Below are 112,793 nucleotides of genomic sequence, written 5' to 3'. Positions count from 1 at the left end.
GCGAGTGCGGCGCCTGCACGGTGCTGGTCGAAGGCGAACCGCGCCTGGCGTGCAGCACGCTCGCGCACAGCGTCGAGGGGCGCCACATCGAGACCATCGAGGGTCTGAGCACCGCCGGCAACCTGTCGCGCCTGCAGCGCGCCTTCCACGAACATCTCGGCGCCCAGTGCGGCTTCTGCACGCCGGGCATGATCATGGCCGCCGAGGCGCTGCTGCGGCGCAATCCGCAGCCTTCGCGCGACGAGATCCGCGCGGCGCTCGCCGGCAACCTGTGCCGCTGCACCGGCTACGTGAAGATCCTCGACTCGGTCGAGGCCGCGACGCGCTGCGGAGAAGCCGCGGAGGTGCCGACATGAACGCGCCTGAACGTACCCTGCCGCGCGCCCTGCGCCACACCGGGCAGGCCAGCGACAGGCCGGACGGCGTCGGCGCCCGCATGCCGCTGATCGACGGCGTCGACAAGGTCACCGGCAACGCCCGCTACACCGCCGACCTGCCCGCCCAGGGTGCCCTCGTCGGCCGCATCCTGCGCAGCCCGTGGGCGCATGCCGAGATCGTCGCCGTCGACATCACTGCGGCGCTCAGGCTGCCGGGCGTGCGCGCGGTGATCACGGGCGAGGAATGCGACACGCCCTACGGCGTGATCCCCATCGCGCAGAACGAATTCCCGCTCGCGCGCGGCCGCATCCGCTACATCGGCGAACCGATCGCCGCCGTCGCGGCGGTCGACGAGGCGACCGCCGACGCCGCGCTCGCGCTGATCCGCTTCGAAGTGCGCGAGCTGCCGGCGTATTTCGAGGCGGCCGACGCGCGCAAGGCCGACGCGGCGCCGCTGCACGACAACAAGAAAGGCAACATCGAGCGCGAGGTGCATAACGAGTTCGGCGACACCGCCGCCGGCTTCGCCGCGGCGGACCTGATCCGCGAGGAGGTGTTCGAGTGCGCCGAGGTCCATCACGCGATGATGGAGCCCAACGCCTCGCTCGCCGCGTGGGACGCCGAACGCGGTCACCTGACCCTGTGGTCTGTGACCCAGGTGCCCTACTACGTGCATGAATCGCTGTCGCGCTGCATGAACCTCGACGCGGCCTACATCCGCGTCATCAAGCCCTTCGTCGGTGGCGGCTTCGGCCACCGCGTCGAGACGCTCAACTTCGAGATCATCTGTGCGCTGCTCGCCCGCGCCGCGCGCGGCACCGTGCGCCTGCTGCAGAGCCGCGAGGAGGCCTTCCTGACCCACCGCGGCCGGCCGCAGACCCATATCCGCATGAAGCTCGGCCTCACCCGCGACGGCCGCATGACCGCGTGCGAGGCCGAAGTCGTACAGCGCGGCGGCGCCTACGGCGGCTACGGCCTCGTCACGATCCTGTATTCGGGCGCACTGCTCAACGGCCTGTACGACCTGCCCGCAGTGAAGTACGACGGCTACCGTGTGTATACGAACACCCCGCCCTGCGGCGCGATGCGCGGCCACGGCACGGTCAACGTGCGCTTCGCGTTCGAATCGCTGCTCGACACGATGGCCGCGGAGCTGGGCCTCGACGCCTTCGCGGTGCGCCGCCGCAACCTGCTCGTCGCGCCGACCGAGACCATCAACGGCCTGAAGGTGATGAGCTACGGCCTGCCCGAATGCCTCGACTGGGTCGAAGAGGCGTCGGGCTGGAGCGAGCGTGCTGCACGTCCCCGCGACGACGGCCCGATCCGCCGCGGCATCGGCATCGCCTGCTCGCACTTCGTCAGCGGCTCGGCCAAACCGGTGCATTTCACCGGCCAGCCGCACGCTACGATCGCGCTGCGCGTCGATTTCGACGCCGCGATCACGATCTTGACCGGTGCCTCCGACATCGGCCAGGGCTCGTCGACGATCATCACCCAGGTCGTCGCCGAAGTGCTGGGCGTCGCCCAGCGCCGCCTGCGCCTCATCGCCACCGACTCCGCGCTCACGCCCAAGGACAACGGCTCGTATTCCTCGCGTGTCACCTTCATGGTCGGCAACGCGGCGGCCGACGCCGCACGCAATCTCAAGCGCGTGCTCGTCACCGCGGCGGCGAAGCGCCTGCAGGTCGCCGAGGCCGAGGTCGACTGGCTGGGCGAGGCGGCCGCGGTGGTCGGCGATCCGGCGCGCCAGATCGGCTTCCACGAGATCGTCGAGGAAGCGCTGGTCGACACCGGCATGCTCACCGTCAAGGGCACCTTCACCTGCCCGGTCGAGTTCCAGGGCGGCAAGCTGCGCGGCGGCGCGGTCGGCTCGACGATGGGCTTCTCGTATGCGGCGCAGGCGGTGCAGGTCGCGGTCGATACCGAACTCGGCACCGTCACCGTCGAGAAGGTGTGGGCAGCCATCGACTGCGGCTTCGCGATCAACCCGATGTCGGTCGAGGGCCAGGTGCAGGGCGCAGTGTGGATGGGCATGGGCCAAGCGCTCTCCGAGGAGACGGTGTACGAGAACGGCCGCCACAAGGCGGTCAGCCTGCTCGACTACCGCGTGCCGACGATGGCCGAGTCGCCCGAGATCGACGTGCATATCGTCGAGAGCATGGACCCCAACGGCCCCTTCGGCGCCAAGGAAGCGAGCGAGGGCCCGCTCGCCGGCGTCATGCCCGCGATCGCCGCGGCGATCGAGGATGCCACCGGCCGCCGCATCCGCGAACTTCCCTTCACCCCGGATCGCGTCTTCGACGCGCTCAACCGCAAACCCCGCGCCGGTGCCATCGCACCGGCTACCGTCCAAGGAGAGGCATGATGGGCGCCCTGTCCGAATTCCGTCTGATGCGTGCGACGAGTGCCGCCGACGCGGTGCGCCTGCGCGGCGAGTTTCCCGCCAGCCGCTTCATCGCCGGCGGCACCGACCTGCTGCCGAACATGCGCCGCGGTCTGACCGGCGCCGAAGTCCTGATCGACCTCGGCGGCGTCGATGAGATCCGCGAACTACGCCGCGACGGCGACGTTCTGCGCATCGGCGCCGGGGTCACGCTCGCGACGCTCTCGGCCGACCCGACCGTCGTCGCCCGCCTGCACGCGCTCGCCCAGGCCGCGCTGGCCGTCGCCGGGCCCACGCACCGCCGCGCAGCGACGCTGGGCGGCAACCTGTGCCTCGACACCCGCTGCCAGTACTACAACCAGAGCGAGGACTGGCGCCGCGGCAACGACTTCTGCATGAAGCGCTCCGGCGACGTCTGCCGCGTCGCGCCGAAGTCGAGCCGCTGCTACGCGGCCTTCAGCGGCGACGTCGCGCCGGCCCTGCTCGCGCTCGGTGCCGAGGTGGAAGTTCTCGGCCCGCAGGGATTGCGCCGTCTTCCGCTCACCGACTTCTACATCGACGACGGCATGGCCTGGCTCGCGCTCGGCCCGGACGAGCTGCTGGTCGCGGTGATGGTGCCCCTCGTCGCCGGCCGCACCAGCGCCTACGAGAAGATCCGCGTGCGCGGCGCGATCGACTTCCCGCTCGGGGGCGTCGCCGTGGCACTGCGCCGCGACGGCGAGCTGATCGGCGAGCTGCGCGTCGCCTGCACCGGCGTATCCTCGCGCCCGGAGTTCATCGCCGGCCTCGACGAACTCGTCGGCAAGCCGCTCGACGACGCCGCGCTCGCTACAATGGAACGTCACCTCAAGCGCGGCATCCAGCCGATGGAGACGACGCTCGTGAGCGTCCCCTACCGTCGCCGCGCGACGCCGCTGCTGGCGAAGCGGCTCGTGCGCCGGCTGTGGGACGAAGCCCGACAAGGAGCCTGACATGGACAGTGTCAACCTCGAAGTGCTGCGCCAAGCCGTCGCCTGGAGCGAGGCCGGCATCCCGGTCACGCTCGCCACCGTCGTGCGCACCTGGGGCTCGTCCCCGCGCCCCGAAGGCGCACTGCTCGCGATCGCCGGCGACGGCCGGCTGGTCGGCTCCGTGTCCGGCGGCTGCATCGAGGACGACCTCCTCGACCGCCTGCGCGCGGAACACCCCGTGCGGCCCGAGCACGTCACCTACGGCATCACCGCCGACCAGACGCGCCGCTTCGGCCTACCCTGCGGCGGCAAGCTGGAACTGGTGCTGGAGCCGGTCGCCCCCGGCAACCGGCTGGGCGAAACCCTCGCCGCGATCGAACGCGGCGAGATGGTCGCGCGCCGCCTCGACCTCGAGACCGGTGCCGTCGATCTCCTCGGCGACGTCCCCGACAGCGCGGTCGTGTTCGACGGCCGCACGCTCGTGTCCGCCTTCGGCCCGCGCTGGCGCATGCTGATCATCGGCGCCGGCCAGCTCTCCCGCTATCTCGCCGAATTCGCGCTGGCGCTCGACTACCAGGTGACGATCTGCGAGCCGCGCGAGGAATATCGGGAAAGCTGGGCCGTGCCCGGCGCCGCGCTGACGACCGAGATGCCCGACGATGCGGTGATGGCAATGCGCCCCGACTGCCGCACGGTGATCATCGGCGGAACCCACGACCCCAAGCTCGACGACCTCGCGCTGATCGACGCGCTCAAGACCAACGCCTTCTACGTCGGCGCGATCGGCTCGCGCGCCAACAGCGAACGGCGGCGGGAGCGGCTGAAACTCTTCGACCTCACCGACGCCGATGTCGACCGCCTGCACGGGCCGGTCGGCCTGCCGCTGGGCAGCCGCACCCCGCCGGAGATCGCGCTGGCGATCCTCGCCGACATCACCGCGCGCCGCAACGGCGTGACGCTGGTCGCCGCCGAAACACGTCCCGCTTCGGTCGGCGACGCCTGCCCGACACTCTGAAGAGTGCGTTCGCGGATCCCGGACGCAGCCACGCATTGCGGGTGCCGCCCTGCACCCGTCGTGCGGCAGTGCCCAAAAAACGTAAATTTCATCCGCCGGACGGTGACGTTTTCCGCGGATGGGATCAAAGTAGGCATTCGCCGGCGGCAATGCGACCAAGGGAGGGGCACATGGGCACCGAGATCGACGGGCACAACGCGGCTCCATCCTTCCCCTACCTGCTCTACCGTTACCTCTGGCCCTTCCAGTACTTCCGCGACGTCACCCGCGGCGGCCGCATGGAACGCCAGCAGAACTACCGCCACAACCGTGCGATGCGCCGCTATCTGCCCGGCTTCGTCGCGAAATGGAGCTTCCTGACGGTGTTCGCGATGGCCGTCGGCGGCGCGCTGGATCGGTTCGGCCTTGCCGTGCCCGCGGCCGGCTGCTTCATCTTCGCCACCTGGACGCTGCTGGTCGCACTCGTGCTCACGGTCGACTGGCTGTGGCTCGAACGCTTCCCCGAGTTGTACTAGCCCTCTACTTGTACCAGGGCAAGGTGCGCCGCAGCGACACGATCTCGCCCGCAGCAGCCGCGTCGTAGCCCGGCTGCGCCTCCGCCAGACGACGGAAAGCGTCGCTGCGCAGGGCGTCGAGCACCGCGCGCATGCCCGGCGACTCCAGCCCGTCCTTGAGGCACACGAGGAAGTACTGCTCGTGCGCCAGCGGCACGAAGTCGAGGCCGAAGCGCTGTGCCGCCGCACGCAGGCCGAAGCCGCAGTCGGCGCTGCCCGCCGCCACATGCGCGGCGACCGACAGGTGCGTGTGTTCCTCGCTCGCATACCCCGCGATCGCCGCCGGCGACATGCGCGCGCGCGCCAGCAGCGCGTCGAACACCAGGCGCGTGCCGGAGCCCTTGAGCCGGTTCACGAAGGTGACGCCGGTCCGCGCGAGATCCTCGATCACCGCGAGCCCGCGCGGGTTGCCGGGCGCAACGATCAGGCCCTGCTCGCGCCGCGCGAAGCGGATCAGCTTGTGCACACCCAGGCGCAGCTCACGCCCGATCGCGCCGTGGATCAGCGATCCCCGCCGGCACAACCTTTCGTCATCGAGCGGCAGGTGGATGCCGGCGAGCGTGCAGCCGCCCGCGTTGAGCCGCTGCAGCGCCTGCGTGCTGCCGACGTAGTCCACGTCCAGCAGGACGCGGGCATCGCGCAGCAGGGCGTCGCGCAAGCCGCCGAACAGCAGGTCATGGCTCGCGGCCGTGCGCAGCACGTCGAGCCCCGGATCCACCGCCAGCAGCAGCTCGCGGTCGAGCACCCCGGCCAGGCTTTCGGCCTGCGGCAGCAGTCGCGCCAGCGCACGCTTCTCGGCCCACAGCAGCCTCTCGCCGAACTCCGACAGCCGCGCCGCGCGCCCCTGCCCGCCGGCGATCAGCGCCTGGCCGAAGGCGGCCTCGTGACGCCGCAACTCGCCCCACAGATGGCGGTAGGACACCCCGAGTTGCTCCGCTGCCCTGGCGATCGAGCCCTGCACGCGGATCGCGTCGAGCATCGCGGTCAGCGGATTGCCCAGCTGCAAGGCGCCGCCCGGCTGCGCATCCTCGCTGCCGGCGACGAAACGGTAATCGAGTGTCACGCCCATGCATCGAGCTTAACCGAAAACCCCCTCGCCCTTGCCCGCGGTCCTGCGCACGCATGCCGCGCATGCACAAAAAGCAACAGGTCTTTCTGCCGCTTCACCAGGCGCAGCGCACCGCGCCACGAGGCGATTCCTGCCATGCCGACGGCCGCAGCGCGGAGAAGCTCCCGCCATCCTATGCAACACCGTGCATAGGCCACCACACCACGCCTGGCGCAGTCCGGGCACGCCTGCGCGGGTTTTGGTACAAGTGCTTGGAACCATAAGACCACGGAGACCCTTGATGGCAAATCTGTTCCGCCCCCTGCTCCTCGCCTGCGCCTGCCTGCTGGGCATCGCCGCCGTGCACGCCGAAGACAAATTCATCACCGTCGCATCCACCACCTCGACCGAACAGTCGGGACTGTTCGGCCACCTCCTGCCGCGCTTCGAGCAGCAGGCGGGCTTCAAGGTCCGCGTCGTCGCGCTCGGCACCGGCCAGGCGCTCGACACCGGGCGCCGTGGCGACGCCGACGTGGTGTTCGTGCATGACCGCGTCGCCGAGGAGAAATTCGTCGCCGACGGCTTCGGCGTCGAGCGCAAGGAAGTGATGTACAACGACTTCATCCTCGTCGGCCCCAAGGCCGATCCGGCCACGGTCGCCGGCGGGCGCGACATCGTCGAGGCGCTGAAGAAGGTCGAGGCGACGAAGGCGCCCTTCGTGTCGCGCGGCGACAAGAGCGGCACGCACGCGGCCGAGCTGCGCCTGTGGAAGATGGCTGGCATCGACCTCGAGCAGGCCAAGGGCCCGTGGTACCGCGACTCGGGCTCCGGCATGGGCCCCGCGCTCAACATGGCCGCCTCGCTCGGCGCCTACATCCTCGCCGACCGTGGCACCTGGCTGTCGTTCAAGAACCGCCAGGACCTCACGATCGCCGTCGAGGGCGACAAGCGCCTGTTCAACCAGTACGGCGTGATCCTCGTGAACCCCGCGAAGCACCCGCACGTGAAGCGTGAAATGGGTCAGCAGTTCATCGACTGGATCGTCTCGCCGGCCGGCCAGACGGCCATCGCCGAGTACAAGATCGGCGGCGAGCAGCTCTTCTTCCCCAACGCGACGAAGTAAGCAAGGCCGTGCCGGGGGCACGCACGCGGGCCGTGCCCCGGCCTTTGTGCCCCCGAAACGCCACACCCCTTGATTCCCGTCAACGCGGGCCGGGCGCCGGCGAACTATGGTTGCGGAGCTTTTTTCCCCAACCCCCGCCATGACCTCCAATACGAAAATCGAACTCGTCTGCCCGGCAGGTAGCCTGCCGGCGCTGAAGACGGCCGTCGACCACGGAGCCGACTGCGTCTACCTCGGCTTCAAGGACGCGACCAACGCGCGCAACTTCACCGGCCTGAACTTCGACGCCAAGGCGATGACCGAAGGCGTGCGCTACGCCCACGACCGCAAGCGCAAGGTCCTCGTCGCCCTCAACACCTATCCGCAGGCCGGCAACTGGTCCGGCTGGACCGCCGCGGTGGACCGCGCCGCCGACCTCGGCATCGACGCGATCATCGTCGCCGACCCCGGCCTGATGGCCTACGCGCAGAAGAAGCACCCGCAGCTGCGCCTGCACCTCTCCGTGCAGGGTTCCGCGACCACCTACGAGGCGATCAACTTCTACGCCGAGCGCTTCGGCGTCCAGCGCGCGGTGCTGCCGCGCGTGCTGTCGCTGCCGCAGGTGCAGCACGTCATCGCCAACACCCAGGTGGAGATCGAGGTGTTCGGCTTCGGTGGCCTGTGCGTGATGGTCGAAGGGCGCTGCGCGTTGTCCGCCTACGCGACCGGCGAATCGCCCAACTGCAACGGCGCCTGCTCGCCGGGCAAGCACGTGCGCTGGGAACAGACGCCCAAGGGCATGGAAACGCGGCTCAACGGCATCCTCATCGACCGCTTCGACGACGGTGAGCGCGCCGGCTACCCGACCCTGTGCAAGGGCCGCTTCGACGTGAACGGCGAGACCTACTACGCGATCGAGGAACCGACCAGCCTCAACACGCTGGAACTGCTGCCCGAACTCGCCCGCGCCGGCGTGCGCGCGATCAAGATCGAAGGCCGCCAGCGCAGCCCGGCCTACGTCGCGCAGGTCACCAAGGTCTGGCGCGAGGCGATCGACAAGGTCATGCGCGACGCCGACGGCTTCAAGGTGCAGCCCGCCTGGATCGCCGAACTCGACAAGGTTTCCGAAGGCCGCAGCCACACGCTCGGCGCGTACTACCGGCCGTGGAAGTGAACACGATGAAAATTGCCCTGGGTCCCCTGCTCTACTACTGGTCGCGTCAGCAGACACTCGACTTCTACGCACAGGTCGCGGAAAGTCCCGCCGACATCGTCTATCTCGGCGAAACGGTGTGCTCGCGCCGCCACGAACTGCGCGCCGAAGACTGGCTCGAAGTCGCGGCGATGCTCAAGGCCGCCGGCAAGGAAGCCGTGCTGTCCTCGCAGTCGCTGATCGAATCCGAATCCGACCTCAAGGCCCTGCGCCGCATCGTCGCGCAGGACGAATTCCGCGTCGAAGCCAACGACATGTCGGCGGTGCAGCTGCTGACCAAGGCCGGCCGCCGCGACTGGATCGCCGGCCCGACGCTCAACATCTTCAACCCGCAGACGCTGTCGATGCTGGCCGAAGCGGGCGCAACGCGCTGGATGGCGCCGCCCGAGATGTCCGGCGCGGTGCTCGCCGAACTCCTCGCCTCGGGCGCCCCCGCGATCGAAACCGAAGTGCTCGCCTGGGGGCGGCTACCGCTCGCGCACTCGGCGCGCTGCTTCACCGCGCGCCACTTCAACCTGCAGAAGGACACCTGCGAGTTCCGCTGCCTGGGCATGAAGGACGGCCTGGTGCTGCGCACCCGCGAGGGCGAGCCCTTCCTGACCCTCAACGGCGTGCAGACGCAGTCGGCACGCGTGCATAACCTGCTCGGCGACCTGCCCAAGCTGCGCGAGACCGCGCAGGTGCTGCGCGTGAGCCCACAGGGCGACGACACCGTGCGCGTGCTCGAGCTCTTCCGCGACGCGGTCGCCGGCAAGCTGTCGCCGCAGGACGCCTTCGGCCAGAGCAAGGCGCTGATGGTCGAGGCGCCGTGCAACGGCTTCTGGCACGGCCGCCCCGGCGTCGAACAGTACGTCTCCGCCTGATTTCGTTTTCCTGGAGTCACATCCGATGAGCAGCTTCCGCATCCCGGCCTTCACGCTCCCCGCGCCGCTCGCGCGCCTCGCGTCGCACCTGCCGCAGCGCCCGCCCACGCTGGCGCTGACCACGGCGCTCAACCTCGCGCTCGGTCGCGTGCTGTCGCGCGAGGACCTCGAGCCGCTGACCGGCCGCCACCTGCGCATGCGCGTGCGCGACGCCGGCCTGACGCTGGACTTCACCCTCGGCCCGCGCGGCTTCGTACCGCTGGCGAGCGGCGGCGAGCCCGACCTCACGCTCACTGCCAACGTGCGCGACTACATCGCGCTGGCGCTGCGCGAGGAAGACCCCGACACTCTGTTCTTCGGCCGCCGCCTGCTGATGGAAGGCGCCACCGACCTCGGCCTGCTGGTCAAGAACACGCTGGACGCGATCGACTGGGACGCCCTGCACGCGGAATACGCACCTTCCAGCGTGCTGCGCCGCCTGAACCCGCTGACGCGTAACCGCCCGCAGCAGTCGCTCGGCGCGCACTGACGCGAGCACGGGGCGCCGGCCGCACGGCCGCGCCCCGCCTCCCTTGCGCCACCGCGCCGTGGTGCCGGCTCATTCGAGCCGCTCGTTCCCGCCGTTGAAGGTCTTCATGTAGCGGAACACCAGCGCCGCACGCGAACGCACCCCCAGCTTCGCATACACCGTCTTGAGGTAGGACCGCACGGTGAATTCGCTGATGCGCAGCCGATCGGCCACCTGCTTGGTCAGATAGCCCATGCACAGCAGCTGGACGATCTGCAGTTCCCGGCTGGTCAGCACCCTGGCGATGTCCGGCGCGGCATGGGCAAGCGCTTCGGCGGAAGGGCCGACGCCCGGACGCCCCGCAGGGTCCGCGACCACCGCGTAGCGGTGCCCCTCGAATTCGAAGTGGGCGATTTCGCCGTCCACATAGGTCAGGCGCACGCCCTTGGCACCTCCGGTCGTGAGGTGGCCCGGGATCAGGCCGTCGACGAGCACGACGCGGCAGGTGCGCCCGGCCAGCTCGATCTGCCCGATCTCCCGTCCGGCATCGCAGCGCGCGCCCCCCTCCGACTCCCGGGCATGCGCCCCGAACGGCTCACCCCCATCCTTGCGATGGGCGGTCACGACGACGGCGCTCGCGCGAAATCCGGCCTTGCCCGACGCCCGATCCAGCAGAATCCCAGCTGCATGTCTCTTCCTCTTTGACCTGTGCGGATGAAGACGCCAGCGGCGGTTCGCCGCGACGTCCTCGCTCGACGTGCGCTCTCGCGCGGAATGTCCGGCGCTGCACCACGATTGCACAAGCAAGACTGCGCCTCGACCACGGGATCGGGTCGATCTGTCGCTCTGCCGGGGGTGCGACGCATCCCTTTGGTATGAAGTTTTTGTCTTTTTGGCATACGCCCCGGCAAAGCGCAAGTCCCAGAAGACGGTATAAACGGACTACCCAATTTGAGCTAGTACACCCGCTCGCGGACGTCCACGCGCCCCCGTTTTGCCGCCCCCATCGGCACTCCCGCAACCCCGCCGGCGCGCACCGGCGCCCCTTTCCGGACTAGCGACATCGCGCGATTTCGCCGGCGGCCGCCCCTGCCTAGAGTGCAGCCATGGCGGGATCAGGCATGCGCCCAGGGCGGGCCGCGCCGTTCCCTCCCTGCGGCAGCATCGATTGCGGAGGCATGCGATGGGACCATTCGACACGAACCTGATGGATGACGCGGACGCGGTCGGCGACGGCATGGACGAGGCCGCCACGTTCGACGAGGCGGACGCCGGCGCGGACTTCGGCTCCGATCCCTTTGCCGACGAATACGACGCAGCCGGCGAGGAGCTGTCCGGCGACGAAGCCGCGGACCTCGGCGATTCCGCCGTCGATCTCGGTGAAGGCGCGGACGAGGGCGTCGACGACATGGCGCTGTGGAACGCGTTCGAGGAAGAGGTGGCCGATGCGCTCGACGCGGCCGACGACGACGAGTTCTTCGGCCGCCTGCTGGGCGGGCTGGGACGCGCGGCCGGCGTCATGAGCCGCGGCCTTGGCGGCGCTGCCCGCATCGCCGGCCGCGCCCGCGGTTTCGCGCGCCAGGCAGGGCGGGTTGCCGGACGCGTCGGCCGGGTGGCCGGCGCAGTGTCGCCGGCGGCGATGGCCGCTGCCCGGCTTGCCGGCATGCTCGGCGCTCCGGGCGCGGCGAACGCACTCGGGCAGGTCGGTCGCGCCGCCCAGGGCGTCGGACGCGCAGCGGGCCATGCCCGCGGGCTGGCCGGTTCCTTCGGCCAGGCGGCCGGCGGCGCGCAGGGCCTGTTCGCTCAATTGAGCCAGTTGCTGGGCCAGAGCGAGGGCGCCGATGACGCCTTCGACGCGGTCGCCGACCTCTACCTCGAGGACGGCATCGACGAGGCCCTGCCGGCGGCGGTCGGCCTGGCCGCACGTGCGGCGGCGCGCGGGCTGGGCTTCCGCAACGTCGGACAGCTGTCGATGGCTTCCCGGCGAGCGCTGGTGCGCGGCGTGGCTGCGGCGGCACGCGAGCTGGTGCGTTCGCGCGGCCCGCAGGCGGTGCGCGCGCTGCCCGGCCTTGCCCGTTCGGCGACGCGCGTGGCGCAGCGTCAGGCGCCCACCCCGCAACGCGCCGTGCAAGTCGTGCGCCGCGGCCTGCCGCAGGCGGCCCGGCGTGTCGCACAGAGCCCGCGCATGGCCGCCAGCCTGGCCCGGGCCCGGGCGCGCCCACCGCGGCCGCTCGCCCGCCCCACGGACATCGGCCACGGCATGCCGACGGGCGGCACCGGCCAACGCCGCGTCATCCACATCAACGGGCCGGCCACCCTCACGATCACCCCCCGTTGATCCCAGCCGCAGAAAGGAGACCACCATGGACCGATTCGAAACCGATGTGATGGACGACCTCATGGACGAGGCGGCCGAGGGCCCCAGCCGCAACGCGATGGACGCCTACGACGAGATGGACGAGGACGCGTACGACGCGGAGGACTACGGCGACGAAGGCGACGACGAGTTTCTTGGCCGCCTGCTCGGCGGTGTCGGGCGCGTCGCCGCGGGGCTGCTGGGCGGCGGAGGCGGTGGCGGCGAGGGCTTCGACGAGTACGACGAGGCGGACGAATACGAACTCGGCGACGCGGGCGACGAGATGGACGAGTATGCCGCCGACGACTGGGATGCGGGCGATGCGGTCGACGCGATGGACGACGTCGTCGCCGATGCGATGGACGCCGCCGACGGCGACGAGTTCTTCCGCCGCCTCGGGCGCATCGCACGCGGCGTCGGCCGCGGCATCGGCCGCGCCGCGCGCGTGGTGGGGCCGCTCGCGAGCATGCTGCCGATTCCGCAGGCGCAGCTGATCGGCCGCATCGCCAATGTCGCCGGACGCCTGCTGGCGGATGGCGCCGACGAATTCGAGGTGTTCGACGAGCTGGTCGACGGCCTGGACGAGGACGGCATCGACGCCGCCGCGCCGGTGCTTGCGGGCATGGTGGTGCGCCGCGCGCTGCCGTCGGTGGCACGCGCAGCGCCGCAGGTGCGCCGCGCCGTCGTGCGTGGTGTCGCACGCGCGGTCCGCACGGCGGCACGCCGTCAGGGCCCCACCGCGGCACGGGCGGTCGCGCGCGCCGTGCGTGCGACACGCCGCATCGTGCAGCGCCGGCGCATCGCGCCGCGCGCGGCCGGTCGCGTGGTGCAGCGCGTCGCGCAGCAGGTCGTGCGTCAGCCGCAGGCGGTGAGCCGCCTCGCGCGCCCGCTGGTGGCCCCGGCGCGTCGCGCGACGCCACGCGGACAGGCGGCACGCGTGATCGCCCGCACCGTCGCTCCCGTCGCCCGCCGCGTCGTCACGGCCACCGTGCGCCGCGCCCCGGCCACGATCGTCGGCGGCTGCCCGCACTGCGGCGTGCGCACGATGCGCCTGCGCGGGCCGGTGACGATCACCATCCGCGGACGCTGAGCCGGCATTCCGGGCGCCATCGGAGGCGGACATCATGGACCTGCGGCGATTCCTCCAGGCCAAGATCAACGGGTTGTCGGCCCGCCTGTCGCGGCTCGCGCGGATCGACAATGCCTTCGTCGGCCTGCGGCCGCAGGACATGCCCTACGCCCCCTCGCCACGCCACTTCCAGGTCGCCAACGAACGCCTGGCGGCCGTCGAGCAGCGCATACGCGCACGTTTCGCGACCCTGCACGAGGGCTGGGAGCGGCGCCCGCCGCAACGCGTGCTGATCGACGTCGCGCTGGTCGAGCGCGAACTGGACCGCGCGCGACGCCTGTTCGGGATGTTCTACGAGGTGTTCGCACAGCGCGGCACCAGCTTCGGCCCCGCGCTGGCCGCGCACGACGTCATCGCCGACGACTGCTACCAGGCGATCCGCCAGGCCGCACCGCGCATCTTCGACGCGCCGCTGCTCAAACCCGTGTGCTACATGGAGCATGGCTATTCACCGGCGACGATGCGCCGCGGCGTGCAGCTGTCGCGCCTGCTGGGCGAAGCCAACCCCTTCCCGCTGATCCGCATCCCGTGGGACCGCGACCAGCCGTGGCAGTCGGTGTTCCTGCACGAGGTCGCGCACAACCTGCAGGCCGACCTGGGGATCTGGCAGGAAAACCGCCAGGCGGTGCTGCGCCGGATCATGGGGCGCACGCGCGATCCCTTCCTGTCCACGGTGTATGGCCGCTGGCACAAGGAGATCTTCGCCGATCTTGCTGCGATCCTGCTCGGCGGACCGGCGGCGGCGTGGGGCATGGCGGACTTCCTCGCCCACCCGCAGCCGCGCACGATGACCTACCGCCCCGGCGGCGCCCATCCCACGGCCTACCTGCGCGTGTACCTGCTGGCCGAGATGATGCGGCGGCTGGGCTTCACCGCCGACGCGACGAAGCTGCTGCGTGTGTGGCAAGGCCTATACCGCCCGCAGCGCGGCCACCGCATCCCGGCGCCGCTGATGAGCAGCGCGCCGCGGATCATTCCCGACGTCGTCGACGAGATCGCCTTCCAGACACGGCGCAACCTCGCCCAGCGCGCGCTGGTGGACATCATCCCCTTCGCCCGCGAGGACGAGGCGGCAATCCGCGCCGGCGCCCGCGAGATCGAAGCGGGCCAGCGGCCCCCGCTGGCGCCCCGCCATCTGGTCAGCGCGGCGCATTACGCACTGGGGCACGGCCGCATCACCGCCCCCGTGCTCGCTCGGCGCGTGATCGAACAGCTCAACGGAACAGGCTCGCAGCGCACGCCCCTGCGGCGGGTCGCATAGCGCCGGCCCGGCCATTTTCACCACGAGGATCCGAACATGCCCAGCTACGCCTCTTCCTCATCGAATCCAACCGCCCTGACGACCAGTCAGGATCGCCTGGTGCTGGACAACCTGATCCGGCGCGAACTGAAGGTCGGCGACCCGAGCGATCCGACACAGATCGCCAAGGCTTTGCTCGATCGCTATCAGGCCGATCCGCGCGCTGCTGCAATTGCCCAGGAGGCCCGTGGCCTGCCATTTCTCCAGACGTCGAGACAGGCCGAGACGGCAATCGTCCATCCGACCTCAAGCGCAGCGGAATGGCAGCAAGCAGTCGATGACATCGAGAGCGACTTGCGCACTCTGATTTCGGACGCCATCCTGAAAGACGTGTCGCAGGAACTGCAAGGCTGGGCACAAGCCATTCGCTCAGCGGTACGGGAGGGATACAACGCAGCCCGTTTCGCACTAGACCCTCGCAACCGCGACAAAGCCTTCGGGATCCGTCGTCAGCTGAACGACTACGCCCGAGTTGCGCGCCTGGTTGGAGCACTCACGGCCGGCGTGACCCAGTACTACCGCAAATTGGCGCAAAGCCTCGACGAAGCGGCAGCAGTGCTCTTGGTGGCGATGGGCGAGTCACTGGCCAACGTCAGCTTTGGTGGTGGTCGCTATCTCCTCCAAGCGCCCTACACTGAGCTTCAGACGCGACGCGACGCAGTCATTTTCGCCCTGCGTAATCTTGTCGGAGCGACTCAACAAGCCTATGGCCCCAACGACTGGCCTCGCGGCCTCGACGCCTACCGCGAGATCTTTCGGCAGCTTGAGATCCAGGGGCAGGGGGATCTGCGCGCATTACTCGAGGAGAACGAGCTCTCGCGCACCATGGATGAGCTGATCCAGCGTGCCGCACATGGGAATACCAGCGGCCTGCGGGCACTTGGCTCCACGGCGATCATCGACCTGGCACGATTCCGCCGCTTTATTTCGATTGCGCACCAGCTCACGAAACCGGAATCCCCACCACTCACTGCGTTTCTAGAAGCCCTGCTGCTCTTCGCCGAGTCCTTTGATCCATCCGGAGGTATCCGCCTCCTGCGCATTGCGCGCCCACCGATTCTCCTCTACGGGCTTTATGGCATGCAGCGCCTGCAACGGGCTGATGAAAGGCTGCTGCTGCTCATCCAGAAACGGGGCGTGCTCGCGGGACAGCTCGACTGCTACACGGCCTGCGACTGCAGTGAAAACAAGGCCCTGTGCCAGATCGTGCTCGACAAGGTACTTTACGACGTCGACCGTGCGATTGATCTTTACGCGCTTGGTAGTGAGGATCTCGGCGCACCCGAGTGTCGAGCATCCGGCTACAGCTTCGTCGTTGACGCCGCGTTGCTGCAATGTTGCGACTTCAGCCCCCTGGGAGTGGATTGCAGCGTCTCCCTGCAGCCAGGCGCCTGCGACCTCAAGGATAAAACCGATCCACAGGCGGTACTTGAGTCCATACAGATCAGTCTCCTAGACATCCGCGGGCTGCTCCGTCCCTTGCCGGACGGCATGCAGCGCTATTGGGATACAGCACCAGCCGACTATGCGGCCCTCTGCAGAACGCAGCGACGCCATCAAGAACTCTGCATCCAGCGCGACGCTGAACTGCGCCTCAAGAGCCTCGTGGACACCATGGCACCGGGGTGCATTCCCGATGCCATGCTATTCGGTATCCCCAACGGGATCCTGCAAAAACTGATGCGGCGAGCACTGAACCTCAGCCGTTTCAACCTCTACATCGATGGGAACATCGTGAAATCAGCAGATGACCAGGTGACCAGCGACGCCAGCCACAAGATTGACATCGCCAAGCTCAAGACAAAGCACAACATCACTTCGAATGTCACGATCTGTGACCTGATCGACCTCGCAGACAGCGTATGCCAGCCCGCGACCGTCACGATCCCGCCGCATTATGAGACGAGCCTTGACTCAATCGCCAATGATGTCCTGAACGATGGTTCGTTCCGCTGATGAATCACGATACCAAGGAATTCCGGAGATCAGCATGAACACGACGAAGCCTGTACCGCCAGATCTGGTGAGCCTGACTCAGCAGTTTCATGAATTTCTTGGCGCCCCTGGACGCACCCGGCTGCATCAAACCCTGCGTGCGAACTCTGCTGCCAACATCGCAAGAGCAATCGACGCGTTGAAAACCGCCGAGCGCACCAAACAAATCGAAAACGAACTGGCCACAGTCAAGGGCACGTTGGCAAGCATGGAAAAGCGGCTGCAGGCCGTCGAGAAGGAATGCGCGGTCAAGGCCGGACAACAGGCCACGCAGTCCACGACTCGCTCCACCGGGCAAAAAGGTCCGCACACACCGTAGAGACTCCCGCCATCAACGCCATAAACCCGAATGAGCAAGGAGCCGGATCATGAGCTTCCAGACCACCGAAACCATCCAGCGCCTTTGGGAAACCTTCCTGCGCGACCAGCTGGCCAACCTGCCGCCCGAGCAGCGCCAGCCCTTCGAACAGCAGTTCGAACAGCGCTTCGGCGAGCTGCTCAAGGGTGCGGCCAACGGCAGCGGACGCGACGGCTTCCTCGACCTGATCGGTTTCGGCGACGACGGCGCGCCGGAATTCGACCAGATCGCCTATCCGTACATCCAGCCCGACTTCGACGACGCCGTCGTGCCCAGCCAGCTGCATGCGGCGGCGGAGCTGTACTACATCTACCAGCACGAGCGCATGAAGATCTTCCAGGTCATGGACGTGCTGCTGCGTCTCTTCCGCCTCGGCAAGATGCGCATCCAGCGCGGCCCCGGCGCGCGCGGCCTGTACCTGCTGCAGAAATGGACGCCACTGCGCTACACCCTCAACGACCGCATGATCGCCTACCGCCGCGCCTTCAACTACGGCACCGCGCAGGCGCCGGCGGGCGCGGTCGTGAATCGCAACTTCCATCGCCAGATCGTCGGCTTCATGGTTGCCGTCGGCCAGTATTTCCGCGACCTGCTGATCGGCGAGGTGATCCGCGGCGGCCAGCTCATCGAGCAGCGCCCCTTCGGCAGCGTCGCCACCGTGCAGCGCATCGGCCTCGACCTGCGCTACGCGCTCGACCGCTCCACCTACGGCAACATCTTCGCGCTGGCGATGGAGACCGGCCACTACCTGAAGACCGTGCTGCAGCTCCTCGACGCGCCCGACATCAAGAAGGCCTTCGACGCCAACACCAAGTGGGACGTCGTCGAGATCGTCTCCAACCGCCACCTCGGCGGCGTCGCCGAGCCCTCGCAGCGTGCCAAGATGGCCGAGAGCGGCCGGCGCATCCTGCAGTTCGTCGCCGACAACGACTTCAAGACCGCGATCGACCCGATCCTGTTCCAGAGCGTGATCCGCCCGATGGGCGCCCACGCCGAGGCCTGGATCGCCGCCTACCGCATGACGCCCGAAGGCCGCGGCTTCCCCGGCGTGACGCCGGCCCTGAACAGCGTGCTGGGCGTGCCCCAGCCGGTCAGCGCCTGAGCGGCGCAGCGGGCGTGATGCGCGATGCTGGCCGACGACCTCCTCGTCTCGGTGCGCAGCCGCAAGCTGCCCTGCGTGCTCGACCCCGCGCTGGTGCTGGGCTCGGCTTGGGGACTGGAACTGGCGCTGCGGCTCACCTGGGTGACCGAGCCCTGGCTCACGCGCGCCTTCTGGCAGCTGATCGACGCCAGCGAACTGCTGATGCCGCAGTTGGCGGACGCGCCCGCGCCCGACATGCTGCAGCCGCGCGACGACGTCCTGCGCGCCTGGATCGCCCTGCGCGACCACACGGATGCGGGCTCCTGGCCGTTCCGCTGGGTGGGCGACCGCTTCGCCGAATCGCAGCTCAAGGATCACGCCGATGCCGGCCTGCTCGAGCGCTATGAGAGCCTCGCCGAAAGCCTCGCCGGCCGCGCGGGCGACGGCGAGGCGGAGCTGCGGCACGGCTGGCCGCTGCTGTGGGATCCGCTGCAGGCAAGCCTCGACACCCTCGCGCTGTCCGCCGCCCTCGACGCGGCCGTGGTGCTGACCGCACACGTGCGCGATGACAATCCGTGGCCGGTCCGCGCCCTGCATCGCCTCGACCTGCACACCGCCCGCCTCGACCCCGTGCCGCCCGACTCCCTGTTCGCCGCCGAACGCGCGCTGCTGCGTGACGCGCTCGCCGCGGCCGGACTCGCGAGCATGGTGCAGCGCCTGCCGCCCCTCGCGGTCGTGCACGTGATGACCGGGGACGCCCTCGGGGACGCCCCCCGGGCCATCGGCGGCGACGAGCTCGCCGGCGGGCACGCGCAAGCCGCGACCGATCCGTGGCGCGACGCCCGCGCCTGGTGGTATCTCATCTAGTGGTCTGCTTCGTAAATCAAGGGACTGGACGAAAGCGATGGATTGCGAGCTGAGGCAAGGCGCGAACCGGAGCAATAGCAGTAGCTATTGCGAGGATGAGCAACGCCGCCACGGGTCGCAAGACGCGCTTTCGTGTCCCGGCATTTGCGAAGCAGACCACTAACCCAGCGGGGGAGACGCATGAACACCCGAGCGCAAGCCTCCACGCCGCGCCTCAACGCCGACGAACTCGTCGCCGTCTCCGTGCAGGGCCAGGTCGCCCACCCCGTCGCCCGCGCATCGGCCTACCGCGTCGGTCACGACGGCGTGCCGCGCGTCCTCCCCGGCACCGGCGGCATCGTGCTGAACCAGCGCATCGGCGACCCCTGCGTGGGCCTGGCGGGGGACCACATCGAACCCGGCGCCGCCCTGCACAACAACAACCGCGAGGTGGTCGGACCGCGCGACGGACCGAACAACGCCCTCATCACCTACGCCTGCGTCGGCAATCTCGCCCGCATCGTCAGCGGCCCCTGCAGCGGCAAGGTGGGCCTCGTCACCGGCAAGCACGGCGGCATCAACCACGTGCTGGTGGACTTCCCCACCGAAGTGCTGCTGCGCCTGCAGATCGGCGACCGCGTGCAGATCGTGTCGCACGGCCAGGGCCTGCGCCTTGCCGACCACCCGCGCATCGAAGTGCTCAACTGCGCCCCCCGCCTGCTGCGCCGCTGGGGGCTCGTCGAACGCGACGGCCGCCTGCAGGTGCCGGTCACGCACCTCGTGCCGGCCCGCATCATGGGCTCGGGGCTGGGCAAGAACACGGCGTGGCGCGGCGACTACGACATCCAGCTGGCCGACCGCGCGACTCGCGCACGCTACCGCCTGGGCAGCCTGCGTTTCGGCGACATGGTCGCCATCACCGACGCCGATACCCGCCGCGGCCCGCTGTACGCGTCGGGGCGCGTGACGATCGGCGTGATCGTGCATGGCGACAGCACCGTGAGCGGCCACGGGCCCGGCGTCACCCCGCTGCTCACCGGCCCCGCCGCGCTGCTGCGCCCGGTACACGACGCACGTGCGAACCTCGCCGAGATCTTCGGCGTGCGTCGGGCGGCTGTGCCGCGCGAGCGCTCCATCCTCGCCGAAAGCGATCGCCGGCAACGCTGCGTCGTGCGCGAGGCTCCGCCGCGGCTGGCGTTCTGAGCAGAACGAGCATCGCGGGCGGCCCCCGCGAACGCGCAGCCCGGCTCGAATCCGCAGGCGCGCGCTGAAACCTGTTCGGGCTAGAATCGAGGCTCCACGACTCCAGCGCCCCGACCCGCCGATGCCTCTCGCGCGTGCCGTTTCATCCCTGCCGCGCCATCTCGCCTTCGCCTACGGACTGCTGATCGTCTACGCCTGCCTGCACCCGCTGACCGGCTGGCGGCCGACCGGGCTGCCCCTGCTCGACTTCCTCGCCGCCCCCTGGCCCAAGTACTACCGCAGCGCCGACATCGTGCTGAACGTGCTCGGCTTCCTGCCCTTCGGCTTCGTGCTCGCGCCGGCCCTGCCGCAACGACTCGGGCGCGGCGCGGGCGTCGCGATCGCGACGCTGGCCGCGGCGCTGCTGTCCTTCGGCATGGAGGTGACGCAGAACTTCCTGCCCACGCGCGTACCGTCGAACGTCGACCTCGCCTGCAACGTCACCGGCGCCCTGCTCGGGGCGCTCGCCGGCGCACGCTGGGGCCATCCGCTGTTCGACCAGAGCGGCTGGCTGCACCGCTGGCGCTCGGCGCGCGTCATCCCGGGGCACATTGGCGACTTCGGGCTGATCCTGCTGGGCCTGTGGCTGCTCGCGCAGTTCACGCCCGACCGCGTGCTCTTCGGCAGCGGCGACCTGCGCCAGTTGCTGGGCCTGCCGACGCCGCTGCACTTCGAGCCGGAACGCTACATCCTGCTCGAGACCGTGCAGGTCGCGATCACGATCCTCGGCGTGGGCCTGTTCGCACGCTGCATGATGCGCAGCGCCTCGCCGTGGCCGATCGCGCTGCTCCTGCTGCTGGGGATCGGCGCCAAGTCGATCGCGACCGCATCCTTCTACCTCCCCGGCGAAGCGCTGCTGTGGCTCACGCCGGGCACGCGCCAGGGCCTGCTGCTGGGGCTGCTCGCGCTCGCTGCCGCACTGCTGCTGGCGAGCGTGCTGCAGCACGCGCTGGCCGGCGTCGCACTGCTCGCGGCCACCAGCCTCACCAACCTGCTGCCCGAGAACCCCTACTTCGAGGTCGGCCACCGCATGCTCGGCCAGGGCAACTTCCTCAACTTCCACGGCCTCACCGAACTCAGCGCCAACCTGTGGCCCTTCCTCGCACTCGCCTACCTGTCCGCGGTGGGCCTGTGGCGCGGGGAGCATCTCACGCGGCGTTGAGCGGCCCGCGGCTATAATCGCTCGCATTGCGGAACGGCCCGCCGCCGCGTCCCCCCTTCCGGAGCACCCGATGAGTTATTTCAAGCACCACGTGTTCTTCTGCTGCAACCAGCGCGAACCCGGCAACACCTGCTGCAACGACCACAAGGCGACGGTGATGCAGACCTATGCCAAGGACCGCATCGCCGCGCTCGGCCTCAAGGGCCGCGGCAAGATCCGCATCAACAAGGCCGGCTGCCTCGACCGCTGCGACGAGGGCCCGGTGCTGGTCGTGTATCCGGACAACGTCTGGTACACCTACGTCGACCAGGACGACGTCGACGAGATCATCAACGAGCATCTCGTGCACGGCCGCATCGTCGAACGCCTGCGGCTGGCGGACAATCCATGAGCGCGTCGCCGGGCCGTCCCAAGACGCGCTCAGTCCCGCCTGGCGGGACCGCGCGCAGCGCGAGGGTGCTCAGATGAGCCGGCCGCAGCCCCCCGAGAGCGTCCTGCTGCGCGGACGCGACGGCGCCATCGAGGCGCTGATCGACACCCCCGAGACGGTGCGCGGCATCGCGCTGGTGTGCCACCCGCATCCGCTGTTCGGCGGCACCAACACCAACAAGATCGTGCACACGCTCGCGCGCACGCTGCGCGAACTGGGCTACGCGGTCGTGCGCCCGAACTTCCGCGGCGTCGGCAAGAGCGAGGGCGAGCACGATCACGGCAACGCCGAGACCGAGGACATGCTCTCGGTGATCGCGTGGATGCAGTCGCGCTGGGGCACGCTGCCGCTCGCGCTGGGCGGTTTCTCCTTCGGCGCCCACGTGCAGACGCGGGTGACCGCGCGGCTCGCCGACGGCATGACGCCCGCGCACCGCATCGTGCTGGTCGGCACCGCCGCCGGCGAGGTGAGCGGCGCGCGCAGCTACACGACCGGCCCCGTGCCGAAGGACACGCTGGTGATCCACGGCGAGGAGGACGAGACCGTGTCGCTCGCGAACGTGCTCGACTGGGCGCGGCCGCAGAACCTGCCCGTCGTCGTCGTGCCCGGCGCGGACCACTTCTTCCACGCCCGCCTCACCCTCATCCGCGACATCATCCTGCGCAACTGGGCGCCGCTGTAAGCGGCCGGCGCCTTCACCGGAGAATGCCATGAAGCTCTTCGCCTCGCTGACCAGTCCCTACGCGCGCAAGGTCCGCATCATCCTCGCGGAAAAGTCCCTGCCCTGCGAACTCATCGTCGATTCGCCGTGGGAGGCGAACACGCGCGTCCCGAGCGTGAACCCGCTCGGCAAGGTGCCGGCGCTGGAAACCGACGCGGGCGAGATCTTCTTCGATTCGCCGGTGATCGCCGGCTACCTCGAGACGCTCGACGCCGGTCCGAAACTGCTGCCTGCCGACCCGCTCGAGCGCGTGCGCGTGCGCCAGATCGAGTCGCTCGCCGACGGCGTGACCGACGCCGCGGTGCTCGCCCTGCTCGAATCGCGCCGCCCCGAAGGCCTGCGCAGCGAGCCCGAGATCGACCGCCAGATCGACAAGGTCGACCGCGCGCTCGATGCCCTCGAGGCACGCGCCAGCGGCCGCGACTGGATGTACGGTAACGGCATGAGCCTGGGCGACATCGCCGTCGCCGTCGCGCTGGGCTACCTCGACCTGCGCTTCCCGCAGCACGAATGGCGGCGCGAGCATCCGGCGCTCGCGGGGCTGGCACGGCGCATGTTCGCGCGCCCGAGCTTCACCGCGACGAAGCCGCCCGTCGGCTGAGGCCGTGACGGACGTCCCCGCCGCGATCCGCGATCTTGCACGCGCGAGCCCGCTGGAGATCCGCGGGCTGCGCAAGCGTTATGGCGACAACGAGGTCGTCGCAGGCATCGACATCCGCCTGCGCGCGGGCGAGTGCTACACGCTGCTGGGCCCCAACGGCGCGGGCAAGACCACCACGCTGCGCTGCGCGCTGGGCCTCACCCGCCCCTCTGGCGGCGAGATCCTCCTCGCCGGCCTGCCGGTGCCCGAGCGCGCGCGCGAGGCGCGCATGCGCGTCGGCGTCGTGCCGCAGCAGGACAACCTAGACCCGGACTTCACCTGCGCCGAGAACCTGCTCGTCTACGGCCGCTATTTCGGCCTCGACGACGCGACCATCACCGCGCGCATCCCCGAGTTGCTCGCCTTCGCCGGCCTGGAAAGCAAGCGCGACGCGCGCATCCAGTCGCTGTCGGGCGGCATGAAGCGGCGCCTGACGCTCGCGCGCGCGCTGGTGAACCGCCCCGAGCTGCTGATCCTCGACGAACCGACCACCGGCCTCGACCCGCAGGCGCGCCACCTCATCTGGGAACGCCTCAAGCAGCTCATCCGCAACGGCACGACGGTGCTGCTGACGACGCATTTCATGGACGAGGCCGAGCGCCTCGCCGACCGCCTCGCGATCCTCGACGGTGGACGCATCCTCACCGAAGGCAGCCCGCGCGAGGTGATCGCGGCGCAGATCGAGGCACAGGTGGTCGAGGTGTATGGCGACTGGAACGGCGCCGGGCGCGAGAGCCGCAGCGGCATCAGCGGCGCGCAGGCCTGGGCCGAGGCGCACGCGGGGGCCTTCGCGCGCCGCTACGAGGTGAGCGGCGAGACCGCCTTCTGCTACCTCGACGACGCGGCGCCGCTGATGGCCCACCTCGCGGAGCAGCCGGGCCTGCGCTACCTGCGCCGGCCGGCGAACCTCGAGGACGTGTTCCTCAAGCTCACCGGCCGCGACCTGCGCGACTGAGAAGACTGCACCGATGGCAACCACCAGCCTCCGCTCGACCTTCCGCACCCCGCGCCTGTCGCGCCGCTTCGTGCCGGTGTGGCAGCGCAACTTCCTCGTGTGGCGCAAGCTCGCGCTGCCCTCGGTGCTGGGCAACCTCGCCGACCCGATGATCTACCTCTTCGGCCTGGGCTTCGGCATCGGCATGCTGGTGCCCGAGATCGGCGGCGTGTCCTACATCAGCTTCCTCGCCGCGGGCATGGTGTGCTCGTCGACGATGAACAGCGCGTCCTTCGAGGTGTTGTACTCGTCCTTCTCGCGCATGCACGTGCAGCGAACCTGGGACGCGATCATGAACGCGCCCGTGGAGCTCGACGACATCGTGTTCGCGGAGCTGGTGTGGGCGGCCTCCAAGGCGCTGCTGTCGGGCATCGCGATCCTCGTCGTGATCGCCGTGTTCGGCCTCGTCGACAGCCGCTACGTGCTGTGGCTGCTGCCGCTGATCTTCCTCATCGGGCTCAGCTTCGGCGCGGTCGGATTGGTGATCACGGCGATCGCGCCGAGCTACGACTTCTTCATGTACTACTTCACCCTCTTCATCACGCCGATGACGCTGCTCTCGGGCGTGTTCTTCCCCGCCGACCAGCTCCCCGCGGCAGTGCAGTTCGCCGCCTCGCTGCTGCCGCTCGCGCACGCGGTCGAGCTCGCGCGCCCGCTGCTGCTGGGGAAGCTGCCCGACGACATCCTGCTGCATCTGGCCGTGCTCGCGGCCTACGGCATCGCCGGCTTCTGGGTCGCGCTGGGGCTGACACGGCGGCGCCTGCTGGGCTGACGCCCGGATCGTAGGGCGGGAGGAGCCGAAGGCGTATCCCGCCACACGACGATCGGGCGGATTCGAACGCCTGGATTGGCGGGATACGCTACGCTCGTCCCGCCCTACACGGGTTTGTGCGATTGCCCGGCCTCGTGATGGCCGAGCGGGTCCGCGACCTGCATCGCCCCTCCGCCGGAACGGACGTTCCTCATGCCTCGCCGCGCCGCATTACGGCCAGCGTCGCCGCGAGGCGCGCCATGCGCCGCCGCAGACTCTCCCGGTCCTGATCGCTGTCGGCGTCCGCGAGTTGCCCGCGCAAGGATGCGATCTCGCGTCGCAGCAGCACCTCCTGCGGCACGAAGCCGGCGTTCTTGAGGATGCGGTTGGCCATCCTCTGCTCGGGTGACTGGAAGGGCTCGTCGTCGAACACGAGGGGCTTGCCCGCCCCCGGCAAGTGGTCGAGCTCGCCGCGCTTGATCGCGTCTGCGATGCGCTGCTCGGCAAGGATGTCGAAGATCGAGGACACGGTGACCGCCCGGCTGTCGTGCCCGCCGCACGGTGGGCGCTTCCTGCGATCATAGCCGATCGGGGCGCACGCTCAGGGCAGGATGAAGCTGCTCGGTTCCACCACGCTTGCCGCTGCGTCTTGCGCGGCCGCGACGCGGAAGGTGATCGGCCGCACGCCCGACAGCGCCGTGTCGCCGGGCGCGGACAGGGTCAGCGACACCGGGCGCACGCTGCCCGCCGCGACCGCGAACGCGCGCTCCCCGACCAGTTCGATGCCCGGCACGCCGCTGACCTCGACGACGAACTCGCGCGGTGCGTCATCGAGATTCTTCAGCTTCAGCGTGTAGGCGTTCTCGATCCGTCCGGCCGGCGTCTCGCGCAGCAAGGCGCCGCGGTCGCGCAGCACGTCGACCTGCAACAGCGAGCGCTGGCCCAGCGACCACGCGCCGAGCGCGACGACCGCCAGCAGCAGGCCGCCATACACGGCGAGGCGCGGGCGCCCGCCGCGGGCCGCGGACGCCGGCCCCGCCAGTTCGCGCTCGGAGGCGAAGCGGATCAGGCCGATCGGCTTGCCGACGCGCGTCATCACCGTGTCGCAGGCGTCGATGCACAGGCCGCAGTTGATGCAGCCGAGTTGCAGGCCGTCGCGGATGTCGATGCCGGTCGGGCACACTTCAACGCAGATGCCGCAGTCGATGCAGTCCCCCCCGCCGGCCCCGCCGCGCGCCTGCCGCGGCTCGCCGCGCCGGATGTCGTAGCTGACGGTCGCGGTGTTGCGGTCGAACATCACGCCCTGGAAGCGCGAGTACGGGCACATGTGCTGGCACACGGCCTCGCGCGCGAAGCCCGCCTGCACGTAGGTGAACAGGCCGTAGAAGACGAGCCAGAAGCCCTCCCACGGACCGGTGTCGCCCACGGCAAGCGCCGGCAGCAGTTCGCGGATGGGCGTGAAGTAGCCGACGAAGGTGATCGCCGTCCATGCCGCGATCAGCAGCCACAGACTGTGCTTCGCGCCCTTGAGCATCAGCTTGCGCGCGCTCGTCGGCCCCTGGTCGAGCCTCAGGCGGTCGAGGTGGTCGCCCTCGACCTTCGCCTCGATCCACGTGAAGATCGTCGTATACACCGTCTGCGGACAGGCGAAGCCGCAGAACAGGCGCCCGGCGAGCGCAGTGACGAGGAACAGCGCGGTCGCCGCAAGGATCAGCGCCAGCGCGAGCAGCAGCGCGTCCTGCGGCCACAGCACGAGGCCGAAGAGGTAGAACTTCTCGTGCGCGATGTCGAAAAGCACGGCCTGCCGCGCAATGCCGTTACTCTCCCACGTCAGCCAGCAGCCGCCGTAGAAGACGAACTGCGTGAGCCACACGATGGCCCAGCGCAGCGCGTTGAAGCGCCCCGCGACGGCGCGCGCGTGGATCTTTCCCTTCCTGCGGTACAGCTCCAGCTTCGCCTCGCGAACCTTGCTGACGGACTTGCCCATTCCTGCCTTCCTCCGCATGCGTACCCGGGGGACAATTCCCCTGGTCGACGCCGGAGGCGAGTACATCATCGGGCATCCGACAGGAACAGTTGCAGAGAATCACATTTCAAACAGGAACAGATTTCGCGCGACAGCGTGACCCCGAGCGCAACTGTGCCGATCGGAAACCCGTTCGGCTGTGTCTGTGATCGGGAGGGAGAGCGGACCAGAATGGGCGAATTGCACAATGGGCGCACGGCCATGACGACGATCGCACTCCCCGCTCCCCCGCCGCAGCAGGTCGCGGCGGCGGGGCGGGTTCCCGGCAACTCCGGCATCTGGGTGGGCATCACCTGCGAGTTCGTCGAGTTCGCGGTGCTCTTCATCGTCTATTTCGTCGCCCGCGCGCATTTCCCCGAGGCCTTCGAGCACGGCTCGGAGCGCCTGTCGCGCATCTCCGGCACCGTCATCACGCTGCTGATGGTGACCAGCAGCTTCTTCATCGCCGCCTCGGTCGTGACGATGCGCGCCGGCCAGCGCCGGCGCTCGCTGTGGTGGCTGGTCGCGGGGCTGGTCGTCGCGCTGGGCTATCCGGTGGCGAAGTTCCTCGAGATCCGCTGGAACCTCGCGCACGGCATCGACGGCGAGGCGGGCATCTTCTTCACCGTCTACTACTACCTGACGATCAACCATCTGGTGCATGCGAGCTGGGGCATCCTCGGCATGCTGTGGGTGCTCGCGCGCCACATCGCCGGCGCGTACTCGGCCGAGGAGCACGGCGGGCTGGAGGCGCTGGCGAGCTACTGGCACGCCACCGACATCATCTGGCTGGTCCTCTTCCCCTTCTTCTACGTGCTGGCCTGACCCATGCGCCCGACCGAACGGAAACCCGCCACCGCGCTCGCCCCGCTGACCGCCGCCTGGCTGATCCTCGTCGCACTGACGCTCGTGAGCCTCGGCCTCGGCCAGTGGTTCCACGGCGCGGCATGGCTGCCGGTGGTGGTCGCGGCCATCGTATGGGCCAAGGGCATGCTGGTCGCGCAGCGCTTCATCGAAGCCGAGCTCGCCCACCCCTTCATCCGCCGCGTGCTGAAGGTCTTCGTCGCCTTCGCGCCGCTCGCGCTGGTGCTGATCGCGTTCTTCGGCCGCGAGTTCGCGCGCTGGGCGACGCTATAGCTGGCGCGCAATCAGGCGACCGAGGGTGACCATCGCCGCCTGCTGGCGCTCCGAGTCGGGATGGCCGAAGTTGAGCCGCAGCCAGTGGCCGAACTCGCGCTTGGCGGAAAAGATCGGCCCCGGCGCGATGCTGATGCCGTGCGCGAGCGCCTGCTGGTGCAGTAGCAGGGTGTCGACCTGGCGCGGCAGCTCCAGCCACACGAAGTAGCCGCCCTGCGGCCGAGCGAGCCGCGTGCCGGGCGGGAAATGCCGCTCGATCGCGGCGATCAGCGCGACCTCCTGTTCCGCCAGCTTGCGCCGCAACTGGCGCAGGTGGTTCTCGTAGCCGCCCTGTTTCAGGTAGTCCGCCAGCGCGATCTGCACCGGCACCGTCGTCGCGAGGCTGGTCGCGAGCTTCAGGCGCTGGATGCGGTCGGCGTAGCGCCCCGCCGCGACCCAGCCGACGCGGTAGCCGGGCGCGAGGCACTTCGAGAACGAGGACACGTGCATCACCAGGCCGTCGGCATCCACCGCTTTGGTGCACAGCGGCGCCTGCCGGCCGAAGTACAGCTCGGCATAGACGTCGTCCTCGATCAGCGGCACCTCGAAGCGGCGCAGGAGTTCGATCAGATCCTTGCGGCGCTCATCCGGCACGAGGCTGCCGGTCGGGTTGGCGAAGTTCAGCATGAAGAGACAGGCCTTCACCGGATGGTGGCGCAGCGCGTCCTCCAGTGCCGGCAGGCTCACGCCCTCACGCGGGTGGGTCGGGATCTCGATGACCTTGAGCCCCAGCCGCTCGCTCGCCTGCAGCCCGGCGTAGAAGGTCGGCGACTCGATCGCGATCAGGTCGCCGGGGCGCGTGACCGCCTGCAGGCACAGGTTGAGCGCCTCCATCGCGCCCGAGGTGATCACGATCTCCTGCGGCGACACCGGCGCGCCGTGCGCGAGATAGCGTAGCGCGAGCTGCCGGCGCAGCTCCTCGTTGCCCGGCGGCAGGTCGGTCACGGTCGCGAGCGGATCGAGCCGGCGCGCCGCATGCGCGAGGAAGCGTCCGAGCTTGTCTAGCGGATACAGGTAGGGGCTGGGGAAGCTCGAACCCAGCGGCACGATGCCGGGATCGCGCACGCTGTCGAGGATCTGGAAGATGAAGTCGCTCACCTCGAGCTGCGTCGAGCCGCCGACCGGGCGCGTCATGTCCGGTTCGGGCAGGTTGCGGCCGAGCCGGGCGCGCACGAAGTAGCCCGACTTCGGCCTTGCCTCGATCAGGCCGCGTCCTTCCAGCAGGTAGTAGGCCTGCGTGACGGTGATCGGGCTGAGCTTGTGCGTGCGGCAGGCCTGGCGCACCGACGGCAGCCGGTCGCCGGCGCGCAGCACGCCGTCGATGATGAGTTTTTCCGTCTGCTCGGCAAGGTCCTGGTAGCGGCTCATGAGGCGATGTTAGCAGGGGCAAACATCGTGGGAGCGGCTTCGTGTGGGAGCGGCTTCAGCCGCGAATGGGCCGCGACGAGTGCGGCACCGCCCATTCGCGGCTGAAGCCGCTCCCACAAGGCTGCCACATTACCCGCCCACCCGCCTCGGTACCGCCCCCTGTCGCGCGATGCCGTTCTTGGCGACAATGTGCGCCCTGCGCCACCATTCATGGTTAGAAAGGAGACGAGCCGTGCTCGAAACAATGATGACTGGCACCTTCTGGATCTCGGTGCTGCAGATCATCGCGATCGACATCCTGCTCGGCGGCGACAACGCGGTCGTGATCGCGCTGGCGTGCCGCAAGCTGCCCGAACACCAGCGCAACAAGGGCATCGCGTGGGGCGTGGTCGGCGCGATCGCGCTGCGCATCGTGCTGATCTTCTTCGCGCTGCAACTCCTCGCGCTGCCCTTCCTGAAGGTCGTCGGCGCGCTGCTGCTGCTGTGGATCGGCGTGAAGCTGATGCAGCCGGAGGACGAAGACGAACACGGCAGCATCGAAGGCTCCACGCATCTCCTCGGCGCGATCAAGACCATCGTCATCGCCGACGCGGTGATGAGCCTGGACAACGTGATCGCGGTCGCCGGCGCGGCCAAGGGCGACCTCGGCCTCGTGGTCTTCGGCATCGTCGTGAGCATCCCCATCATCGTGTGGGGCAGCAAGTTCGTGCTCAAGCTGATGGACCGCTTCCCGATGGTCATCACGCTGGGCGCCGCGTTGCTCGGCTGGATCGCCGGTGGCATGCTGGTCGGCGACGTGGTGGTGAAGCCGTATGTCGAGCACCTGCCCGGCTGGCTGCACTATGTGACCTCGGTCGCGGGCGCGCTGCTCGTCGTCGCCGTGGGCGCCTGGCTCGCGAAGCGCCAGGCGGGCCCAGCGGCCCCGCTCGTCGAACTCGCGGTCGAGGAGACCGGCGACAACGGCGCCCGACGCCACTGACCGTGCAGACAAGGAGATCGTGATGCTCAAGGTGCTCGTCCCCCTCGACGGCTCGGAGAACGCCAACCGCGTGCTCGACCACCTGATGAAGCTGCGCGCGCTGAGCGGCGAACTGGACCTCCACCTGCTCAACGTGCAGATTCCCATCGACGGCCACGCCCGCAGCTTCGTCAGCCACGACGATCTCGAGACCTGGCACCGCGAGGAAGGCCTCGCCGCGCTGGCCACCGCACGGGCGGCGCTCGACGCGGCCGGGCTGCCCTACACCCACCACATCGCGGTCGGCCACGTCGCCGACACCATCGTCCGTTACGCGACCGAGCACCGCTTCGACAAGATCGTCATGGGCACGCACGGGCGCGGCGCACTGCTGCAGGCGCTGCTCGGCTCCGTCGCCCACGCCGTGCTGGAACGTTCGCCCGTCCCCGTGACCCTCGTGAAGCCCCTCCCTCCGGGTTGACGCACGGCGGAGACAGGCGCCCTACGGCAGCGCGCCGAAGTACGCGCCGCGCGTGAGGAAGATGTAGTCGCCCTCGAACACCATCAGGGCGACGAGCACCAGTACGCACAGCGGCGGCAGCAGGATCGCATACACCAGCGCCCGCCGCTCCCAGCGCAGGTGCATGAAGACGGCGACGATCAGGCCGGCCTTCATCAGCATGAAAGTGACGATGAGGCCCCAGCGCAGCAGCCCCTGGACGTGGAAGAAGTCGACGAGGTAGGACATCGTGCTGAGCACGAAGAGCAGGCCCCACACCTTCAGGTACAGGCCGATGGGGTGCTGCTGGCCGGATGCGTGGTCCATGGCGCCTCCTCACCACAGGTAGAACAGCGCGAAGATGAACACCCACACGAGGTCGACGAAGTGCCAGTACAGGCCAGCGATCTCGACGTTGCCGTACTTGCCGCCATCTTCGCCGCGCGCCTCGTAGCGCCCCGCGAGCACGCGCGCGGCGATGCTCAGCAGGTAGATCACGCCGACGCTCACGTGCAGGCCGTGGAAGCCGGTGATCATGAAGAAGCTCGCGCCGAACTGCGCCGCCCCCATCGGGTTGCCCCACGGCCGCACGCCCTCGGCGATGAGCTTGCTCCACTCGAAGGCCTGCATCGCGACGAAGCTCGCGCCGAGCAGCGCGGTCGCCACGAGCAGCGCCGCGCAGCGCACGCGGTCGCGGCGGTAGGCGCAGTTGACCGCCATCGCCATCGTGCCGCTGCTGGTGATCAGCACGAAGGTCATGATCGCGATCAGGATCAGCGGCAGGGTCTGGCCGCCTATCGTCAGCGCAAACACCTCGGAGGCATTCGGCCACGGCTCGGTGGTGGCGATGCGCACCGTCATGTAGCCGGTGAGGAAGCTGCCGAAGACGAAGGTGTCCGAGATCAGGAAGATCCACATCATCGCCTTGCCCCACGGCACCGCGAAGGCCTGCCGGTCGCCGGACCAGTCGGCGACGAGGCCGCGCCAGCCGCCGGCGGGCGCCGTGCTCGGGACGGGTGTTGCAGTCGTAGCCATCGCGCAAGACCTCCGTGAGTCAGTGGCCGTGCATGCCCACGGCGCTGCCGAGCGCCACGAGCGTGCCCGGCGAACTCGCGAGCAGTGCGAACAGCACCAGCCACACCGCGAAGAGGAAGTGCCAGTACGTCGCGCACAGCGCCACGCGACGCGCCGAGCGCTCGCCCGGCCCCTCCCGTGCGAGGCCGGCCGCAGCCCAGCCGAGCGCGACCAGGCCGCCCGCGAGGTGCAGGCCGTGCAGCCCGGTGAGCAGGTAGAAGAAGCTCGCCGCGGGGTGGCTCGCGACGAAGTGGCCGGCCGCGACGAACTGTGCCCACACCCAGCCCTGCCCGGCGAGGAAACCCAGCGCGAGCGCCGCGGCGGCGGCCAGCGCGCCGCGCAGGCCGCGATCCTGCCCGCGCCGCGCGGCGCCGCTCGCGAACTGCAGCGCGACGCTGCTCGCCGCGAGCAGGCCGGTGTTCAGCCACAGCGTCGCCGGCCAGGGCAGGGCCTGCCAGTCGGGCAGGCGCGCACGCACCAGCAGCGCGATCGCGAACAGCGCAAACAACATCGCGATCACGCCCAGCAGCACGCGCAGTCCCACGGCCGCGGCCGGCGCACGCGGCGCGTCGCGCCCGGGATCCGGCGGCTGCGGGAGCCAGGGTTTGACGGCGAGTGCGGCAAGCAAATTCATGCGCGGCCCTCCCAGGCAGGTCCTTCGCCCCCAGCGCCGGCCCCCGCGCCGGGCTCTTGCGGCACGTTCTGCGGGATGAAGTCGCGCGCCGCGCCCGGCACGCTGTAGTCGTAGGCCCAGCGGTGCACCTCGGGCAGGGTCGCGCCCCAGTTGCCGTGGCGCGGCGGGGTGTCCGGCGTCTGCCATTCGAGCGTCGTCGCGCCCCACGGGTTGGCGCCGGCGGGCCGCCCGTGCCGCAGGCTCCACGCGAGGTTGAACAGGAACACCAGCTGGACGACGCCGACCACCAGCGCCGCGACGGTGATGAAGGCGTTGAGGTCCTGCGCCGAGGCCGGGATGAACTCGTAGCCCTCGTACGCGTAGTAGCGCCGCGGCATGCCGAGGAATCCGAGGTAGTGCATGGGCATGTAGATCGCGTAGGTGCCGAGGAAGGTCACCCAGAAGTGCAGCTTGCCGAGCCGCTCGTCGAGCAGGCGCCCGGTGATCTTCGGGTACCAGTGGTAGAGGCCGCCGAAGACCGCCAGGATCGGCGACACCCCCATCACCATGTGGAAGTGCGCGACGACGAAGTAGGTGTCGGACAACGGGATGTCCACGCTGACATTGCCGAGGAAGAGCCCGGTCAGTCCGCCAATCACGAAGGTGCTGATGAAGCCGATCGCGAACAGCATCGGCACACGCAGGTGGATGTCGCCGCGCCACAGCGTCAGCGTCCAGTTGTAGACCTTGATCGCGGTCGGCACCGCGATGATCAGCGTCGTCGTCGCGAAGAAGTAGCCGAAGTACGGGTTCATCCCGCTGACGTACATGTGGTGCGCCCACACGACGAAGGACAGCCCGCCGATCGCGACGATCGCCCACACCATCATGCGGTAGCCGAAGATGTTCTTCCTCGCGTGCGTCGCGATCAGGTCGGAGATGATGCCGAAGGCCGGCAGCGCGACGATGTACACCTCGGGGTGGCCGAAGAACCAGAACAGGTGCTGGAACAGCACCGGGCTGCCGCCGGCGTGCGCGAGCGGCCGGCCCAGCGACACAATCGCCGGCATGAAGAAGCTGGTGCCGAGCAGCTTGTCGCACAGCATCATCACGCCGCTCACGAACAGCGCCGGAAACGCGAACAGCGCGAGGATGGAGGCGACGAAGATGCCCCATACCGTGAGCGGCATGCGCAGCAGGGTCATGCCGCGCGTGCGCGCCTGCAGCACGGTGGTGACGTAGTTCAGGCCACCCATCGTCGCCGCGACGATGAAGATCACCAGCGATACCAGCATCAGCACGATGCCCCATTCGGTGCCCGGCGTGCCGGGCAGGATCGCCTGCGGCGGATACAGCGTCCAGCCCGCGCCGGTCGGACCGCCGGGCACGAAGAAGCTCGCCACCAGCACCAGCACCGCGAGCAGGTACATCCAGTACGAAAGCATGTTGAGGAAGGGGAATACCATGTCGCGCGCGCCGACCATCAGCGGGATCAGGTAGTTGCCGAAGCCACCGAGGAAGAGCGCAGTGAGCAGATACACCACCATGATCATCCCGTGCATGGTCACGGACTGGTAGTAGGTGGCCGGATCGATGAACGCGAACGCGCCCGGAAAGCCCAGCTGCAGGCGCATCAGGTTCGACAGCACCAGCGCGACCAGGCCGATCGCGATCGCGGTGAGGCTGTACTGGATCGCGATCACCTTGTGATCCTGGCTCCACACGTACTTCGTCCAGAAGCTGCGGGGTTCGGCATGAGCGTCGCTGTCGTGCATCGCGTCCTCCTCAACGCGCCGCGGCGAAACTCGGCTGCGCCGCGAGCCAGGCACGGAACGCCGCCTCGTCCTCGACGATGACATGGCCGCGCATGTTGTAGTGCGCCAGCCCGCACAGCTCGGCGCACAGGATCTCGAAGCGGCCGGCGCGCGTCGGCGTGAGCCAGAAGCGCGACACCACCCCCGGCACGAGGTCCATCTTCACGCGGAACTGCGGCACGTAGAAGTTGTGCAGCACGTCGTGCGAGCGCAGCAGCAGCGCGACGGGACGGCCGAGCGGCAGGTGCAGCTCGGGGTTCGCGACGAGCACGTCGTCGCGCCCGTGGGGGTCGTCGGGGTTCACGCCGAAGGGGTTGTCGGCGCTCACGTGGCGCACGTCGGTGCGTCCCAGGCGGCCGTCCGCGCCGGGAAAGCGGAAGCGCCACTGCCACTGCTGGCCCAGCACCTCGACCTGCGCCGCGTCAGCGGGCGGGGCAATCATCTGCGAGTACACATACAGGCCCGGCGCCAGCATCGCGACGATGCCTGCCGTCGTGAGCAGCGTGAGCCGCCCTTCCAGGCGCCGGTTCTCCGGCTCGAAGGCCGCGCGGTGGCCGGCGCGATGGCGGAAACGCACGATCGCAAGCGCGATGAAAAGATTAACCGCAACGAACACCGCCCCCGTGATCACCAGCGTGATCAGCATGGTGTCGTCGACCAGGCCCCAGTTCGACGCGATCGGCGTGAACCACCACGGACTGGCGAAGTGGAACGCCACCGTCGCGACGACGATCAAGACCAGCGCGATTGCCAGTGCCATGGCCGCCCTGCCCTCCCCCGCGTGACTCCCGGCTACCCGCGGAGGCTCACGGGAACGCCGGGATCGTCGGCTCGGTGCCCTCGATATCGGCTTCCGGATGATGCTGCCGGATCAGATCCTCGAACTCCTCGACACGATCCTTGGGCACATCGACCATCATCAGCAACATGCCCTGCTCGATGGCCGCCGCGAAGCGCTCGAGGCGGGAGTTCGGCACGCTCACGCCGACCATCGCCGACACCCACGCACCAAATCCGGCGCCGCCCAGCGCACCGAACAGGACCGCGCCGCCGGCCGCCACCACGCCCGCCGGCGGGAAGGCCAGCGCCACCAGCCCGGCGAGCGCACCCATGCTGCCGCCGACCGCCAGCCCGCGCTCGATCGCCGGCACGAGGTCGGTCTTCTGCGCGACACCGGCCTCGGGCAATTCCTCCAAGGGCGTGTTGCGGCGGGCCAGCACATGGATGTGCTCGTAGGGAACATGCGCAAGCAGCAGTTCATCGACGATCCTGCGCGCGGTATCGACGTCCGGAAGCAGGAAATACAATCGCTTCACGCCCAGCATGACGACCTCCTTGCCGGATCACCCACGGCAACATGCGCGGCCTCCCCCTCTTGCCTCGCTCTCGCACCGACCCCACAAGACTGTGACCGCCGGGCGGTCGTCAAGTTTTCGGCGTCTGTGCGCGCCGGGCGGCGCCATACGGCGGCAGCGAACTGAGGCGCACATCCTCGACCGGCCCGCCGACGGTGAAGTGATAGAGGCTCTGCCATTCGCCGCCGGCAAGGCCCAGCAGCTCGTGCATCGTGTCGTCGAAGAAGCAGCCGATACCCGTGCCGCGCAGCCCCGCCGCTTCTGCTTCGAGATACAGCGCCTGGCCGAGCAGGCCGCATTCGCGGAAGAGCTGCGCATAGCGCCACGGCTCGCGAGCGACGAGCCCCGTGCGTGCGAGCATGCCCAACGCGAAGCACGAATCGGCGGCGATCTCCTGATGGCAGCTGACGAGCTGCGCCGTCGCACGCAGGTCGTAGGGGATCAGCAGGTAAAGCGGCAGCGGCGCGGGGCCTGTCCTGTGCCACAGCCAGTCCTCGCGCATCGCCCCGCGCAGCTCGGCGAGCGCCGCCGGATCGCGCACCAGCACGTAGAGCCCCGGCTCCAGGCCGTCGACGCGATGCACGAAGAGCGCCGGATGCACCTGGGGCGGCCACGCCCAGGCCGACCACGGCGGCACGCCGGCGCGCGGCAGCAGCGCATCGAGCACGGCGAAGAAGGTTTCGGCAGCCATCGTCGTCACGCCGTCGAAGGCGACCGCGCTGCGGCGCTGGAGCGCGAGCGTCGCGAACGGAAGATCGAGGGCCGCGGGCGCGGGCGGCGCCGGCGCCGGAAGCGAAGGCGCCGGTGCGGCGGCGGTGCGCGGCTTGCGCGCGGCGGCATCGACGACGGCGATTTCCGGCCAGTCGACATGCGCGGAACTCAGGCGGTTGGCATGGCCGTGCCAACCGGCCCGCCCTGCGAGGGCGAGCAGCGCATCGACGTCGATCCCGCCCTCCGTCGCACCGAGCTGCAGCAGCACGTCGGGCGCCTCGCGCTCGGCGCCGTCGAAGTCCGCCGCGCGATCGAGCCCCGCGAGGCGCGCGATGTCCTCGTCGCCGGCACGGTCGAGCACGCGCGCCCGCCAGCCGAGCGCCGCGGCGGCAAGCGTCACCGCGGCCACCGCATGGCCGCAGTCGTGCTGGCAATAGCGCCATGCGCGCATGCCGTACTTCCACGCCTCGCGCCAGTGGATCGAACTCAGCGCGACCAGCACCCCCTGCCCGCCGAAGGCCCTGGTCCAGTCCCCCTCCCAGCCCTCCTCCCAGCCCGCCTCACTGCCCTCATTTCTGCCGTCCGGCGGCGCCGCGCGCTGCTCCAGCACGTGGTCGCGGCTCAGATAGTGATGCACGCCGGCCGGGATGCCGGGCAGCGCCGGCGCGATCAGGTAGCCCTCGGTCGGATGCAGGTTGCCGCTCGACGGATTGCAGCGCAACGCCCAGCGAGAGCCGCCGAACGACTTCCATGCCGACAGCGCGAGCGAAAGCTCGAACAGGATGCCCAGATGCTCGCGGTCGAAGGGCGCGGGCGGCGGCAGCTCGCCACGGCGCAGGGCGGCGTGGCGCGTCGCGAGCCCATCCGCCGCAAGCGGCAGGATCGTGCGCGCGGCCCCCTCCCAGCTGCGCCACGGGTCCGGCTGGTTCTCCCAGTCGAGGCGCCCCGGCCCCGGCGCGTAGCGCTCCGGCCGATGCTTGCTATGCTCATGGTAGGCCTGCACGGCGGCGGCCTGCCCGCCCTCCCGCGACGCTGCTGCCGGTTCTTGCGCCATCCCGTCCCCCTCGCGACTCATCGCGCCACCGCCTCAGCACAGGAGCCCGATAGCGATGAAACGGTCCATCCTCATCTTCGTCCTCGGTGGCCTGCTCGGCACCGCCGCCGGCTTTGCGCTGGGCATCTTCGTCTACCCCTACATCTTCCTCGCCGACATCACCGCCAACGAGCGCATCGACGATCCATCGGCGCTGACCCTCGTCGCGCGCGGGACCTTCATCCACGCGAACCCCGCGGACCCGATCCACTACGGCCGCGGCGGCGTGCGCGTGTATGACGGGGTCGTGCACCTGGAGCAGGACTTCCAGGTCGGCCCCGGGCCGAAATTCCACGTTTACCTCGTGCCGGACAAGCAGGTCACGCCCGATACCGACGTCGGCGGCAGCATGTTCATCGACCTCGGCCGGCTCAAGGCGTTCAAGGGCAGCCAGAACTATCCCGTTCCCGCCGGCGTGGATCTGGCTGCCTACGGAAGCGTCGTCATCTGGTGCGAGCAGTTCGGCGTACTCATCTCGCCCGCGGCCCTCGTCGCGGCACAGGACGGGGCAGGCTGACACCGACGGCTCCGTCGCCCCCGTCGCCGGCCGCGGGTGAGCGGCGGCACCAACGCAGAACACTCGCGTGCGCGGGCCACCTGCAATCGATGTCACCCGCATCGGTTAATCGCGCGTTATATTCACGCACGCAGGTGCATGACCGCAGCTCTCGACACAACCGCCACGGAACGCCGCCGACGGGAGGACGCATACGCGCCGTGCGACGTACCCCGTACAACAAGGAGATACCCGCATGTCCCGCTTGATCACCGCAGTCCTCGCCAGCCTGTTCGTCGCCGGCACCGCCTTCGCGCAGGCCCCCGCCGGCGATTCGATGTGCGAATCCAAGGCCGTCGACAAGAACGGCAAGCCGCTCGTCGGCGCCGCCAAATCGTCCTTCATGAAGAAGTGCCACGCCGACGCCGTGAATACCGAGTGCTCGGCGAAGGCCCTCGACAAGAATGGCAAGCCGCTCGCCGGCGCGGCGAAGAACTCCTTCATGAAGAAGTGCCAGGCCGACATGAAGGCCGCCAAGTAAGGGCGCGCGCCGCCCGCCCCCACAGGAGCCGGCCACCGAGCCGGCTTTTCGTTTGCGCCGCACGCACGAGGCCGGCAGGCGCGATGCCCCTGACGCCATCGTGCTTGTTTCGCCTTCCCCAGCGACTATCCTGAAAAATCCGAGGAGGGCGAGCGCATGGACCAGATCGTATTGCTGATCGGAACGCGCAAGGGTGCGTTCCTCCTGCACAGCGACGCCGGGCGGCGCGAGTGGCGCCTCACCGGCCCGCATTTTCTCGGCTCGGCGGTGCACCACATGGTGCTCGACCCGCGCGACCACAGGACGCTGCTGCTGGGCACCCGCCCGGGGCATCTCGGCCCGACGGTGTTCCGCTCGACCGACCTGGGCGAACACTGGCAGGAGGCCAGCAAGCCTCCCGCCTTCGCACCCTCTGCCGACCCCAAGGCGACGAGCGTGGATATCGTCTTCTGGCTCGCCCCGGGCCACGCCTCCGAGCCGGGCGTGTGGTATGCCGGCACGGTGCCGCCGGGCCTCTTCCGCTCGGAGGATGGCGGCGACACCTGGCAGGAAGTGCCGGGCTTCAACCACGAGCTCCTGCCCAACCTGCGCGAGGTCATCGGCCCGATTCCGGGCGGCCCGCCGCTCCATTCGATCTGCATCGACCCGCGCGATGCGCGCCACCTGTACGTGTCGCTGTCCTCGGGCGGCACCTTCGAGAGCACCGACGCCGGGGCGAACTGGCGTGCACTCAACCGCGGCATCGCCGCCGACTTCCTGCCCGACCCCGATGCCGACGTGGGCCACGACCCGCACCGCGTCGCGCTGCATCCGCTCAAGCCGGACCGCCTGTACCAGCAGAACCACTGCGGCATCTACCGCCTCGACCGTCCCGGCGACCGCTGGCAGCGCATCGGCCGCGCGATGCCGACGGAGGTCGGCGACATCGGCTTCCCCATCGTGCTCCATCCGCGCGACCCCGACACGCTGTGGGTGTTCCCGATGGACGGCACCGAGAATTGGCCGCGCACCTCGCCCGGCGGCAAGCCGGCGGTGTATCGCAGCCGCGACGGCGGCGAGAGCTGGGAGCGTCAGGACAACGGCCTGCCGCGCGGCCACGCATGGTGGACGGTGAAGCGCCAGGCCTTCTGCGCCGACGCCGGCCACCCGCTCGGCCTGTATTTCGGCACCACCAGCGGCGAACTGTGGGGCAGCCACGACGAGGGCGACACTTGGCTCCCCCTCGCCGAGCACCTGCCGGAGATCTTCTCCGTCGAGTTCGCCGCGCCCGCGCCATGAGCGCCCCCGCCCGTCCGCCCGAAGGGGGCGCCCTTCCTCCCTTGGGGAGGGTGGAGCGCAGCGACAGGAGGGTCGTACAGTGAGCGTCCGCGTCGTCGTCCCCGGCCAGCTCTACAGCTACACCGGCGGCCAGTCGCAGCTCACTGCCGAGGGGACGACGCTGGGCGAGGTGCTCGACGAGCTCGACTGCCGCCATCCCGGCCTGCGCTTTCGCGTCGTCGACGAACACGGCGCGATCCGTCCGCACGTGCGCTTTTTCATCAACCGCGAACCCGCGCTCGCGCTGTCGTGCGCACTCGCCGACGGTGACGAACTCCTCATTGTCGGCGCGTTGAGCGGCGGATAGGTTGCCTGCTGTCGGGCAGATCCCGGTCGCATCGGGCCGCCGCCCCGACCGGTGCAGGCGCGTGCACAGACGGGGGCGAAGCGATGGCGAGTCCGGTGATCTTCATCAGCTACCGACGGGACGACGCCAGCGGCGACGCCGGCCGCATCTTCGACCGTCTCGTCGAACAGTTCGGCCGGGAGCGCGTGTTCCGCGACGTCGACGCCATTCCCGCCGGCGAGGATTTCGTCGAGGCGATCCGCCGCAAGATCGAACAAGCCGACGTGCTGCTGGTGCTGATCGGCAAGCAGTGGCTCACCGCGACCGACGACGCGGGGCACTGGCGCCTCGCCGACGACAAGGATTTCGTCCGCACCGAGATCGTCAGCGCACTCAGGCGCGGCATGCGCGTGATTCCGGTACTGCTGGAAGACGCCGAGATGCCGCGTGCGCAGGATCTGCCCGGGGGGCTCGCACCGCTCGCGCAGCGCAACGCCTTCGAGATCCGCAACGCGAGCTTCGACCGCGACCTCGCCGAGCTCATCCGCATCCTCGCGCCGGGCTGGCGCCACAAGCTGTTCCGCATCCTGCGCCAACGCCCGCTGCAGGCGGCCGTCGCGCTCGCCGCTGCACTCCTCGCCGGCCTGTGGGCCTACCCGCTGGTCGTCGACACGCCCGACAAGGTGCGCGTTCGCATCAACCAGATGGGCCTCGCCTGGGATCCCGCGACCTTCGTCGAGCTCGCCGAAAAGAATGACGCCGACGCCGTCGCGCTCTACCTGCGCGCCGGCATGCCGGTCGACAGCGTCGACGCGAACGCGGTCAATGTGACGGCGCTGATGCGTGCGGCACGGGCCGGTCATGTCGCGCTCGTGAAGCTGCTGGTGAAGCACGGCGCGGACGTCAATCGTGCCCTTCCCTGGGCCGCCGGCGCCGGCCGCGCCGAGGTGCTGGAGCTGCTGCTCGCGCAACAGCCCTCGCGCGAGGCGATCAACCGCGCGATGGTTGCTGCGGCCGACACCGATCTCGCGGTGCTGAAGCGCCTGCTCGACCTGGGTGCCGCGGTCGATTACCGGGAAGACGGCGGCGACACGGCCCTGGGCTACGCCGCCGGCGCGCTCAAACTCGACGCCGCACGCGAGCTGCTCGCGCGCGGCGCGAACCCCAACCCCGACAAGCCGGATGGATGGCTGCCGTTGCACCGCGCGGTCTATGCGAGCCGCCAGGAGGGCAAGGACCTCGAGCACCAGCTCGAACTCGTGCAGCTCCTGCTCGACGAGGGGGCACAACTCGAAGCACGCACGCGCTCGATGTCGGACTGGCAGCCCACGCCGCTGCTGCTCGCGCTGCACAAGCCGGCGCCCGAGCTGGCCCTGTTCCTGATCGAGAGGGGCGCCGACGTGAACGCCGCAAGCGCCGACCGGAGCGGCATCGACGGGCAATCGGCCCTGATGGTTGCCGCAACGGGTGGCCAGGCCGCAGTCGTCGACGCCCTGCTCGCCAGGGACGCCGCGATCGGCGCACGCAACGGCCGCGGCGAAACCGCGCTGATGGCGGCCGCCGGCGGCTATGGCGACGCACAAATGGCGATCGCACGCCGCCTGCTCGACGCCGGCGCCGAACTCGACGCAAGGAGCGATTCCGGCTCGACGCCATTGATCCGCGCCGCCGGCAGCAGGAACGACGTGCTGCCCCTTCTGCTGGAGCGCGGCGCCGCCGTCAATGCCACGACGAAGAACGGCTGGACCGCGCTGATGGTCGCCGCGCAGGTCGGCAACGACGACTACGTACGCGCGCTGCTCGCGCGGGGCGCCAATGCACGCGTCCTCAACGAGGACGGCGAAAGCGCTGCCAGCCTGGCCGCAAAGGGCGGCTACAACCGCGTGTTGCGCACCCTGGGCGCCCCGCCCGTGCGTGCCGCAGGCGATCAGTAAGCGACCGAGAAGCGCTGCCGCGCGTGCGCGGGGCGTTCCAGCTCGTCGATCATCGCCACCGCGTAGTCCGCGAGCGAGATGCGGCTTACCCCCTGCGCGTCGACGAGCAGCTGGTCGGAGCCCAGGCGGAAGCGCCCGGTGCGCTCGCCCGGCTCCAGATGGGCCGCGGGGCTCAGCATCGTCCACGCGAGCTCCGGCTCGGCGCGCAACAGCTGCAGCGCATCGCGCGCGCCTTCGGCCGTGCCCTTCCACTGCGCCGGGAACCCGGGCGTGTCGACGAGCTGCACGCCCGGCGCCACCTCGAGGCTGCCCGCACCGCCGACGACCAGCAGCCGCGGCACGCGCGCCTGCCTGGCCGCGGCGATGATCGAGCGCATGCCTTGCACGTAGTAGCCACGCACGTCCGCCTGCGCGTGGCCGCTGAAGGCGCTCACGACGGCGTCGTGGCCCTGCAGGCGGGATGCGAGTGCCGCGCCGTCGAGCACGTCGGTCTTGACGGCTTCGAGTCCGGGTTGCGCCGCCAGCTTCGCGGGATTGGAGACGAGGGCCGTGACGCGGTGGCCGCGCGCGAGGGCTTCCTTCAGCAGGGCCGAACCGACATAGCCGGATGCGCCGATGAGAGCGATGTTCATGAATGTCACCTGATTCAAGCGATGGGGGGTGGATGGGTCGCTGTCTGCAACGGCGCCATCTTCACATTGCGCATTGTTTTCAAAAACAGTTCAGTTCAGAATTCACTGTTTTCAATTCAAAGACAACGGCCAGATATGGGCATCGCCGACCGCATCGACCTCAACGGATTGCAGATCTTCGCCGCCGTTGCCGAAGCCGGCGGCTTCACCGCCGCGGCCGATCGCCTGGGCATCGCCAAGGCCAAGGTCAGCATCGAGATCGGCCGCCTCGAGACGCAGCTCGGCATCAGCCTGCTCAGCCGCACCACGCGTCGCGTCGCCCTCACCGAGGCCGGCCACACCCTGTACGCCGAATGCGTGCCGCGGCTGCGCGGCATCGAGGAAGCCCTCGTTCAGCTTGGCAGCCCGTCCGCGGAGTTGAGCGGGACGCTGCGCATCGGCTGCACCGTCGATCACGCGGTACAGTCCCTCGGCCGCGCCGTCTCCGAGTTCGCCGCGCAGCACCCGCAGCTGCACATCGAACTGCGCACCAGCGACCAGGTCGTCGATCTCGTCGAGGAGGGGCTGGACGTGAGCTTCCGCATGGGTTGGCTGCGCGACTCGTCGATGCGCGCCCTCAAGCTCGCCGACTTCGCGCAGTACATCGTCGCCTCCCCGGACTATCTCGCGCGCGCCGGCCAACCGCAGCACCCCGAGGAGCTCGCGCGCCACGAATGGGTCGCGCTGACGCTGTTGCCGACGCCGCTGACCTGGAGCTTCACGCATGCCGACGGACAAATCTGCAGCGTGCGCACCCGCGGCCACCTGCGCGCCGACTCCGCAGCCGCGCTGCGCGCCCTGCTCGAAGGCGGCGCCGGGATCTCGGCGCTCGACCAGTTCAGCGCCAGGCCGGCCGTCGAGAGCGGCCGGCTCGTGCGCCTGCTGCCCGCCTGGACGCCCCCCGGCGGCGGCCTCTACGCGGTCTACGCACCGGGCCGGCACCAGCCCGCGCACGCCCGCAAGTTCGTCGACTTCTACCGCCGCAGCCTGCAGCAGCGCATCGAGCAATGCTTCGGCACGCGTCCGGCTGCAGAGTCCGCGAAGGACGGCGCTGCCCGCCCATCCTGACCGGCACGCCGGGCGAACTCACGCTAGAATGGCGCCCGCCCGCCGTATCAATGCTCACGGCATCAATCCGCGGCGGGCAGACATCCATGACCGAACCGAAGCCCGCCTCCTCTCCCATGCTGTCACGCCCGCTGATGCTGGGCATCGCGCTGTCGCTCGCGCTGCATCTCGCGGTGCTGATCGGCCCGCAGGTCGACCTGCAGCCCCTGCCCGAACTGCAACGCCTCGACGTGACGCTGGTGCGCACTGCACCGCAGATCGCGGTCAGCGAAGCGCCGCCCCCCCCGCCTCCGCCGGTGAAGAAGAAACCGCGCCCCCCGGCGGAGCCGAAGACGGCGCAGGCGAACATCACCGACCAACCCGTCGCGCAGCCCGAACCGGCACCGGACCCCGTCGCCGCCGCCGAACCGCCGCCCGTCCCCGAGCCTGAACCGGCCCCCGAACCGCCTGCCGAAGCGGCCCCCGAAGCCGCTGCGGACGTCGAGACAACGCCCCCCGCCCCATCCGCGGCCGACGAGCAGGCGCTGCCGGCCGAAGCCACGCCGGTCGCCGGCAGCGGCGGCCAGGCCTGGCCGCGGGCCGGCCGCATCACCTACCTGGCACTGATGGGCGAGAAGCAACTCCCCATGGGCAAGGCGACCCACCAGTGGGTAGTCGCCGACGACGGCAGCTACCGCATCTCCGAGCTCGTCGAGCCGACCACCGTCGCCGCGATCCCGTGGTTCCGCCCGGGGCGCAAGCTGCGCGAGAGCACCGGCCGGATCACCGAGGCCGGGCTGCGCCCCGAACGCTTCACCGAACGCGAGGACGGGCGCCCCGGCGAAGTCCTCGCCGAGCTCGACCGCAAGACCGGCGAATTCCGCAGCGCCGGCACCACGGACAGCCTGCCCGACAACGCGCAGGACAGCCTGTCGCTGCTCTACCAGCTCGGCTACCCCGGCGCCGCGGCCGGCGGCTCGCTGCCCGTCACCGCAGGTGGCGCGCTGCGCAGCTTCCAGCTCGAGACGATCGGCGAGGAGACCGTACATCTGCCCTTCGGGCAGGGCTGGCGTGCCCGCCACGTCCGCGCACGCTACGGCAGCGCACGCGAGATGACCGACGTGTGGCTCGCGACCGACCACTTCGGCCTCCCGATCCTGATCCGCACGATCGACCCCAAGGGCGTCGTCTACTATCTCGTCGCGACCGAAGTGATGGTCAGCCGCGAGGCCCTGCCGTCCGCAGCACGCTGACCCGCGACGAGCCTCCCCCTGCGCCACGGCGCACGCGGGGGACGGCCGCGCCGGCTTGCTTTCGCATGATCCTCGCCTACCATCAATGCATGCCGGGCGAGGCTCCGCAGCATGCCTGAAGGGTGACGCCCGCACCGGCACGCCATCCCGACGCGGAGGACATGCCATGCTGTTCATCACCAGCAGAATGCCGACCCACAACACCGAGCCCGAGCTCAACCCGAACTTCGTCTTCGACCTCGGCAACAACGCCTCCAGCCGCGCCTTCTACTGCTGCCGGCGCAAGAAGAAGGACAGCTACGAGGAGATCGGCAGCAAGGCCCTGCTCAGCGCGATCAAGGAGTCGAAGCATCGCCAGGTGCTGCTCTACATCCACGGCTTCTCGAACCTGCCCGAGACGGTGTTCAAGAACGTCGAGGAATTCCAGAGCCTGTGCAACAAGAAGAAGGCCGGCGAAGTGCTGGTCGTGCCGGTGATCTGGCCGTGCGACAACGACCTCGGCATCGTCAAGGATTACTGGGACGACCAGAAGGCCGCCGACCAGAGCGCCTTCGCCCTCGCGCGCATGTTCCAGAAGTTCATGGAATGGCGCGCCTCGACCGAATACAACCCCGAGGACGACCCCTGCCTCAAGCGCATCAACGTGCTGGCGCACTCGATGGGCAACCGCGTGCTGCGCCAGACGCTCGCCAACTGGCGCCGCTACGACCAGCCGCAGGGCCTGCCGCTGCTGTTCCGCAACACCTTCCTGGTCGCCGCCGATGTCGTCAACGAGTCGCTGCACCGCGGCGAACCGGGCGAACTGATCTGCCACGCGTCGCGCAACGTCGTCGTGTATTACGCCTCGGACGACCTCGCGCTGCGCGCGAGCAAGGTCTCCAACCTGCGTAACGCGGAAGCCTCGCGCCGCCTCGGCCACACCGGGCCCGAGGACATGGACCGCACGCCGAAGAACGTCTATGCGATCGACTGCGACGACGTGAACACCCGCTACGACCCGCCCAAGGGCCACTCCTACTTCCGCTCCGGCGAGAGGAAGGGCGAACCGGGCGTGGTCTTCGACCACATCTTCGACACCATGCTGACCGGCCGCGTGTTCCCCAGCGACGAGTTCCGCAAGTCGAGCATCCTGGCCCTGCCGGGATAGACCTGACCCCGCGGCGCAGCCCCTCGTCCCGCGCCGCCCGGGGGCCGCCGTGCCGGGTGCGCTTACCCTGATCGGGTTGCCAGAACGCTTGCCGGACGGAGACAATGGCCGCACCTTCGACCACGGTCGCACCTGCGCACTGGCTCCCGTCCCGATGTTTTCCAAGAACCTGGCCACACTGCTCGCAGCGGTCGCACTGCTCGCCAGCCTCGTTTCCCTCCCTGCGGCCGGACAATCCCCCGTGCTGATCGGCCTCGACGCCGAGTTCGGCCACAAGACCAGCACCTCGGCACAGGCCATCCAGCAGGGCATCGAGATCGCGATCGAGGAAATCAACGCTGCAGGAGGCGTGCTGGGCGGGCGCAAACTCGCACTGGTGACGCGCGACAACCGCGCGCTGCCCGCCGTCGGCGTCGAAAACCTGCGCGAACTCGCTGCCATGCCCGAGCTCGTGGGCGTCTTCGGCGGCAAGTTCAGTCCCGTGTTTCTCGAATGGCTGCCGGTCGCGCACGAACTCGGCGTGCTGTTGCTCGACCCCTGGGGTTCCGCCGATCCCATCACCGAGAATACCTATCGCCCCAGTTACAGCTTCCGCCTGTCGCTGAAGGACGCATGGGCGGCACCGGCGATGCTGAACTTCGCGCGCAAGGAACGCGGCGCGAGCCGCGTCGGCATCCTCCTGCCCAACACCGGCTGGGGACGCAGCAACCGCAACGCCCTTGTCACCGCGGCGACTTCGGCCGGGGTCAGCATCATCGGCGAACACTGGTACAACTGGGGCGACCAGTCGCTGCTGGAACAGTACCGCAGCCTGCGCGCGGCCGGCGCCCAGGCGATCATCCTTGTCGCCAACGAGACCGAAGGCGCCCTGCTGGTGCGCGAGGTGGCCGCGCAAGCGCCCGCCGAGCGGCTGCCGATCGTCAGCCACTGGGGCGTCACCGGGGGAGCATTCGCCGAGTTGGCGGGCCCGGCGCTCGATGCAGTCGATTTCGCGGTTGTCCAGACTTTCAGCTTCATCGGCCAGGACACGCCTGCTGCGAGGCGCGTGCTCGCGGCGCTGAAAGCCCGCTACGGCATCGCGGGCGCCGAAAAGGTGCGCGCGCCGGTGGGGGTCGCCCACGCCTACGACCTCACCCACTTGCTGGCCCAGGCGATCGTGCGCGCGGGTTCGACGGACCGCGCCAAGGTGCGCGATGCGCTGGAAAAGCTGCCCGCCTATGCGGGCCTGGTGCGCCACTACGGGCGGCCGTTCACACCCGCGCGCCACGACGCGCTCGGTCCCGAGCAGGTGTTCATGGCGCGCTACACGGCCCAGGACGTGCTCGTTCCGCTCGCGCGGCCGGCCAGGCGCTGAACCGCAGGCAGCTATTCACCGCAGCTCGCGCCAGCGCCTCCCTTCCCCGGTGCCCGCCACCCGGCCCTGACATCCCGGAACGCCGTCACGACACGCTCGAGACGGCCATCGAAGCCCGGGACGGGGATCGCATCCATGCGCAGCAGGTGCAACTCGCCCCCCCGCAGGCGCCCGACAACGCGCCCGGTGACCGGCTCGCCCGCGCACAATGCCTGCACTGCCGGAAGCTGCGACAGCGCGAGGTGCTCGCCGTCGGCATCAAGCAGGGACCATGTGTTGTCCAGCCCCAGTTCGGACAAGCCCCCGACGCCGAGCCAGTCGCGTGCGGCGTCGTTAGCGTACTCGACGATACCGTCGGACGAATGCGACAGGATTCCAATATCGAGCCCGGAAAGAAGCTCGCCGTAGCGCACCAAGGTATCGACGCCGGCAGGGAGGTCTGTCATGAGCATGGGCTTCACCCTCCTTTGCTTCCCCGCGGCCCGACGCAAGGCATGCCCCCTTGCACGCCGCGATCCGGCACCGTTACGGGCCGGCACACCGCAGGTAGATGCAACTCTATATCGAAGTAAACCGTTCGCGAAACCGGGATATTCCACCGCGGCGCGAACTTCCTCACCGACATTGCCGCACCGTCCGCACGCACGGGGTGCCGACCGCTGCGCTCAGCGTTCGGGCAGCAGACGCCCGAGCAGCGCCTGCATCTTCACCCAGTGCGTCCCCTCCCAGAACACCCGCCGGCACACGTCGCAGGTGCTGAAACGCGTGTGGCGCTCGCGCACCCCCTCGGGCAGCAGGTGCACCACGCTCGCCTTGTCGATCGCATGCAGCGGCGCGTTGCACGCGAGGCACAGCGTGAAGGGCCGGGCGCTGCGGGCGAGATCCAGGCGCGCGAGGATCTCCGCGAACTGCAGCTCCGGCTTCAGCGCATGCACGTAGCAGCCATGCGTGATCGTGCGCCGCTTGAGCAGCTCGCGGTCGCGCGTGAGCACGACGCGCCCGTCGTGGGCCGCGATCGCCTCGATGTCCTCGTCGGCGAAGTTGTTGTCGTACAGCGTGTCGAAGCCCGTCATGCGCAGCAACCGCGCGAGGCCGCCGAGGTGGGCGTCGGCGACGAAGCGCATGACGCGCAGCGGATGTTCGCGCACGCGCAGCAGCGGCGTGATGTCGAAGGTCTCGAAGCGCGGATAGACCGACACGCGGTCGCCCTCGTCCAGCAGTCGGTCGAAGCCCACCGACTCGCCATTGACCAGCACCAGCTCGACCTCGGTGTGCGGCACCCCCAACGCCTCGATCATGTGCTTGACCGTCGCGGCACGCGCGCACGGCACCGTGACGTCGCGGTAGCGGTTTGCCGGGACGAGGAAATCGTTGAGTTCCTCGTAGAAGCGGAAACTCGCCGACACCATCGCCCGGACTCCGGTTCAGGGCGCGGGCCGCGCGCGGAAACCGAAGCGCTCCGCCACCGCGGCACGTTCGACGGCCTGCAGCGGCAGGTTCCGCCAGCTCACTTGCGATCTCGCCTGCGCCCCCTCCCCCGAACCGCCCGTCATCACCGCGAGTAGCACCTCGTCGTCGGCCACGCTGCCGTCCGCGAGACGGCATTCGGCCAGGAAGGCCGCGAGGTCGCGGTCGTCGAGCAGGCCGGCGCCGAGATCCGTATCCAGCAGCACATTGCCCTCCTCGTCCAGGCACGCCCGCGCGACGGCTGCGACCCCGGCCCCGGTATGTGTCGTGAGACGGCCATCCGGATGCAGGCGCAACACCCAGGGGGTGTATTCCAGCGCCACGTACACCCGCTGCGGCCCGTTGTGCACGAGCCAGTTGCCCGACTCGTCGCGGCCATAGTTCGCGTTGAGGAAGCCCGCCAGCCCCGCGTGCTCGACCGCCTCGCCGCGCAGCCGCCACGTGCCGCGGCGGTCGAGCGACAACCAGTCGTAGCAGGCGGGAACGTCTGGCCAGCGGGCGAGCGCGGCAGGATCGGGGCGGATGGTCATCGGCGCGGAACTCGCATGAAAGTCCCAGCATAGCGCGCCGCAGCCTCGGGCAAAACCCGGCCGCACATGCGCGAAGCGCCCGAGTCTGGGACAATCCGCCGGTTGCCCATGCGGAGAACCCCGCGATGACCGAAGCGATCGTCGTCCTCACCAACTGCCCCGACGCCGCCTGCGCCGACGCCCTCGCCGCGCTGCTGGTCGAGCGCCGCCTGGCGGCCTGCGTGAACATCCTCGCGCCCTGCCGCTCGGTGTATCGCTGGCAGGACAAGACCGAGACCGCGGCCGAAGTCCCCCTCCTGATCAAGACCACACCCGTGCGCTACGCGGAACTCGAGGCGGCGATCCGCGAGAACCATCCCTACGAACTTCCGGAAATCATCGCGGTCCCTGTCATGCGAGGCCTGCCCGGCTACCTCGACTGGGTCGCCGCGGAGACTGCGCCATTGCCCGACAACGACGACGATGCAGGCTCGACCGCGTCCTGAGCGCGCACGACACAAGTCTTGATCCACATCGAAGGCCGCTCTCCCCAACCAACCTACAATTGCGCCCTACAACCGCGCCACCGCGCAACGCCGACGCCCCCATGCACCGCATCCTGTCCCTGATTGCCCTGCTCGCGAGCCTGCTCGCGCTCTCCGCTCCCGCCAACGCCGCCGCCACCGTCACCGGGACGCCGATGCGCCCGGAGGAAGCCTTCGTGCTCTCCGCACAGGCGCTCGACCCGCAGACGGTCGAGGTCACCGTCAAGATCGCAGGCGACTACTACCTCTACGCCGACAAGTTCCGCTTCCGCGCCGATCCCGACACCGTCACCTTCGGCACGCCGCAGCGCCCCGCGGGCAAGGTCACGAAGGACGACTTCTTCGGCCAGGTCGAGACCTACCGCAAGGAAGTGAAGATCCTGCTGCCGGTCAGCGCGCCGGAAGGCACGACGAAGTTCCGCCTGCTCGGCAGCGTGCAGGGCTGCTGGGATGGCGGCATCTGCTACCCGCCCAACGAGCAGACCGCGGACATCGATCTGCTCGCCAAGCCGGTGAAGACCGGCGGCAACTTCCTCGACGGCCTGCTCGGACGCGACGACAAGCCCGCGCAGGCCACCGCCGCGAGCGGTGGCAGCGGCGTATCCGACGACGAGAGCGGACGCATCGCCGGCCTGCTGCGCGACGCCAGCGGCCCGCTGGTGCTGCTGAGCTTCTTCGGCTTCGGACTGCTGCTCGCCTTCACCCCCTGCATGTTTCCGATGATCCCCATCCTGTCGGGCATCATCGTCGGCCACGGCCACCACATCTCGCGCGGACGCGCCTTCGTGCTGTCGCTGGTGTACGTGCTGGGCATGGCCATTACCTATGCCGCCGCCGGCGTCGCCGCAGGGCTCTCGGGCACGATGCTGGCCGCTGCGCTGCAGAACGCCTGGGTGCTGGGCGCCTTCGCGCTGGTGTTCGTGCTGTTGTCGCTGTCGATGTTCGGCTTCTACGAGCTGCAGTTGCCGACGGCGCTGCAGAGCCGCCTGTCGTCCACCGCCAGCCACCAGCAGGGCGGCAGCCTCGGCGGCGTCGCGGTGATGGGGGTGTTGTCGGCGCTCATCGTCGGCCCCTGCGTCGCCGCCCCGCTTGCCGGCGCGCTGCTCTACATCGCACAGACGGGCAACGCCGCGCTCGGCGGCGCCGCCCTGTTCGCGATGGCGCTTGGCATGGGCGCCCCGCTCCTCGCCGTCGGCGTCGCCGCGCGCACGGTGCTGCCGAGAGCCGGCGCATGGATGGAAGGCGTCAAGAAGGCCTTCGGCGTGATGCTGCTGGCCGTCGCCGTGTGGCTGCTCACGCCGGTCGTGCCGCCGCTGCTGCCCATGCTCGCGTGGGCCGCATTGCTGATGTTCTCCGGCATCTTCCTGCATGCGATCGACCCGCTGCCGCCGCACGCCAAGGGTTGGCAGCGCTTCTGGAAGGGCGTCGGCGTCGTGCTGCTGATCGGCGGCGCGGCGATGCTGATCGGCGCACTGGCGGGCTCGCGCGACCCGCTGCAGCCGCTCGCGGTGCTGCGCGCGCAGGCCACGACCGCAAACGCGGCCGAACTGCCGCGCTTCGAGAAGGTCGCCTCGATCGCCGAACTCGACGCCCGCCTCGCCGCCGCCGACCGTCCGGTGATGCTCGACTTCTATGCCGACTGGTGCGTGTCGTGCAAGGAGATGGAGCGCTTCACCTTCACCGATCCGAACGTCGCCGCGCGCATGGGCCGCATGCTGCTGCTGAAGGCCGACGTCACCGCCAACAACGACGACGACAAGGCCCTGCTCAAGCGCTTCAACCTGTTCGGCCCGCCGGGCACGATCTTCTTCGACCGTGCCGGCAAGGAACGCGCCGGCCTGCGCGTCGTCGGCTTCATGAAGGCGGAGGCCTTCGCCGAGGTGCTCGACCGCGCGCTGCGGTAACGGTCAGGCCGCAGCGGCCTCAGCCGCGATTCGGCGGCGTTTTCCCTTGTGGGAGCGGCTTCAGCCGCGAAGAGGCGGTGTCGCTGGCTGCACGGCCAATTCGCGGCTGAAGCCGCTCCCACATGCTTGCTCCCACCGCGACTGCCCGCTGCCACGCCCGAATTCGGGCGATTGCCGCGGATTACGGCGGCGAAGCGACCGCATTTGCTTGCACTTCGCCTACAATTGGCGCTCCACCACTCGCTCGCCCACTAGAAATGTTCTCCGGAATCGTGGCCGCCTGCGGCCGAATCGAACGCATCGATCCCCTGCAGGACGGCGTCCGCCTGACGGTCAACGTCGCCGACCTCGACCTCTCCGACGTGCAGCTCGGCGACAGCATCGCCAATAGCGGCGTATGCCTCACCGTCATCGCGATCGACGGCCCGCGCGTGCAGTTCGACGTGTCGCGCGAGACCCTCAACTGCACGGCCGGGCTCGACCAGGCCGGCAACGAGGTCAATCTCGAGAAGGCGCTGCGCCTCGCCGACCGCCTCGGCGGCCACCTCGTCACCGGCCACGTCGACGGCGTCGGCGAAGTCGTCCGCTTCGTCCCCATGGGCGAGAGCCACGACCTCGTGATCCGCGCCCCGGCCGCGCTCGCCGGCTACATCGCGCGCAAGGGCTCGATCACGGTGAATGGCGTGAGCCTCACCGTGAACCGCGTCGAGGGCACCGAATTTTCGATCAACCTGATCCCGCACACCGTGGCGGTCACCAATCTCAAGCACCTCGCGGCCGGCAGCCGCGTGAATCTCGAGATCGACCTGATCGCCCGCTACTGCGAACGCCTGCTCGCCTGGCGCGAGGAATCCGCACAATGACCGCACTGTCCCCCATCACCGAAATCGTCGAGGAAATCCGCGCCGGCCGCATGGTCGTGCTAGTCGACGAGGAAGACCGCGAGAACGAGGGCGACCTCGTGCTCGCCGCCGAGCACGTCACGCCCGAGGCGATCAACTTCATGGCCAAGTTCGGCCGCGGGCTGATCTGCCTGACGCTGACCGAGGCGCGCTGCCGCCAGCTCGACCTGCACCTGATGGTGCGCGACAACCGCTCGCCGCACGGCACCGCCTTCACGACCTCGATCGAGGCCGCGGAGGGTGTCACCACCGGCATCTCCGCGCACGACCGCTCGCGCACGGTGGAAGCCGCGGTCGCGCGCAACGCCAAGCCCACCGACATCGTCCAGCCCGGCCACATCTTCCCGCTGATGGCGCAGAACGGCGGCGTGCTGATCCGCGCCGGCCACACCGAAGCCGGCTGCGACCTCGCCGCGCTGGCCGGGCTCGAACCTGCCGCGGTGATCTGCGAGATCCTCAAGGACGACGGCACGATGGCGCGCCTGCCCGACCTCGTCGAGTTCGCCAAGGAACACGGCCTCAAGATCGGCGCCATCCGCGACCTGATCCAGTACCGTTCGTCGAACGAGCACCTGATCAAGCGCGTCGCCGAAAAGGACGTCGAGACGCCGCATGGGCGCTTCCGCCTGTTCGCGTTCGAGGACAAGACCACCGGCGAAGTCCATTTCGCGCTGACCAAGGGCGATATCCGCCCGGAACGCGAGACCCTCGTGCGCGTGCATGAACCGATCTCGGTGGTCGACTTCCTCGACTCCGAGAGCGGCCACCACACCTTCCCGGTGAACCTCTCGCTCGCCCGCCTCGCGCAGGCGGAGCAGGGCGTGATCGTGCTGCTGTACCGCCCGCAGTCGGGCACCGAGCTGCTCGCCAGCCTGACCGGCGAGGGTTACCAGCCGCCGAAATGGGACGCACGCCTGTTCGGCGTCGGCGCCCAGATCCTGCGCGACCTCAAGGTCGGCAAGATGCGGCTGCTCTCGAGCCCGCGCAAGATTCCGAGCATGGCCGGCTTCGGCCTGGAGATCACGGGCTTCGTCGATCCGGCCTGAGGTGGTACCCTCGACGTTTTACCGCGCCGGAAGTCCTGCGGATTTCCGGCTTTTCCGTTTTTGAAAGAACCGAACATGGCCCGTTACGACAACATCCCCGAATTCGAGCCCGATCTGAACGGCCACGGCCTGCGCATCGGCATCGTCATGAGCCGCTTCAATCAGGACGTGTGCGAAGGCCTGCTGTCGGCTTGCACCTCCGAACTGCAGCGCCTCGGTGTCGCACCCGACCTGATCCGCATCGCGACCGTCCCCGGCGCGCTGGAAATCCCGCTCACGCTGCAGGCCATGGCGCGCAGCGGCCGCTACGATGCGCTGGTCGCGCTCGGCGCGGTGATCCGCGGCGAGACCTACCACTTCGAGCTGGTGTCGAACGAAATGGGCGCAGGCATCACCCGCATCGGCCTCGACACCGGGCTGCCGATCGCCAACGGCGTACTCACCACCGAGGACGACGACCAGGCGCTGGCACGGATGCAGGAGAAAGGCAGCGACTGCGCACGCACCGCCGTCGAGATGGCCCGCCTGCTGCGGATGCTCAAATGAGCGGCAAGGCAGCACGGCGCCGCGCGCGCGAATTCGCCCTGCAGGGCATCTACCAGTGGCTGCTGTCGGGCAACTCCGTCCCCGTGATCGAGGACCACGTCGCCCAGGTCACCGGCTTCGACAAGGCCGACCGCGAGCTTTTCGTCAGTCTGCTACGTGGCACGCTGGCCAACGTCGAGGCGCTGCAGGAGGAGTTCATCCCCTTCATCCACCGTTCGGTCGACGAACTCTCGCCGGTCGAGCGTGCGATCCTGCTGCTCGCGACGCAGGAGCTGAAGAACAGCCTCGACACGCCCTACCGCGTCATCATCAACGAGGCGATCGAGCTCGCGAAGAGCTACGGCGGCACCGAAGGCCACCGCTTCGTGAACGGCGTGCTCGACAAGCTCGCGGCGAAGCTGCGCGCGGTCGAGGTGAGCGCCGCGAAGGACGCGAAGTCCTGAAGACGCGGCCGAACGGCTGAGCACCGAACGGGCCTGCGCGGCCCGTTTTTCATTTCATCAGTCCGGCATGCCCGCCTGTCAAGGCAGAAGGCCCGGGCGTGCATCGCTGCACGACCCGGGCCTTCTTCTTCATCGCGCCCCCGCGCGTGCGGGGGCCGACATCATCAATCAGTCGCGGAAAGCCGGGCGCGGACGGCGGGCGCCTTCCGGACGGTCGCCGCCGAAACGGGCGCCGTCGCGCGAGCCTTCGCGGCGGGGCGCGCGGTCATCCCGCGGGAAGGCGCTGCGGTCGCCGAAGCTGCGCGGTTCGCTGCGACCGAAGGCGGGACGCTCCTGCGGGGCGCCGGCGCGCTCGTCACGGCCGAAGCCGCCGCGGTTGCCGTCACGCCCTTCCGACGACCAGCCCTTGCCGGCGCCCGGACGGGAATCACGCGAATCGCGGCTCCACGAGGAACCGCCGGAGGGACGGCCGCCGCCGTAGCCCGGCTTGCCGCCACCCGGGCGACGCGGCGAAGTCGGACGCGCCGTCGGCTCCAGGCCTTCGATGACGTGCACGTCCATGCGCTTGCCGGTGAAGCGTTCGATCGCGCGGATGATGCCCATCTCGCGCGGGCCCGACATCGTGATCGCAATACCGTCGCGGCCGGCGCGGCCGGTGCGGCCGATGCGGTGCACGTAGTCCTCGACCTGGCGCGGCGGGTCGAAGTTGATGACGTGGCTGATGCCGGCGACGTCGATGCCGCGCGCGGCGACGTCGGTCGCGACGAGCACGCCGATGCGGCCCTGGCGCAGCTTGTCCAGCGTGCGGTTGCGCGCGGTCTGGTGCATGTCGCCGTGCAGCGCAGCGGCGGCGAAGCCCTTTTCCTGCAGCGACAGGGAGACTTCCTCCGCGCTCTTCTTGGTCGCGGTGAACACCACGGCCTGCTGCAGCCCGTCCGTTCCCAGCAGGGATTCGAGCAGACGCGTCTTGTGCACGAGGTTGTCGGCCATCATCAGGCGCTGCTCGATGTTGCCGCGGTTCTCGACCGTCGGGGCGATCTCGATGCGCTGCGGGTTGCGCTGCATCTTGCTCGCGAGGTTGCCGACCACGCCGTCCAGCGTCGCCGAGAACAGCAGGGTCTGGCGCGAAGCCGGGGTCGCGGCGACGATGGTTTCGATGTCTTCGACGAAGCCCATGTCGAGCATGCGGTCGGCTTCGTCGAGCACCAGGGTCTCGACATCCGACAGCTTGATCTTGCGGCGCGTGAGGTGGTCGATGAGGCGGCCCGGTGTGGCGACGACGACGTCGACCGGACGCGACAGCTGCTTCACCTGGGCGAAGAAGGGGGCGCCGCCGACGAGGCAGGCGGTGTTGAGCCAGCGCAGGTGGCGGCCGTAGGTCTTCACGGCCTTCTCGACCTGCAGCGCGAGTTCGCGCGTCGGGGTCAGCACGAGGATGCGCGGACCGGCGCCGGGCGCAGGCTTGCGCTCGACGATGCGCGACAGGCTGGGCAGCGTGAAGGCGGCGGTCTTGCCGCTGCCGGTGTGCGACGACACCATCAGGTCGGCACCGGAGAGCGCGGCGGGGATCGCCTTGACCTGCACTTCGGTGGGGACGGTGTAGCCGGTGGTCTCGATGGCCTTGAGCAGCAGTTCGTTGAGACCGAGTTCGTTGAACGTCATGGGTTCTTCCTGTTTTTCCGCGGCAACGGGTGGTCGCAACGGGATCTGGCCCGGTTATCCGGGCCAATGAAAAGGCATCGCACCGTCCACGGGGGACGCGGTGGCGGCAAGCGCGCGATGGGCTTGGGCCGGTCGGATACCATCGAACGTGGGACAAACCACTACGACGGATGCGACCGCGCATCGGCACCAACCGGCATTCGCGATGCCTATCGATCAGGAGAACGAGAGGAGTTCGACGGGAGGGTCGGGGGCGATGGGGCTGTGGATACAGTCCCTCGGCTGGGTCCGCGGAATCCTGTTCCGCGAGTTAAGACCTGAAAATACACCGACTGCTGCATTGCACAACGGACGCAATGGTAGCCGATTTTCCGGCTCCGGGAAAGAAAAAAAGCAAAAAGGCCCGACGCCTGCAGGCGTCGGGCCCCGATCTGGTGCTGCCGAAGGCGGGATCAGTTGCCGTTCACAGCGCCCTTCAGCGTCGCGCCGGCCGAGAACTTCGGCACGCGCGAAGCGGCGATCTTGATCGAAGCGCCGGTCTGCGGGTTGCGGCCGGTACGCTCGGCGCGCTCGGACACCTCGAAGGAGCCGAAGCCCGTGAACGACACTTTCTCGCCGGCGGCCATGCGCTCGGCGATGATGTCGAGCACGGCGGACAGGGCACGGTCGGCCTGCGCACGCGAGACATCCAGACGATCGGCCAGGGCTTCGACGAATTCACCTTTGTTCATGCTTTACCTCGATTGGTGTGTGAGTTGTTCGGTGCTGCACATCTAACGGCCGGATTCTAGCATTGTCGCGGCTTGCGGGGCATTCATCCACGTCAACGATACAAATTCCGAAGCATGTTTCGATGCCATGGACACATTTTCGAATGCCGTGCGACGGGTCGGGAATCAGGGCAAACGCGAATCAGGCGAAACCCGACGGCGGGCCGCCTTGCCTGCAATTGGCGTTTTCACCGGAAAATCGGGCCGAAACTCGCTCCACTGCTGCGATTTCAGCCCCTGGCCATGGCCTCACGGGCATGCAGGGCGACAAGAATCTCCATTAAACGCCGTGCAACTCGCCCCGGAGGGGGCGTGCGTGCGATCGAAACCTGCCATTCGCACGAATAGCGCAGGGTTTCGGACGGAATGCGCACGATTTCACCGCGCGCCTCGAAGGCCTGCGCGTAGTGGTCCGGCAGGAAGCCGACGTAGCGCCCCGAGCGGATCAGCAGCACGCTCGCCTCCTGCTCGAAGGCCCGCGCCGCCGGCTGCAGGCCCAAGCGCCAGAAGCTTTCCATGTTCGGGGAGTGGTAGCCGAGGCCGACGAAGGCGGCGCGACGCAGCTCGTCGTCGGACGGCACGCGCCCGCACGCGACGAGCGAGTGGTGGGGCGCGGCGTAGAGCGGCAGGTGCTCGTCGAAGAGGTGCACCGAGGTGAAGCTGTCGCTCGCTCGATGGAAAGGATGCACCGCAAGGTGGAAACGGCCCTCGAGGAGCCCCTTCTCGATCTCGCTGCTGCCGGCGACGAAGACGTTGAGCGACACCGCCGGCGCCTCGGCGCCGAAGATCGCGATCGCCTCGGCGAGGCGGCATCCGGGATTGGAGACGATCTTGTCGAACATCACGAGGTTGAGCTCGCCGCGCATGCCCGCATGCAGCTCGGCGACCTCGGCGCGGAAGGCCTCGATCTGCGCGAGCAGGCGCCGCGCGGCCTCCAGCACGACCTGCCCTTCCTCGCTGAGCGCGAAACCGCCGCGACCGCGCTCGCACAGGCGCACCCCGAGGCGCAGTTCGAGGTCCTTGAGGTGACGGCTGATGACCGAGCGGCTGATATTCAGACGCAGCTCGGCCGCGGCGAGGCCGCCGGATTCGGCGATCGCGATGAACACGCGCAGCAGGCGCAGGTCGGCTTCGGCGAGGCTGGCAAGGAGGGCACGGGGTTTCATGGGGCAATTGTTTCACTAATGCGCAACTTTACGTACGTCTTCTGTAGTTTTTTGCACTCATTAATCCTCATAAGATCCAGACTAGACAACCCGCCGCAGCACTTTGCGCTTCGGCGGGAGCGGCTTCAGCCGCGAATGGGCCGCGCCATGCAGCACCCGCCGATTCGCGGCTGAAGCCGCTCCCACGTAGACGCCCCGGCAGAACGCCTTCCTGCTGCACCGTGCCATCCATCGGAGCCCCGCATGTCCCACGACCAGGCCTTCTGGCTGCCCTTCACTGCGAACCGCGCGTTCTGGAAATCGCCGCGCATCATCACCGGCGCGCGCGGGCACTACTACACGACCGAAGACGGGAGGCAACTGCTCGACGGTTTCTCGGGGCTGTGGACCTCGGGCCTCGGCCACTGCCATCCGAAGATCGTCGCGGCGGTGCAGGAGCAGGTCGCCACGCTCGACTACGCGATGGGCTTCCAGGTCACCAACGACAAGGCCATCGCCCTGGCGCGCGAGGTCGCGGCGCTGGCGCCGGACGGGATGAACAAGGTGTTCTTCACCAACTCCGGGTCGGAGTCGGCCGACACGGCGCTGAAGATCGCGCTCGCCTACCACCGTGCGCGCGGCGAAGGCCAGCGCACGCGGCTGATCGGGCGCGAACGCGGCTACCACGGCGTGAACTTCGGCGGCCTGTCGGTGGGTGGCATCCCGGGCAACCGCAAGGTGTTCAGCGCGGCGCTGCTGCCCGGCGTCGATCACCTTCGCCACACCTACAGCGTGGCCGACATGGCGTTCTCGAAGGGTCAGCCGGCGTGGGGCGCGGCGCTCGCCGAGGACCTCGAGCGCCTGTGCGCGCTGCATGACGCCTCCAACATCGCCGCCGTGATCGTCGAGCCGGTCGCGGGCTCGACCGGCATCCTCGTGCCGCCGATCGGCTATCTGCAGCGGCTACGCGAGATCTGCGACAAGTACGGCATCCTGCTGATCTTCGACGAGGTGATCACCGCCTTCGGCCGCGTCGGCGCGCCCTTCGCAGCGACGCGCTTCGGCGTGACGCCGGACATCATCACGACCGCGAAGGGGCTCACGAACGGCGTCGTGCCGATGGGCGCGGTGATCGTGCGCGACACGCTCTACGAGGCGCTGATGCAGGGCCCGGAACACGTGGTCGAACTTTTTCACGGCTACACCTACTCCGGCCATCCGCTTGCGGCCGCCGCGGGACTGGCGACTCTCGCCACCTATCGCGAGGAGGACAGCTTCGCGCGTGCGCGCGCCGTGGAACCTGTGTTCGAGGAAATGATCCATTCGCTGCGGGGGGAACCCAAGATCGTCGATATCCGCAACATCGGCCTCATGGGCGGCGTCGAGCTCGCGCCGCGCGAGGGGGCGGTCGGCGCGCGCGGCTTCGAGGTCTTCCTGAAGTGCTTCGAGGCCGGCGTGGTGATCCGCAACGGCGGCGACGTGCTGCAATTCTCGCCCTTCCTCGACTCGACGCCCGACGAGCTGGGCCGCATCTTCGACACCGTACGACAGGCGATCCGCGCCACAGCCTGACATTAATGACCGACCACCCAATGACGAGAGAGACAAACGGCAACATGGAAACCCTCGGACACTACATCGGCGGCGCCCGCGTCGCCGACGACAACCGCGCGCAGCCCGTCTGCAACCCTGCCCTCGGCCATCCCGTGCGCCAGGTCGCAATGGCGTCGAAAGCCACCGTCGAGCAGGCGATCGCGGCGGCCGCGGCCGCCTTCCCCGCATGGCGCAAGACGCCGCCGCTCAAGCGCGCACGCGTGCTGTTCAAGTTCAAGGAGCTGCTCGAGCGCAACGCCGATCGCATCGTCGCGGCGATCGTCGAGGAACACGGCAAGGTGTGGGAGGATGCGCACGGCGAGCTCGCGCGCGGCATCGAGGTGGTCGAATACGCCTGCGGCGCGCCCGAGTTCCTGAAAGGCGAGCACAGCCGCGACGTCGGCCCGGACATCGACTCGTGGTCGGAATTCCCGCCACTGGGCGTGGTCGCCGGCATCACGCCGTTCAACTTCCCGGCGATGGTGCCGATGTGGATGTTCCCGATGGCGATCGCCTGCGGCAACACCTTCGTGCTGAAACCCTCGGAGAAGGATCCGTCGGCGTCGATGCTGCTGGCCGAACTGCTGACCGAGGCGGGTCTGCCGGCGGGCGTGTTCAACGTCGTCAATGGCGACAAGGAGGCCGTCGACACGCTCTTGACCGATCCGCGCGTGCAGGCGGTGAGCTTCGTCGGCTCGACGCCGATCGCCGAGTACATCTACACGACCGGCACCGCGCACGGCAAGCGCGTGCAGGCGCTGGGCGGGGCGAAGAACCACGCGGTGGTGATGCCCGACGCGGACCTCGACAACGCGGTGAACGCGATCATGGGCGCGGCCTACGGTTCCTGCGGCGAGCGCTGCATGGCGATCTCGGTGGCAGTCGCGGTCGGCGACGCGGTGGGCGACGAACTGGTCGCACGCCTGAAACCCAAGGTCGAGGAACTGCGCATCGGCAACGGCAGGCAACACGGGCTGGACATGGGGCCGCTGGTAACCGGGGCGCATCGCGACAAGGTCCGGAGCTACATCGACCTCGGCGCCGAGGAAGGCGCAACGCTGGTCGTCGACGGGCGCACGCTGAAGGTGCCGGGACACGAGAAGGGCTTCTTCCTCGGTGGCACGCTCCTCGACCACGTCCTGCCGTCGATGCGCGTGTATCGCGAGGAGATCTTCGGGCCGGTGCTCGCGGTGGTGCGCGTGAGGAGCCTCGACGAGGCGATCCGCCTCATCGACGCGCACGAGTTCGGCAACGGCACCTGCGTGTTCACCCGCGACGGCGCGGTCGCGCGCCATTTCACCGACGCGGTGCAGGTCGGCATGGTCGGCGTGAACGTGCCGCTGCCGGTGCCGGTGGCGTGCCAGAGCTTCGGCGGCTGGAAGCGCTCCCTGTTCGGCGACCTGTATGCGTACGGGCCGGATGCGGTGCGCTTCTACACGCGGCGCAAGACGATGACGCAGCGCTGGGCGGTGGCCGGCATCGAGAAGGCGCAGTTCGCCTTCCCGAGCAACGGCTGAAGCACGGGCAAGGGCAGGCGGCGCCGGAATCGCTCCCGGCGCCGCCCTTTGCCCGCGGCCGCCGGTCCCGTCAGGGACGCTTGTAGCCGGTGATCATCGCGCGCACGAGATTCTCGCGGTGGCGCAGGCTCTCGAACACCGCCGCGGCGACGTGCACCACCAGCGCGAGCAGGGTGGCGTTTACGGCGCCCTCGTGCAGTTCCTCGAGGGCCTCGCTGCCCCAGCCCCAGTCGGTGGTCATCAGCCAGCCGGTCGTGCCGATCAGTGCGACCATCGCCATCAGGAACAGGATCATCACCGCCGCGGCCGGGTTGTGGCCGAGGTGGCGCGGCTCACGCCCGCGCACGAGCTTGCCGACATAGGCGCGCAGCTCGGCCGGACGCGGCACGAAGTCCGCGAAGCGCGCGTGGCGGCTACCGACGAAGCCCCACGCGACGCGGAACGCGAGCAGGCCGAAGGCGACGTAGCCCGCCCAATGGTGCGGCGCCTCGGCGTCCTCCGACGTGAGCCAGGCAATGGCGAACGTCGCCACCAGACCCCAGTGGAACACGCGCACGGGAAGGTCCCACACGCGGATACGTTCGCCATGCATGGCCGTCTCCCGCACGCCGCGCTTCAGCCCTGCTTGGCCTTGACGACGCTGCCGTCGACGGGGTTGAAGTACACCTCGGCCCTCTTGCCCTCCTTATCCTTGCCGTAGATCTCGTAGCAGTTGCCCGACGTGACCTTGAACTTGTCGACGGTGTAGCCGTCGGCGGCGATCTTCTGCTTCATCGCCTCTTCGCTGAGCCAGGACGACTTGGGTGCCTCGGTGCATTGCGGGCCGGCGAAGGCGGCACTGCCAAGGCACAGGGTCGTGGCGGCGAGGACGAGGTAACGGACTTGCATGGGTAAGCTCCTGCGAATTGGAATGGATATGTGTTCAGCACACGCGGCGCATTCTCGCGGCCGGCGCGTGAACATTCCGTGAGGAGCGGCTCAAGATTCCGTGCGGGAGCGTTACAGTTCATTGCAACGCGGTATTCACGATGCATTCGCCCAGATGCGGCTTGCCTGTCGGCGGACCGGCGGACTAGTCTTCCAGCAGGTGCACCGCGCCGTGCCCAGGGAGACCGCCATCATGACCGCCACGCTCCGCGCCCTCCAGGCCGACATCACGACCCTGCCCGTCGACGCCATCGTCAATGCCGCGAATTCCTCGCTGCTGGGCGGGGGCGGCGTCGATGGGGCGATCCACCGCGCGGCGGGCCCCGAACTGCTGAACGAATGCCGCGGGCTGGGCGGCTGTCCGACCGGGGAGGCGAAGCTCACGCACGGCTACCGATTGCCGGCGCGTTTCGTGATCCACACCGTCGGCCCGGTATGGCACGGCGGCACGCGCGGCGAGGCGGCGCTGCTGGCGTCGTGCTACCGGCGCTCGCTCGAAGTCGCGGCGGCGAACGGGGCGGCGACCGTAGCCTTCCCCGGCATCAGTACCGGCGTGTATGCCTACCCCAAGGACGAGGCGGCGCGCATCGCGGTCGCGACGGTGCGCGAGGCGGTCGCGGCGCTGCCGGCGATCGCCGAAGTGGTCTTCTGCTGCTTCTCGGCGGGCGACCTCGCGCTGTACGAGGCGCTGCTCGGGGAGGCGCCCGCCTGAGGCGCGGACGCCTACAGCAGGATCTTCAGCTCGCCGTGGCGGCCGGGCCGGCCTTTCTCGCCGCCGCGGCGCCCTTCCTTGCCGCCGCGCCGCTCGACTGCATCCTTCAGCAGGCTGACGAAGGCGATCACGAAGGGCAGCGCGAGCAGGAAGGCGAAGCTCGCGGGCAGGGCCTCGAACCACTGCAGGATTTCGTCGAACGTGCTCATGGCGGTCTTCCTTACAGGACCTGGAAGGCGACGATTGCGACCAGGGTCGGCGGCAGCGCGGACAGCAGCAGGCCGACCGGATGGATCGCTTCATCGGTGAAATGCCCGCGCAGGATCGCGAAACCCGCCGGGTTGGGCGCGTTGGCGATGATCGTGAGGCCGCCGCCGGTCACTGCGCCGGCGACCAGCGCGTACTTGAATTCCGGCGACAGGCCCTGCACCAGCGAGCCGAGGTAGGTCAGCGCGGCGTTGTCGGTGACGGCGGTGAGTGCGGTCGCGCCGAAATACACGGTCGTCGCATCCATGCCGGTCAGGAGCGGCTGCAGCCACCATTGCTGCTGCCCGCCGAGCACCACCAGGCCGGCGAGGAAGAAGGCGACGAGCAGGCCTTCGCGCAGGATCAGGCGGTCCTGGTAGCGCTTGTAGGCGGTCGTGAAGCCGAGGAAGAACAGCAGCAGGCCCATGAACACGGCCGGGTGGTGGGCGAAGGCGACGACGCCGGCAAGGAACAGCAGGTGGATCACGACGATGGGCATCGGCATGCGCTCGGCGCTCTTCGCGCTGCCGGTGTCGAGCGCGGCGAGTTCCGGGCGGAACACCATGGTCACGACCATGCCGTTGAAGAACACCGCGATGGCCGCCTTCCAGCCGAAGTTCGCGATCATGAACCAGACGTCCCAGCCCCAGGTGCCGGCCACCATCAGCACCGGCGGCGCAGCGAAGGGCGTGAGGGTGCCGCCGATCGAGATATTCACGAACAGCGTGCCGATCGTGGCGTACTTGAGTCGGTTGGAGATGCCGTGGGCGAAGAACTTGTCGCGCAGGATCAGCGCCGCGAGCGTCATCGCCGCCGGCTCGGTGATGAAGGAGCCGAGCAACGGCACGAGGGCCATCGTGATGAAGTAGAAGGCGACGTTCTGGTGCAGCGGCAGGAAGTTCGCCGCCATGCGCACGAGCGCCAGCGCGAAGCGCAGGATCGGACGGCTGCCGGCGATCACCATGATCGCGAACACGAACATCGGCTCGGTGAAGTTGCGGCTGTCGAGATAGGCGATCGCCTCCGTGCGGCCGGCGAGGAAGCCCATCGCGACGATCAGCACCATCGCCCAGAAGCCGAACACGACCTCGACCTCGCCGAGCAGGTGGAACACGCCGGCATGCGCCGGGTGGCGGTGCGCGAGCTGCTCGAAGAACTTGGTCGAAAAGGTGTGGATGATGGCCAGCGCGAACAGGCCGGCCGCCAGGACCTGTACGGTCGTCGCCTCGGTCATTGCCCTTGTGCTCCTCTTTCTTGTAGTCCCCGTGACGGGTGTGTTCTCAGGTAATGCTGCAGCCCGCGCCGCGTGCGCCGGACGAAGAAGGGGCCGGCGAGCACGGCGAGCAGCGGCACGGCAAGGAGGAAGTTGGCGAGGAAGGCCTCGATCCGGTGGGTCAGGCCGTCGAACACCACATAGCGCGTCGCACCCGCGGTGAGCGCGAGGCCGAGCGCGATCGCGGCCAGCTCGAGGCCGTCGAACGGCGTCTCGCGCGCACTGCCCAGGGCAGCGTCGCGCTCGCGCGGCGGAATGCGGTGGAGCTCCGGATAGATCAGGAGCGAGATCTTCGCCATCGGGAAAACTCTCCTTGTTCCGTCAGCTTAGCGACGGCGGGAGCCCCCGAAAATTGGACAGGACGCGTACGCGGATTGGCGTATGCGCCCGCGGCGCGGGCGGGCTTCAGGCCGCGCGGCAGGCGGCGATCAGGGCTGCGAGCGACTCGGCTTCCATCTTCTGCATCACGCGGCCGCGGTGCACCTGCGCAGTGCGATGGCTGATGCCCAGGCGCGCGGCGATCTCGTGGTTCGACAGGCCCTGCACCATCAGGTCGCAGACTTCCCGTTCGCGCTCGGTGAGCGAGGCGAGCCGCCCGCTGACCGTACGTTCCCGGTTCGTCGAGGCCAGCCGCTCGCGTTCGCGGGCAAAGGCCTGCTCGATCGCCGCGAAGAGGTCGGCATCGTCGAAAGGCTTCTCGAGAAAGTCGATTGCGGCCTGGCGGAAGGCCTGGCGCGCGACGGCGGCATCGCCGTGCGCGCTCATCACGACGAAGGGCAGCGGCATGCCGCGTTCGGCCGCGACGCGCTGCAGGTCGAGGCCGGACAGGCCGGGCATGCGGATGTCGGTGAGCACGCAGCCGGCCCAGCCTTCCCCGCCCTCGCCCGCTGCGTGCAGGAAGGCGTCGGCGCTGTCGAACACGCGCGTAGCGTAGCCGCGCACGCCCAGCAGCAGCGACAGCGAGTCGCGCACCGCGGCATCGTCGTCGATGAGGAACACGCACAGGCGCTGGTCGTTGTCCATGCTCAGTCCTTCAGTCGCGGCAGCGTGAAGTGGATGCGGCCGCCGGGTCCGGGCTCCGCGACCAACTGGCCGCCGTGCGACTCGACGATCGCGCGGCTGATCGGCAGGCCCACGCCCATGCCGCTGGCCTTGTCGCTGCCGAAGGGTTCGAACACCGTCAGCACGCGCTCGGGCGGGATGCCGGGCCCGGTGTCCTCGACCTCCACGCGCAGCCGCTCCTCGTCCGCGCCGACGCGCACGACGATTGTCCCGTCGGGCATCGTCGCGAGCGCATCGAGCGCATTTTGCAGCAGGTTGCGCAGTACGAGCTCGACCTGCAGGGGGTCGGCCTGCGCCAAGATCTGCGCCGCGGGCCGTTCGAGGCGAAATTGGACGCTGCCCGCGTGACGCCGGAAGGACTCCACCATCGCCGCGGCGATTGCGCCGACGTCGACCGGTTCGCGCCCCTCGACGCCCCCCTTGAAGAGGTCGCGCAGGCGGCGGATCACGTCACCTGCGCGACGCGCCTCGGCCGAGATGCGCTCCAGTGTCGCGGGCAGTGCGTCGCGCGCGGCGGGCGAATCTGACTCGAGGATCAGGCTGCAGGCGCGCGCGTAGTTGTTCAGCGCGGTCAGCGGCTGGTTGAGTTCGTGCGTGATCGCCGCGGCCATCTCGCCGGCGGCGGCGAGCTTGAGGGTGCGGCGCAGGTCGTCGGAGATGCGCTGGCGCTCGTCCACCGTCACCGCGACGAAGAAGCCGGTCATCGCCAGCGCGAGCAGCAGCGCCTGCAGCTCGAACACGCTCAGCGAGCTGATGCCCGAGGCCTCCATGACGATGATGACGCCCACCTGCAGCAGGATCATCGCCGGCGCGGTGCCCGCCATGCCGTGGCGCGCGGCGATCCACACCAGCGGCAGGAAGAGCACGTAGAAGTAATTGAAGCGCTGCGCATCGGGCAGCGCGAACACGACCCACAGGCTCGCGAGGATCGCACCGAACTGCAGCAGCACCTCGGGATTGCGCAGCAGCAGCGCGACCTGCGCGCGACGCGAGGCGTCCAGCATCATCAGAATCAGCGGCAGGGATACGACGATGCCCACCGTGTCGCCGATCCAGAAGCGCAGCCAGGCCGCGCCCATGCCGGCCGCGCTGCCGTTGAGCAGCGCGACCGCGACGACATAGGCCGCGCCGATCAGCAGGCTGCCGCCCGAGACCGCGGCGAACAGGCGCAGCACGTCGCCTCGCTGGCGCAGGGCCACGGCCACATGCAGCCGCCCCCGCAGGCGTCCCTTCAGCGCCGCGGCGATCGCCGCGTAGCCGAGCGACAGCACCAGCGCGATCAGGAAGGCCGCGGCGGGAGAGGTGACGTCGCGAATCGTCATCTCCGCGACCACCACCGTCACGAGCACGACCCACAACCAGCGTCCGCCCAGCGTCATCAGGAAGGCGATCGCGAGGCTGGGCTGCGGGTTCCACGGCGTGATCTTGAAGTCCGGCATCGGGTACAGGTAGCTCGCGCGGTCCAGCAGCAGGTAGGCGATGGCGAAGGCCAGCGCCAGCAGCCACGGGTGGCGCAGCGTGCCGAGCGGCGGCGCGGACGCGCCGCCAAAGAGGGTCGCCATCTCAGCCGCGCCCGATCAGTTCGACCAGCGCACGCACCGCCGGCCCCGGCGCGCCGCTGCGGTGGATCAGTACCGTGCGCGCGAGCGCGAACTCGGGCGGCAGCGCATGGATCGAAACGCTGTCCTCAACCGGCAGCATCGCGAGCAGGCTGCGCGGCACCAGCGCGACGCCCATGCCGGAGGCCACGCAGCCGATCATCGCGTGGTAGGAGGAGAGCTCGACGACGCGCTCGGGCACGACCTCGCCCGACGCGAGCCAGGCCTGCAGGCGCTGACGATAGGCGCAGCCGGGTTCGAAGGTGAGCAGCGTGCGGGCGCACAAGTCGCGCGGCGAGGCGATCGGCGGGTGGCCGGCGGGTGCGACGAGCACGAGCTCCTCGTCGAAGGCCGGCACGCTCGCGATGCGCACATCCTCGACCGGTCCGCTGACGAGCGCGCATTCGAGGCGGCCGTCGATGACCTCGGCGATCAGCGGCCCGGTCGGCCCCGTGCGCAACTCGAGCTGCACCTCCGGGTACTGCGCGTGGAAGCGCGCGAGCAGCGCCGGCAGGCGTGCCGCCGCGGTGCTCTCCATCGAACCGAAGCGCAGGCGCCCGCGCGGCGTGCCGTCGCCGACCGCGGCGCGTGCCTCGTCGGCGAGCGCGAGCAGGCGGTCGGCGTAGTCGAGCAGCACGCGCCCCGAGGGCGACACGATCAGGCGCCGGCCCTCGCGGATGAAGAGCTCGACACCCAGCTTGTCCTCGAGCTGGCGGATGCGCGTCGTGACGTTGGACTGCACGCGGTGCAGCTTCTCGGCCGCGCGCGTGATGCCGCCCTCGCGCACGACGGTGCGGAAGATGGTCAGGTCATCGAGATCCATCATTCTCTCTCAGGAATGCATCGAATCAGAATTATTCATTTTACGCGAACATTGTCCAGCGATATCGTTGCAGTCGTACCAACAGCATGCAGGAGCAGCTCATGAGCACCGGACGGGACCAGACCATCGGCTACCTCGCCGCCGCCGGCACCGTGGCGATCTGGACGGGCTTCATCCTCGTCTCGCGCCTCGGCGGCAAGAGCGCGCTGACGGGCCACGACATCCTCGCGCTGCGCCTGGGCGTCGCCGCCCTCCTGCTGCTGCCCTTCGCCGGCAGCCTGCCGCGCGGGTCGTGGCGCGATGCGCGCCTGTGGACGCTGGGGATGGTCGGCGGTCTGCTGTACGGCGTGCTGGTGTATGCGGCCTTCAAGCTCGTGCCGGCCGCGCACGGCGGCATCCTGCTGCCGGGCATGCAGCCCTTCCTCGTCGCCGCCGTCGCGTGGTTGCTGACGCGCCAGCGCATGCCGCGCGAGCGTGCCCTCGGGCTGGCCTTCATCGCGCTGGGCGTGGGTTTTGCCGCACAGTCCTACATGGCGGGCAGCGCGTGGTCGGCGGCGATGCTGGCGGGCGACGCGCTGATGCTCGCGTCGGCCCTGATGTGGGCCTTCTACAGCGTGCTCGCGAAGCGCTGGGGCTTCCATCCGTGGCTGCTGACGCGCTTCGTCGCCTTCAGCTCGGCGCTGATCTACCTGCCGGTGTACCTGCTGTGGCTGCCCAAGCAGCTCGACGCGGTGCCGATGTCCACGCTGGTGCTGCAGGGCCTGTACCAGGGCGTGGGCGCGACCATTGTCGCGATGCTGCTGTTCCTGAAGGCGGTCGAGAAGCTCGGCGCCGAACGGGTCGGCGCGCTGATCGCGCTGGTGCCGGTGCTCGCCGGCGTCGCCGCCGCGCCGCTGCTCGGCGAGGCGCTGACCGGCTGGCTGCTCGCGGGGCTGGTGTGCGTGTCGCTGGGTGCCTTCATCGCGGCGCGGCCGATCGCGCGGCTGATCCCCGCCGCGTGTCCGGCGACACGCCGAGCTTGAATGCACGTACTCCCGTAGGGCGGGAGGAGCGGAGCGTATCCCGCCAGGACGACGTGTGATGCGCCCCGAGGGTTGCATGGCGGCGCAGTTGCCAAATTCGGCCTTCGGTTCCTCCCGCCCTACGGAGCTTCATGCGCTCGCCTCGGGCGCGCGGCACACGAAGCGCCCTGAGCTCAGGTGGACAGCATCGCCTGATGCTTCCCGCCCAGCCCCAGATAGGACTCGATCACGCGCGGATCATCGGCGAGCTGCCTGGCCGGGCCTTCCATCGAGATCTCGCCCGTCTCCAGCACGTAGGCGTAGTCGGCCACCTGCAGCGCCGCGCGCGCGTTCTGCTCGACGAGCAGGATCGACACCCCGCGCCGGCGCAGCTCGCCGATGATGCGGAAGATTTCCCGCACGATCAGCGGGGCGAGGCCCAGGCTCGGCTCGTCGAGCATCAGGAGCTTCGGCTTCGCCATCAGCGCGCGCCCCACCGCCAGCATCTGGCGCTCGCCGCCCGAGAGCGTGCCGGCGAGTTGCGCCTTGCGTTCCTCGAGGCGCGGGAAGAGGTGGTACACCTCCTTCATCGTCTCGGCGTGGTCGCGCTTGCCCATGCGGTAGCGCTGGAAGGCGCCCAGCAGCAGGTTGTCCTCGACGCTCATCTCGGCGAAGAGTTCGCGCTTTTCCGGCACGAGGTTCATGCCGCGCGCGACCATGCGCTCGACCCGCGGCACGTATTCGGCCTCGCCGTCGAAGATGACCTGCCCGCGCGACTCCAGCAGGCCCATGATCGCCGACAGCATCGTCGTCTTGCCCGCGCCGTTGGGGCCGATCACGGTGACGATCTGGCCTTCGCCGACGCGGATGTTGGCGTTCGACAGGGCTTCCACCTTGCCGTAGGCGACGCACAGGTCGCGCACCTCGAGCACCGCGCGCGGGGTGCCGGGGGCGCTTTTGCCAGCCTCGTCGATCGTCTGCTCGATCACATTCATCTCCACGCTCATGCCGTTCATTCCACACCTCCGAGATAGGCTTCGAGCACCGCGGGGTTCTGCTGCACTTCCTCGGGCAGGCCTTCGGCGATCTTCTGGCCGAACTCCATCACCACCACGCGATCCACGAGCCCCATGACGAAGTCCATGTCGTGCTCGACGAGGAGAATCCCCATGCCTTCGCCCCTGAGCTTCCTGAGGAGCTCGGCGAGCGCCTGCTTCTCCTTGAAGCGCAGGCCCGCGGCCGGCTCGTCGAGCAGCAGCAGGCAGGGGTCGGCGGCGAGCGCGCGGGCGATCTCGAGGATGCGCTGCTGGCCCAGCGCGAGGCTGCCGGCAGCGTCGAACATGTGCTCGGCGAGGCCCACGCGCTCGATCTGGCGCGCCGCTTCGTTCAGGAGGCGCGCCTCTTCGGCGCGGTCGAGGCGCCAGGCGGCGGGGAACACGCCCTTGTCGCCGCGCATGTGGGCGCCGATGGCGACGTTCTCCAGCACGCTCATGGTCGGCAGCAGCTTCACGTGCTGGAAGGTGCGGCTCATGCCCATCCTGGCGATCTCGCGCGAGCCGCGCCCGGCGACCGGCTTGCCGAGGAACAGCACCTCGCCCGAGGTCGGGGTGTCGACGCCCGAGATCTGGTTGAACATGGTGCTCTTGCCCGCGCCGTTGGGGCCGATCAGAGCGAGGATCTCGCCCGCCTTCACGCTGAGGCTCATGGCGTTGTTGGCCACCAGGCCGCCGAACTTCCTCGTGACCTCCTTCGCTTCGAGGATCACCTCCCCGCGCGCGGGCAGCGGTTTCTTCGGCAGCGGCTCGGCCGCGGCGTCGAGCGTGCGCCGGGTCACCTTCACCGGCACGAGGCGGGCGAAGATCGGCCACAGGCCTTCGCGCGCACGCTGCAGGATCACAATCATCATCAGGCCGAAGACGATCACCTCGAAGTTGCCGCTCTGGCCGAAGAGCTGCGGCAGGATGTCCTGCAGCCACTGCTTGACGATGGTGATGACGCCCGCCCCCAGCAGCGCGCCCCATACCTGGCCGGCGCCGCCCACCACGGCCATAAAGAGGTACTCGATGCCGATGTGCAGACCGAAGGGGGTGGGGTTCACGAAGCGCTGCAGGTGCGCGTAGAGCCAGCCCGAGGCACAGGCGTGCAGCGCGGCGATGACGAAGATGACCATGCGCGAACGCGCGGTATCCACGCCCATCGCCTCGGCCATCACCATGCCGCCCTTCAAGGCGCGGATGGCGCGGCCTTCGCGCGAGTCGAGCAGGTTCTGGGTGGTGAACACCGCCGCGAGCAGGAAGACCCAGATGAGGTAGAAGATGTGGCGGCCTTCGGTGAGCTCGAAGCCGAAGAGCGCGATGGGCGGGATGCCGGTCAGCCCCGTGTGGCCGCCCAGGGTCTCGAGGGTGCCGAAGAGGAAGTACAGGCTGATGCCCCAGGCGATGGTGCCCAGCGGCAGGTAGTGGCCGGAGAGCTTCAGCGTGAGCGAGCCGAGGACGAAGGCGACGGTGGCAGTGAACACCAGGCCCACGCCGAGCGCGAGCCAGGGCGAGCCGCCCGCCCAGGCGAGCCAGGCGGGCAGTTCGGTCGCGGTGGTGAGCACCGCGGTGGTGTAGGCGCCCAGGCCCACGAAGGCAGCCTGGCCGAAGCTGGTGAGGCCACCCACGCCGGTGAGCAGCACGAGGCCGAGGGCCACCAGCGCGTACAGGCCGATGTAGTTCAGGAGCGTGACGTAGAAGGGCGGCATCACGAGCGGCGCCACCAGCAGCACGAGCATGAAGGCGCCGAGCACGACGCGCGGGGAGAGTGCGGGCTTCATTCCTCTTCCTCCACGTGGTGGCTGGTGAGCGAGCGCCACAGCAGCACCGGGATGATGAGCGTGAACACGATGACTTCCTTGTAGGCGCTGGCCCAGAAGGAGCTGAAGGCTTCGAGCAGGCCGACCAGCACGGCGCCGGCGGCGGCGATCGGGTAGCTCGCGAGCCCGCCGACGATGGCGGCGACAAACCCCTTCAGGCCGATGAGGAAGCCGGTGTCGTAGTAGATGGTGGTGATGGGGGCGATCAGCACGCCCGAGAGCGCGCCGATGAGGGCCGCGAGCAGGAAGGTGAGCCGCCCGGCGAGCGCGGGCGAGATGCCCATCAGGCGCGCGCCGTTGCGGTTCATCGCGGTCGCGCGCAGCGCCTTGCCGTAGATGGTGCGGCCGAAGAACTGGTACAGGGCGACGATGAGCACGATGGAGGCGGCGACGACCCAGATGGTCTGGCCGGTGACCATCATCGGGCCGAGCTCGAAGCGCGCTTCCGAGAAGGCCGGGGTGCGCGAGCCTTCGGCGCCGAAGAAGAGTAAGCCGAGGCCCACCATGCCCACGTGCACGGCGACCGAGACGATCAGCAGGATCAGCACCGGGGCGGCGGCGATCGGCTGGTAGATGAGGCGGTACATCAGCGGCCCCATCGGCACGATCACGAGCAGCGCGAGCAGCACCTGCACGGCGAGCGGGAGTGTGGCGAGCGGCAGCAGGTAGAGCAGCGCCGCAAGCGCGAGCGGATAGCCGGCGTTCCACGCCAGCACGCCCGCGAGGCGCCCCTTCTGGCCGCTGGCGAGTGCGCCGCGGGCATCGACCACGGCCGCGAGCACCCCGGCGCCGACGAGCAGCCACAGCGTGGCCGGCACGTGGCCGGCCTGGATCATGACCAGGGTGAGCGCGCCATAGGCGACGAACTCCCCCTGCGGAATGAAGATCACCCGCGTCACGGCAAACACCAGCACCAGCGCGAGCGCGAGCAGCGCATAAATCGCACCGTTGGTGATGCCGTCCTGTGCGAGCAACAGCGCTATCTGGAAATCCATGGACGAACCCCGCTATCGGGAGCGGCACGGGCCGCTCCCGACTCTTTCAGCAACGAATGAAAGCCCCGCGCGGCGCGGGGCAACGCCCGGCCGTCACGGTTTCAGCTCAGGAACTTACTTGACGAGTTTCCATGCCCCGCCCTGGATCTGCACCATCACGCGCGCGCGCTGGTCCAGGCCGAGGTGGTCGTTGGGGCTCATGCTGAAGATGCCATGCGCGGCCGGCACTTCCTTCAGTCCTTCGAGCGCGTCGCGCAGCGCGGCACGGAACTCCTTGGTGCCCGGCTTGGCCTTCTTCAGCGCCGTCGGAACCGCGGCGGCGAGCAGCACGCCGCTGTCCCAGCCGTGCGCGCCGAAGGTCGACACGCTGCCCTTGCCGTGGGCCGCCTCGTACTTGCTGATGTACTCGAGCGCGCTCTTCTTCACCGGGTTGCTGTCGGGCAGTTGGTCGGCGACGAGCACCGGCCCGGCCGGGAGGAAGGTGCCCTCACAGTCCTTGCCGCACACGCGCAGGAAGTCGTTGTTGGCGACACCGTGGGTCTGGTAGATCTTGGCATTGAAACCGCGCTCCTTGAACGCCTTCTGCGGCAGCGCGGCCGGCGTGCCGGAGCCGGCGATCAGCACCGCATCGGGCTTCGCCGCCATGATCTTCAGCACCTGTCCGGTCACCGAGGTGTCGGTGCGGGCGAAGCGCTCGTTGGCGACCAACTTCAGCTTGCGCGCATCGGCCACGGCCGAGAACTGCTCGTACCAGCCTTCGCCGTAGGCGTCGGAGAAGCCGATGAAGGCGACCGTCTTCACGCCGTTGTTGGTCATGTGCTCGATGATCGCGGTCGACATCTGCGCGTCGTTCTGCGGCGTCTTGAACACCCAGCGCTTCTTGTCGTCGACCGGCTCGACGATGCGTGCCGAGGCGGCCATCGAGATCATCGGCGTCGCGGCCTCGGCCACCACGTCGATCATCGCCAGCGAGTTCGGCGTGATCGTCGAACCGAGGATCACGTCCACCTTGTCCTCGGAGATCAGCTTGCGGACGTTCTTCACGGCCGAAGTGGTGTCGGAGGCGTCGTCGAGGACGATGTAGTTGATCTTCTCGCCCGCGATCGTCGTCGGCAGCAGCGCGATCGTGTTCTTTTCCGGGATGCCCAGCGAGGCGGCAGGGCCGGTCGCCGACACGGTCACGCCGACGTTGATGTCGGCCTGTACGGCAGTCGCGGCAAAGGCAAGACCGATGGCAGCCATCAGGGAAGTGCGCAGTTTCATGGTGTGTCTCCTCCTCTTGGATTATTGGCGACCGGACCTGAGGGAAGCCGCGGTCGCGTCAGGCGATTATTGCTTACGATACAAACTATTGCCAGTCCAACTATTGATCTGAATCACATTTTGACCACGCCGGCACCAGGTTGCGTGAGAAATTCCGCGCGCGTGACACCCCGAGCATAGGGTCGGTCCCTTGCGTCCGGCTGACGCACTAGGCATCCGCCGCCGCCCCCGCCACCGCGACACCGCCGCCTTCGCCGCGCATCAGGCCACGCACGCCGTTGAGGAAGATCCCGGTGACGATGGGCGCCATGTCGTGGAAGGTCAGCGGGCCGTCCGCGCGCAGCCAGGTGAAGGTCCAGTTGATCATGCCGAACAGGATCATCGTGACCGCCTTGTCGAGCTTGCGGCCCTTGAGGCCGGGTTCGACCCGCGCCAGCGCGTCGGCGAAGGCCGCCACCACGCGCCGCTGCTTGGCGGCGACGCTCTCCGCCTGCTCCTCCCTGAGGAACTTCACATCCTGCACGATCACCATGTGATGGTCCTGCGCGTGCTCGTATTCCTCCATGAAGCGCGTCACGAGCTCGGAGAAATGGGCCTCCGGGTCGAGCTTGCGCGCCTCCACGGACGCGACGATCGCGAGCAGCTCGTCGATGTAGCTATCGGCGATGTCGAACAGCAGATGCTCCTTGTCGCGGTAGTAGTGGTACAGCAGCGGCTTCGACACGCCGCAGGCCTGGGCGATAGCCGACATCGAGGCATTGTGGAAGCCCTTTTCCGCGAACTGCCCCGCCGCCGCGCGCAACATCGTCGCGCGCTGCAGCTCGAAAGTGGGTGCCTTGCCTCGTGCCATGCCGGATGTCGTGCCTGTTTCGGGGCCAGCCGCTTCCCTCAGCGCTCGTCGAAACTGATGACGACGCGCTCGGTGAGGGGGTGCGCCTGGCAGGTGAGAATGTAGCCGGCATCAACGTCCGGCTGTTCGAGGGTGAAATTCTTGTCCATGCGCACCTTGCCCTCAAGCAGTTTCGCGCGACAGGTGCAGCACACGCCGCCCTTGCACGAATACGGCAGGTCCATGCCGGCGCGCAGCGCGACGTCGAGGATGGACGGATCCTCGGCGCGGAACTCCATCTCGCGCCTGAGGCCGTCGGCAATCACGGTGACCTTCGCCTGGGTCGCATCGCCCGGTTCGACGTGGTGCTCGGGGGCGGAGGCCGGCACGCCGAAGCGCTCGAGGTGGATGTGCTCGTGTGCGAGGCCCGCGGCCTGCAGTGCAGCCTCGACCTCGTCGATCATCGCGCCGGGACCGCAGATGAAGGCTTCGTCGATGGTGTCGACGGGGATCAGGGTGTCGAGGAACTGGCGCACGCGCTCGCCGTCGAGCCGGCCGTTGAAGAGCGGCACCTCCTGCTCCTCGCGGGAGAACAGGTTGTACAGCGTGAAGCGCGCCATGTGGCGGTTCTTCAGGTCTTCGAGCGTCTCGGCGAACATCACGCTCGCCTGGCGGCGGTTGCTGTAGACCAGCGTGAAGCGGCTGTGCGGCTCCGCCGCGAGGGTGGTCTTCACCAGCGACAGGATGGGCGTGATGCCGCTGCCGGCGGCGAAGGCGACGTAGTGCTTGGCGTGCGCGGGGTCGAGCGGGGTGTGGAAGCGGCCTTCGGGAGTCATCACCTCCAGCACGTCGCCGACCCTGATTCCGCCGTCGTTGGCCCAGGTGGAAAACACGCCACCGCCGATCTTCTTGATCGCGACGCGCAGCTCGTTGTCATCGACACCGGAGCAGATCGAGTAGGAGCGGCGCAGCTCCTCGCCGTTGACCATGACCTTGAGATTGAGGTGCTGGCCTTGCTCGAAGCGGTAGTCCTCGGCCAGTTCGGCCGGAATCTCGAAGCGCAGGCTCACCGCCTCGGGCGTCTCGCGCCGCACCTCGGCGACTTTCAGCGGATGGAATTTCGGCGTTCTGTGCGTCGTCATGTCTCGTCTCCTCGATCGCTTCTCGTGGCGATTCGATGCTTGTCTCAGATCGGTTTGAAGTACTCGAATGGTTCCAGGCAGCTCTGGCAGCGGTACAGCGCCTTGCACGCGGTCGAGCCGAACTGCGACAGGCGCGTCGTGTCGGTCGAGCCGCAGCGCGGGCAGGCGAGCTTGCGGGGCACGAAACGGATCGGCTGGGCACCGCCGACCGCCGCGTCGCCGGACGGGGGCGCGATGCCGTAGGCGCGCAGCTTCTCCTTCGCCGGCTCGGTGATCCAGGCGGTGGTCCACGCGGGCGCGAGACGCGTCTCGACCTCCACCTCCGCGGTGCCGGCGGCGACCAGCGCATCGCGGATGCTTTGCGCGATCACCTCGGTAGCCGGGCAGCCGGAATAGGTCGGCGTGACGACCACATGCAGGCCGCCGTCGCGTGCATGGACCTCGCGCACGATGCCGAGCTCGGTCACCGAGATCACCGGGATCTCGGGGTCGGGCACGGCGTGGAGGACGTCCCAGGCCTGGGTTTCGGTCAGCATCGCGTTTTCATCCGGCATTCGTCATTGCGGCACGTTTTTCGTAGGGCGGGAGGAGCCGAAGGCGTATCCCGCAACACGGCGGTCGAGCCCTCCCGTCCGGCGGAATGGCGGGATACGCTCCGCTCCGCCCGCCCTACGATCCTTTGTCACCACTGCGCGCCCGGGTAGGTGCGCTGCAGGTACTGCATCTCCGACAACAGGTGCCCCAGGTGCTCGCTGTGGCGGCCGAACTTGCCGTAGGACTTGAAGGGCGTGCGCGCGGGCACGGTCAGCGTCGCCTCGTTCAACACCGGCACGACCACGGCTTCCCACGCCGCTTCGAGCTCGCTCCATGCCGGGCCGATGCCGGCGGCGGCGATCGCCTCGTCGGTCGGATTCGCGGCGAAGAACTCGGCGGTGTAGGGCCACAGGTAGTCGAGCGCAGCCTGCGTGCGTGCATGCGATTCGGCCGTGCCGTCACCCAGGCGCACGACCCAGTCGCCGGCATGCTGCGCGTGGTAGCGCGCTTCCTTGAGGCTCTTCGCGGCGATCGCGGCGAGTTCGGTGTCGCTCGACGCGAGCAGGCGCTCCCACAGCAGCACCTGGAGGCTCGCGAAGAGGAAATTGCGCACCATCGTGCGGCCGAAGTCGACGTTGGGCAGCTCGCACAGCGTGAGGTTGCGGTAGTGCATCTCGGTGCGCAGGAAGGCCAGCTGGTCCTCGTCGCGGCCCTTGCCTTCGAGCTTGCCGGCGTGCGTGAGCAGCATGCGCGCCTGGCCGATCAGGTCCAGCGACATGTTGGCGAGCGCCATGTCCTCTTCGAGCACCGGCGCGTGGCCGCACCATTCGGACATGCGCTGGCCGAGGATCAGCGCGTTGTCGCCGAGGCGGGTGACGTATTCAATGTGGGCGGGGGTAGTGGTCATTTTCCGGCGCTCTCACATGTGGTTCACTTCGTCGGGCAACTGGTAGAAGGTCGGATGCCGGTAGATCTTGTCCTCGGCCGGATCGAACAGCTCGGGCTTGGCGTCCGGATCCGAGGCGACGATGTTGCCGGCCTCGACGACCCAGATGCTCACGCCTTCCTGGCGGCGGGTGTAGACGTCGCGCGCGACCTGCAGGGCGAGCTTGGCGTCGGGCGCGTGCACGCTGCCGCAGTGCTTGTGATCGAGGCCGTTCCTGCTGCGCACGAAGACTTCCCACAGCGGCCATTCCTTGCGTTCCATGTCTCTTCTCCTCTCGTGAGGGCTGGCCGGAGCCGCCCTTTCTGTCGGTGTGTTCGATGAATATCTGTCACGCGGCCTGGTGCTCGCGCGCGGCGCGCTTGCGCTCGTGCTCGAGCGCGGCCTCGCGCACCCAGGCGCCGTCCTCCCACGCCTTCACGCGCGCGGCCAGGCGGTCGACGTTGCCCTGGCCGTGGCCGTTCACCACGTTCCAGAACTCGTCCCAGTCGATCGCGCCGAAGTCGTAGTGGCCGCGTTCCTCGTTCCACTTCAGCTCCGGATCGGGCATCGTCACGCCCAGTACCTCGGCCTGCTTCACGGTGGCGTCGACGAACTTCTGGCGCAGGTCGTCGTTGGAGATGCGCTTGATGCCCCAGCGCGCGCTCTGGCCCGAATGCACGGAATCCTTGTCGTGCGGGCCGAACATCATGATCGACGGCCACCACCAGCGATTCACGGCGTCCTGCACCATCTCGCGCTGCTCCTGGGTGCCCTTCATCATCGTCAGCAACAAGTCGTAGCCCTGGCGCTGGTGGAAGGATTCCTCCTTGCAGATGCGCACCATCGCGCGGGCGTAGGGGCCGTAGCTGCACTTGCACAGCGGGATCTGGTTCATGATCGCGGCGCCGTCGACCAGCCAGCCGATCACGCCGATGTCCGCCCAGGTGAGCGTCGGGTAGTTGAAGATCGAGCTGTACTTGGCCTTGCCCGTGTGCAACGCGTCGAGCAGTTCGTCGCGCGACACGCCCAGCGTCTCGGCCGCGGCGTAGAGGTAGAGGCCGTGGCCGCCCTCGTCCTGCACCTTCGCGAGCAGGATCGCCTTGCGCTTCAGGGTCGGCGCGCGCGTGATCCAGTTGCCCTCGGGCAGCATGCCGACGATCTCGGAATGCGCGTGCTGGCTGATCTGGCGCACGAGCGTCTTGCGGTAGGCCTCGGGCATCCAGTCCTTGGCCTCGATGTAGCCGCCGGCATCGATCTTGGCGTCGAACTCGGCCTGGTAGGCGGGATTCTCGACCGCGCGCGGCGCCTTCTCGGCGTTCTGCTGCGGGATGTCCAGTGCTTGGGTGTACATGTTTTTGTCTCCTCCTTCCTTGTCCCTGCGGCACGCTCCTCTGCGGGAGCGGCCTCAGAATGCCTGTCTTTGCGTGGGAGTTGCCCCATTCGGGAATGCCGGGGTTTTCGTGGGAGCGGCTTCAGCCGCGAATGGGCGCGTCAGGCTGCAGGAACGCTGCTTCGCGGCTGAAGCCGCTCCCACAACAGAGAACTCCCGCAACACAGCCCTGCTACAACACAACGCTCCCACCACGGATCACTCCTTCGGCCGGCGATCCACCACCCGCTTGGCCTTGCCGATCGTCACACGCTCGATCGCGAAGGGCTCGCACACATGCACCTTCGCCGACACGCCGATGAAGGTCTTGATGTCGTGCTGGAGCTCCTTCGCGAGCGCTTCCTTCTGCTCCGGGTGGCGACCGACGTTGGCCTCCGGATTGATCTCGACCTTCACGGTAAGGGTGTCCATGTGGCCGTCCTTGTCGACCTCCAGCAGGTACTGCGGCGCGAGCTTCGGGTTCTTGCAGATCAGCTCCTCGACCTGGGTCGGGAAGAGGTTCACGCCGCGGATGATCAGCATGTCGTCCGAGCGCCCGGTGATCTTCGCCATGCGGCGCATGCTGCGTGCGGTCGGCGGCAGCAGGCGCGTGAGGTCGCGGGTGCGGTAGCGGATCACCGGCATCGCTTCCTTGGTCAGCGTGGTGAACACCAGCTCGCCCTCGGAGCCGTCCGGCAGCACTTCGCCCGTATGCGGGTCGATGATCTCGGGGTAAAAGTGGTCTTCCCAGATCACTGGGCCGTCCTTGGCCTCGATGCACTCGTTGGCCACCCCCGGCCCCATCACCTCCGACAGGCCGTAGATGTCGACCGCGTCGATGCCGGCGCGCGCCTCCATCGCCGCGCGCATCGCCTGCGTCCACGGCTCGGCGCCGAAGATGCCGACCTTCAGCGAGGTCTGATGCGGATCGATGCCCATGCGCTCCATCTCGTCGAGCACCGTGAGCATGTAGGACGGCGTCACCATGATGATGTCGGGCTTGAAGTCCTGGATCAGCTGGATCTGCTTCTCGGTCTGGCCGCCGGACATCGGCACCACCGTGCAGCCGAGCTTCTCGGCGCCGTAGTGCGCGCCCAGCCCACCGGTGAACAGCCCGTACCCGTACGCGATATGCACCATGTCGCCGGCGCGCCCGCCCGAAGCGCGGATCGAGCGCGCGACGACCGTCGCCCAGGTGTCGATGTCCTTCAGCGTGTAGCCCACCACCGTCGGCTTGCCGGTGGTGCCGGACGACGCATGCACGCGCGCGACCTTCTCGCGCGGCACTGCGAACATGCCGAAGGGGTAGTTGTCGCGCAGGTCGCCCTTCGCGGTGAAGGGAAACTTCGCGAGGTCCGCGAGCGACTTCAGGTCGTCCGGGTGCACACCCTTGGCGTCGAAGGCCTTGCGGTAGTGCGGCACGTTCTCGTAGGCGTGGCGCACGCTCCACTTCAGGCGCTCGAGCTGCAGGGCGCGCAGTTCGTCCTGGCTGGCCTTCTCGATCGGTTCCAGATCGCCGGGCGACGGGGTCTTTACGGGCATTGCTCTCTCTCCTCCTGGTTTCTTCGGTTTGCGCGGATTTCATATGAGGCCGGAATTATTCCCCGAAGCTGGGGAATCCCGGGTGACCCGCGTCAAACGCCATTCATTTCACAACTCGACGACCGCCCTTCCCTTCAGCCGATAGGACTTGCCGCGCATCACCGCGATCAGCTCGCCCTTCGGGTTGGTGACGCTGATGTCGTACACGCCGGTACGACCGGCGGCGAACACTTCCTTCGCCTCGGCGCACAGCACCTCCCCGGGACGCCCCGGCGCCATGAAGTCGAGGCTGATGCCGGACGCCACGGTCTGCTCGTTGCCGCTGTTGCACGCATAGGCGAAGGCCGTGTCGGCGAGCAGCGTGATGAAACCGCCGTGGCAGATGTCGAAGCCGTTGAGCATGTCCTCGCGCACCGTCATCGTCACCTTCGCGTAACCGGGGCCGATCGCCTCGAAGCGGATGCCGTTGGCGTGGAGCACGCGGTCGTTCTCCGACATGCCGTCGCGCACGCGCTCGGCGACGAGCTGGGGATCGAGCCCGTTCGTGAGATCGCGATAGCCCGCCTCAGTCATACATCGCCTCCCCGTTGCAGGCCTTGCGGCGCAAGAGCGGCGACACGCGGTAGCGCTCCTCGCCGTAGTGCTCCTGGAGGTTCGCCAGCACCTCGACGACGAATCCCGCGCCGAGCTGGTCGGCCCACGCGAGCGGGCCGCCCTTGGGGTAGTTGGTGCCATGGCGCATCGCCGTATCTACGTCGCGCGCGCTCGCCACCCGCTGCAGCACCGCGTCGGCGGCCTCGTTCGCGAGCATCGCGACGGTGCGCAGCGCGATCAGCCCGGCGACGTCGTCGATCACGCTGACCTTGAAGCCGGCCTTCTGGAAGGTGCCGGTGACCACGCGCAGCGCGCCCAGGCCGCACTGGTCGGCGCGCGTCAGCGCGATGCGGGTGCTGGTCGAGTAGTCGAGACACAGGTCGAACAGCACCAGGTTCGGCTGGCGTTCCTCAGCCGCGCGCAGCGTCGCCGTGCGGCCGTCGGTGAGCGCGACGCGCGCGGCGCCGATCTGCATCCAGCCGCGCTTGCCGTGCATGCCGGACTCGCGCCGCACCTCGATGCCGGCCGCCTCCAGGCGCGCGAGCAAGGGCGCGGCCGCGCCGATGTCGCCGACCACGGTGACGCGCGGCTCGCCGTCCTGCGGCGCTTCGTCCTGCGGCACGGCCTTCGCGGCGAGTTCGCCATATTCATAGATACCGCGCCCGCTCTTGCGACCGAGCCGGCCGGCGGCGACGAGCTCCTGCTGGAACGGGCTCGGGGCGAAGCGGCGGTCGCAGAAATAGGCCTCGAACACCGACTTCGTGACCGCGAAGTTCACGTCGTGGCCGATCAGGTCCATCAGCTCGAAGGGGCCCATCGCGAAGCCGCAGCCCTCGCGCAGGATCGCATCCAGCGTCGCGGGCTCCGCCTCGTGCTCGGCAAGCACGCGCAGCGCCTCGGCATAGTAGGGGCGCGCGACACGATTCACGATGAAGCCCGGGGTGGAAGCCGCATGCACGGGCACCTTGCCCCAGGCTCGCGCCGTCGCGTAGAGGGTTTCGGCGACCTCGCGGTCGGTCGTCAGCCCCGACACCACCTCGACCAGCGCCATGCGCGGCGCGGGGTTGAAGAAGTGCAGGCCCGCAAGCCGGCCCGGACGGGCGAGGCCCGCCGCCATCGCATTGATCGACAGCGACGAGGTATTGCTGGCGATGATCACGTCCGCACCGAGCAGGTTTTCGAGCTCGGCGAAGAGCTTGCGCTTCACGTCCAGGTTCTCGACGATCGCCTCGATCGCGAGGCCCGCATCGGCCGCCTCGGCCAGTGCCGCGACGGGCACGACGCGCTCCAGCGTCGCCGTGGCTTCAGCCCCGTCGAGACGGTTCTTCGCGACGAGGAACTTCAGGTCCTTCTCGATCGCCGCGCGCCCGGCGGCGATCGCCTCGCTGCGGCCGTCGTACAGGTACACGGTGTGACCCGCGCGCGCCGCGACCTGGGCGATGCCGCTGCCCATCGCGCCGGCACCGATCACGACGATCTTCACATCCCGGGTGAGTGCGCTCATTCAGTCACCCTTGAAATTCGGATTGCGCTTTTCCATGAATGCGGCGACGCCTTCGCGGTAGTCGTTCGAATTTCCGCACACCGTCATCAGGTCGCGCTCGAGGTTGAGCTGGGTCTCGAAGTCGTTGGTCGAGCTCGCCCAGATCGCCTGCTTGGTCTTCGCATAGCCGAAGGTCGGCCCTTTCGCGAGGCCCGTGGCTACCTGCTGCACGGTCGGCATCAGCGCCTCGTCATCAACGCACTTCCAGATCAGGCCCCAGCTCTCCGCCTGCTCGGCCGACAGCTTCTCGCCCAGCAAGGCCATGCCCATCGCGCGCGCCGGTCCGACCAGGCGCGGCAGGATCCAGCTGCCGCCCGTGTCGGGCACCACGCCGAGCTTGCTGAAGGACTGGATGAAGCTCGCCGAGCGCGCCGCGAACACCAGATCGCAGGCGAGCGCGATGCTCGCGCCCGCGCCGGCCGCGACGCCATTCACGGCCGCGATCACCGGCAGCTCGAGACTGCGCAGCGCGAGCACCAGGGGCTTGTAGTTCTTCTCGACCGATTCGCCCAGGTCCACCGGCGCCGCACCCGGCGCGACCGCCCGGTCGGACAGATCCTGCCCGGCGCAGAAGCCGCGACCGGCGCCGGTGAGCACCAGCACGCGCACCACACCTGCCGCACGGCCTTCCTTCACCTTCGCCAGCGCCCCGCGCACTTCCTCGTGCATCCGGCTCGTGAACGAATTCAGGCGATCGGGACGGTTCAAGGTCAGCGTCGCCACGCCCTCGACCACGTCGAGACGAATCGTCTCGCCCTGCATGCTCCAATCGGTGCTGCTCATGTCTCCTCCTGTCATCCCTCTGCACAAACGCCCGCCCCTACGATCGGGCGGCGGTTCTGCAGAGTCTCCTTCTTCGGATCGCCCGGCAGGCTTCGAGGCCTCCTGTCGGCGGGGGTCTGCGCCCGGTATTCCGAGCTTTCTTTGTAGTCCGGCCTTTGTTTGACCGACCGGTCAATCAATAGTAAGCTTGATCCAGATCAAAAGACAACAGTTTTTTGCTTGACAAGCTTCGCCGCAGCGCAGCAACGCACCAGCCGCTATAACAAGGTCAGCAACGCCGATCCGCAGGGGCCGCAGAAGCCCCGCCCCGCCACCAGAGGAGACCCTCGATGTCCAACGTCACGTCCACCACCACGCCCGCCCAGCTATTCGACAAGCATCATGCGACCCTCGAAGCCGCCGTCCAGGCGATCCACGCCCGCGGCTACTGGACGCCCTACCCCGAGATGCCCAGCCCCAAGGTGTACGGGGAGACGGCGCAGGACGACGGGCGCCGCGCCGTCGAGGCCTGCTTCGGCCAGGATTTCGACCTCGGCCAGCCCGGCCGCAGCGGCTGGATGGCGAGCGAGCGCTCGCCCTATGGCGTCGAGCTGGGCGTGCGCTACCCTGTGTGCGACGGTCAGGCGCTCATCGACGCCGCGCACGCGGCGATGCCCGGCTGGCAGCGCATCGGCGCGCAGGGCCGCGCCGGGGTGTGCCTGGAGATCCTCGAACGCCTCAACAAGCGCAGCTTCGAGATCGCCCACGCGGTGATGCTCACCACCGGCCAGGGCTGGATGATGGCCTTCCAGGCGGGCGGCCCGCACGCGCAGGACCGTGGCCTCGAGGCCGTCGCCTACGCGTATCGCGAGATGAAGTTCATCCCGCACGAGACCGTGTGGGAGAAACCGCAGGGCAAGAACCCGCCGCTGAAGATGAAGAAGCACTTCGAGATCGTCGGCCGCGGCGTCGCGCTGGTGATCGGCTGCGGCACCTTCCCGACCTGGAACACCTATCCCGGCCTCTTCGCCGCGCTCGCGACCGGCAACCCGGTCGTCGTCAAGCCACACCAGAACGCCATCCTGCCCGCCGCGATCACGGTGCGCATCGCGCGCGAGGTGCTGGCGGAAGCCGGCCTCGACCCCAACCTCGTCACGCTCGCGGCCTTCGACAAACACGAAGCGACGCAGGCGCTCGCGACCCATCCGGCCGTGAAGTCGATCGATTTCACCGGCGGCAACACCTTCGGCCAGTGGCTGATCAGCAACGCGAAACAGGCGCAGGTGTATGCCGAGCTCGCCGGCGTGAATAACGTCGTCATCGAATCGACCGACCAGTACAAGGCGATGCTCAGGAATCTCGCCTTCACGCTGTGCCTGTACTCGGGCCAGATGTGCACGACCACCCAGGCGATCCTCGTCCCGGCCGACGGCATCGACACCGACCAGGGCCGCAAGAGCTATGACGAGGTATGCGCGGATCTCGCCACCTCCATCGACAAGTTCCTCGCCGACCCGGCGGTCGCCACCGCGGTGCTGGGCGCGATCCAGTCGCCCGACACCCTCGCGCGCATCGCGGAAGCGCCCGCCCACGGCCGCGTCGTGCGCGCCTCGACGAAGATCGAGCACGCCGAGTTCCCCCGCGCCGAAGTGCGCAGCCCGCTGCTGCTGGCGTGCGATGCCGCCGACGAGAAGGCCTACATGGAAGAACGCTTCGGCCCCATCGCCTTCGTCGTCAAGGTCGCCGACGGCGCCGCGGCGGTGACCCTCTCGGAGCGCATCGTGCGCGAGCACGGCGCGCTCACGGTCGGCCTCTACTCGACGAAGCCGGAAGTGGTCGACGCGATGACCGAGGCGACCTGGCGCGCTGGCGTCGCGCTGTCGATCAACCTCACCGGCGGCGTGTTCGTGAACCAGTCGGCGGGTTTCTCCGACTACCACGGCGTCGGCATGAACCCGGCGGCGAACGCGAGCCTGTCGGACAGCGCCTTCGTCGCCAACCGCTTCCGCGTTGTGCAGCGGCGCTATCACGTCGAGTAAGCGCTCGGGACCCGAATCGTAACGACCAGGGGCGCCGCGGCGCCCGCTCCCCCCGGATACGCTGCCACCACGACCTCGCCGAGCGCCCCTGAGCGCGCGGCGTGCGCCTTACGCGGGCACGGAACCGGCGCAGACGAGCGCAACCGCCTCGCGGATCGTCGCGCGCAGCTCCTCGTCGTCCCACGGCTTGAGCAGGAATTTGCTCACCGCCCCGTTGTTAATCGCACGCGTGATGGCGTCCACGTTTGCATAACCCGAAAGCATCATCCGCACCGTACCGGGATGCAGTTCCTTCACCCGCATAAGGAAGTCGCTGCCGTTCATGCCGGGCATGCGCTCATCCGCCAGCAGCACATGCACCGGCTGCCGGGCGAGGATTTCGAGCCCCTCGTGCGCGGAAGCGACAGACAGGATGCGGTAGCCGTCATGACGCAGTAATCGTTTGAGCGCACTGAGGACGTACGGTTCGTCGTCGATCAGCAGCAGGGTCGGAGGGGGCGCTCCGTCGGCGAATGCTGCGAGGGCCATCCGCGCCCCGTCGCCGAGCATGACCGCGAGCGCCTCACCCTCGACGGGACGACTGAAATAAAATCCCTGGATCTCGTCGCAGCCTTGCCGCCGCAGATATTCCATCTGCGCCTCGCTCTCGACACCCTCGGCGATCACCTTGAGCCGCAGGCTGTGCGCCAGCCGGATTGTCGCGATGCAGATCGCGGCGTCGTCGGGTTCGGTCACCACGTCGCGCACGAAGGCGCGGTCGATCTTCAAGTAGTCGATGGGGAAACGCTTCAGGTAGGCCAGGCTGGAATAGCCGGTACCGAAGTCGTCGAGCGCGAGCGAGACGCCGAGCGCCTTGAGTTTCCGCATCGTTGCGACGGCCTCCTCGACATCGGCCATCGTGGTGCTCTCGGTAATCTCGAGCTCCAGCTGCGCACCCTCCAGCCCCTCGGCGGCCAGCGCGGCGGCAATCGTGCCATGGAGCTCGCCAGAGCGGAACTGGCGGGCCGAAAGGTTGATCGCCACCGGCGGAACCGCCAGTCCACGCTCCCGCCAGCAGCGGATCTGGCGGCATGCGGCGCCGATCACCCATTCGCCGACGGGCACGATGAGCCCGGTCTCCTCAGCCAGCGGGATGAATTGCAGCGGCGGAACCAGCCCGAGCTCCGGGTGCTGCCAGCGCAGCAGCGCCTCCAGCCCGACGATGGCGCCGTCCTTCAGACTCACGCGCGGCTGGTAGTGCAGCACGAACTCACCGCGCTCGAGTGCGCCGCGCAGCGCGTGTTCGAGCGCCTGACGCCGCAGCACCGTTGCATTCAGCGCCGGGGTATCGAAGCAATACTGGTTCCCGCCGGCGCCGTGCGCCTCGAGTCGCGCAATGTTGGCGTGCTGCAGCAGTTCGGCGGGGCTGTTGCCGTCACCCGGGTAGAGGCACACGCCGATGCTGGCTGTCACCGCCAGCTCATGGCCCTCAATGACGAAGGGGCGCGCGAGTTCGTCGAGGATCCGCCGCACGATCAGACCGGCCGCATCGACACCAGCCAGATCGCCCAGCACCACGACGAAGTCGTCCATGCCGACGCGCGCCACGGTATCGCCCTCGCGAACCAGCGCCGTGAGCCGCGCGGCCACCCCGCGCAGCAGGTCGTCGCCCACCGCATGGCCGAAGGAACCGACGATGCCGCCGAAGCGGTCGATGCCGATCGACAACACCCCGACCGAACACTGGTGGCGATTCGCATGCACCAGCGCCTGGGCTAGACGGTCGTCGAGGAGGTTGCGATTCGCGACCCCGGTGACACCGTCGAAATTGGCATGCCGCTCGAGCTCCTCCTGGTAGCGGATCCGCTCCGTGACGTCGTACTGAACGCCGACGAAGTGCGTGCACCGGCCCGCGTCGTCGCACACCGGCGCAATGTGCAGATCGGCCCAGTAGATCCGCCCGTCCTTGCAATGGTTGCGAAAGATCGCCTGCCCCTCGCGGCGGTCGCGGACCAGCGCGCGGACCTCGTCCAGCCCCGGCTGGTCGTGGTCCGTCCCGTGCAGGAAACGGGCATTCCGGCCGATGGCCTCTTCGGCACGATAGCCCGTGATACGTTCGAACGCGGGGTTCACATACACTATCGGGAGATCCGGCTGCTGGCAGTCGACGACCACGACGGCGTTCACGCTCGCCTCGATCGCGCGCTCGCGCAGCCGCAGGGCCTCCAGCACGCCGACGCGATCGGTGACGTCGCGCGCCAGGCCGACCACGCCGACCACCGCGTCGCCCTCATCGCGGATCGGCGCGCGCGTGGTCGAAAACCAGCGCCATTGATCGCCGCCCGGCAGGCGCACGCGCACGCACTGTTCGGGCGTCGGTTCGCCGCTGCGCAGTACGCGGTCGTGTTCGGCGGAATCCCACACGCCGCCGGGCTCGACGTCCGGCAGCAGCTCGACCGCCGTGCGCCCGACGAGCGCATCGGGTGATTCGCAGCCGAGCAGCAGAGCGGATTGCCGGTTCGCACGGATGAAGCGCTGCCCGCCGTCCTGGTAGAACACCAGGTCGGTGGTGTTGTTCATGAATTCACGCAGCAGCCGCTGCTCCGCGAGCAGTTCGCGCTGCAGGCGGTAATGCGAGTGGGCCGAATGCACCATCAGGCGCAATTGCTCCTGGTTCCACGGCTTGGTGATGTAGCCGAAAATGCGGCCCTGGTTCACCGCGCGCACGACCGCATCGAGATCGGCATAGCCGGTGACCATGATGGCTGCCGCGCGCGACAGCCCCCGCGCCCGTGCAAGCATTTCGTCGCCGCACATGCCGGGCATGCGCTGATCCGACAGCAGCACCGACAGCTCGGGCAACTCCGGAATGAGGGCGATTGCCGCTTCGGCCGACGGCGCGGTGTGCACGATGCATTCGTCCTCGAGCGTATCGGCGAGCGCCGCGAGGATCTGCGGCTCGTCGTCCACCGCCAGCACCACCGGGCGCTCGCCGATGCTGGCGAAGGCGGCCTCCGGCAGCGCACCGCCGCGGCCTGCGGGGGGTACCGTGGCCGTCATGTCGCACCTCCCGTATTCGTCGCGGCCGTGGGCCCGTTCTGGCGCAAGGGCAGACGGACCACCATGCGCGTGCCGACTCCTTCCTCGCTGAATGCTTCGAGCGTGCCCCCGTGCTGCCGGACGATGCCGAAGGAAATTGACAGCCCCAGCCCGGTGCCGGCCCCCACCGGCTTGGTCGTGAAGAAGGGCTCGAAAATCCGTTCGCGCACGCGCTCGCACATGCCCTTGCCGTTGTCGGCGATCTCGATCCGCATCATGTCTTCGTCCTCGAGGGTGGTGATGGTGATTTCCCCGTCGCCCGCAGCGGGGTCGATCGCGTCGATCGCATTGGCGAGCAGATTCATCAGGACCTGGTTGAGCGGCCCCGGGTAGCAGTCGAGCCCGCGCTGCGGCACGCCGCGCCGCGTCACGCGGATGCGGTCGTGCAGGCGGTGCTGCAGCAGCGTGAGCACCGCGTCGATTGCCTCCTCCACGTCGATCGTGCGAATTTCGCCCGCGTCGAGCCGCGAAAAGGTGCGCAGCTTGACTACCAGATCGCGCATGCGCTCGAGCCCGCCCGCCATGTCGGCGAGCCGCTCGCGTGCCTTGTCCAGCAGCCGCGCACGCTCGGGCGACAGCTGCGGGCGCGCTTCCGCCTCGACCTGCACCAGCGCGCGCGACACGGTCGCGTGGTGGTTGAGCACGAAGGCCAGCGGGTTGTTGATCTCGTGCGCCACGCCGGCCACCAGTTCGCCCAGCGAGGCCATCTTGGCCGACTGGACGAGGCGCGACTGGGTCTCGCGCAGTTCCGCATAGGCCGCCTCGAGGGTGCGGTTCGAGGCCTCCAGCTCGCGGTTCGCGTCGAGCAGCCGCTCCTGCGTGCGGCGCAGCTCGCGATTCTGATGCACCGCACTCTCGTACGTGGACACGAGCAGGCCGACCAGCTGGCGTGCATCGCGCGGCCTCAGCTCGTGCTCGTCGTCGCCGAGCCGAAGCCGCATCGGCGGACATGCCCCGGCACAGGACGGCGACGGCGGCGCTTCGATCTGCGCGCGCAGGCTGGCGAGCAGCACGGCTTCGTCGTAGGGCTTGGTGACGTAGCAGTCGGCCCCCGCATTCAGGCCGCGAATGACATCGTCGGTGGCGGCGAGCGAGGTCAGCAGGATGACCGGAATGCCGGCGAGCGCCTCGTCGTCGTGCAGGTGCCGGCACAGCTCGTACCCGTCCATGACCGGCATGCTGACGTCGCTCACGACCGCCGCGGGGCGCTGCGCCCGTGCCAGCGCCAAGGCCGTCGCGCCGTCGCCCGCGCTGAGCACCGCATAGCCGGCGCCTTCGACGACGCGCCGCAGCATTTCCGCCTGCACCGCGCTGTCCTCGACGATGAGCACCGGCGCCGGCGCCAGGGGAACGTCAGCCGTCATCGCAGCTCCCCTCGCCCCCCCGGCGGCGGCGATGCGCCTTCCGCCAGCTGCACCAAGGCCGGGGCGACCTCGCCGAGCGGTAGCGCGAGCGCTGCGGCCCCCGCGCGGATCGCCTCGCCCGGCATGCCGAAGACGACGCTCGTCGCCTCGTCCTGCGCGATCGTCGCCCCCCCGGCCGCAGCGATCTGGGCGAGGCCGGCGACGCCGTCTCGCCCCATGCCCGTGAGCACCACGCCGACGGCATTGCGCCCATGCACGCGCGCGAGCGATGCGAGCGCGAGATCGGCCGAGGGCCGATGCTGCTGGCCGCGCCATTCCGGCGAACAGCGCAGGCGCCCGTCGGCGTCGAGCTCGAGGTGCATCCCGTCGGGTGCGAAATAGGCCGTCGCCGGCTGCGGCACGTTGCCGTCCTGCGCGGTGCGCACCGCAATCGGCACGGTGCTCGCGAGCCACTGCACCAGACCTTCCGCAAAACCCTCCGCGATATGCTGGATGCACAACAGCGGAAGCGGGAAATCCCGCGGCAGCCGGCGCAGCACGGTCTCGAAGGCCTGCGGCCCGCCAGTCGAGGCGACGATGCCAACGATGCGGGGGCGCTGATCCGGCAATCCCGCGAGACGCCGCGGCGCGGCCGACACGGGCGCCGGCGCCGCGCGACTGCGGCGACGCCGCAAGGCGACGACGCCGGCCGCCACGCGGATCTTGTGCGCCAGCTCGGCGGCGAGCGCGGCCGATCCGTCGCACAGGCCGGCGCGCGGCTTGGCGACGATATCCACCGCGCCGGCCTCGAGCATCGCAAAGATGGTGTGGGTCTGCTCGCGCTGCACCGCGACGCTGAGCACGAGGATGGGCAAAGGATGGGTCGCCATCAGCTCGCGGGTGAATTCGAGACCGCCCATGCCGGGCATGTAGAGGTCGGTGCACACGACGTCGGGCTTGAGCCGCGGAACCAGCGCCAGCGCTTCGGCGCCGTCGCGTGCCGTGCCGCAGACGCGAATCGCCGGCTCGATCACGAGCATGCGCCGGACGACTTCGAGCGCAATCGCCGAGTCGTCGACCAGCAGGACGCGGATCGGCTGCCGCCGCGCGCCGCTCATGGCGGGCTCCTGCGTGCCGGCCTCAGATCAGGCGTTCTAGGCATTCAATGAGCTCCGTCTGATCAAAACCGGGTTTGGCGATGTACGCATTCGCACCGGCCTCCAGCCCGCGCATCCGGTCCGCATCCGACGCGAGCGAGGTCACGAGGACGACGGGCAGGTGCGCATGACACGCCTCGCGGCGAATTCGCCGGGCAAGCTCGAGTCCGTCGAGCTTGGGCATGTTGACGTCGGAGACTACGGCATCAAATTCGCCGCGCGCGAGCTTGCGCAGGGCGTCGAGGCCATCGACCGCGGTAACGACCTCGTAACCCGCAGCCTCGAGGATGCGGCTTTCCTGCGTGCGGGTGGTGATGCTGTCCTCGGCGATCAGTACCCGTTTGCGCCGCTGCGGTGCCGCAGGCGGCGCGGCGGCGGCAGGTGCGGACGGTCGCCGCAACGAGGCGAACAGATCGTGGGGATCGAGCACGATGCAGATCTCCCCGCTGTCAAGGATCGTCGCACCGGCCACGTTGCGCACCCGCTCGAGCAGGCTCCCCGGCGACTTCAGCATCACCTCCTGCTCGTCGAGCAGGGCCTCGACCGCAACCGCAAAGCACCCGCCCGCGGCCTCCAAGATCACCGCCGTGCAGCCATCCGCAGCCACGGGCGCCACCGCCCGTTCCAGCAGCGCGGCAAGCGGAGCGAGCGGGACCGGCCGATCGTCGAACAGGGCGGCATCGCGCCCGTCGAGTTGCAGGATGTCGGCTGCGGCAAACCGGCGCATGCCGCGTACATACTCGACCGGCAGGCCATACGGCTGGCCGTCGGCCTCGACGATCAGGATGCGTGCGGTCGCCAACGTCACGGGAAGGCGCAGCGTGAGCGCCAGGCCGCGCCCGGGCGCGGAGTCCAGCACGAGCTCGCCCTTGAGCCTTTCGATCGCCTCGCGTACGACATCCAGCCCGACCCCCCGCCCAGACACCTCGCTCACATTGCGCGCGGTCGTCAACCCCGCGCGCAGGACCAGCGCGCGCAGCTGCGCAGGCGTCATCGCGGCAAGGCTCGCAGCGGTTTCCAGCCCGCGCTCCAGCGCCGCCTCGCGGATCGCCTCCACGTCGAGCCCGCGGCCGTCGTCGTCCACCGCGATCTCGATCGCGCTCTCGGTGCGCCGCGCCTGCAGACGGATGCGACCGCCGCCCGGCTTGCCCGCCCGCACCCGCTCCGCCGGCGCTTCGATGCCGTGGTCGATCGCATTGCGCAACAGATGCATCAGCGGATCGCGGATCTCCTCGAGGACGCGCCTGTCGGCACTCACCTCTTCCCCTTCGATCACCAGCTCGACCGACTTGCCCTGGCTGCGCGCGAGCTCATGCACCATACGCGGGAACTGGCGGAAGATGTTCGCCAGCGGCAGCAGACGGATCGCCCGGACACCCTCGCCGAGGGCGCCGCTGACACGTTGCAGATGCGCGAGGTCGTCGTCGATCGCGCCATGCAGCCGCGCGAGCATGGCTTCGATCGGCGCCAGCCGCTCGAGCAGCGCGAGCGCATCCACGGCGCCCCCCCCCGGACCGGACGCGATCGCGCGCCGTAGGCCCTCGCACCGCTCGGAAATCGCCTCGACCTCGGCAAGCCGACGCAATATCCGCGTGCGTCCGGTCGCCAACTCGCCGGATGCCGTCAGCAGCGCATCGAGACGGCGGGCATCGACGCGCACGGCGTCCAGATCGGGCGGCCCGCCGCGTGCCGCGGACACCACCGCACCCGCCTTCGCATCCCGTGCCTTCGCTTCCGGCACCGGCGGCCCCAGCGCCTCGCCGACGGCGACGCGGATGTCACCAAGCTGCCGCAGCATTTCGTGCACGTGTTCGGGGCTGCGCGCGTCGACGTCGCGGCGCGCGGCGTTGAGCATGTCCTCGAGACTGTGCGCAAGCAGCTCGACCGCGGACAGACCGAGCATGTGCGCAGCGCCCTTGAGGCTGTGCGCGTCTCGGAACAGCGCTTCGACGGCCGCATCCCCGCCGGCATCGCATTCGAGCCGCAGCAGACCGTCGTCGAGGCGCTGCAGGTACTCGCCGCTCTCCTGCCGGAACAGGTCCTGCAGGTGCTCGTCCGCAATCATGACGCAAGGCTCCCCATCGCCGCCCCCGTCACACCATCGCTTTCAGTCCGAGCGCAACCTGCCGGAGGTTCTCGATGCCGACCTTCGTCTGCTCGGTGCCCGCGGCCATCTGGCGCGAACCGGCGGCGAGACTCTGCATCGCATCGGTGACCTGCCCCAGGGCTGCAGCCTGCTGCTTGCTGTTGAGCATGACCTGCTGCGCATTTTCCGAAACGTTGTTGGCGGCACCCGCGATGGCCTCGAACGCCTCGGCAACGCGACTCGCCGTCGCCATGACCTCGTCGGCGCTGCGCGAGCCGTCCTCGGTAACCATCACCGCACTGTTGGTCGCACTCTGGATGTCCGTGACCAGGGCGTCCGCACGCTCCGCCGACTTCTTGCTCTGGACCGCGAGCTTGCGGATCTCACCGGCCACCACCGCGAAACCCTTGCCCTGCTCGCCTGCACGCGCCGCCTCGACCGCCGCATTGAGCGCCAACATGTTGGTCTCGCTCGCGAGCTCCCCGACCAGCTTGGCGATGCCGCCGATTTGCCCCGCCTGCTCCGACAGGCTGAGGATACGGTGTGCGAGCGAGTCAATCTTGTCCTTCATCCCTGCCGTGCACTGCGCCGCCTCGTCCGCCGCACGCGTGCCCTGGCGCGCGAGCTCCAGCGCCTGCATCGCGGCCGCTGCCGACGATTCGGCCTGGCTCGCCGACTGGCGGGCCGACATCCCCAGCTCCTCCACCGTCGCCGACACCTCGCTGACCGCCGCCACCTGCTGCGCGACGGTGCGTTCATGCTCGTCCACCGTCGCCGCCATCTCGGTCGAGGCGGTGCTCACGTGGGCCACCGACTCGCTGATCGTGCGCGTGCTGCGGATCGCCAGGGTGCGGCCGATGGCCAGTGCGAGCACGAATGCCGCCACCGTCGCGCCCAGCGCGACGGACACCAGAGTTCTCCCCGCGCTCACCTGCTCGGCGGTGCGCTGCGCGAGCACCTCGAGTTCCCGCTCCTCGATCCGGTCGATCTGTGCGTCGACCCGGGCGCTGAGGCTGGCGAGATCCGACTGGCGGAAGAACTGCACCGCCTTCGCGAAGCTGCCGGCGTCGACCAGCTCGCGATACCCCCCTGCGATGCCGGTCATGTCATCGACGACCTTCAGCAGGCTGGCCAGGGCCTCGCGCGACTCCGCGCCGCTCAGGGTCGCACCCAGCGCCTCCAGATTCGCCCGCGCGCGCGCCATGTTCTTCGTCGCGGCCTCCAGCGCCTCACGCTCACGACTCACCAGATAGCCGCGCATGTCACGCTGGTACTGTGCGATCCCGACGTGGGCCTCCTTCGCGAGCGCGACGATGCGGCCCGCCTCCACCGTTTCCGCCGACAAGGCCCTCAGGCGCTGAGTCTGCACGTAGACGGCGAGCGCAACGCCAGCCATCAGGACCAACGGCACCAGATAGCCCGCCAGGATGCGTTGCCGCAGATTCAGACTTCGATTCATGCATGTTCTCCTACGTGGGAGGCCCGGCTGCCCGGCCCCGGTGCATGTCCACCAGGCTCGTCGGCAACGTGGAGCACGCGCGACACGAGCATGGCTTCGACATCTATCAGGCTGAAGATCCGCTCCGCGGCCCGCATCGGGCCGCGACAGAACGGCAAGTCGTGCGCGCTGGCCGCGGGTGCGAAGGACTCGTCCGCGTCGGCCGCAACGACATCGTGCACCTCCGTGACCGCCAACCCGACCGTCAGCTCGCCGACACGCACGACGACAACCTCGGCGAGCGCCCGTTGGGCGGGCAGGCCGAGCACCGGCCTGAGATCGATCACGGTCAGGAGGTCGCTGCGCAGATTCATGCTGCCGAGAATGTGCGGCGGACAGCACGGCACCGGCCGCAGGCCGCGCAGATGCACGAATTCGCGCACCACGGCGGCCGGAATCCCGAACAGCCCGCCATCCAGACCGACCAGCGCACACGGCGCCGCGCCGGCGGCGACCGGCGCCGCCGGCGGACGGGCCATGCGGTCCGCGCGCGCACGGAAGGTTTCCACCGCCGGATCTGGAGCGGCCCCCTCGGCCGTCGGTGCATGGAGGGGCGGCAATGCGGTCGCCGCCGTACCGGCCGCGGCGCCGGCGAGCAGCGCCCGGGCATCCAGCACCATCGCCAGTTCCGCGCCGCTCATGGCGACACCGCACAAGAGCGCCGCCAGCTGTCCGAACAGATGGTGATGCTCGCGCACGTCCTCGATGTCTTCCGGGGCGATCGTCACGGTATCCAGCACCGCCCCGGCGAGCATGCCGAAATGCTCGCCATCGACGTCGAGCACGACGACGGCATCGCCGGCCTGCAGGTCGGACCGTCCCATCCCGAAACACAGCCCCGGGTCGACCACCAGAATCACGTGCCCGCGCAGGTTGAACGCCCCGATCACCCACGGCGACGCGTCCGCCACCGCCGACAGCTCGGGCAACCACACCAGCTCGCGCACCTGCGCCGCATCCACAGCGTAGCGCACGCCCCCGTGTGCGAAGAGAAGGTGCAGGCTAGCCATCCCGGCCTTCCTCCCGAACACCCCGCAGCTCGCCCGCCCCGGCCCGGAGCCGGTGCAGCAGCGCACCCGCCGTGGTGCGCGGCGGCGCGGGCAGCGGCGCGTCCGGCGCCATCCTCTCGAGTTCACGCACGGCCAGTGCGCGCATCTGCCGCGCCCGATCGGCCTCACCCGAACGCACGCACAGATCGGCGAGCGCCAGATGCGCGACGACAAAGCGCGAGTCCAGATACAGCACCTTGCGCAGCAACATGACCGCCTCGTCGAACGCCCCGCCTTCCTCGGCTAGTTGCGCGAGCAGGAAATAAGGGCGCGGATCGAGGGGCGATGCCGCCAGCACCCGCTCGCACGCGGCCCGCGCCGCTTGCGCCGCACCGCGATCGGCATCGCGCCAGGCCTGCACGAGCAGCTCGTCGGGGTCGACCGGCGCAGCCGTTTCACGCGCGGGCACGGGCTTGCGCCGCCGCGCCCGCTCGAGCGGGGTCGATGCCGGGCTCGGCGGCGGCACCGCCGCGGGCGCCACCGCAGGAGCGGCACCCTCCGGCTGCCGCTGCGCAGCGCCAACCGGACGGCGGTACAGCATCGCCTCGGGACAGGGGACCGCCTCCAGCCCCGACGGCGTCTCGCCCAGCAACTCCCCGTGCCCTGGAACGAAATATCCGCCTTCGGCCAGGGCCACAGCGAGGTGCCCGGCAATATGCGTCACGGCGGGAGTGGTCAGATAGATGAACACATTGCGGCACAGGATCAGATCGAATCCGCCGGCATCGGCGCTGGCGCGGGCGCGGGCGCTGTCGTCGTGCAGCAGGTCGCCGCACGCGAACTCGACCATGGCCTGCAGATGCTCGCTGATCTGCCATTCGCGGCCGCATTCTCGGAAGTAGCGCGCGATCCGGTCATCATCGAGCGCACGAAAGGACCACTGGCCGTATCTTCCGGTGCGCGCACGGGCGATGGCATCGCCGTTGATGTCGGTTCCGAGGATCCGCACGTCCCACCCGCCAAGGCACGGCGACATTTCGTCTATCAGCATCGCCAGCGAATAGGCCTCCTCCCCGCTCGCGCAGCCGGCGCTCCACAAGCGCAAGGTCCGCTGCGCCGACCGGCGCGCCACCAGCTCGGGCAGGATGCGGCCGGCGAGCAGCCCGAACAGGCCCTGGTCGCGCAGGAAATAGGTTTCGCCGGTGGAGAACAGCCGCATCAGCCGTTCGCGCTCGCGCCGGCTATCCGCGCCCCCCGCCTCGATCAGCTCTGCATAGGCCGCGATGGAGGGCAGCCGCAGCTCGCGCAGCCGCGACTGCAGCCAGGCGTGCAAGCGCGCCTCGTCGCCGGGACGCCGGCGCAGGCCGATCGCGTCGAGGACCCGCCCGCGCGTATCGTCGGCGACTCCGGCTGACGCGCCTCCCGGGCCCATCGCCACGCCCCCCCCGAGGTTGACCGCATCATGCCAAAACATTCCAGCGGAATCCCCAAAAGCTCTAGGACAATAGGATTGTAACGGCAAGTTTCAGCAGCCGGTGGATATTTGCTCCGGGCATGGTCTCAGGCGGCGACCGCAATCATTCCCAACTCGAAACGCTCGAACGCGTCACGCACCGCCTCGAGCAGCTCGCGGTCGTCCCACGGCTTGTGCAGGAAGCGGAAGACCGCGCCGCGGTTGATCGCGCCGGTGATCATCTCGACATCGGCATAGCCGGACAGGATCATGCGCACCGACTGCGGATACAGCCCCCTGACCTTGTCGAGAAACTGCACGCCGTCCATGCCCGGCATGCGGAAATCGGAGATCACGACGCCCACCGGATGGCGCGCGAGCAGTTCCAGCGCTTCGGCGGGATTGGCGGCAAACAGCAAGGTATACCCCTCCCGCCGCAGGATGCGGCGCACGGCCGACTGGATCGACGGCTCGTCATCGACGAGCAGCAGGGTGCGTTCGGGCAGATCCTTCTGCACCGGCAGGGGCATCGTCCGTCCGCCGGCCAGCATGTCTGCGAAGGACTCCGGGGCGAGCGGCGGCGAGAAGTGGCAGCCCTGCATCTCGTCGCAGCCGCGCCCGCGCAGGTACAACATTTGCCCCTCGGTCTCGACCCCTTCGGCGATCACGCGCAGATTGAGGCTGCGGGCGAGCGCAATGATGGAAACGGCGATGGCCGCATCGCTTGCGTTTGTCGTCAGATCGGTGATGAAGGCGCGATCGATCTTGAGGTAATCGAGCGGAAAGCGCTTCAGCATGCCGAGTGAGGAATAGCCGGTGCCGAAATCGTCGATCGCGAGCCGGACGCCGAGGGCCTTAAGGCTCCGCATCATCTTGATCGCCCGTTCCGGCTCGCGCATCAGGGTGCTTTCGGTGATCTCCAGCATCAGCGTTCCCCCGTCCAGGCGGAAGCGCGACAGCAGGGCCGACACTTCCGCGACCAGATCGTCGCGCAGGAACTGCAGCGCCGACACATTCACCGCCACGCGCGGGCATGCCACCCCGGTATCGAGCCAGTCGCGCATCCTTGCACAGGCGGATTCGAGCACCCAGTGCCCGATCGGCAGGATCAGGCCGCTTTCCTCGGCCACGGGGATGAATTCGCCCGGCGACACCATGCCGAGTTCCGCATGCCGCCAGCGGCACAGCGCTTCGCAGCCGACCACCGCGCCCGTCAGCAGATCGACCTTGGGCTGGTATTCCAGATACAACTCGTCCCGCTCGACGGCCCGCCGCAATTCGAGTTCGAGACGCAGCCGCGGCGCGGCCCGGGCATTCATGGTCGCGTCGTAGAAGCAGACGGTGTCGCGCCCCGTCTCCTTGGCGCGATTCATCGCCACGCAGGCGTTGCGCAGCAGGGCGTCCGCGTCCTGTCCGGCGTCACCGCACTCGGCTACCCCGATGCTGGCGGTCAGGTGCAACTCCTCACCGCCGGCCATGATCGGCTGCCGCACCGCCTCCAGTAGGCGGTTGGCCAGCGACACCACGGCCTGCCGGCCCGGCAGCTGATCGGCGAGGAGCACGAACTCGTCGTTCGTCATGCGCGCCACCGTGCTGCAGCCTTGCGCGGCCACCGCGAGGCGGCGCGCGATGTCCGCGAGCGTCGCGTCGGCGACCGCACGGCCGAAACTGTCATGCACGACCTTGAAGCGATCCACGTTCAGCCACAGCACGAAGAAGGCGTCATTGCGCGCCGCATGGGCGAGGACCTGCTGCAGGCGGTCGAGCAGCAGGTTGCGGTTGGGCAGGCCGGTCAGCGCATCATGGTTCGCCCGATGGGCAAGTTGCTCCTCATGGCGGAGCCGCTCCGTGACATCGCGGAATTCGATCACCGCGTGGTCGGCACCCTGCCCGTCGCTTGCCACCAGGCTCACGCCGGCCTCGAGCCAGACGACATCCTCCGCCGCGCGCGTCAGGCGCAGCGCGACCTCGCCTTCGCGCCGCGCCGCGAGCAGTCCCTCGAGCTGCTCCCATGCACCCGGTTCGAAACCGCGGCGGCCGAGGTCGGACAAATCGGCGGCGTGGAGGTCCGCAGGGGTGATCGCCAACAAGGCGAGCAATGCCGGATTGGCGCTGACGACACATCCCGGCGACGCATAACGGTAGATCATCAGCCCGTTGCGGCTGGCGTCGATCGCGCTGTTGCGCAGACGGATTTCCTCCGCGGCGGTTCGCAGTCGCGTCATCGATTCCTCGATTTGCGCGGCCATGTCGTCCAGCGTGCCGCCAAGCTCCCCCAGCTCGCCGCCATCCGGCGGCAGCGCACAACGGGCCTGCAGCTCCCCGGCGCCGATGCGCCGCGCCGTGTCCGCAAGATCACGCACCCGACGCAGCACCAGCCGCTGCGCCGCGACCCAGCCGAGTGCCGACACAAGCGCGGTCAGCGCGAGGGCCAGCAGGAGATTGTGCCGCAACACCTGCGCAGCCTGCGCTTGGGCCAGCGCGGTTGGAATGCCCACGCGCACGTACAGGTCGCCGTGGACGCTGAGCACCGGCACGATCGCCGTTGCGCGCGGCACCTGATCGAGCCAGACCGACTCGAAGAGCGCTTCGCGGGCCTCCAAAATGGCAGCCTTGAATTCGGCCAGCTCCGGGATCGTGCGCCCCGCCAGCGCATCCGGATCGGGCAGACGGGCGAGGATCGCGCCCTCGCTGTCGACGATCGTCACCACCGAGCCGTCCGGCAGCCACTGGTCGCGCAGCAGCGATTCGAATTTCGGCGGCTCTGCCACGAGCGCCACGATGGCAGAAATGTCATCGTGCTCGTCGAATACCGGATGGGCGAACACCACGATCGGCCGCCCCGTCAGGCGGCTGACAATGAATTCGCCGATCGCGAAGTCGCGCCGCTCGACGGCGCGGCGGAAGTAGGCGCGATCCGCGACGTTGACGCGCCCGGCGACCGGCTTGGCGCTGCAGAGCATTTCGCCGCTGCGGTCGAAGACGAAGAGATCGGAGTAGAGTTCGCCGAGGGAGGCCACGCGCGAAAGCCAGCGGCTGCAGTCGCGCGTCGAATGCAGCGCCCCTATTTCTGGCGCCTCCGCCAGCCCCTGCAGTGCCGCGTGCGCATAGGACACCATGTCCCGCTGGCGCGTCGCGACTTGCCGTGCCGTGGCCAGCGCAAGCCTTTCCGAACTGGCACGGGCCTCGCGCCGCTGTTCGAGCCCCATGTCGAGGATGATCGCGATGGACGGCAGGACCGCAGCAAGGACCAGCAGCAGCAGGCGGACATGCATCCGGGCAAGCGATCGGGGAATCATCGCGGATCCGTACTTGTTGTATCCGCATGCGTCGCGGACATGGCAGGAGCGTGGCGCCACCGTCCGGCGATCCGCGCGTTCACAGCTGCGGACGGGGAGACCCCGGGCGACGCTCACATTTGGTTACACTCGCGCTGCATCATAAAGCAGCCAGCTCGAATCGGCACTACCGGCAACAACGTATGCGAACAAGCGGAAAAGCGAATGCCGCGCGGTGAGTCGTTGCCGCGCAATGCCTCGCCACCAGGCGGCGGACCACTGCAGCGACGGGGTCGCGCGACACGACGCACTCGGGGCGTGTCGCGCCGACCGGACGGCACCGATTCGCCGCCGCCCGCTCTTGCTCAGTTGAGCGCGGGATCTTCCGCGGCATCGAGCGCCAGGGCGATATCGCTCGGCGAACGGAGAAAGCGCACGCTGCACAGCCTGCGCGTCCCGCACATCACGGCTTCGGCAAGCTGGTGCACGAAATCCATGTCGTGCGACTCGGTAAAGAGCGGGATCGAAATCGTCTTCCCCTCGAGTTTCCCGGGTTCCTGCAGGATGGTGCGAGCGATCTGCGGCAAGGGACGTTTGCCCTGCGGCATTGAGACGCCGGCGTCGAACTCCCCGGACCGCGGATCGGCGACCGCAGGTGCGAGCGCGTCCGGCGGCTCCAGCCGACAGGAGACGCTGGTCCCCTTCCCGTACCAGCAAATCCAGCCAACGGGAGCTCCCGCGGGCGCCTCCGCATGCGCAGCGGCAGCCGGCAGCGCCAGCAGCAGTCTGCCGGCGAACCGCCAGCGACGGGCGGCGGAGGCGACCGCCGCGGCCAACCAATTCGTCATGGCGAATGGCGCACAGGCTGAATATTGCATATGCCGATCAATCCTTTTTCAATTGAAGAAGCATAAATTCAGGTGCAGCCCAGGGGAATTCGCGAGATTGCGCGCCCGTCTACGTACAAGCACGTAGACGGGCGAGAAGCCACCAACACAACGCAACGAGGCCGCGGCGCCGGATCGGCAGTCGTACCGGCTGCCGCAGCAAATGCTGCGCAGAGCCCGATTCGACGGTATCGTACGGAGGCAGCAATCACCGCCCTCCGTTCGGCCCGAACCCTGCGCCTCCAGCATTGCGACAGCCGGAGCAAGGGTGAGGACATCAATGCCCCCAACATGCGAAGCGCCGTCCGCCCCATGCCCGACCACGGAAACGTCCTCGAAGATCTGCCGCCGCCCGGCGGCGAGGAAAGCTTCGACACCCTTTTCGAGCGCGCCGGCACGCGCATCGAGCGCATCGTCTCGCACGCCCACGCCAGCCCGCCCGGCTTCTGGTACGACCAGGCGCAGGCCGAGTGGGTGATGGTGGTGCAAGGCGAGGCGGAACTCGCGTTCGCGGACGGCGAACGGCGCGAGATGCGCGCGGGCGACTGGATCACGATCGCCCCGCACCGCCGCCACCGCGTCGAATCGACCGGCGAAGGTACCGTATGGCTGGCGGTGCATGTAGACTGATGACATAGCGATCACCGCCGGCGCCTCATGTCTCCCGAATCCCCGCAATACTGGACCCCCAACCACCGCTTCCATGACGGCAACGCGGCGGGCGAACGCGGCACGCGCCTGGTGCTGCTGATCACGGCGATCACGATGGTGGTCGAGATCGCCGCCGGCTGGTGGTTCAACTCGATGGCGCTGCTCGCCGACGGCTGGCACATGAGCTCGCACGCGCTCGCGATCGGCCTCTCGGCGCTCGCCTACGCCGCCGCACGGCGCTACGCCGACGACCCGCGCTTCGCCTTCGGCACGTGGAAGATCGAAATCCTCGCCGGCTTCGCGAGCGCGATCTTCCTCGTCGGCGTCGCGCTCGCGATGGTCATCGGATCGGTCGAGCGCCTGCTCGCTCCGCAGGACATCCGCTTCCCCGAGGCGATCACGGTCGCGGTGGTCGGACTGGTCGTGAATATCGTATGCGCGCTGATCCTCAACCATGCCGGCGAGCATGCGCACGGCGGGCACGAGCATCACGATCACGGCCATGCCCACGGCGGGCACGACCACGCTCATGGCGACCACGACCACCCCCATCACGACCTGAACCTGCGCGCCGCCTACCTGCACGTCGTCGTCGACGCGGCGACCTCGGTGCTGGCGATCGTCGCGCTGCTCGGGGGGATGCTGTACGGCTGGAACTGGCTCGACCCGGTGATGGGCATCGTCGGCGCGACGCTGGTCGCGCGCTGGTCGCGCGGGCTGCTGCGCGACACCGGCCGCGTGCTGCTCGACCGCGAGATGGATCACCCGGTCGTCGCGGAGGTGCGCCAGGCGCTCGCGAGCCACCCGCACTGGCCCGAGGCGCCGCGCATCGTGGACCTGCACGTGTGGCGCGTCGGTCGCAACCGTTTCGCCGCCATCGTCAGCGTGCTCACCGGCGACCCCGCGATCACACCCACTGCGATCAAGCGCGCGCTCGCCCGGCACGAGGAGCTCATCCACATCTCGGTCGAGGTGAATCGCCCGCAGGACGCCGCCTGAAGCGGCACGGCGCCACCACCCGATAAGGCCATTCGGGCGGAACCCTTCGACAAGCTCAGGGCAAACGGATTCGCTTGAGTCTCAGCGATCGTGCATGATGTCGCGCTGCACGGTCGTGCGCGCGGGCGGACGCGGTGGCACCGGCACCGGCGTCACGACCACGTCGGCGGGGCCGGCGCCGGTGGCCGCGGGCTCGATCACCGGCAGATCCCACAGCGCGCGGTAGGTCGCGCTGTAGTTCATCAGCTGCTCGGTCATCTTCGCGATGCGATCAGGCGGGCGCGGCACGCTGGCCGGGCCGATCGCCGCATAGCCGAGGCCGGCACGCTCGCCCTCGACCTCGAAGCCAAGCATCCGCAGCATCGTCGGCAGCATGTCGAAGTGCGTGACCTCGTCGGTGTTCTTCACCAGCTTCTTGTCTGCGCCGATCAGCAGGTTATACACGCGTCGGTTCGGGTTCTTCACCAGCTTGTCGTACGAGGTGTTGCCCATCGCGAGATGGTCGCCCTGCACCACGACCGCGATGCGATCCGACCAGCCCTTCTTGTTGATGTACTCGATGAAGTCCGCGACCTGCCCCGCGGTGCATTCGACGATGCCTTCGAAATCCTGATACCCCTGGCGTTCGCAGGCCGATGACAGGTGGCCGTAGGGGTGATGCGTGTCGATCGTGAGGACGGTGAGGTTGAAGGGCTTGCGCGCCTTCATCAACTGGTCGAGCTCGCTGCGCGCGTGGCGGAAGAGATCATCGTCGTACAGTCCCCAGCCGCTCATCAGCTCGGGCCGTTCGCCCTGGTTCACCCATTCCTCGCGCCCCATCACCTTGCCGTAGTGGTGATCCTTGAAAAACTTGCCGACGCCGGCGAAGGCAAGGCTGGAGCCGTTGAGGAAGACGTTGGTGTAGCCGTTGCTGGCGAGGATGTCGCCGAGGCAGCGCGCACGCGGCAGGAAGCTCTCGACCTGCTCGCCCTGGGCATTGCCGCCGAACAGGGCCACCGACTTCAGCGGCAGCCCGCACTGCGTCGCGACGATGCCGGCGATCGTGAAGTGCGCGCCCATCATCTCGCGGTAGTCGTCGAAGGACACCACGCGCGGCTTGCCCTTGTAGGCGTTGAGCCGGTGCAGCAGGTCGCGCCCGAACAGGTTGGTGTCGGAATAGGTGGACTCGAGGCTCTCGACGTAGATGAGCACGAGGTTCTTCGGCGGCTCCTTGCCGCGCTTGACCGACACGCGGCCCGGATCGACGTAGGAGCCGGCGAAATAATCCTCGCCGAAGTAGGCCCGCACGTAGCGCGCCAGCGAGAAGCTGTCGATGAAGAAGGCGACACCGGCGCCGAGCACCACCAGAGGGATCGCCCGCGGCACGCCGTGGCGCATGAAGCGCAGCAACGCGCGACTGAAACGGCGCATGCCCACACGCAACCAGTACCAGCCGCGGCGCAGCCACGGCACCGGCCATTTCTCCGGATGCGCGCGCAGGTGCTGGAACCATTCGTCCAGCCCCCACAGCACCATCGCCAGAGCGACCGGCAGCGCCAGCGCGCGCCACAGGAAGCGGCGGGTCAGTTCCGGATCGCTCGTCATCAGCCCTTCGGTACCGAAACGCAGGTGGTAGAGCACCTGGTCGATGGTTACCGAGCCGAACTCGTCCGTGAGCCAGTCGGGCAAGGCGTACAGCAGGCAGCCGACGAGAATCGCCAGAGGCTTGAGCAGTTTTCGGACACGCATTTACGGGACGACTCTCCGGCGGGCGGACTTCCGTGCGGCGGCGCCGCATGCACCGGAAGGTGCGCAATATTACCGCAACGCCCCTGAGGTAGACTGGCGCGACGGCCGCAAGTTTGCGCGCCCGCTCACGACGCCCCGACCCCCTGCCGCCGCGCGTCGAGCAGGGCCGCAAAGGCCTCCGCCGGCACCGGCGATCCGAACAGGTAGCCCTGGCATTCCGGACAGCCCGCCTCGCGCAGGAAGTCGCGCTGGTCGGTCGTCTCCACCCCTTCCGCGATCACTTCCAGCCCGAGGCTGCGCGCGAGCGCGATCGTCGCCTGCACGATCGCGGCGCAGCTGCGGTCGTGCGGCAGCTCGCTGACGAAGGAGCGGTCGATCTTCAGGCGGTGGATCGGGAAGCGCTTGAGGTAGTACAGCGAGGAATAGCCGGTGCCGAAGTCGTCCAGCGCGAGCTGCACGCCCTGCGCGGAGAGCCTGTCCATCAGCCCGATCGCGCGCTCGGTGTCTTCCATCAGCATGCTCTCGGTGAGTTCGAGTTCGATGCGCGCGGGGTCGGCACCGGTCGCAGCGAGCGCTTCGCGCATGGCCTCGTCGATATCGCCCTGCAGCTGCCGCATCGAGAGGTTCACCGCGAGGCGGAATCCCGCCGGCAGCCGCTCGCCCCACTCGACTACCTTGCGGCAGGCCTGCTCCAGCACCCAGGCGCCGATGTCGACGATCAGTCCGGTCTCCTCGGCAATCGGAATGAACTCCGCGGGCGGCACCAGGCCGCGTTCGGGCTGGTGCCAGCGCAGCAGCACCTCGGCACCGGTCATGTTGCCGCTGGCGGTATCGACCTTGAGCTGGAAGTGCAGCTCGAACTCGCCGCGCTCGAGCGCATGGCGCAGGTCCTCCTCCATCCCGAGGCGCTCGAGCGCGCCCTCGTTCATCGACGGCAGGAAGAAACGGTAGCGGTTGCGGCCGGCGCGCTTGGACTGGTACATCGCGACGTCGGCATGCTTGGTGAGCATTTCGGGCGTGCTGCCGTCCTCGGGGTAGAAGCTGATGCCGATGCTCGCCCCGGTCGTGATCTCGCGCCCGTCGACCAGGAAGGGCGCGGACAGGGCGTCGAGGATGCGCTGGGCAACTGCGGCGGTGACCTGACGCCGGTCCACGGAGTCGCCTGCGAGCAGCACCCCGAACTCGTCGCCGCCCAGGCGCGCGGTGGTGTCGCAATCGCGCACGATGCCGCTCAGGCGCGCGGCGACCTGCTTGAGCAGCGCATCGCCGGCCTTGTGGCCGAGGCTGTCGTTCACCGGCTTGAAGCGGTCGAGGTCGATGAACAGCACCGCGAGGCTGGAATTCTGCCGCCGCGCCAGCAGCACGGCGTTTTCCAGCCGGTCCTCGAACAGGCGCCGGTTCGCCAGCCCGGTCAGCGCATCGTAATAGGCCAGGTGCGCAATGCGTTCCTCACTCAGGCGCTTCTCGGTGATGTCATAGAACATCCCGATGTAGTACACGAGCTCCTGCCGCTCGTTGTAGTCCGCGCACAGGGTCAGCCACTGGCGGTAGATCTCGCCGCTCTTGCGCCGGTTGGTGACTTCGCCCTGCCAGTAGCCGCGCTCGTTAACCGTCTTCCACATCTCGTGGTAGAAGGCCTCGTTGTGCCAGCCCGACGACAGCAGGCGCGGCGTCCCGCCGATCGCCTCCTCTGCGGTGTAACCGGTGATCTCGGTGAAGGCGCGGTTCACCTCGATGACGCGCTGCTCCGGGTCGGTGATGACGATGCCCTCGATGCTGCGCTCGAACACGCTCGCGGCCATGTGCAGGCGTCGGTTGGCGGCCTCGAGCGCCTCGTTCTGCGTGCGGATGCTGGCCTCGTTCTCGCGCAAGGCCCCGTACTGCCGGCGCAGGATGCGGTCGGCGCGGCCCACGACCAGCAGCAGCGCCGCATAGAGAGCGCCGAAGCCCAGCACGATCGCCAGCAGCAGCCACCACGAATCGCTGTCGATCTCGCGGATGTCGCCCGAGACGTCGGTGTACAGCTCGAACACCGCCTTCACCTGCCCGTCGGGATCGGGGCGGATCGGGATGTAGCTCGACACCACGTTCACGTTCTCGATCTCGCCCTCGGTCGCGCTCATGCGGCCGCGATAGACGAGCTCGCTCATCTTCACGCCGCTGCGCGCCGCCAGAAAACCGGGATTGCCGCTCTTGTCCTCGCCGATCTCGCGCACCACGGTGGAAAACACCGCCGTGCCCTTGAGGTCATACACCTTGATCTTGATCACCGGCACGCCGGCCGCCAGTTCGCGGATCCGTTCCCGCAGGCGCGCGGTGAGTTCGCGCTCGCGCAGCGCGAGCGCGTCGCGCCCTTCCGAGGCCATCAGCGCGGGGCCGAACTCCGGCCAGATCGCGTTGGCGACCGTGCGCGCGAGCAGCTCGTTGCGCGTCCCCGAAATCTCCGTGCGCTCGGCGATCTCGCTGCTGCGGTAGCCCCACAGGAACAGCAGCGAAAGCACCAGCACGGCGATTCCGCTCGCGATCGAAAAATAACGGGTCAGTCTGAACATGCTTCCCCCGGTCGCCCGCAGGCCTGCGACCCCGCGCCGGCGAGGCACGCAGCGGCGCTGCAGCCCATCATACGACCAATCGTCCGCGCGGGCAGCGTCCGTCGGTGCCCCCCGGACGCAATCCGTATCGCCGCGGAAGCCTCAGTCGCGCAGTTTCTCGAGCGGGATGCCCCAGCGCGTCAGCGTATCGCGCAGCAGCGTCTGCTCGGGCAGGCAGATCACGCCGTCGGCTTTCGACAGCACCAGCATTGCGCGGCACACCATCTCCCGCAGGACAGGATCGGTGATGCGGTCGAGCATCATCTCGAAACGCTCGATGTCGAGCATGCGCACCGGATCGACGCGTTCGGGGCGCTGCAGCAGGCGGCGGCAGTGGTCGATGATGGCCTGGATCAGGGTGTCGCGCTCGACGCCCAGCAGCTTGGGAATGCCGAGGCGGTCGAGCGCCTCGAGCTCGCGGCTGGCGAGCACGCCGTCCGCGAGCAGGGTCAGGGCCACCAGCTCGGTGGCGACGGCGCGTTGCGCCTCGTAGGTCGGGTCGGTCATCGGCGGGAATGCGGGTGCGCGGAAAATGCTGAAGGATAACGCCCCTATGACCACATGCTGCAACGAATGGTTTCCCGCACGCTTGCGGCCGCGCACGCCATGCGCGCGGCCGCCTCGCTCAGAAGCTCTTGGACACGGCGAACACCACCCGTTCCTTGAAGATCTTGCGCCCGTCGCGACTGCCGTAGACCTTGTGGCTGCGGTCGACGTCGGTGTCGTGGTAACGCAGGTCGAAGTTGAGCCCCCACATGGACTTGGTGACGCCCACGTTCCAGTGCTTCCAGCCCTCGGCGCCGTGGCCGGTCAGTTCCTGGTAGCCGAAGGAGCCGTCGACACCCCAACCGTCGCCGAGCGCGACTTTCGGATGGATCGCGTAGTTCACGCCCTTCCAGCCATCCACGCCGAACCAGTCGTCGAGGGTCGGCGTGACTTCCAGCTTCAGGTTGACCGGCCCGAAGTTGCGGTCGAGGTACATGTACAGCTCGCTGTAGTTGTAGCGGTTCGCCCCGGGATACTGGTACGAGAAGGCCATCACGTTGTAGTTGAAGCCGCTGTCGCCGATGCTGCCGTACTTGCCCAGATAGGGCCCGACGACCGCGTAGATGTCGGGCGAGCCCTCGAACTTGTTGGTCGAGCCGAAGTACCCGAGGTAGACGCCGGTCGAGTGCGTCCACGTCAGCGAGGCCTGGACGGCGGGAATCTCGCCGCTGACGGTCTCGGATTCGCCGCGGAACACGTAGTCGGTGGCGAACTTCACCGAAGCGCCGACCGTGCCGCCGAGCACGACCGGCTTGTCCTCAGCGAACGCCCCCTGCGCAAGCATCACGGCAGCGCCGGCGAGCAGCATCTTCGAATAACTGGTTTTCATGGTGCACTCCCTTTACATCGTTACGGATCGTTCGGAATCCGGCGTGCTTCACCGGACTCGTTCGGATTGGATGATGGGGAGGCGACATGAACGGCGGCGCGGAGAACGGTGAATCGACGTGCGGTTTTGTAATACCCCACGAATTACTCATCACCTTGACTGCATGGAACTTTCCGTCCATTGCGGCACTGCTTCCGTAAATGGGCGCGAGCGCTGTTAACAGTGGTTAACGAATCTCCACGCGCCATCGACAAAACGGCGCGGACTGTTCATCCGCGTTCCCTAGCATTGGAGTCGGAAAAGTCATTCGAGCAACCGGCACTGTAGGGAGATCAATCATGAGCATGTCGAGAAGGGAATTTCTGAAGGCGTCCGTCGCGTCCGCAGTGGCAGCGAACGGACTGGCGTGGTTCGGCGCGAGCGAAGTGTTCGGCGCCGACACCGTCGTGATCCCGAGCGCGAGCCACTGGGGCCCGTTCAAGGCGGTCGTGAAGAACGGCGTGCTCGTGGGCGTGCAGCCCCTCGCCGACATCGACGCGATGCCGACCAAGATGCTCACCGAAGGCCTGATCAGCCGCGTGTATCACAAGACCCGCGTGATGTACCCGATGGTACGCAAGTCCTACCTCGCCAACCCCACCGGCGACACCAAGCCCCACCTGCGCGGCAAGGAGCCCTTCGTGCGCGTGACCTGGGACGAGATCCTCGCCATCACCGCCAATGCGATCCTCACCACCGCCGAGCAGCACGGCAACGAGGCCCTCTTCAGCAGCTCCTACGGCGGCTGGTCGCACGCCGGCCTGCTGCGCCCGCAGGTGCTGCAGGGCCGCCTCTTCGGCCTCATCGGCGGCCATTCCGTGACCACCGGCGACTACTCCGGCGGCGCCTCGCAGATCAGCCTGCCGCACATCATCGGCGACATGGAAGTGTATTCGCCGCAGACGGCGTGGGAAGTGATGGCCGAGCACACCGAGGTCATGGTGTGGGTGGGCTGCGACCCGTGGAAGAACAACCGCATCGAATACACCGTCGCCGACCACCAGATGTTCCCGCGCTGGAAGCTTATCAAGGACCGCGGCGTGAAGTTCATCTCGATCAACCCGCAGTACACGACCACCGACGAGGCGCTCGGCTCGGAGTGGGTGAAGATCGTCCCCAACACCGACGTCGCGCTGTTCCTCGCGATGGCCTACCACGTGTATACGACGGGCAAGTACGACAGGGCCTATCTCGACAAGTACACGGTCGGCTTCGACAAGTTCCTGCCCTACCTGCTGGGCAAGGACGCCGACGGCACGCCGCCGAAGACCCCCGAGTGGGCGGCGAAGATCACCGGCATCCCGGCGCAGAAGATCGTCGAGCTGGCCGAGCTCTTTGCCACGAAGCGCACCCAGTTCGCCGGCGCGTGGGCGCTGCAGCGCGCGCACCACGGCGAGATGACGCACTGGGCGATCATCAACTTCGCCGCCATGCTGGGCAAGATCGGCAAGCCCGGCCAGGGCGTGGGCTTCAGCTGGCACTACGGCGGCGGCGGCATGCCGCAATCGACGCACCCGATGCCGGTCGGCCTGTCGCAGGGCCGCAACCCGGTAAAGTCGCGCTGCCCCGCCTCGCGCATCAGCGAGATGCTGCTGAACCCCGGCAAGCAATACACCCGCGACGGCGCCACGCACACCTACCCCGACGTGCATCTCATCTACAACGCCGGCAACAACTTCATGTCGCACCAGCAGGACACCAACGAGCTGCTGCGCGCGATGAACGGCAAGGTGCGCACGGTGATCTGCCAGGATCCGTGGTGGTGCGCGTCGTCGCGCTTCGCCGACATCGTCCTGCCGGCGACGTCCGCGCTCGAACGTGACGACATGAGCAGCGGCGGCACCTACAGCAACGACAAGATCTACGCGATGCGCCAGGTGATCCAGCCCTACGGCGAGAGCCTCGACGACTTCGAGATCTTCCGCCGCCTCGGCGACCTGATGGGCGTCGGCTTCCAGTTCTCGGAAGGCAAGACCGTGCCGCAGATCCTGCGCGAGTCCTATGACCGTACGAACCCGACGGTGCCATTCGACGAGTTCTGGGAGAAGGGCATCGTGAAGATCGACGTGCCCGAGAAGATGCGCAAATGGGTGCGCCACGGCGATTTCTACACCGACCCGGAGAAGAATCCCCTTCACACCAAGTCCGGCAAGATCGAGCTCTATTGCTCCGAGATCGACGGCTTCAAGGTGCCCGACTGCCCGCCGATCCCGAAATTCCTCGAACCCGCGGAATACCTCGGCAATGCGAAGCCCGGCCAGGTGCACGTCGTCAGCCCGCACCCCTTCAACCGCGTGCATTCGCAGATGGCGCAGGCCGACGTGCGCAAGTACGAGAACGTGAAGGGCCGCCAGCACGTGCGCATCAGTGTCGAGGACGCCAAGGCCAACGGCATCAAGAGCGGCGATCTCGTCGAGCTGCACAACGAGCGCGGCGCCCTGATCGCCGGCGCGGTGGTCACCGACCAGATCATGAAGGGCGTGGTCAGCCTCGAGGAAGGCAACTGGATCCAGCTCGACTCGAAGGGACGCTGCAACAGCGGCGCGATCAACATGATCACGACGAGCGTGGCGTCGAGCGGCCTGAGCCAGGCAACCAGCGCCAACACCTGCATCGCCAGCCTGAAGAAGTGTACCGATGCGGAATCGGAAAACCGCGCGTACGAGCCGCCCCCGGTCGAGAAGACCGCCAGCCTCGGCCTCGATGTTGCCGGCATGAAGCTGTACGAACGCGCAGCCGCGCTGAAAGGCGCGACCATGGCGAGCATGACGCCGGGCGAGAAGCTGTTCTACGAACGCTGCACGCTGTGCCATGTGCCGCGCGAGCCGGGCGACTACACGAAGAAACAGTGGCACGGCATCACGCAGAGCATGTTCCCGCGCGCCGGCCTCGACGAGGCGCAGAAGAAGATCGTGCTCGACTTCCTCGAGAAGAACGCGAAGGACGCAGCGGCGATGTAAGCGGCGACGCCCCGGCCGGGGCGTTTGCCCGCGCAGCCCGGCCTCGCGCCGGGCTTTCCTTTCTATTGCGCCGCCGGCTCGTAGCGGAATTGCGGCAGGAAGGTGCTCGGTGCGAGCGAATCGTCGAGATCGATGCGCTTGAGCGCCGCGCGGTCGACGACCTGCACGCGCGGACCGACATGGCGCGCGACCTTCCGCCCCTCCAGCAGATCGACCGCCTGCCCGACCGACAGCCGCCCCTGCAGCACCGGCGCATCCGACGGTGCGGCGAGGATGCGGCCGCGCAGGATCCCCCGGTACACCGCCGGCGTGAAGTAGGTCGCGACGATGCCGACACGCTCATGCAACCCCCGTTCGCGCAGCACGCTGATCGCCGCCTCGGCCATCAGCGCATTGCCGACGAGGTAGCGCACCGCCGGGTGCTCGTCGAGCGTGCCCTGCACGAGGTTGCGCTGGATCGACTTCGCCGTGTCGCCCCACGCCGTTGCGCGGATCGCGATACGGCTGCCGGCGATCGCCTCGCGGAACCCGCGGTCCACGAAGGGCACCCAGCCCGCCCCCTGCGGCCCCGGGAACCATGCCACCGGAACCTCCTCGCCGCGCCCCGGATGGCGCCGCACGAGGTATTCGCCGGCAAGCCGCCCCATCTCGTGCCACGACACGCCGACCTTCGCCGCGATGCCCTCGCCCGCGATGTCGTTGACGGTCGCGAGCACCGGCACGCGCTGCGCGATCTCGCCGATGACGTCGGTGAGGCCGTCGAACGACACCGTGCCGAGGATCACCGCATCGACCTGCGGATCGCTGCCGCAGGCCTTCAACTGTTCGCGCTGGAGCTGCAGGTTGGGATAGCCGCCTGCCTCGACGA

At 68.8% G+C, this 112,793-nt stretch carries 105 protein-coding genes (2 of these 105 cut by a window edge); 50 read left to right on the top strand and 55 right to left on the bottom strand.

Annotation, left to right across the window (positions count from 1 at the left end; translation table 11 throughout):
• The 5 genes from hcrC to U5817_RS02165 all read left to right on the top strand — a co-directional run.
• A protein-coding gene (hcrC, locus tag U5817_RS02185; RefSeq protein ID WP_407279570.1) for a 4-hydroxybenzoyl-CoA reductase subunit gamma crosses the window boundary here: on the top strand, nt 1-356 show its 3' portion. Its footprint begins 130 nt before the window's first position; 356 of the gene's 486 nt are visible here — the last part of the coding sequence; its start codon lies beyond the left edge, outside the window; the stop codon is at nt 354-356.
• Nucleotides 353-2,743, top strand: a complete 2,391-nt coding sequence (hcrA, locus tag U5817_RS02180; RefSeq protein ID WP_407279569.1) for a 4-hydroxybenzoyl-CoA reductase subunit alpha — start codon at nt 353-355, stop codon at nt 2,741-2,743. The genes hcrC and hcrA overlap by 4 nt, the downstream gene beginning before the upstream one ends.
• Nucleotides 2,740-3,732: a 4-hydroxybenzoyl-CoA reductase subunit beta gene (gene hcrB, locus U5817_RS02175; protein WP_407279568.1), complete on the top strand. Its 993-nt coding sequence runs from the start codon at nt 2,740-2,742 to the stop codon at nt 3,730-3,732. Before hcrA ends, hcrB begins: the two co-directional genes overlap by 4 nt.
• A gap of 1 nt (nt 3,733) precedes the next feature.
• Nucleotides 3,734-4,726 (top strand): XdhC family protein, encoded by a 993-nt coding sequence (locus tag U5817_RS02170; protein ID WP_407279567.1) that lies wholly within the window; start codon nt 3,734-3,736, stop codon nt 4,724-4,726.
• Nucleotides 4,727-4,896: 170 nt separating this feature from the next.
• Nucleotides 4,897-5,241 (top strand): hypothetical protein, encoded by a 345-nt coding sequence (locus tag U5817_RS02165; RefSeq protein WP_407279566.1) that lies wholly within the window; start codon nt 4,897-4,899, stop codon nt 5,239-5,241.
• A gap of 4 nt (nt 5,242-5,245) precedes the next feature.
• On the opposite strand, the gene U5817_RS02160 is transcribed toward U5817_RS02165, so the two are convergent.
• Nucleotides 5,246-6,349 carry a substrate-binding domain-containing protein gene (locus U5817_RS02160; protein WP_407279565.1) on the bottom strand — a complete coding sequence of 368 codons (1,104 nt, stop codon included), beginning with the start codon at nt 6,347-6,349 and terminating at the stop codon, nt 5,246-5,248.
• A gap of 280 nt (nt 6,350-6,629) precedes the next feature.
• On the opposite strand from U5817_RS02160, the gene U5817_RS02155 reads away from it, so the two are divergent.
• From U5817_RS02155 to U5817_RS02140, 4 genes are all read left to right on the top strand, one after another.
• Nucleotides 6,630-7,451, top strand: coding sequence for a substrate-binding domain-containing protein (locus U5817_RS02155; protein ID WP_407279564.1), 822 nt, complete (start codon nt 6,630-6,632; stop codon nt 7,449-7,451).
• 139 nt (nt 7,452-7,590) lie between these two features.
• Nucleotides 7,591-8,604, top strand: a complete 1,014-nt coding sequence (locus U5817_RS02150; RefSeq protein ID WP_211167199.1) for a peptidase U32 family protein — start codon at nt 7,591-7,593, stop codon at nt 8,602-8,604.
• Nucleotides 8,605-8,609: 5 nt separating this feature from the next.
• Nucleotides 8,610-9,506: a U32 family peptidase gene (locus tag U5817_RS02145; protein WP_407279563.1), complete on the top strand. Its 897-nt coding sequence runs from the start codon at nt 8,610-8,612 to the stop codon at nt 9,504-9,506.
• Between the two features lie 25 nt (nt 9,507-9,531).
• A complete protein-coding gene (locus U5817_RS02140) occupies nt 9,532-10,035 on the top strand; it encodes an SCP2 domain-containing protein (RefSeq protein ID WP_407279562.1) in 504 nt (167 codons plus the stop codon).
• A 69-nt stretch (nt 10,036-10,104) separates the two neighbouring features.
• On the opposite strand, the gene U5817_RS02135 is transcribed toward U5817_RS02140, so the two are convergent.
• Complete coding sequence (locus U5817_RS02135; RefSeq protein ID WP_407279561.1) at nt 10,105-10,638, bottom strand: response regulator transcription factor; 534 nt, start codon at nt 10,636-10,638, stop codon at nt 10,105-10,107.
• 559 nt (nt 10,639-11,197) lie between these two features.
• On the opposite strand from U5817_RS02135, the gene U5817_RS02130 reads away from it, so the two are divergent.
• From U5817_RS02130 to U5817_RS02065, 14 genes are all read left to right on the top strand, one after another.
• Nucleotides 11,198-12,352, top strand: a complete 1,155-nt coding sequence (locus U5817_RS02130) for a hypothetical protein (RefSeq protein ID WP_407279560.1) — start codon at nt 11,198-11,200, stop codon at nt 12,350-12,352.
• Between the two features lie 25 nt (nt 12,353-12,377).
• Entirely contained in the window at nt 12,378-13,460 is a 1,083-nt protein-coding gene (locus U5817_RS02125) for a hypothetical protein (protein WP_407279559.1), read from the top strand.
• A 34-nt stretch (nt 13,461-13,494) separates the two neighbouring features.
• Complete coding sequence (locus U5817_RS02120; protein ID WP_407279558.1) at nt 13,495-14,760, top strand: hypothetical protein; 1,266 nt, start codon at nt 13,495-13,497, stop codon at nt 14,758-14,760.
• Between the two features lie 36 nt (nt 14,761-14,796).
• Complete coding sequence (locus tag U5817_RS02115; protein WP_407279557.1) at nt 14,797-16,755, top strand: hypothetical protein; 1,959 nt, start codon at nt 14,797-14,799, stop codon at nt 16,753-16,755.
• Nucleotides 16,756-16,789: 34 nt separating this feature from the next.
• The gene (locus U5817_RS02110; RefSeq protein ID WP_407279556.1) at nt 16,790-17,113 is read left to right on the top strand and encodes a hypothetical protein; all 324 of its coding nucleotides are present in this window, start codon (nt 16,790-16,792) and stop codon (nt 17,111-17,113) included.
• Between the two features lie 49 nt (nt 17,114-17,162).
• Nucleotides 17,163-18,254: a hypothetical protein gene (locus U5817_RS02105; RefSeq protein ID WP_169130312.1), complete on the top strand. Its 1,092-nt coding sequence runs from the start codon at nt 17,163-17,165 to the stop codon at nt 18,252-18,254.
• Nucleotides 18,255-18,278: 24 nt separating this feature from the next.
• The gene (locus tag U5817_RS02100) at nt 18,279-19,100 is read left to right on the top strand and encodes a hypothetical protein (RefSeq protein WP_169130310.1); all 822 of its coding nucleotides are present in this window, start codon (nt 18,279-18,281) and stop codon (nt 19,098-19,100) included.
• Nucleotides 19,101-19,280: 180 nt separating this feature from the next.
• On the top strand, nt 19,281-20,282 hold the full coding sequence (locus U5817_RS02095) for a DUF4438 domain-containing protein (RefSeq protein ID WP_169130308.1): 1,002 nt from the start codon (nt 19,281-19,283) through the stop codon (nt 20,280-20,282).
• A 121-nt stretch (nt 20,283-20,403) separates the two neighbouring features.
• On the top strand, nt 20,404-21,483 hold the full coding sequence (locus U5817_RS02090; RefSeq protein ID WP_169130306.1) for a VanZ family protein: 1,080 nt from the start codon (nt 20,404-20,406) through the stop codon (nt 21,481-21,483).
• A 70-nt stretch (nt 21,484-21,553) separates the two neighbouring features.
• Complete coding sequence (locus U5817_RS02085) at nt 21,554-21,874, top strand: ferredoxin (RefSeq protein ID WP_169130303.1); 321 nt, start codon at nt 21,554-21,556, stop codon at nt 21,872-21,874.
• A 73-nt stretch (nt 21,875-21,947) separates the two neighbouring features.
• Nucleotides 21,948-22,595, top strand: a complete 648-nt coding sequence (locus U5817_RS02080; protein ID WP_169130301.1) for an alpha/beta hydrolase — start codon at nt 21,948-21,950, stop codon at nt 22,593-22,595.
• A gap of 28 nt (nt 22,596-22,623) precedes the next feature.
• Entirely contained in the window at nt 22,624-23,235 is a 612-nt protein-coding gene (locus U5817_RS02075; protein ID WP_169130298.1) for a glutathione S-transferase, read from the top strand.
• 4 nt (nt 23,236-23,239) lie between these two features.
• A complete protein-coding gene (locus U5817_RS02070; RefSeq protein WP_407279555.1) occupies nt 23,240-24,229 on the top strand; it encodes an ATP-binding cassette domain-containing protein in 990 nt (329 codons plus the stop codon).
• A 13-nt stretch (nt 24,230-24,242) separates the two neighbouring features.
• Entirely contained in the window at nt 24,243-25,040 is a 798-nt protein-coding gene (locus U5817_RS02065; RefSeq protein WP_169130296.1) for an ABC transporter permease, read from the top strand.
• A gap of 190 nt (nt 25,041-25,230) precedes the next feature.
• On the opposite strand, the gene U5817_RS02060 is transcribed toward U5817_RS02065, so the two are convergent.
• Both U5817_RS02060 and ccoG read right to left on the bottom strand, forming a co-directional pair.
• Nucleotides 25,231-25,548, bottom strand: coding sequence for a DnaJ family domain-containing protein (locus U5817_RS02060; protein WP_169130294.1), 318 nt, complete (start codon nt 25,546-25,548; stop codon nt 25,231-25,233).
• A gap of 72 nt (nt 25,549-25,620) precedes the next feature.
• A complete protein-coding gene (gene ccoG / locus U5817_RS02055; RefSeq protein ID WP_169130291.1) occupies nt 25,621-27,006 on the bottom strand; it encodes a cytochrome c oxidase accessory protein CcoG in 1,386 nt (461 codons plus the stop codon).
• 240 nt (nt 27,007-27,246) lie between these two features.
• On the opposite strand from ccoG, the gene U5817_RS02050 reads away from it, so the two are divergent.
• Nucleotides 27,247-27,849, top strand: coding sequence for a cytochrome c oxidase subunit 3 family protein (locus U5817_RS02050; protein ID WP_169130289.1), 603 nt, complete (start codon nt 27,247-27,249; stop codon nt 27,847-27,849).
• A 3-nt stretch (nt 27,850-27,852) separates the two neighbouring features.
• Nucleotides 27,853-28,161 carry a hypothetical protein gene (locus U5817_RS02045; RefSeq protein ID WP_169130287.1) on the top strand — a complete coding sequence of 103 codons (309 nt, stop codon included), beginning with the start codon at nt 27,853-27,855 and terminating at the stop codon, nt 28,159-28,161.
• Here U5817_RS02045 and U5817_RS02040 read toward each other — a convergent pair.
• A complete protein-coding gene (locus U5817_RS02040) occupies nt 28,156-29,568 on the bottom strand; it encodes a PLP-dependent aminotransferase family protein (protein ID WP_169130285.1) in 1,413 nt (470 codons plus the stop codon). The genes U5817_RS02045 and U5817_RS02040 overlap by 6 nt on opposite strands.
• 232 nt (nt 29,569-29,800) lie before the next feature.
• Between U5817_RS02040 and U5817_RS02035 the strand changes: the two genes are divergently transcribed.
• Nucleotides 29,801-30,547 carry a TerC family protein gene (locus U5817_RS02035; protein WP_339380064.1) on the top strand — a complete coding sequence of 249 codons (747 nt, stop codon included), beginning with the start codon at nt 29,801-29,803 and terminating at the stop codon, nt 30,545-30,547.
• Between the two features lie 22 nt (nt 30,548-30,569).
• A complete protein-coding gene (locus U5817_RS02030; protein WP_407279554.1) occupies nt 30,570-31,007 on the top strand; it encodes a universal stress protein in 438 nt (145 codons plus the stop codon).
• A 21-nt stretch (nt 31,008-31,028) separates the two neighbouring features.
• On the opposite strand, the gene U5817_RS02025 is transcribed toward U5817_RS02030, so the two are convergent.
• The 7 genes from U5817_RS02025 to U5817_RS01995 form a co-directional block, all read right to left on the bottom strand.
• On the bottom strand, nt 31,029-31,352 hold the full coding sequence (locus U5817_RS02025; RefSeq protein WP_407279553.1) for a cytochrome C oxidase subunit IV family protein: 324 nt from the start codon (nt 31,350-31,352) through the stop codon (nt 31,029-31,031).
• 9 nt (nt 31,353-31,361) lie between these two features.
• Nucleotides 31,362-32,060: a heme-copper oxidase subunit III family protein gene (locus U5817_RS02020; RefSeq protein WP_407279552.1), complete on the bottom strand. Its 699-nt coding sequence runs from the start codon at nt 32,058-32,060 to the stop codon at nt 31,362-31,364.
• Nucleotides 32,061-32,079: 19 nt separating this feature from the next.
• Nucleotides 32,080-32,733 (bottom strand): cytochrome c oxidase subunit 3, encoded by a 654-nt coding sequence (locus U5817_RS02015; protein WP_407279551.1) that lies wholly within the window; start codon nt 32,731-32,733, stop codon nt 32,080-32,082.
• Entirely contained in the window at nt 32,730-34,487 is a 1,758-nt protein-coding gene (gene ctaD, locus U5817_RS02010) for a cytochrome c oxidase subunit I (RefSeq protein WP_407279550.1), read from the bottom strand. Before ctaD ends, U5817_RS02015 begins: the two co-directional genes overlap by 4 nt.
• Before the next feature lie 10 nt (nt 34,488-34,497).
• Nucleotides 34,498-35,286: a cytochrome c oxidase subunit II gene (locus U5817_RS02005; protein ID WP_407279549.1), complete on the bottom strand. Its 789-nt coding sequence runs from the start codon at nt 35,284-35,286 to the stop codon at nt 34,498-34,500.
• A gap of 46 nt (nt 35,287-35,332) precedes the next feature.
• Nucleotides 35,333-35,851, bottom strand: coding sequence for a DUF1269 domain-containing protein (locus U5817_RS02000; protein WP_407279548.1), 519 nt, complete (start codon nt 35,849-35,851; stop codon nt 35,333-35,335).
• Nucleotides 35,852-35,951: 100 nt separating this feature from the next.
• A complete protein-coding gene (locus U5817_RS01995; protein ID WP_407279547.1) occupies nt 35,952-37,646 on the bottom strand; it encodes a nitroreductase family protein in 1,695 nt (564 codons plus the stop codon).
• Between the two features lie 55 nt (nt 37,647-37,701).
• On the opposite strand from U5817_RS01995, the gene U5817_RS01990 reads away from it, so the two are divergent.
• The 5 genes from U5817_RS01990 to U5817_RS01970 all read left to right on the top strand — a co-directional run bounded on the left by U5817_RS01990 (nt 37,702) and on the right by U5817_RS01970 (nt 42,259).
• Nucleotides 37,702-38,202, top strand: a complete 501-nt coding sequence (locus U5817_RS01990; protein ID WP_407279546.1) for a DM13 domain-containing protein — start codon at nt 37,702-37,704, stop codon at nt 38,200-38,202.
• Between the two features lie 235 nt (nt 38,203-38,437).
• The gene (locus U5817_RS01985) at nt 38,438-38,722 is read left to right on the top strand and encodes a hypothetical protein (RefSeq protein ID WP_169130281.1); all 285 of its coding nucleotides are present in this window, start codon (nt 38,438-38,440) and stop codon (nt 38,720-38,722) included.
• Nucleotides 38,723-38,878: 156 nt separating this feature from the next.
• Nucleotides 38,879-40,000: a glycosyl hydrolase gene (locus tag U5817_RS01980; RefSeq protein WP_169130279.1), complete on the top strand. Its 1,122-nt coding sequence runs from the start codon at nt 38,879-38,881 to the stop codon at nt 39,998-40,000.
• Between the two features lie 79 nt (nt 40,001-40,079).
• Entirely contained in the window at nt 40,080-40,346 is a 267-nt protein-coding gene (locus U5817_RS01975; RefSeq protein ID WP_169130277.1) for a MoaD/ThiS family protein, read from the top strand.
• An 83-nt stretch (nt 40,347-40,429) separates the two neighbouring features.
• Entirely contained in the window at nt 40,430-42,259 is a 1,830-nt protein-coding gene (locus tag U5817_RS01970) for an ankyrin repeat domain-containing protein (protein ID WP_169130275.1), read from the top strand.
• On the opposite strand, the gene U5817_RS01965 is transcribed toward U5817_RS01970, so the two are convergent.
• On the bottom strand, nt 42,253-42,891 hold the full coding sequence (locus tag U5817_RS01965) for an NAD(P)-dependent oxidoreductase (protein WP_169130272.1): 639 nt from the start codon (nt 42,889-42,891) through the stop codon (nt 42,253-42,255). The genes U5817_RS01970 and U5817_RS01965 overlap by 7 nt on opposite strands.
• Nucleotides 42,892-43,026: 135 nt before the next feature.
• On the opposite strand from U5817_RS01965, the gene U5817_RS01960 reads away from it, so the two are divergent.
• From U5817_RS01960 to U5817_RS01945, 4 genes are all read left to right on the top strand, one after another.
• On the top strand, nt 43,027-43,998 hold the full coding sequence (locus U5817_RS01960) for a LysR family transcriptional regulator (RefSeq protein WP_169130270.1): 972 nt from the start codon (nt 43,027-43,029) through the stop codon (nt 43,996-43,998).
• 86 nt (nt 43,999-44,084) lie between these two features.
• On the top strand, nt 44,085-45,230 hold the full coding sequence (locus tag U5817_RS01955; protein ID WP_407279545.1) for a DUF3108 domain-containing protein: 1,146 nt from the start codon (nt 44,085-44,087) through the stop codon (nt 45,228-45,230).
• A 166-nt stretch (nt 45,231-45,396) separates the two neighbouring features.
• On the top strand, nt 45,397-46,377 hold the full coding sequence (locus U5817_RS01950) for an alpha/beta hydrolase (RefSeq protein WP_407279544.1): 981 nt from the start codon (nt 45,397-45,399) through the stop codon (nt 46,375-46,377).
• 154 nt (nt 46,378-46,531) lie between these two features.
• Complete coding sequence (locus tag U5817_RS01945) at nt 46,532-47,731, top strand: ABC transporter substrate-binding protein (RefSeq protein WP_407279543.1); 1,200 nt, start codon at nt 46,532-46,534, stop codon at nt 47,729-47,731.
• A gap of 11 nt (nt 47,732-47,742) precedes the next feature.
• Here the strand turns inward: U5817_RS01945 and U5817_RS01940 are convergent, their stop codons facing one another.
• From U5817_RS01940 to U5817_RS01930, 3 genes are all read right to left on the bottom strand, one after another.
• The gene (locus U5817_RS01940) at nt 47,743-48,183 is read right to left on the bottom strand and encodes a PAS domain-containing protein (protein WP_407279542.1); all 441 of its coding nucleotides are present in this window, start codon (nt 48,181-48,183) and stop codon (nt 47,743-47,745) included.
• Nucleotides 48,184-48,396: 213 nt separating this feature from the next.
• Entirely contained in the window at nt 48,397-49,140 is a 744-nt protein-coding gene (locus U5817_RS01935; protein WP_407279541.1) for a Mut7-C RNAse domain-containing protein, read from the bottom strand.
• Between the two features lie 15 nt (nt 49,141-49,155).
• Complete coding sequence (locus U5817_RS01930) at nt 49,156-49,728, bottom strand: DUF2946 family protein (protein ID WP_407279540.1); 573 nt, start codon at nt 49,726-49,728, stop codon at nt 49,156-49,158.
• 125 nt (nt 49,729-49,853) lie between these two features.
• Here U5817_RS01930 and cutA point away from each other — a divergent pair, with 125 nt between their 5' ends.
• The 6 genes from cutA to nusB all read left to right on the top strand — a co-directional run bounded on the left by cutA (nt 49,854) and on the right by nusB (nt 55,093).
• Nucleotides 49,854-50,213: a divalent-cation tolerance protein CutA gene (gene cutA, locus U5817_RS01925; RefSeq protein WP_169132364.1), complete on the top strand. Its 360-nt coding sequence runs from the start codon at nt 49,854-49,856 to the stop codon at nt 50,211-50,213.
• Nucleotides 50,214-50,314: 101 nt separating this feature from the next.
• Complete coding sequence (dsbD, locus tag U5817_RS01920) at nt 50,315-52,156, top strand: protein-disulfide reductase DsbD (RefSeq protein ID WP_407279539.1); 1,842 nt, start codon at nt 50,315-50,317, stop codon at nt 52,154-52,156.
• 257 nt (nt 52,157-52,413) lie between these two features.
• Nucleotides 52,414-53,019 (top strand): riboflavin synthase, encoded by a 606-nt coding sequence (locus U5817_RS01915; RefSeq protein ID WP_407279538.1) that lies wholly within the window; start codon nt 52,414-52,416, stop codon nt 53,017-53,019.
• Entirely contained in the window at nt 53,016-54,104 is a 1,089-nt protein-coding gene (gene ribBA / locus U5817_RS01910; RefSeq protein WP_407279537.1) for a bifunctional 3,4-dihydroxy-2-butanone-4-phosphate synthase/GTP cyclohydrolase II, read from the top strand. Before U5817_RS01915 ends, ribBA begins: the two co-directional genes overlap by 4 nt.
• 75 nt (nt 54,105-54,179) lie before the next feature.
• Nucleotides 54,180-54,650 (top strand): 6,7-dimethyl-8-ribityllumazine synthase, encoded by a 471-nt coding sequence (gene ribH, locus U5817_RS01905; protein WP_407279536.1) that lies wholly within the window; start codon nt 54,180-54,182, stop codon nt 54,648-54,650.
• The gene (gene nusB / locus U5817_RS01900; RefSeq protein WP_169132359.1) at nt 54,647-55,093 is read left to right on the top strand and encodes a transcription antitermination factor NusB; all 447 of its coding nucleotides are present in this window, start codon (nt 54,647-54,649) and stop codon (nt 55,091-55,093) included. Before ribH ends, nusB begins: the two co-directional genes overlap by 4 nt.
• Before the next feature lie 168 nt (nt 55,094-55,261).
• Here the strand turns inward: nusB and U5817_RS01895 are convergent, their stop codons facing one another.
• The 3 genes from U5817_RS01895 to U5817_RS01885 form a co-directional block, all read right to left on the bottom strand.
• Nucleotides 55,262-56,755 (bottom strand): DEAD/DEAH box helicase, encoded by a 1,494-nt coding sequence (locus tag U5817_RS01895; RefSeq protein WP_169132358.1) that lies wholly within the window; start codon nt 56,753-56,755, stop codon nt 55,262-55,264.
• 452 nt (nt 56,756-57,207) lie between these two features.
• Complete coding sequence (locus U5817_RS01890) at nt 57,208-57,486, bottom strand: HU family DNA-binding protein (RefSeq protein ID WP_018992615.1); 279 nt, start codon at nt 57,484-57,486, stop codon at nt 57,208-57,210.
• A gap of 269 nt (nt 57,487-57,755) precedes the next feature.
• Nucleotides 57,756-58,691 (bottom strand): LysR family transcriptional regulator, encoded by a 936-nt coding sequence (locus U5817_RS01885; protein ID WP_169132357.1) that lies wholly within the window; start codon nt 58,689-58,691, stop codon nt 57,756-57,758.
• Nucleotides 58,692-58,934: 243 nt separating this feature from the next.
• Between U5817_RS01885 and U5817_RS01880 the strand changes: the two genes are divergently transcribed.
• Nucleotides 58,935-60,242: an aspartate aminotransferase family protein gene (locus U5817_RS01880; RefSeq protein WP_169132356.1), complete on the top strand. Its 1,308-nt coding sequence runs from the start codon at nt 58,935-58,937 to the stop codon at nt 60,240-60,242.
• A 44-nt stretch (nt 60,243-60,286) separates the two neighbouring features.
• Nucleotides 60,287-61,780, top strand: a complete 1,494-nt coding sequence (locus U5817_RS01875) for a CoA-acylating methylmalonate-semialdehyde dehydrogenase (RefSeq protein ID WP_407281144.1) — start codon at nt 60,287-60,289, stop codon at nt 61,778-61,780.
• A gap of 70 nt (nt 61,781-61,850) precedes the next feature.
• Here U5817_RS01875 and U5817_RS01870 read toward each other — a convergent pair whose 3' ends face one another.
• Nucleotides 61,851-62,372, bottom strand: coding sequence for a cytochrome b/b6 domain-containing protein (locus tag U5817_RS01870; RefSeq protein ID WP_169132355.1), 522 nt, complete (start codon nt 62,370-62,372; stop codon nt 61,851-61,853).
• 23 nt (nt 62,373-62,395) lie between these two features.
• The gene (locus U5817_RS01865) at nt 62,396-62,668 is read right to left on the bottom strand and encodes a PepSY domain-containing protein (protein WP_407279535.1); all 273 of its coding nucleotides are present in this window, start codon (nt 62,666-62,668) and stop codon (nt 62,396-62,398) included.
• Between the two features lie 232 nt (nt 62,669-62,900).
• Here U5817_RS01865 and U5817_RS01860 point away from each other — a divergent pair, with 232 nt between their 5' ends.
• Nucleotides 62,901-63,419: an O-acetyl-ADP-ribose deacetylase gene (locus U5817_RS01860; RefSeq protein WP_169132353.1), complete on the top strand. Its 519-nt coding sequence runs from the start codon at nt 62,901-62,903 to the stop codon at nt 63,417-63,419.
• 11 nt (nt 63,420-63,430) lie between these two features.
• Here the strand turns inward: U5817_RS01860 and U5817_RS01855 are convergent, their stop codons facing one another.
• The 6 genes from U5817_RS01855 to U5817_RS01830 all read right to left on the bottom strand — a co-directional run bounded on the left by U5817_RS01855 (nt 63,431) and on the right by U5817_RS01830 (nt 68,424).
• The gene (locus U5817_RS01855) at nt 63,431-63,628 is read right to left on the bottom strand and encodes a hypothetical protein (protein ID WP_169132352.1); all 198 of its coding nucleotides are present in this window, start codon (nt 63,626-63,628) and stop codon (nt 63,431-63,433) included.
• 11 nt (nt 63,629-63,639) lie between these two features.
• Nucleotides 63,640-64,899, bottom strand: coding sequence for a putative Na+/H+ antiporter (locus U5817_RS01850; protein ID WP_169132351.1), 1,260 nt, complete (start codon nt 64,897-64,899; stop codon nt 63,640-63,642).
• On the bottom strand, nt 64,896-65,237 hold the full coding sequence (locus tag U5817_RS01845) for a hypothetical protein (protein WP_169132350.1): 342 nt from the start codon (nt 65,235-65,237) through the stop codon (nt 64,896-64,898). Before U5817_RS01845 ends, U5817_RS01850 begins: the two co-directional genes overlap by 4 nt.
• A 106-nt stretch (nt 65,238-65,343) precedes the next feature.
• Nucleotides 65,344-65,961 (bottom strand): response regulator transcription factor, encoded by a 618-nt coding sequence (locus U5817_RS01840; RefSeq protein ID WP_169132349.1) that lies wholly within the window; start codon nt 65,959-65,961, stop codon nt 65,344-65,346.
• A 2-nt stretch (nt 65,962-65,963) separates the two neighbouring features.
• A complete protein-coding gene (locus U5817_RS01835; protein ID WP_407279534.1) occupies nt 65,964-67,562 on the bottom strand; it encodes an ATP-binding protein in 1,599 nt (532 codons plus the stop codon).
• A 1-nt stretch (nt 67,563) separates the two neighbouring features.
• On the bottom strand, nt 67,564-68,424 hold the full coding sequence (locus U5817_RS01830; RefSeq protein ID WP_407279533.1) for a LysR family transcriptional regulator: 861 nt from the start codon (nt 68,422-68,424) through the stop codon (nt 67,564-67,566).
• 98 nt (nt 68,425-68,522) lie between these two features.
• On the opposite strand from U5817_RS01830, the gene U5817_RS01825 reads away from it, so the two are divergent.
• The gene (locus tag U5817_RS01825) at nt 68,523-69,443 is read left to right on the top strand and encodes a DMT family transporter (protein ID WP_407279532.1); all 921 of its coding nucleotides are present in this window, start codon (nt 68,523-68,525) and stop codon (nt 69,441-69,443) included.
• 173 nt (nt 69,444-69,616) lie between these two features.
• Here U5817_RS01825 and U5817_RS01820 read toward each other — a convergent pair whose 3' ends face one another.
• From U5817_RS01820 to paaG, 14 genes are all read right to left on the bottom strand, one after another.
• Nucleotides 69,617-70,417 carry an ABC transporter ATP-binding protein gene (locus tag U5817_RS01820; protein WP_407281143.1) on the bottom strand — a complete coding sequence of 267 codons (801 nt, stop codon included), beginning with the start codon at nt 70,415-70,417 and terminating at the stop codon, nt 69,617-69,619.
• Between the two features lie 17 nt (nt 70,418-70,434).
• On the bottom strand, nt 70,435-72,237 hold the full coding sequence (locus U5817_RS01815) for an ABC transporter permease subunit (protein WP_407279531.1): 1,803 nt from the start codon (nt 72,235-72,237) through the stop codon (nt 70,435-70,437).
• A complete protein-coding gene (locus U5817_RS01810) occupies nt 72,234-73,271 on the bottom strand; it encodes a branched-chain amino acid ABC transporter permease (RefSeq protein ID WP_407279530.1) in 1,038 nt (345 codons plus the stop codon). The genes U5817_RS01815 and U5817_RS01810 overlap by 4 nt, the downstream gene beginning before the upstream one ends.
• Before the next feature lie 114 nt (nt 73,272-73,385).
• Complete coding sequence (locus U5817_RS01805; protein WP_407279529.1) at nt 73,386-74,534, bottom strand: ABC transporter substrate-binding protein; 1,149 nt, start codon at nt 74,532-74,534, stop codon at nt 73,386-73,388.
• Nucleotides 74,535-74,742: 208 nt separating this feature from the next.
• Nucleotides 74,743-75,384, bottom strand: coding sequence for a TetR/AcrR family transcriptional regulator (locus U5817_RS01800; protein WP_407279528.1), 642 nt, complete (start codon nt 75,382-75,384; stop codon nt 74,743-74,745).
• 38 nt (nt 75,385-75,422) lie between these two features.
• Complete coding sequence (gene paaE, locus U5817_RS01795; RefSeq protein WP_169132239.1) at nt 75,423-76,505, bottom strand: 1,2-phenylacetyl-CoA epoxidase subunit PaaE; 1,083 nt, start codon at nt 76,503-76,505, stop codon at nt 75,423-75,425.
• 44 nt (nt 76,506-76,549) lie between these two features.
• Nucleotides 76,550-77,041 carry a 1,2-phenylacetyl-CoA epoxidase subunit PaaD gene (paaD, locus tag U5817_RS01790; RefSeq protein ID WP_407279527.1) on the bottom strand — a complete coding sequence of 164 codons (492 nt, stop codon included), beginning with the start codon at nt 77,039-77,041 and terminating at the stop codon, nt 76,550-76,552.
• 146 nt (nt 77,042-77,187) lie between these two features.
• The gene (gene paaC / locus U5817_RS01785) at nt 77,188-77,946 is read right to left on the bottom strand and encodes a 1,2-phenylacetyl-CoA epoxidase subunit PaaC (RefSeq protein ID WP_407279526.1); all 759 of its coding nucleotides are present in this window, start codon (nt 77,944-77,946) and stop codon (nt 77,188-77,190) included.
• Nucleotides 77,947-77,958: 12 nt separating this feature from the next.
• Complete coding sequence (gene paaB / locus U5817_RS01780) at nt 77,959-78,246, bottom strand: 1,2-phenylacetyl-CoA epoxidase subunit PaaB (RefSeq protein WP_169132236.1); 288 nt, start codon at nt 78,244-78,246, stop codon at nt 77,959-77,961.
• Between the two features lie 67 nt (nt 78,247-78,313).
• Complete coding sequence (gene paaA / locus U5817_RS01775) at nt 78,314-79,315, bottom strand: 1,2-phenylacetyl-CoA epoxidase subunit PaaA (RefSeq protein ID WP_169132235.1); 1,002 nt, start codon at nt 79,313-79,315, stop codon at nt 78,314-78,316.
• A 237-nt stretch (nt 79,316-79,552) separates the two neighbouring features.
• Nucleotides 79,553-80,875, bottom strand: a complete 1,323-nt coding sequence (paaK, locus tag U5817_RS01770; RefSeq protein ID WP_169132234.1) for a phenylacetate--CoA ligase PaaK — start codon at nt 80,873-80,875, stop codon at nt 79,553-79,555.
• Between the two features lie 108 nt (nt 80,876-80,983).
• Nucleotides 80,984-81,448, bottom strand: a complete 465-nt coding sequence (gene paaI, locus U5817_RS01765; protein WP_169132233.1) for a hydroxyphenylacetyl-CoA thioesterase PaaI — start codon at nt 81,446-81,448, stop codon at nt 80,984-80,986.
• Nucleotides 81,441-82,973 (bottom strand): 3-hydroxyacyl-CoA dehydrogenase PaaH, encoded by a 1,533-nt coding sequence (gene paaH / locus U5817_RS01760; RefSeq protein ID WP_407279525.1) that lies wholly within the window; start codon nt 82,971-82,973, stop codon nt 81,441-81,443. Before paaH ends, paaI begins: the two co-directional genes overlap by 8 nt.
• Complete coding sequence (gene paaG, locus U5817_RS01755; protein WP_407281142.1) at nt 82,974-83,774, bottom strand: 2-(1,2-epoxy-1,2-dihydrophenyl)acetyl-CoA isomerase PaaG; 801 nt, start codon at nt 83,772-83,774, stop codon at nt 82,974-82,976.
• A gap of 350 nt (nt 83,775-84,124) precedes the next feature.
• Between paaG and paaN the strand changes: the two genes are divergently transcribed.
• Nucleotides 84,125-85,813: a phenylacetic acid degradation protein PaaN gene (gene paaN / locus U5817_RS01750; RefSeq protein ID WP_407279524.1), complete on the top strand. Its 1,689-nt coding sequence runs from the start codon at nt 84,125-84,127 to the stop codon at nt 85,811-85,813.
• Nucleotides 85,814-85,921: 108 nt separating this feature from the next.
• Here paaN and U5817_RS01745 read toward each other — a convergent pair whose 3' ends face one another.
• The 9 genes from U5817_RS01745 to U5817_RS01705 form a co-directional block, all read right to left on the bottom strand.
• Nucleotides 85,922-88,852 (bottom strand): EAL domain-containing protein, encoded by a 2,931-nt coding sequence (locus tag U5817_RS01745; RefSeq protein ID WP_407279523.1) that lies wholly within the window; start codon nt 88,850-88,852, stop codon nt 85,922-85,924.
• A complete protein-coding gene (locus tag U5817_RS01740) occupies nt 88,849-90,255 on the bottom strand; it encodes a response regulator (protein ID WP_407279522.1) in 1,407 nt (468 codons plus the stop codon). The genes U5817_RS01745 and U5817_RS01740 overlap by 4 nt, the downstream gene beginning before the upstream one ends.
• A complete protein-coding gene (gene cheB / locus U5817_RS01735; protein ID WP_407279520.1) occupies nt 90,252-91,352 on the bottom strand; it encodes a chemotaxis-specific protein-glutamate methyltransferase CheB in 1,101 nt (366 codons plus the stop codon). Before cheB ends, U5817_RS01740 begins: the two co-directional genes overlap by 4 nt.
• Nucleotides 91,353-91,374: 22 nt before the next feature.
• The gene (locus U5817_RS01730; RefSeq protein ID WP_407279519.1) at nt 91,375-93,456 is read right to left on the bottom strand and encodes a response regulator; all 2,082 of its coding nucleotides are present in this window, start codon (nt 93,454-93,456) and stop codon (nt 91,375-91,377) included.
• Nucleotides 93,457-93,484: 28 nt separating this feature from the next.
• On the bottom strand, nt 93,485-94,936 hold the full coding sequence (locus tag U5817_RS01725) for a methyl-accepting chemotaxis protein (RefSeq protein ID WP_407279518.1): 1,452 nt from the start codon (nt 94,934-94,936) through the stop codon (nt 93,485-93,487).
• Nucleotides 94,933-95,985, bottom strand: a complete 1,053-nt coding sequence (locus tag U5817_RS01720) for a chemotaxis protein CheW (RefSeq protein WP_407279517.1) — start codon at nt 95,983-95,985, stop codon at nt 94,933-94,935. The genes U5817_RS01725 and U5817_RS01720 overlap by 4 nt, the downstream gene beginning before the upstream one ends.
• Nucleotides 95,978-97,438 (bottom strand): CheR family methyltransferase, encoded by a 1,461-nt coding sequence (locus tag U5817_RS01715; protein WP_407279516.1) that lies wholly within the window; start codon nt 97,436-97,438, stop codon nt 95,978-95,980. The genes U5817_RS01720 and U5817_RS01715 overlap by 8 nt, the downstream gene beginning before the upstream one ends.
• An 86-nt stretch (nt 97,439-97,524) precedes the next feature.
• On the bottom strand, nt 97,525-100,716 hold the full coding sequence (locus U5817_RS01710; RefSeq protein ID WP_407279515.1) for an EAL domain-containing protein: 3,192 nt from the start codon (nt 100,714-100,716) through the stop codon (nt 97,525-97,527).
• Nucleotides 100,717-101,060: 344 nt separating this feature from the next.
• Nucleotides 101,061-101,531: a hypothetical protein gene (locus U5817_RS01705; protein WP_169132228.1), complete on the bottom strand. Its 471-nt coding sequence runs from the start codon at nt 101,529-101,531 to the stop codon at nt 101,061-101,063.
• A gap of 363 nt (nt 101,532-101,894) precedes the next feature.
• On the opposite strand from U5817_RS01705, the gene U5817_RS01700 reads away from it, so the two are divergent.
• Complete coding sequence (locus U5817_RS01700; RefSeq protein WP_407279514.1) at nt 101,895-102,212, top strand: cupin domain-containing protein; 318 nt, start codon at nt 101,895-101,897, stop codon at nt 102,210-102,212.
• 27 nt (nt 102,213-102,239) lie between these two features.
• A complete protein-coding gene (gene dmeF, locus U5817_RS01695; protein ID WP_169132227.1) occupies nt 102,240-103,232 on the top strand; it encodes a CDF family Co(II)/Ni(II) efflux transporter DmeF in 993 nt (330 codons plus the stop codon).
• 81 nt (nt 103,233-103,313) lie between these two features.
• Here the strand turns inward: dmeF and U5817_RS01690 are convergent, their stop codons facing one another.
• The 4 genes from U5817_RS01690 to U5817_RS01675 form a co-directional block, all read right to left on the bottom strand.
• Nucleotides 103,314-104,960 carry a sulfatase-like hydrolase/transferase gene (locus U5817_RS01690; protein ID WP_407279513.1) on the bottom strand — a complete coding sequence of 549 codons (1,647 nt, stop codon included), beginning with the start codon at nt 104,958-104,960 and terminating at the stop codon, nt 103,314-103,316.
• 125 nt (nt 104,961-105,085) lie between these two features.
• Nucleotides 105,086-107,512 (bottom strand): bifunctional diguanylate cyclase/phosphodiesterase, encoded by a 2,427-nt coding sequence (locus U5817_RS01685; protein ID WP_169132225.1) that lies wholly within the window; start codon nt 107,510-107,512, stop codon nt 105,086-105,088.
• A gap of 141 nt (nt 107,513-107,653) precedes the next feature.
• Complete coding sequence (locus U5817_RS01680) at nt 107,654-108,058, bottom strand: hypothetical protein (protein WP_407279512.1); 405 nt, start codon at nt 108,056-108,058, stop codon at nt 107,654-107,656.
• Between the two features lie 118 nt (nt 108,059-108,176).
• A complete protein-coding gene (locus U5817_RS01675; protein WP_407279511.1) occupies nt 108,177-108,926 on the bottom strand; it encodes a TorF family putative porin in 750 nt (249 codons plus the stop codon).
• A 338-nt stretch (nt 108,927-109,264) separates the two neighbouring features.
• On the opposite strand from U5817_RS01675, the gene U5817_RS01670 reads away from it, so the two are divergent.
• Nucleotides 109,265-111,925 carry a molybdopterin-dependent oxidoreductase gene (locus U5817_RS01670; protein ID WP_407279510.1) on the top strand — a complete coding sequence of 887 codons (2,661 nt, stop codon included), beginning with the start codon at nt 109,265-109,267 and terminating at the stop codon, nt 111,923-111,925.
• A 62-nt stretch (nt 111,926-111,987) separates the two neighbouring features.
• On the opposite strand, the gene torT is transcribed toward U5817_RS01670, so the two are convergent.
• Nucleotides 111,988-112,793 carry the 3' portion of a TMAO reductase system periplasmic protein TorT gene (gene torT, locus U5817_RS01665; RefSeq protein WP_407279509.1) on the bottom strand. Its footprint extends 268 nt past the window's final position, so 806 of the gene's 1,074 nt are visible here — the last part of the coding sequence; its start codon lies off the right edge, out of view; its stop codon occupies nt 111,988-111,990.

This window comes from Aromatoleum evansii (assembly GCF_045689615.1).
Taxonomy (GTDB): Bacteria; Pseudomonadota; Gammaproteobacteria; order Burkholderiales; family Rhodocyclaceae; genus Aromatoleum; species Aromatoleum evansii.
The sequence above is the reverse complement of the archived record's forward strand: the minus strand, read 5'-3'. Positions and strand labels throughout refer to the sequence as shown.

Bases quoted from the DNA above. Each gene is read 5' to 3' on its own strand.
- hcrA (WP_407279569.1), top strand. From the start codon at position 353: ATGAACGCGCCTGAACGTACCCTGCCGCGCGCCCTGCGCCACACCGGG.
- hcrB (WP_407279568.1), top strand. From the start codon at position 2,740: ATGATGGGCGCCCTGTCCGAATTCCGTCTGATGCGTGCGACGAGTGCC.
- U5817_RS02170 (WP_407279567.1), top strand. From the start codon at position 3,734: ATGGACAGTGTCAACCTCGAAGTGCTGCGCCAAGCCGTCGCCTGGAGC.
- U5817_RS02165 (WP_407279566.1), top strand. From the start codon at position 4,897: ATGGGCACCGAGATCGACGGGCACAACGCGGCTCCATCCTTCCCCTAC.
- U5817_RS02160 (WP_407279565.1), bottom strand. From the start codon at position 6,349: ATGGGCGTGACACTCGATTACCGTTTCGTCGCCGGCAGCGAGGATGCG.
- U5817_RS02155 (WP_407279564.1), top strand. From the start codon at position 6,630: ATGGCAAATCTGTTCCGCCCCCTGCTCCTCGCCTGCGCCTGCCTGCTG.
- U5817_RS02150 (WP_211167199.1), top strand. From the start codon at position 7,591: ATGACCTCCAATACGAAAATCGAACTCGTCTGCCCGGCAGGTAGCCTG.
- U5817_RS02145 (WP_407279563.1), top strand. From the start codon at position 8,610: ATGAAAATTGCCCTGGGTCCCCTGCTCTACTACTGGTCGCGTCAGCAG.
- U5817_RS02140 (WP_407279562.1), top strand. From the start codon at position 9,532: ATGAGCAGCTTCCGCATCCCGGCCTTCACGCTCCCCGCGCCGCTCGCG.
- U5817_RS02130 (WP_407279560.1), top strand. From the start codon at position 11,198: ATGGGACCATTCGACACGAACCTGATGGATGACGCGGACGCGGTCGGC.
- U5817_RS02125 (WP_407279559.1), top strand. From the start codon at position 12,378: ATGGACCGATTCGAAACCGATGTGATGGACGACCTCATGGACGAGGCG.
- U5817_RS02120 (WP_407279558.1), top strand. From the start codon at position 13,495: ATGGACCTGCGGCGATTCCTCCAGGCCAAGATCAACGGGTTGTCGGCC.
- U5817_RS02115 (WP_407279557.1), top strand. From the start codon at position 14,797: ATGCCCAGCTACGCCTCTTCCTCATCGAATCCAACCGCCCTGACGACC.
- U5817_RS02110 (WP_407279556.1), top strand. From the start codon at position 16,790: ATGAACACGACGAAGCCTGTACCGCCAGATCTGGTGAGCCTGACTCAG.
- U5817_RS02105 (WP_169130312.1), top strand. From the start codon at position 17,163: ATGAGCTTCCAGACCACCGAAACCATCCAGCGCCTTTGGGAAACCTTC.
- U5817_RS02100 (WP_169130310.1), top strand. From the start codon at position 18,279: ATGCTGGCCGACGACCTCCTCGTCTCGGTGCGCAGCCGCAAGCTGCCC.
- U5817_RS02095 (WP_169130308.1), top strand. From the start codon at position 19,281: ATGAACACCCGAGCGCAAGCCTCCACGCCGCGCCTCAACGCCGACGAA.
- U5817_RS02090 (WP_169130306.1), top strand. From the start codon at position 20,404: ATGCCTCTCGCGCGTGCCGTTTCATCCCTGCCGCGCCATCTCGCCTTC.
- U5817_RS02085 (WP_169130303.1), top strand. From the start codon at position 21,554: ATGAGTTATTTCAAGCACCACGTGTTCTTCTGCTGCAACCAGCGCGAA.
- U5817_RS02080 (WP_169130301.1), top strand. From the start codon at position 21,948: ATGAGCCGGCCGCAGCCCCCCGAGAGCGTCCTGCTGCGCGGACGCGAC.
- U5817_RS02075 (WP_169130298.1), top strand. From the start codon at position 22,624: ATGAAGCTCTTCGCCTCGCTGACCAGTCCCTACGCGCGCAAGGTCCGC.
- U5817_RS02065 (WP_169130296.1), top strand. From the start codon at position 24,243: ATGGCAACCACCAGCCTCCGCTCGACCTTCCGCACCCCGCGCCTGTCG.
- ccoG (WP_169130291.1), bottom strand. From the start codon at position 27,006: ATGGGCAAGTCCGTCAGCAAGGTTCGCGAGGCGAAGCTGGAGCTGTAC.
- U5817_RS02050 (WP_169130289.1), top strand. From the start codon at position 27,247: ATGACGACGATCGCACTCCCCGCTCCCCCGCCGCAGCAGGTCGCGGCG.
- U5817_RS02045 (WP_169130287.1), top strand. From the start codon at position 27,853: ATGCGCCCGACCGAACGGAAACCCGCCACCGCGCTCGCCCCGCTGACC.
- U5817_RS02040 (WP_169130285.1), bottom strand. From the start codon at position 29,568: ATGAGCCGCTACCAGGACCTTGCCGAGCAGACGGAAAAACTCATCATC.
- U5817_RS02030 (WP_407279554.1), top strand. From the start codon at position 30,570: ATGCTCAAGGTGCTCGTCCCCCTCGACGGCTCGGAGAACGCCAACCGC.
- U5817_RS02025 (WP_407279553.1), bottom strand. From the start codon at position 31,352: ATGGACCACGCATCCGGCCAGCAGCACCCCATCGGCCTGTACCTGAAG.
- U5817_RS02020 (WP_407279552.1), bottom strand. From the start codon at position 32,060: ATGGCTACGACTGCAACACCCGTCCCGAGCACGGCGCCCGCCGGCGGC.
- U5817_RS02015 (WP_407279551.1), bottom strand. From the start codon at position 32,733: ATGAATTTGCTTGCCGCACTCGCCGTCAAACCCTGGCTCCCGCAGCCG.
- ctaD (WP_407279550.1), bottom strand. From the start codon at position 34,487: ATGCACGACAGCGACGCTCATGCCGAACCCCGCAGCTTCTGGACGAAG.
- U5817_RS02005 (WP_407279549.1), bottom strand. From the start codon at position 35,286: ATGGCACTGGCAATCGCGCTGGTCTTGATCGTCGTCGCGACGGTGGCG.
- U5817_RS02000 (WP_407279548.1), bottom strand. From the start codon at position 35,851: ATGCTGGGCGTGAAGCGATTGTATTTCCTGCTTCCGGACGTCGATACC.
- U5817_RS01995 (WP_407279547.1), bottom strand. From the start codon at position 37,646: ATGGCGCAAGAACCGGCAGCAGCGTCGCGGGAGGGCGGGCAGGCCGCC.
- U5817_RS01990 (WP_407279546.1), top strand. From the start codon at position 37,702: ATGAAACGGTCCATCCTCATCTTCGTCCTCGGTGGCCTGCTCGGCACC.
- U5817_RS01985 (WP_169130281.1), top strand. From the start codon at position 38,438: ATGTCCCGCTTGATCACCGCAGTCCTCGCCAGCCTGTTCGTCGCCGGC.
- U5817_RS01980 (WP_169130279.1), top strand. From the start codon at position 38,879: ATGGACCAGATCGTATTGCTGATCGGAACGCGCAAGGGTGCGTTCCTC.
- U5817_RS01970 (WP_169130275.1), top strand. From the start codon at position 40,430: ATGGCGAGTCCGGTGATCTTCATCAGCTACCGACGGGACGACGCCAGC.
- U5817_RS01965 (WP_169130272.1), bottom strand. From the start codon at position 42,891: ATGAACATCGCTCTCATCGGCGCATCCGGCTATGTCGGTTCGGCCCTG.
- U5817_RS01960 (WP_169130270.1), top strand. From the start codon at position 43,027: ATGGGCATCGCCGACCGCATCGACCTCAACGGATTGCAGATCTTCGCC.
- U5817_RS01955 (WP_407279545.1), top strand. From the start codon at position 44,085: ATGACCGAACCGAAGCCCGCCTCCTCTCCCATGCTGTCACGCCCGCTG.
- U5817_RS01950 (WP_407279544.1), top strand. From the start codon at position 45,397: ATGCTGTTCATCACCAGCAGAATGCCGACCCACAACACCGAGCCCGAG.
- U5817_RS01945 (WP_407279543.1), top strand. From the start codon at position 46,532: ATGTTTTCCAAGAACCTGGCCACACTGCTCGCAGCGGTCGCACTGCTC.
- U5817_RS01940 (WP_407279542.1), bottom strand. From the start codon at position 48,183: ATGCTCATGACAGACCTCCCTGCCGGCGTCGATACCTTGGTGCGCTAC.
- U5817_RS01935 (WP_407279541.1), bottom strand. From the start codon at position 49,140: ATGGTGTCGGCGAGTTTCCGCTTCTACGAGGAACTCAACGATTTCCTC.
- U5817_RS01930 (WP_407279540.1), bottom strand. From the start codon at position 49,728: ATGACCATCCGCCCCGATCCTGCCGCGCTCGCCCGCTGGCCAGACGTT.
- cutA (WP_169132364.1), top strand. From the start codon at position 49,854: ATGACCGAAGCGATCGTCGTCCTCACCAACTGCCCCGACGCCGCCTGC.
- dsbD (WP_407279539.1), top strand. From the start codon at position 50,315: ATGCACCGCATCCTGTCCCTGATTGCCCTGCTCGCGAGCCTGCTCGCG.
- U5817_RS01915 (WP_407279538.1), top strand. From the start codon at position 52,414: ATGTTCTCCGGAATCGTGGCCGCCTGCGGCCGAATCGAACGCATCGAT.
- ribBA (WP_407279537.1), top strand. From the start codon at position 53,016: ATGACCGCACTGTCCCCCATCACCGAAATCGTCGAGGAAATCCGCGCC.
- ribH (WP_407279536.1), top strand. From the start codon at position 54,180: ATGGCCCGTTACGACAACATCCCCGAATTCGAGCCCGATCTGAACGGC.
- nusB (WP_169132359.1), top strand. From the start codon at position 54,647: ATGAGCGGCAAGGCAGCACGGCGCCGCGCGCGCGAATTCGCCCTGCAG.
- U5817_RS01895 (WP_169132358.1), bottom strand. From the start codon at position 56,755: ATGACGTTCAACGAACTCGGTCTCAACGAACTGCTGCTCAAGGCCATC.
- U5817_RS01890 (WP_018992615.1), bottom strand. From the start codon at position 57,486: ATGAACAAAGGTGAATTCGTCGAAGCCCTGGCCGATCGTCTGGATGTC.
- U5817_RS01885 (WP_169132357.1), bottom strand. From the start codon at position 58,691: ATGAAACCCCGTGCCCTCCTTGCCAGCCTCGCCGAAGCCGACCTGCGC.
- U5817_RS01880 (WP_169132356.1), top strand. From the start codon at position 58,935: ATGTCCCACGACCAGGCCTTCTGGCTGCCCTTCACTGCGAACCGCGCG.
- U5817_RS01875 (WP_407281144.1), top strand. From the start codon at position 60,287: ATGGAAACCCTCGGACACTACATCGGCGGCGCCCGCGTCGCCGACGAC.
- U5817_RS01870 (WP_169132355.1), bottom strand. From the start codon at position 62,372: ATGCATGGCGAACGTATCCGCGTGTGGGACCTTCCCGTGCGCGTGTTC.
- U5817_RS01865 (WP_407279535.1), bottom strand. From the start codon at position 62,668: ATGCAAGTCCGTTACCTCGTCCTCGCCGCCACGACCCTGTGCCTTGGC.
- U5817_RS01860 (WP_169132353.1), top strand. From the start codon at position 62,901: ATGACCGCCACGCTCCGCGCCCTCCAGGCCGACATCACGACCCTGCCC.
- U5817_RS01855 (WP_169132352.1), bottom strand. From the start codon at position 63,628: ATGAGCACGTTCGACGAAATCCTGCAGTGGTTCGAGGCCCTGCCCGCG.
- U5817_RS01850 (WP_169132351.1), bottom strand. From the start codon at position 64,899: ATGACCGAGGCGACGACCGTACAGGTCCTGGCGGCCGGCCTGTTCGCG.
- U5817_RS01845 (WP_169132350.1), bottom strand. From the start codon at position 65,237: ATGGCGAAGATCTCGCTCCTGATCTATCCGGAGCTCCACCGCATTCCG.
- U5817_RS01840 (WP_169132349.1), bottom strand. From the start codon at position 65,961: ATGGACAACGACCAGCGCCTGTGCGTGTTCCTCATCGACGACGATGCC.
- U5817_RS01835 (WP_407279534.1), bottom strand. From the start codon at position 67,562: ATGGCGACCCTCTTTGGCGGCGCGTCCGCGCCGCCGCTCGGCACGCTG.
- U5817_RS01830 (WP_407279533.1), bottom strand. From the start codon at position 68,424: ATGATGGATCTCGATGACCTGACCATCTTCCGCACCGTCGTGCGCGAG.
- U5817_RS01825 (WP_407279532.1), top strand. From the start codon at position 68,523: ATGAGCACCGGACGGGACCAGACCATCGGCTACCTCGCCGCCGCCGGC.
- U5817_RS01820 (WP_407281143.1), bottom strand. From the start codon at position 70,417: ATGAATGTGATCGAGCAGACGATCGACGAGGCTGGCAAAAGCGCCCCC.
- U5817_RS01815 (WP_407279531.1), bottom strand. From the start codon at position 72,237: ATGAAGCCCGCACTCTCCCCGCGCGTCGTGCTCGGCGCCTTCATGCTC.
- U5817_RS01810 (WP_407279530.1), bottom strand. From the start codon at position 73,271: ATGGATTTCCAGATAGCGCTGTTGCTCGCACAGGACGGCATCACCAAC.
- U5817_RS01805 (WP_407279529.1), bottom strand. From the start codon at position 74,534: ATGAAACTGCGCACTTCCCTGATGGCTGCCATCGGTCTTGCCTTTGCC.
- U5817_RS01800 (WP_407279528.1), bottom strand. From the start codon at position 75,384: ATGGCACGAGGCAAGGCACCCACTTTCGAGCTGCAGCGCGCGACGATG.
- paaE (WP_169132239.1), bottom strand. From the start codon at position 76,505: ATGACGACGCACAGAACGCCGAAATTCCATCCGCTGAAAGTCGCCGAG.
- paaD (WP_407279527.1), bottom strand. From the start codon at position 77,041: ATGCTGACCGAAACCCAGGCCTGGGACGTCCTCCACGCCGTGCCCGAC.
- paaC (WP_407279526.1), bottom strand. From the start codon at position 77,946: ATGACCACTACCCCCGCCCACATTGAATACGTCACCCGCCTCGGCGAC.
- paaB (WP_169132236.1), bottom strand. From the start codon at position 78,246: ATGGAACGCAAGGAATGGCCGCTGTGGGAAGTCTTCGTGCGCAGCAGG.
- paaA (WP_169132235.1), bottom strand. From the start codon at position 79,315: ATGTACACCCAAGCACTGGACATCCCGCAGCAGAACGCCGAGAAGGCG.
- paaK (WP_169132234.1), bottom strand. From the start codon at position 80,875: ATGCCCGTAAAGACCCCGTCGCCCGGCGATCTGGAACCGATCGAGAAG.
- paaI (WP_169132233.1), bottom strand. From the start codon at position 81,448: ATGACTGAGGCGGGCTATCGCGATCTCACGAACGGGCTCGATCCCCAG.
- paaH (WP_407279525.1), bottom strand. From the start codon at position 82,973: ATGAGCGCACTCACCCGGGATGTGAAGATCGTCGTGATCGGTGCCGGC.
- paaG (WP_407281142.1), bottom strand. From the start codon at position 83,774: ATGCAGGGCGAGACGATTCGTCTCGACGTGGTCGAGGGCGTGGCGACG.
- paaN (WP_407279524.1), top strand. From the start codon at position 84,125: ATGTCCAACGTCACGTCCACCACCACGCCCGCCCAGCTATTCGACAAG.
- U5817_RS01745 (WP_407279523.1), bottom strand. From the start codon at position 88,852: ATGACGGCCACGGTACCCCCCGCAGGCCGCGGCGGTGCGCTGCCGGAG.
- U5817_RS01740 (WP_407279522.1), bottom strand. From the start codon at position 90,255: ATGACGGCTGACGTTCCCCTGGCGCCGGCGCCGGTGCTCATCGTCGAG.
- cheB (WP_407279520.1), bottom strand. From the start codon at position 91,352: ATGAGCGGCGCGCGGCGGCAGCCGATCCGCGTCCTGCTGGTCGACGAC.
- U5817_RS01730 (WP_407279519.1), bottom strand. From the start codon at position 93,456: ATGATTGCGGACGAGCACCTGCAGGACCTGTTCCGGCAGGAGAGCGGC.
- U5817_RS01725 (WP_407279518.1), bottom strand. From the start codon at position 94,936: ATGAATCGAAGTCTGAATCTGCGGCAACGCATCCTGGCGGGCTATCTG.
- U5817_RS01720 (WP_407279517.1), bottom strand. From the start codon at position 95,985: ATGGCTAGCCTGCACCTTCTCTTCGCACACGGGGGCGTGCGCTACGCT.
- U5817_RS01715 (WP_407279516.1), bottom strand. From the start codon at position 97,438: ATGTTTTGGCATGATGCGGTCAACCTCGGGGGGGGCGTGGCGATGGGC.
- U5817_RS01710 (WP_407279515.1), bottom strand. From the start codon at position 100,716: ATGATTCCCCGATCGCTTGCCCGGATGCATGTCCGCCTGCTGCTGCTG.
- U5817_RS01700 (WP_407279514.1), top strand. From the start codon at position 101,895: ATGCCCGACCACGGAAACGTCCTCGAAGATCTGCCGCCGCCCGGCGGC.
- dmeF (WP_169132227.1), top strand. From the start codon at position 102,240: ATGTCTCCCGAATCCCCGCAATACTGGACCCCCAACCACCGCTTCCAT.
- U5817_RS01690 (WP_407279513.1), bottom strand. From the start codon at position 104,960: ATGCGTGTCCGAAAACTGCTCAAGCCTCTGGCGATTCTCGTCGGCTGC.
- U5817_RS01685 (WP_169132225.1), bottom strand. From the start codon at position 107,512: ATGTTCAGACTGACCCGTTATTTTTCGATCGCGAGCGGAATCGCCGTG.
- U5817_RS01680 (WP_407279512.1), bottom strand. From the start codon at position 108,058: ATGACCGACCCGACCTACGAGGCGCAACGCGCCGTCGCCACCGAGCTG.
- U5817_RS01675 (WP_407279511.1), bottom strand. From the start codon at position 108,926: ATGAAAACCAGTTATTCGAAGATGCTGCTCGCCGGCGCTGCCGTGATG.
- U5817_RS01670 (WP_407279510.1), top strand. From the start codon at position 109,265: ATGAGCATGTCGAGAAGGGAATTTCTGAAGGCGTCCGTCGCGTCCGCA.